Annotated in this window: 113 protein-coding genes, 1 other RNA gene and 1 pseudogene (1 of these 115 cut by a window edge); 42 read left to right on the top strand and 73 right to left on the bottom strand. The window is 69.1% G+C overall.

What is annotated here, in order from left to right:
- Nucleotides 1–102 precede the first annotated feature (102 nt).
- The 7 genes from ACFV9C_RS07530 to hppD form a co-directional block, all read right to left on the bottom strand.
- Nucleotides 103–516, bottom strand: coding sequence for a hypothetical protein (locus ACFV9C_RS07530; protein WP_380191423.1), 414 nt, complete (start codon nt 514–516; stop codon nt 103–105).
- Nucleotides 517–594: 78 nt separating this feature from the next.
- Nucleotides 595–1,839: an ATP-binding protein gene (locus ACFV9C_RS07535; protein WP_380191425.1), complete on the bottom strand. Its 1,245-nt coding sequence runs from the start codon at nt 1,837–1,839 to the stop codon at nt 595–597.
- Between the two features lie 3 nt (nt 1,840–1,842).
- Complete coding sequence (gene cseB, locus ACFV9C_RS07540) at nt 1,843–2,541, bottom strand: two-component system response regulator CseB (RefSeq protein WP_141858852.1); 699 nt, start codon at nt 2,539–2,541, stop codon at nt 1,843–1,845.
- Between the two features lie 15 nt (nt 2,542–2,556).
- On the bottom strand, nt 2,557–3,156 hold the full coding sequence (locus ACFV9C_RS07545) for a hypothetical protein (RefSeq protein WP_380191427.1): 600 nt from the start codon (nt 3,154–3,156) through the stop codon (nt 2,557–2,559).
- Nucleotides 3,157–3,284: 128 nt separating this feature from the next.
- Nucleotides 3,285–4,661 carry an FAD-binding oxidoreductase gene (locus ACFV9C_RS07550; protein WP_380191429.1) on the bottom strand — a complete coding sequence of 459 codons (1,377 nt, stop codon included), beginning with the start codon at nt 4,659–4,661 and terminating at the stop codon, nt 3,285–3,287.
- A 44-nt stretch (nt 4,662–4,705) separates the two neighbouring features.
- Complete coding sequence (locus ACFV9C_RS07555) at nt 4,706–5,176, bottom strand: hypothetical protein (RefSeq protein ID WP_380191431.1); 471 nt, start codon at nt 5,174–5,176, stop codon at nt 4,706–4,708.
- A 160-nt stretch (nt 5,177–5,336) separates the two neighbouring features.
- Nucleotides 5,337–6,539 (bottom strand): 4-hydroxyphenylpyruvate dioxygenase, encoded by a 1,203-nt coding sequence (gene hppD, locus ACFV9C_RS07560; protein ID WP_380191433.1) that lies wholly within the window; start codon nt 6,537–6,539, stop codon nt 5,337–5,339.
- Nucleotides 6,540–6,691: 152 nt separating this feature from the next.
- On the opposite strand from hppD, the gene ACFV9C_RS07565 reads away from it, so the two are divergent.
- Nucleotides 6,692–7,162 carry an Lrp/AsnC family transcriptional regulator gene (locus ACFV9C_RS07565; RefSeq protein ID WP_380191435.1) on the top strand — a complete coding sequence of 157 codons (471 nt, stop codon included), beginning with the start codon at nt 6,692–6,694 and terminating at the stop codon, nt 7,160–7,162.
- Nucleotides 7,163–7,415: 253 nt separating this feature from the next.
- Here ACFV9C_RS07565 and ACFV9C_RS07570 read toward each other — a convergent pair whose 3' ends face one another.
- Nucleotides 7,416–8,060 carry an IclR family transcriptional regulator gene (locus ACFV9C_RS07570; protein WP_209698258.1) on the bottom strand — a complete coding sequence of 215 codons (645 nt, stop codon included), beginning with the start codon at nt 8,058–8,060 and terminating at the stop codon, nt 7,416–7,418.
- A 55-nt stretch (nt 8,061–8,115) separates the two neighbouring features.
- Here ACFV9C_RS07570 and ACFV9C_RS07575 point away from each other — a divergent pair, with 55 nt between their 5' ends.
- Nucleotides 8,116–8,865, top strand: a complete 750-nt coding sequence (locus tag ACFV9C_RS07575; protein WP_380191437.1) for a hypothetical protein — start codon at nt 8,116–8,118, stop codon at nt 8,863–8,865.
- Nucleotides 8,866–8,871: 6 nt separating this feature from the next.
- On the opposite strand, the gene ACFV9C_RS07580 is transcribed toward ACFV9C_RS07575, so the two are convergent.
- Together ACFV9C_RS07580 and ACFV9C_RS07585 are read right to left on the bottom strand one after the other, a co-directional pair.
- Complete coding sequence (locus ACFV9C_RS07580; protein ID WP_380191439.1) at nt 8,872–10,104, bottom strand: MFS transporter; 1,233 nt, start codon at nt 10,102–10,104, stop codon at nt 8,872–8,874.
- 29 nt (nt 10,105–10,133) lie between these two features.
- Nucleotides 10,134–10,895, bottom strand: coding sequence for a phytanoyl-CoA dioxygenase family protein (locus tag ACFV9C_RS07585; RefSeq protein WP_380191441.1), 762 nt, complete (start codon nt 10,893–10,895; stop codon nt 10,134–10,136).
- Nucleotides 10,896–11,016: 121 nt separating this feature from the next.
- Here ACFV9C_RS07585 and ACFV9C_RS07590 point away from each other — a divergent pair, with 121 nt between their 5' ends.
- Complete coding sequence (locus tag ACFV9C_RS07590) at nt 11,017–11,664, top strand: AraC family transcriptional regulator (protein WP_380191443.1); 648 nt, start codon at nt 11,017–11,019, stop codon at nt 11,662–11,664.
- A gap of 14 nt (nt 11,665–11,678) precedes the next feature.
- On the top strand, nt 11,679–12,227 hold the full coding sequence (locus ACFV9C_RS07595) for an NUDIX hydrolase family protein (protein WP_380191445.1): 549 nt from the start codon (nt 11,679–11,681) through the stop codon (nt 12,225–12,227).
- A gap of 44 nt (nt 12,228–12,271) precedes the next feature.
- On the opposite strand, the gene ACFV9C_RS07600 is transcribed toward ACFV9C_RS07595, so the two are convergent.
- Nucleotides 12,272–13,000, bottom strand: a complete 729-nt coding sequence (locus tag ACFV9C_RS07600; RefSeq protein WP_380191446.1) for an SDR family NAD(P)-dependent oxidoreductase — start codon at nt 12,998–13,000, stop codon at nt 12,272–12,274.
- Nucleotides 13,001–13,102: 102 nt separating this feature from the next.
- Between ACFV9C_RS07600 and ACFV9C_RS07605 the strand changes: the two genes are divergently transcribed.
- Together ACFV9C_RS07605 and ACFV9C_RS07610 are read left to right on the top strand one after the other, a co-directional pair.
- Complete coding sequence (locus ACFV9C_RS07605; RefSeq protein WP_380191448.1) at nt 13,103–13,945, top strand: helix-turn-helix transcriptional regulator; 843 nt, start codon at nt 13,103–13,105, stop codon at nt 13,943–13,945.
- Nucleotides 13,946–13,992: 47 nt separating this feature from the next.
- A complete protein-coding gene (locus tag ACFV9C_RS07610; RefSeq protein WP_380191449.1) occupies nt 13,993–14,742 on the top strand; it encodes a family 16 glycosylhydrolase in 750 nt (249 codons plus the stop codon).
- Nucleotides 14,743–14,798: 56 nt separating this feature from the next.
- Here ACFV9C_RS07610 and ACFV9C_RS07615 read toward each other — a convergent pair whose 3' ends face one another.
- Complete coding sequence (locus ACFV9C_RS07615; protein WP_380191451.1) at nt 14,799–16,586, bottom strand: DEAD/DEAH box helicase; 1,788 nt, start codon at nt 16,584–16,586, stop codon at nt 14,799–14,801.
- 146 nt (nt 16,587–16,732) lie between these two features.
- Between ACFV9C_RS07615 and ACFV9C_RS07620 the strand changes: the two genes are divergently transcribed.
- Entirely contained in the window at nt 16,733–17,002 is a 270-nt protein-coding gene (locus ACFV9C_RS07620) for a DUF3039 domain-containing protein (RefSeq protein ID WP_380191453.1), read from the top strand.
- Between the two features lie 3 nt (nt 17,003–17,005).
- Here the strand turns inward: ACFV9C_RS07620 and ACFV9C_RS07625 are convergent, their stop codons facing one another.
- Genes ACFV9C_RS07625 through ACFV9C_RS07635 form a run of 3 tightly spaced genes read right to left on the bottom strand, consistent with a single transcriptional unit; the run spans nt 17,006 to nt 19,381 of the window.
- Entirely contained in the window at nt 17,006–17,563 is a 558-nt protein-coding gene (locus ACFV9C_RS07625; RefSeq protein ID WP_380191455.1) for a YqgE/AlgH family protein, read from the bottom strand.
- Nucleotides 17,564–17,570: 7 nt separating this feature from the next.
- A complete protein-coding gene (locus tag ACFV9C_RS07630) occupies nt 17,571–17,954 on the bottom strand; it encodes a VanZ family protein (RefSeq protein ID WP_380191457.1) in 384 nt (127 codons plus the stop codon).
- Nucleotides 17,951–19,381, bottom strand: a complete 1,431-nt coding sequence (locus ACFV9C_RS07635) for an NAD-dependent malic enzyme (RefSeq protein WP_380191459.1) — start codon at nt 19,379–19,381, stop codon at nt 17,951–17,953. Before ACFV9C_RS07635 ends, ACFV9C_RS07630 begins: the two co-directional genes overlap by 4 nt.
- A 108-nt stretch (nt 19,382–19,489) precedes the next feature.
- Here ACFV9C_RS07635 and ACFV9C_RS07640 point away from each other — a divergent pair, with 108 nt between their 5' ends.
- The gene (locus ACFV9C_RS07640) at nt 19,490–20,485 is read left to right on the top strand and encodes a LacI family DNA-binding transcriptional regulator (RefSeq protein WP_380191461.1); all 996 of its coding nucleotides are present in this window, start codon (nt 19,490–19,492) and stop codon (nt 20,483–20,485) included.
- Nucleotides 20,486–20,542: 57 nt separating this feature from the next.
- On the opposite strand, the gene ACFV9C_RS07645 is transcribed toward ACFV9C_RS07640, so the two are convergent.
- The 6 genes from ACFV9C_RS07645 to ACFV9C_RS07670 all read right to left on the bottom strand — a co-directional run bounded on the left by ACFV9C_RS07645 (nt 20,543) and on the right by ACFV9C_RS07670 (nt 28,267).
- On the bottom strand, nt 20,543–21,538 hold the full coding sequence (locus ACFV9C_RS07645; RefSeq protein ID WP_380191463.1) for a substrate-binding domain-containing protein: 996 nt from the start codon (nt 21,536–21,538) through the stop codon (nt 20,543–20,545).
- A gap of 12 nt (nt 21,539–21,550) precedes the next feature.
- Nucleotides 21,551–22,570 (bottom strand): ABC transporter permease, encoded by a 1,020-nt coding sequence (locus ACFV9C_RS07650; RefSeq protein ID WP_380191465.1) that lies wholly within the window; start codon nt 22,568–22,570, stop codon nt 21,551–21,553.
- Nucleotides 22,567–24,087: a sugar ABC transporter ATP-binding protein gene (locus ACFV9C_RS07655; protein WP_380191467.1), complete on the bottom strand. Its 1,521-nt coding sequence runs from the start codon at nt 24,085–24,087 to the stop codon at nt 22,567–22,569. The genes ACFV9C_RS07650 and ACFV9C_RS07655 overlap by 4 nt, the downstream gene beginning before the upstream one ends.
- Nucleotides 24,088–24,330: 243 nt before the next feature.
- Nucleotides 24,331–25,476 carry a CaiB/BaiF CoA transferase family protein gene (locus tag ACFV9C_RS07660; RefSeq protein WP_380191468.1) on the bottom strand — a complete coding sequence of 382 codons (1,146 nt, stop codon included), beginning with the start codon at nt 25,474–25,476 and terminating at the stop codon, nt 24,331–24,333.
- A gap of 47 nt (nt 25,477–25,523) precedes the next feature.
- On the bottom strand, nt 25,524–26,444 hold the full coding sequence (locus ACFV9C_RS07665; RefSeq protein WP_380191470.1) for an alpha/beta fold hydrolase: 921 nt from the start codon (nt 26,442–26,444) through the stop codon (nt 25,524–25,526).
- Nucleotides 26,441–28,267, bottom strand: a complete 1,827-nt coding sequence (locus ACFV9C_RS07670; protein ID WP_380191472.1) for a hypothetical protein — start codon at nt 28,265–28,267, stop codon at nt 26,441–26,443. Before ACFV9C_RS07670 ends, ACFV9C_RS07665 begins: the two co-directional genes overlap by 4 nt.
- 85 nt (nt 28,268–28,352) lie before the next feature.
- Here ACFV9C_RS07670 and ACFV9C_RS07675 point away from each other — a divergent pair, with 85 nt between their 5' ends.
- Entirely contained in the window at nt 28,353–29,093 is a 741-nt protein-coding gene (locus ACFV9C_RS07675; RefSeq protein ID WP_380191474.1) for a MerR family transcriptional regulator, read from the top strand.
- 239 nt (nt 29,094–29,332) lie between these two features.
- Nucleotides 29,333–29,554 carry a hypothetical protein gene (locus tag ACFV9C_RS07680; protein ID WP_380191476.1) on the top strand — a complete coding sequence of 74 codons (222 nt, stop codon included), beginning with the start codon at nt 29,333–29,335 and terminating at the stop codon, nt 29,552–29,554.
- A gap of 52 nt (nt 29,555–29,606) precedes the next feature.
- On the opposite strand, the gene ACFV9C_RS07685 is transcribed toward ACFV9C_RS07680, so the two are convergent.
- From ACFV9C_RS07685 to ACFV9C_RS07695, 3 genes are read right to left on the bottom strand one after another with little or no spacing between them, the layout of a single operon-like run.
- Nucleotides 29,607–29,768, bottom strand: a complete 162-nt coding sequence (locus tag ACFV9C_RS07685) for a hypothetical protein (RefSeq protein WP_380191478.1) — start codon at nt 29,766–29,768, stop codon at nt 29,607–29,609.
- Nucleotides 29,765–31,072 carry a hypothetical protein gene (locus tag ACFV9C_RS07690; RefSeq protein ID WP_380191480.1) on the bottom strand — a complete coding sequence of 436 codons (1,308 nt, stop codon included), beginning with the start codon at nt 31,070–31,072 and terminating at the stop codon, nt 29,765–29,767. The genes ACFV9C_RS07685 and ACFV9C_RS07690 overlap by 4 nt, the downstream gene beginning before the upstream one ends.
- A 48-nt stretch (nt 31,073–31,120) precedes the next feature.
- Nucleotides 31,121–32,575 carry a flavin-containing monooxygenase gene (locus tag ACFV9C_RS07695; protein ID WP_380191481.1) on the bottom strand — a complete coding sequence of 485 codons (1,455 nt, stop codon included), beginning with the start codon at nt 32,573–32,575 and terminating at the stop codon, nt 31,121–31,123.
- A gap of 66 nt (nt 32,576–32,641) precedes the next feature.
- On the opposite strand from ACFV9C_RS07695, the gene ACFV9C_RS07700 reads away from it, so the two are divergent.
- The gene (locus ACFV9C_RS07700; protein WP_380191483.1) at nt 32,642–33,262 is read left to right on the top strand and encodes a TetR/AcrR family transcriptional regulator; all 621 of its coding nucleotides are present in this window, start codon (nt 32,642–32,644) and stop codon (nt 33,260–33,262) included.
- Nucleotides 33,259–33,816: a GNAT family N-acetyltransferase gene (locus tag ACFV9C_RS07705; protein ID WP_380191485.1), complete on the top strand. Its 558-nt coding sequence runs from the start codon at nt 33,259–33,261 to the stop codon at nt 33,814–33,816. Before ACFV9C_RS07700 ends, ACFV9C_RS07705 begins: the two co-directional genes overlap by 4 nt.
- A gap of 1 nt (nt 33,817) precedes the next feature.
- Here ACFV9C_RS07705 and ACFV9C_RS07710 read toward each other — a convergent pair whose 3' ends face one another.
- Nucleotides 33,818–34,831: a LacI family DNA-binding transcriptional regulator gene (locus tag ACFV9C_RS07710; protein ID WP_380191487.1), complete on the bottom strand. Its 1,014-nt coding sequence runs from the start codon at nt 34,829–34,831 to the stop codon at nt 33,818–33,820.
- 128 nt (nt 34,832–34,959) lie between these two features.
- Between ACFV9C_RS07710 and ACFV9C_RS07715 the strand changes: the two genes are divergently transcribed.
- Nucleotides 34,960–35,883: an acetylxylan esterase gene (locus ACFV9C_RS07715; RefSeq protein WP_380191489.1), complete on the top strand. Its 924-nt coding sequence runs from the start codon at nt 34,960–34,962 to the stop codon at nt 35,881–35,883.
- A gap of 46 nt (nt 35,884–35,929) precedes the next feature.
- Here ACFV9C_RS07715 and ACFV9C_RS07720 read toward each other — a convergent pair whose 3' ends face one another.
- The gene (locus tag ACFV9C_RS07720; protein ID WP_380191491.1) at nt 35,930–38,161 is read right to left on the bottom strand and encodes a chitobiase/beta-hexosaminidase C-terminal domain-containing protein; all 2,232 of its coding nucleotides are present in this window, start codon (nt 38,159–38,161) and stop codon (nt 35,930–35,932) included.
- A gap of 305 nt (nt 38,162–38,466) precedes the next feature.
- Nucleotides 38,467–38,616 carry a hypothetical protein gene (locus ACFV9C_RS07725; protein ID WP_380191493.1) on the bottom strand — a complete coding sequence of 50 codons (150 nt, stop codon included), beginning with the start codon at nt 38,614–38,616 and terminating at the stop codon, nt 38,467–38,469.
- A 64-nt stretch (nt 38,617–38,680) separates the two neighbouring features.
- Between ACFV9C_RS07725 and ACFV9C_RS07730 the strand changes: the two genes are divergently transcribed.
- Nucleotides 38,681–39,712: a hypothetical protein gene (locus tag ACFV9C_RS07730; RefSeq protein WP_380191495.1), complete on the top strand. Its 1,032-nt coding sequence runs from the start codon at nt 38,681–38,683 to the stop codon at nt 39,710–39,712.
- Between the two features lie 116 nt (nt 39,713–39,828).
- Complete coding sequence (locus ACFV9C_RS07735; protein WP_380191497.1) at nt 39,829–41,715, top strand: DUF222 domain-containing protein; 1,887 nt, start codon at nt 39,829–39,831, stop codon at nt 41,713–41,715.
- Between the two features lie 56 nt (nt 41,716–41,771).
- Here the strand turns inward: ACFV9C_RS07735 and ACFV9C_RS07740 are convergent, their stop codons facing one another.
- Together ACFV9C_RS07740 and ACFV9C_RS07745 are read right to left on the bottom strand one after the other, a co-directional pair.
- Nucleotides 41,772–42,263 (bottom strand): DUF1269 domain-containing protein, encoded by a 492-nt coding sequence (locus ACFV9C_RS07740; protein WP_380191498.1) that lies wholly within the window; start codon nt 42,261–42,263, stop codon nt 41,772–41,774.
- 681 nt (nt 42,264–42,944) lie between these two features.
- On the bottom strand, nt 42,945–43,283 hold the full coding sequence (locus ACFV9C_RS07745) for a HEAT repeat domain-containing protein (RefSeq protein WP_380191500.1): 339 nt from the start codon (nt 43,281–43,283) through the stop codon (nt 42,945–42,947).
- Between the two features lie 569 nt (nt 43,284–43,852).
- Between ACFV9C_RS07745 and ACFV9C_RS07750 the strand changes: the two genes are divergently transcribed.
- The 6 genes from ACFV9C_RS07750 to ACFV9C_RS07775 all read left to right on the top strand — a co-directional run bounded on the left by ACFV9C_RS07750 (nt 43,853) and on the right by ACFV9C_RS07775 (nt 48,681).
- Nucleotides 43,853–44,755, top strand: a complete 903-nt coding sequence (locus ACFV9C_RS07750) for an ABC transporter ATP-binding protein (RefSeq protein WP_380191502.1) — start codon at nt 43,853–43,855, stop codon at nt 44,753–44,755.
- On the top strand, nt 44,752–45,486 hold the full coding sequence (locus tag ACFV9C_RS07755) for an ABC transporter permease (RefSeq protein ID WP_380191504.1): 735 nt from the start codon (nt 44,752–44,754) through the stop codon (nt 45,484–45,486). The genes ACFV9C_RS07750 and ACFV9C_RS07755 overlap by 4 nt, the downstream gene beginning before the upstream one ends.
- A gap of 35 nt (nt 45,487–45,521) precedes the next feature.
- A complete protein-coding gene (locus ACFV9C_RS07760; protein WP_380191506.1) occupies nt 45,522–46,652 on the top strand; it encodes a sensor histidine kinase in 1,131 nt (376 codons plus the stop codon).
- A gap of 10 nt (nt 46,653–46,662) precedes the next feature.
- On the top strand, nt 46,663–47,271 hold the full coding sequence (locus tag ACFV9C_RS07765; protein ID WP_325042149.1) for a response regulator transcription factor: 609 nt from the start codon (nt 46,663–46,665) through the stop codon (nt 47,269–47,271).
- Nucleotides 47,272–47,315: 44 nt separating this feature from the next.
- Entirely contained in the window at nt 47,316–48,413 is a 1,098-nt protein-coding gene (locus ACFV9C_RS07770) for a sulfite oxidase (RefSeq protein WP_380191507.1), read from the top strand.
- 85 nt (nt 48,414–48,498) lie between these two features.
- Complete coding sequence (locus tag ACFV9C_RS07775; RefSeq protein WP_380191508.1) at nt 48,499–48,681, top strand: hypothetical protein; 183 nt, start codon at nt 48,499–48,501, stop codon at nt 48,679–48,681.
- Here ACFV9C_RS07775 and ACFV9C_RS07780 read toward each other — a convergent pair whose 3' ends face one another.
- From ACFV9C_RS07780 to ACFV9C_RS07815, 8 genes are all read right to left on the bottom strand, one after another.
- Nucleotides 48,682–50,157 carry a multicopper oxidase family protein gene (locus tag ACFV9C_RS07780; RefSeq protein WP_380191510.1) on the bottom strand — a complete coding sequence of 492 codons (1,476 nt, stop codon included), beginning with the start codon at nt 50,155–50,157 and terminating at the stop codon, nt 48,682–48,684.
- Nucleotides 50,150–50,563, bottom strand: coding sequence for a hypothetical protein (locus tag ACFV9C_RS07785; RefSeq protein ID WP_380191512.1), 414 nt, complete (start codon nt 50,561–50,563; stop codon nt 50,150–50,152). The genes ACFV9C_RS07780 and ACFV9C_RS07785 overlap by 8 nt, the downstream gene beginning before the upstream one ends.
- Nucleotides 50,560–51,057 (bottom strand): DUF1707 domain-containing protein, encoded by a 498-nt coding sequence (locus ACFV9C_RS07790; protein WP_380191514.1) that lies wholly within the window; start codon nt 51,055–51,057, stop codon nt 50,560–50,562. The genes ACFV9C_RS07785 and ACFV9C_RS07790 overlap by 4 nt, the downstream gene beginning before the upstream one ends.
- Before the next feature lie 182 nt (nt 51,058–51,239).
- Nucleotides 51,240–52,595: an ABC transporter substrate-binding protein gene (locus tag ACFV9C_RS07795; RefSeq protein ID WP_380191516.1), complete on the bottom strand. Its 1,356-nt coding sequence runs from the start codon at nt 52,593–52,595 to the stop codon at nt 51,240–51,242.
- Nucleotides 52,592–53,470: a carbohydrate ABC transporter permease gene (locus ACFV9C_RS07800; RefSeq protein ID WP_380191518.1), complete on the bottom strand. Its 879-nt coding sequence runs from the start codon at nt 53,468–53,470 to the stop codon at nt 52,592–52,594. The genes ACFV9C_RS07795 and ACFV9C_RS07800 overlap by 4 nt, the downstream gene beginning before the upstream one ends.
- The gene (locus ACFV9C_RS07805; RefSeq protein ID WP_380191520.1) at nt 53,467–54,408 is read right to left on the bottom strand and encodes a carbohydrate ABC transporter permease; all 942 of its coding nucleotides are present in this window, start codon (nt 54,406–54,408) and stop codon (nt 53,467–53,469) included. Before ACFV9C_RS07805 ends, ACFV9C_RS07800 begins: the two co-directional genes overlap by 4 nt.
- A gap of 37 nt (nt 54,409–54,445) precedes the next feature.
- Nucleotides 54,446–56,563, bottom strand: a complete 2,118-nt coding sequence (locus tag ACFV9C_RS07810; RefSeq protein WP_380191522.1) for an alpha-galactosidase — start codon at nt 56,561–56,563, stop codon at nt 54,446–54,448.
- A gap of 155 nt (nt 56,564–56,718) precedes the next feature.
- Nucleotides 56,719–57,636, bottom strand: coding sequence for a DNA polymerase beta superfamily protein (locus tag ACFV9C_RS07815; RefSeq protein WP_380191524.1), 918 nt, complete (start codon nt 57,634–57,636; stop codon nt 56,719–56,721).
- 154 nt (nt 57,637–57,790) lie between these two features.
- Here ACFV9C_RS07815 and ACFV9C_RS07820 point away from each other — a divergent pair, with 154 nt between their 5' ends.
- The 3 genes from ACFV9C_RS07820 (at nt 57,791) to ACFV9C_RS07830 (ending at nt 60,254) form a co-directional block, all read left to right on the top strand.
- Nucleotides 57,791–58,375 (top strand): helix-turn-helix domain-containing protein, encoded by a 585-nt coding sequence (locus ACFV9C_RS07820; RefSeq protein WP_380191526.1) that lies wholly within the window; start codon nt 57,791–57,793, stop codon nt 58,373–58,375.
- A complete protein-coding gene (locus tag ACFV9C_RS07825; RefSeq protein ID WP_380191528.1) occupies nt 58,372–58,983 on the top strand; it encodes an SRPBCC domain-containing protein in 612 nt (203 codons plus the stop codon). The genes ACFV9C_RS07820 and ACFV9C_RS07825 overlap by 4 nt, the downstream gene beginning before the upstream one ends.
- A gap of 92 nt (nt 58,984–59,075) precedes the next feature.
- A complete protein-coding gene (locus tag ACFV9C_RS07830; RefSeq protein ID WP_380191530.1) occupies nt 59,076–60,254 on the top strand; it encodes a hypothetical protein in 1,179 nt (392 codons plus the stop codon).
- 60 nt (nt 60,255–60,314) lie between these two features.
- Here the strand turns inward: ACFV9C_RS07830 and ACFV9C_RS07835 are convergent, their stop codons facing one another.
- Nucleotides 60,315–62,615: a M4 family metallopeptidase gene (locus ACFV9C_RS07835; protein ID WP_380191532.1), complete on the bottom strand. Its 2,301-nt coding sequence runs from the start codon at nt 62,613–62,615 to the stop codon at nt 60,315–60,317.
- Between the two features lie 448 nt (nt 62,616–63,063).
- On the opposite strand from ACFV9C_RS07835, the gene ACFV9C_RS07840 reads away from it, so the two are divergent.
- The 3 genes from ACFV9C_RS07840 to ACFV9C_RS07850 are packed head-to-tail and all read left to right on the top strand — an operon-like array spanning nt 63,064 to nt 67,081.
- Nucleotides 63,064–65,433, top strand: coding sequence for an FHA domain-containing protein (locus tag ACFV9C_RS07840; protein WP_380191533.1), 2,370 nt, complete (start codon nt 63,064–63,066; stop codon nt 65,431–65,433).
- Between the two features lie 29 nt (nt 65,434–65,462).
- Nucleotides 65,463–65,894 (top strand): MarR family winged helix-turn-helix transcriptional regulator, encoded by a 432-nt coding sequence (locus ACFV9C_RS07845; protein ID WP_380191534.1) that lies wholly within the window; start codon nt 65,463–65,465, stop codon nt 65,892–65,894.
- Nucleotides 65,891–67,081 carry an epoxide hydrolase family protein gene (locus ACFV9C_RS07850; RefSeq protein WP_380191536.1) on the top strand — a complete coding sequence of 397 codons (1,191 nt, stop codon included), beginning with the start codon at nt 65,891–65,893 and terminating at the stop codon, nt 67,079–67,081. The genes ACFV9C_RS07845 and ACFV9C_RS07850 overlap by 4 nt, the downstream gene beginning before the upstream one ends.
- Here ACFV9C_RS07850 and ACFV9C_RS07855 read toward each other — a convergent pair.
- The 4 genes and pseudogenes from ACFV9C_RS07855 to ACFV9C_RS07870 all read right to left on the bottom strand — a co-directional run.
- Nucleotides 67,052–67,492 carry a hypothetical protein gene (locus tag ACFV9C_RS07855; RefSeq protein WP_380192302.1) on the bottom strand — a complete coding sequence of 147 codons (441 nt, stop codon included), beginning with the start codon at nt 67,490–67,492 and terminating at the stop codon, nt 67,052–67,054. The two genes, ACFV9C_RS07850 and ACFV9C_RS07855, sit on opposite strands and share 30 nt — an antisense overlap.
- Before the next feature lie 3 nt (nt 67,493–67,495).
- Nucleotides 67,496–67,831, bottom strand: coding sequence for a helix-turn-helix domain-containing protein (locus ACFV9C_RS07860; RefSeq protein WP_380191538.1), 336 nt, complete (start codon nt 67,829–67,831; stop codon nt 67,496–67,498).
- 9 nt (nt 67,832–67,840) lie between these two features.
- Nucleotides 67,841–68,686, bottom strand: coding sequence for an alpha/beta fold hydrolase (locus tag ACFV9C_RS07865; RefSeq protein ID WP_380191539.1), 846 nt, complete (start codon nt 68,684–68,686; stop codon nt 67,841–67,843).
- A 446-nt stretch (nt 68,687–69,132) separates the two neighbouring features.
- Nucleotides 69,133–71,310, bottom strand: a pseudogene (locus ACFV9C_RS07870) (DEAD/DEAH box helicase); the annotation flags it as partial.
- Between the two features lie 188 nt (nt 71,311–71,498).
- Between ACFV9C_RS07870 and ACFV9C_RS07875 the strand changes: the two are divergent.
- Nucleotides 71,499–72,164 (top strand): response regulator transcription factor, encoded by a 666-nt coding sequence (locus ACFV9C_RS07875; protein ID WP_380191541.1) that lies wholly within the window; start codon nt 71,499–71,501, stop codon nt 72,162–72,164.
- Between the two features lie 13 nt (nt 72,165–72,177).
- The gene (locus tag ACFV9C_RS07880) at nt 72,178–73,185 is read left to right on the top strand and encodes a sensor histidine kinase (RefSeq protein ID WP_380191543.1); all 1,008 of its coding nucleotides are present in this window, start codon (nt 72,178–72,180) and stop codon (nt 73,183–73,185) included.
- A 210-nt stretch (nt 73,186–73,395) separates the two neighbouring features.
- Here the strand turns inward: ACFV9C_RS07880 and ACFV9C_RS07885 are convergent, their stop codons facing one another.
- Genes ACFV9C_RS07885 through ACFV9C_RS07895 form a run of 3 tightly spaced genes read right to left on the bottom strand, consistent with a single transcriptional unit; the run spans nt 73,396 to nt 75,734 of the window.
- Nucleotides 73,396–74,211: an alpha/beta fold hydrolase gene (locus ACFV9C_RS07885; RefSeq protein ID WP_380191545.1), complete on the bottom strand. Its 816-nt coding sequence runs from the start codon at nt 74,209–74,211 to the stop codon at nt 73,396–73,398.
- Nucleotides 74,212–74,263: 52 nt separating this feature from the next.
- Complete coding sequence (locus tag ACFV9C_RS07890) at nt 74,264–74,902, bottom strand: VOC family protein (protein ID WP_380191547.1); 639 nt, start codon at nt 74,900–74,902, stop codon at nt 74,264–74,266.
- A 22-nt stretch (nt 74,903–74,924) separates the two neighbouring features.
- Nucleotides 74,925–75,734: an AraC family transcriptional regulator gene (locus tag ACFV9C_RS07895; RefSeq protein WP_380191549.1), complete on the bottom strand. Its 810-nt coding sequence runs from the start codon at nt 75,732–75,734 to the stop codon at nt 74,925–74,927.
- Nucleotides 75,735–75,820: 86 nt separating this feature from the next.
- On the opposite strand from ACFV9C_RS07895, the gene ACFV9C_RS07900 reads away from it, so the two are divergent.
- A complete protein-coding gene (locus ACFV9C_RS07900; protein ID WP_380191551.1) occupies nt 75,821–76,567 on the top strand; it encodes a phytanoyl-CoA dioxygenase family protein in 747 nt (248 codons plus the stop codon).
- 3 nt (nt 76,568–76,570) lie between these two features.
- Here the strand turns inward: ACFV9C_RS07900 and ACFV9C_RS07905 are convergent, their stop codons facing one another.
- From ACFV9C_RS07905 to ACFV9C_RS07925, 5 genes are read right to left on the bottom strand one after another with little or no spacing between them, the layout of a single operon-like run.
- Complete coding sequence (locus ACFV9C_RS07905; RefSeq protein ID WP_380191552.1) at nt 76,571–78,442, bottom strand: ABC transporter ATP-binding protein; 1,872 nt, start codon at nt 78,440–78,442, stop codon at nt 76,571–76,573.
- 3 nt (nt 78,443–78,445) lie between these two features.
- Nucleotides 78,446–79,318 carry an ABC transporter permease gene (locus ACFV9C_RS07910; RefSeq protein WP_380191554.1) on the bottom strand — a complete coding sequence of 291 codons (873 nt, stop codon included), beginning with the start codon at nt 79,316–79,318 and terminating at the stop codon, nt 78,446–78,448.
- Nucleotides 79,315–80,304: an ABC transporter permease gene (locus tag ACFV9C_RS07915; RefSeq protein WP_380191555.1), complete on the bottom strand. Its 990-nt coding sequence runs from the start codon at nt 80,302–80,304 to the stop codon at nt 79,315–79,317. Before ACFV9C_RS07915 ends, ACFV9C_RS07910 begins: the two co-directional genes overlap by 4 nt.
- 3 nt (nt 80,305–80,307) lie before the next feature.
- Nucleotides 80,308–82,032 (bottom strand): ABC transporter substrate-binding protein, encoded by a 1,725-nt coding sequence (locus ACFV9C_RS07920; protein ID WP_380191557.1) that lies wholly within the window; start codon nt 82,030–82,032, stop codon nt 80,308–80,310.
- Between the two features lie 54 nt (nt 82,033–82,086).
- On the bottom strand, nt 82,087–83,073 hold the full coding sequence (locus ACFV9C_RS07925) for a LacI family DNA-binding transcriptional regulator (RefSeq protein WP_380191559.1): 987 nt from the start codon (nt 83,071–83,073) through the stop codon (nt 82,087–82,089).
- Between the two features lie 127 nt (nt 83,074–83,200).
- Between ACFV9C_RS07925 and ACFV9C_RS07930 the strand changes: the two genes are divergently transcribed.
- Nucleotides 83,201–85,336, top strand: a complete 2,136-nt coding sequence (locus tag ACFV9C_RS07930; protein ID WP_380191560.1) for a beta-galactosidase — start codon at nt 83,201–83,203, stop codon at nt 85,334–85,336.
- A gap of 25 nt (nt 85,337–85,361) precedes the next feature.
- Nucleotides 85,362–86,585, top strand: a complete 1,224-nt coding sequence (locus tag ACFV9C_RS07935; protein WP_380191561.1) for a glycoside hydrolase family 1 protein — start codon at nt 85,362–85,364, stop codon at nt 86,583–86,585.
- On the opposite strand, the gene ACFV9C_RS07940 is transcribed toward ACFV9C_RS07935, so the two are convergent.
- On the bottom strand, nt 86,582–87,436 hold the full coding sequence (locus ACFV9C_RS07940; RefSeq protein ID WP_380191563.1) for a phytanoyl-CoA dioxygenase family protein: 855 nt from the start codon (nt 87,434–87,436) through the stop codon (nt 86,582–86,584). The genes ACFV9C_RS07935 and ACFV9C_RS07940 overlap by 4 nt on opposite strands.
- Nucleotides 87,437–87,617: 181 nt before the next feature.
- On the opposite strand from ACFV9C_RS07940, the gene ACFV9C_RS07945 reads away from it, so the two are divergent.
- Nucleotides 87,618–88,196, top strand: coding sequence for a Uma2 family endonuclease (locus ACFV9C_RS07945; protein WP_380191565.1), 579 nt, complete (start codon nt 87,618–87,620; stop codon nt 88,194–88,196).
- Between the two features lie 47 nt (nt 88,197–88,243).
- Here the strand turns inward: ACFV9C_RS07945 and ssrA are convergent.
- From ssrA to ACFV9C_RS07985, 8 genes are all read right to left on the bottom strand, one after another.
- Nucleotides 88,244–88,621: a transfer-messenger RNA gene (gene ssrA / locus ACFV9C_RS07950) on the bottom strand.
- 84 nt (nt 88,622–88,705) lie between these two features.
- Nucleotides 88,706–89,374: a DUF1275 family protein gene (locus ACFV9C_RS07955; protein WP_380191566.1), complete on the bottom strand. Its 669-nt coding sequence runs from the start codon at nt 89,372–89,374 to the stop codon at nt 88,706–88,708.
- Nucleotides 89,375–89,390: 16 nt separating this feature from the next.
- A complete protein-coding gene (locus tag ACFV9C_RS07960; protein ID WP_380191568.1) occupies nt 89,391–89,951 on the bottom strand; it encodes a DUF1707 and DUF4870 domain-containing protein in 561 nt (186 codons plus the stop codon).
- A 75-nt stretch (nt 89,952–90,026) separates the two neighbouring features.
- Entirely contained in the window at nt 90,027–90,500 is a 474-nt protein-coding gene (smpB, locus tag ACFV9C_RS07965; protein WP_380191569.1) for an SsrA-binding protein SmpB, read from the bottom strand.
- A gap of 21 nt (nt 90,501–90,521) precedes the next feature.
- Nucleotides 90,522–91,841 carry a peptidoglycan DD-metalloendopeptidase family protein gene (locus ACFV9C_RS07970; RefSeq protein WP_380191571.1) on the bottom strand — a complete coding sequence of 440 codons (1,320 nt, stop codon included), beginning with the start codon at nt 91,839–91,841 and terminating at the stop codon, nt 90,522–90,524.
- Between the two features lie 210 nt (nt 91,842–92,051).
- A complete protein-coding gene (gene ftsX, locus ACFV9C_RS07975) occupies nt 92,052–92,963 on the bottom strand; it encodes a permease-like cell division protein FtsX (protein WP_380191573.1) in 912 nt (303 codons plus the stop codon).
- A 19-nt stretch (nt 92,964–92,982) separates the two neighbouring features.
- Nucleotides 92,983–93,672, bottom strand: a complete 690-nt coding sequence (gene ftsE, locus ACFV9C_RS07980; protein ID WP_077013482.1) for a cell division ATP-binding protein FtsE — start codon at nt 93,670–93,672, stop codon at nt 92,983–92,985.
- A 174-nt stretch (nt 93,673–93,846) separates the two neighbouring features.
- Nucleotides 93,847–94,896 carry a carbohydrate kinase family protein gene (locus ACFV9C_RS07985; protein WP_380191575.1) on the bottom strand — a complete coding sequence of 350 codons (1,050 nt, stop codon included), beginning with the start codon at nt 94,894–94,896 and terminating at the stop codon, nt 93,847–93,849.
- Between the two features lie 105 nt (nt 94,897–95,001).
- Between ACFV9C_RS07985 and ACFV9C_RS07990 the strand changes: the two genes are divergently transcribed.
- Both ACFV9C_RS07990 and ACFV9C_RS07995 read left to right on the top strand, forming a co-directional pair.
- Complete coding sequence (locus ACFV9C_RS07990; RefSeq protein ID WP_325037698.1) at nt 95,002–95,382, top strand: hypothetical protein; 381 nt, start codon at nt 95,002–95,004, stop codon at nt 95,380–95,382.
- Nucleotides 95,375–95,542 (top strand): hypothetical protein, encoded by a 168-nt coding sequence (locus ACFV9C_RS07995; RefSeq protein ID WP_209698182.1) that lies wholly within the window; start codon nt 95,375–95,377, stop codon nt 95,540–95,542. The genes ACFV9C_RS07990 and ACFV9C_RS07995 overlap by 8 nt, the downstream gene beginning before the upstream one ends.
- On the opposite strand, the gene ACFV9C_RS08000 is transcribed toward ACFV9C_RS07995, so the two are convergent.
- Nucleotides 95,523–96,683 carry an MFS transporter gene (locus tag ACFV9C_RS08000; RefSeq protein ID WP_380191578.1) on the bottom strand — a complete coding sequence of 387 codons (1,161 nt, stop codon included), beginning with the start codon at nt 96,681–96,683 and terminating at the stop codon, nt 95,523–95,525. The two genes, ACFV9C_RS07995 and ACFV9C_RS08000, sit on opposite strands and share 20 nt — an antisense overlap.
- A 179-nt stretch (nt 96,684–96,862) precedes the next feature.
- On the opposite strand from ACFV9C_RS08000, the gene ACFV9C_RS08005 reads away from it, so the two are divergent.
- Entirely contained in the window at nt 96,863–98,128 is a 1,266-nt protein-coding gene (locus tag ACFV9C_RS08005) for an ABC transporter substrate-binding protein (protein WP_380191579.1), read from the top strand.
- The gene (locus ACFV9C_RS08010; protein ID WP_380191580.1) at nt 98,125–98,535 is read left to right on the top strand and encodes a cytidine deaminase family protein; all 411 of its coding nucleotides are present in this window, start codon (nt 98,125–98,127) and stop codon (nt 98,533–98,535) included. Before ACFV9C_RS08005 ends, ACFV9C_RS08010 begins: the two co-directional genes overlap by 4 nt.
- Nucleotides 98,536–98,547: 12 nt before the next feature.
- Here ACFV9C_RS08010 and ACFV9C_RS08015 read toward each other — a convergent pair whose 3' ends face one another.
- The 8 genes from ACFV9C_RS08015 to ACFV9C_RS08050 form a co-directional block, all read right to left on the bottom strand.
- A complete protein-coding gene (locus ACFV9C_RS08015; protein ID WP_380191581.1) occupies nt 98,548–98,877 on the bottom strand; it encodes a helix-turn-helix domain-containing protein in 330 nt (109 codons plus the stop codon).
- Nucleotides 98,870–99,070, bottom strand: coding sequence for a type II toxin-antitoxin system RelE/ParE family toxin (locus ACFV9C_RS08020; RefSeq protein WP_380191583.1), 201 nt, complete (start codon nt 99,068–99,070; stop codon nt 98,870–98,872). Before ACFV9C_RS08020 ends, ACFV9C_RS08015 begins: the two co-directional genes overlap by 8 nt.
- 200 nt (nt 99,071–99,270) lie before the next feature.
- Nucleotides 99,271–100,263 (bottom strand): TIGR03842 family LLM class F420-dependent oxidoreductase, encoded by a 993-nt coding sequence (locus tag ACFV9C_RS08025; protein ID WP_380191584.1) that lies wholly within the window; start codon nt 100,261–100,263, stop codon nt 99,271–99,273.
- 9 nt (nt 100,264–100,272) lie between these two features.
- A complete protein-coding gene (hydA, locus tag ACFV9C_RS08030) occupies nt 100,273–101,679 on the bottom strand; it encodes a dihydropyrimidinase (RefSeq protein WP_380191586.1) in 1,407 nt (468 codons plus the stop codon).
- A 12-nt stretch (nt 101,680–101,691) separates the two neighbouring features.
- Nucleotides 101,692–102,534 carry a nitrilase-related carbon-nitrogen hydrolase gene (locus tag ACFV9C_RS08035; RefSeq protein WP_380191588.1) on the bottom strand — a complete coding sequence of 281 codons (843 nt, stop codon included), beginning with the start codon at nt 102,532–102,534 and terminating at the stop codon, nt 101,692–101,694.
- A gap of 54 nt (nt 102,535–102,588) precedes the next feature.
- On the bottom strand, nt 102,589–102,909 hold the full coding sequence (locus ACFV9C_RS08040; protein WP_380191589.1) for a hypothetical protein: 321 nt from the start codon (nt 102,907–102,909) through the stop codon (nt 102,589–102,591).
- 375 nt (nt 102,910–103,284) lie between these two features.
- Nucleotides 103,285–103,953, bottom strand: a complete 669-nt coding sequence (locus ACFV9C_RS08045; protein WP_380192304.1) for a PhzF family phenazine biosynthesis protein — start codon at nt 103,951–103,953, stop codon at nt 103,285–103,287.
- 20 nt (nt 103,954–103,973) lie between these two features.
- On the bottom strand, nt 103,974–104,168 hold the full coding sequence (locus ACFV9C_RS08050; protein ID WP_380191590.1) for a hypothetical protein: 195 nt from the start codon (nt 104,166–104,168) through the stop codon (nt 103,974–103,976).
- An 84-nt stretch (nt 104,169–104,252) separates the two neighbouring features.
- Here ACFV9C_RS08050 and ACFV9C_RS08055 point away from each other — a divergent pair, with 84 nt between their 5' ends.
- Together ACFV9C_RS08055 and ACFV9C_RS08060 are read left to right on the top strand one after the other, a co-directional pair.
- Complete coding sequence (locus ACFV9C_RS08055) at nt 104,253–104,684, top strand: SRPBCC family protein (RefSeq protein WP_380191592.1); 432 nt, start codon at nt 104,253–104,255, stop codon at nt 104,682–104,684.
- On the top strand, nt 104,659–105,201 hold the full coding sequence (locus tag ACFV9C_RS08060) for a TetR/AcrR family transcriptional regulator (protein ID WP_380191594.1): 543 nt from the start codon (nt 104,659–104,661) through the stop codon (nt 105,199–105,201). Before ACFV9C_RS08055 ends, ACFV9C_RS08060 begins: the two co-directional genes overlap by 26 nt.
- On the opposite strand, the gene ACFV9C_RS08065 is transcribed toward ACFV9C_RS08060, so the two are convergent.
- The 3 genes from ACFV9C_RS08065 to ACFV9C_RS08075 all read right to left on the bottom strand — a co-directional run bounded on the left by ACFV9C_RS08065 (nt 105,182) and on the right by ACFV9C_RS08075 (nt 108,447).
- Nucleotides 105,182–106,366 carry a serpin family protein gene (locus ACFV9C_RS08065; RefSeq protein ID WP_380191596.1) on the bottom strand — a complete coding sequence of 395 codons (1,185 nt, stop codon included), beginning with the start codon at nt 106,364–106,366 and terminating at the stop codon, nt 105,182–105,184. The two genes, ACFV9C_RS08060 and ACFV9C_RS08065, sit on opposite strands and share 20 nt — an antisense overlap.
- Nucleotides 106,367–106,477: 111 nt before the next feature.
- Complete coding sequence (locus ACFV9C_RS08070; RefSeq protein WP_380191598.1) at nt 106,478–107,527, bottom strand: serpin family protein; 1,050 nt, start codon at nt 107,525–107,527, stop codon at nt 106,478–106,480.
- A gap of 17 nt (nt 107,528–107,544) precedes the next feature.
- Nucleotides 107,545–108,447 (bottom strand): EamA family transporter, encoded by a 903-nt coding sequence (locus ACFV9C_RS08075; RefSeq protein WP_380191599.1) that lies wholly within the window; start codon nt 108,445–108,447, stop codon nt 107,545–107,547.
- Between the two features lie 73 nt (nt 108,448–108,520).
- Here ACFV9C_RS08075 and ACFV9C_RS08080 point away from each other — a divergent pair, with 73 nt between their 5' ends.
- Nucleotides 108,521–109,429 carry a LysR family transcriptional regulator gene (locus ACFV9C_RS08080; RefSeq protein WP_380191601.1) on the top strand — a complete coding sequence of 303 codons (909 nt, stop codon included), beginning with the start codon at nt 108,521–108,523 and terminating at the stop codon, nt 109,427–109,429.
- Between the two features lie 95 nt (nt 109,430–109,524).
- A complete protein-coding gene (locus tag ACFV9C_RS08085) occupies nt 109,525–110,454 on the top strand; it encodes a nitrous oxide reductase family maturation protein NosD (protein ID WP_380191602.1) in 930 nt (309 codons plus the stop codon).
- Here ACFV9C_RS08085 and ACFV9C_RS08090 read toward each other — a convergent pair.
- Nucleotides 110,447–111,397, bottom strand: coding sequence for a helix-turn-helix transcriptional regulator (locus ACFV9C_RS08090; protein WP_380191604.1), 951 nt, complete (start codon nt 111,395–111,397; stop codon nt 110,447–110,449). The two genes, ACFV9C_RS08085 and ACFV9C_RS08090, sit on opposite strands and share 8 nt — an antisense overlap.
- A gap of 101 nt (nt 111,398–111,498) precedes the next feature.
- Between ACFV9C_RS08090 and ACFV9C_RS08095 the strand changes: the two genes are divergently transcribed.
- Nucleotides 111,499–112,944: an MFS transporter gene (locus ACFV9C_RS08095; RefSeq protein ID WP_380191606.1), complete on the top strand. Its 1,446-nt coding sequence runs from the start codon at nt 111,499–111,501 to the stop codon at nt 112,942–112,944.
- Here ACFV9C_RS08095 and ACFV9C_RS08100 read toward each other — a convergent pair.
- A protein-coding gene (locus ACFV9C_RS08100) for a pentapeptide repeat-containing protein (RefSeq protein WP_380191608.1) crosses the window boundary here: on the bottom strand, nt 112,907–113,059 show its 3' end. The gene runs 600 nt beyond the window's last position; only the last 153 of its 753 coding nucleotides appear in the window; its start codon lies off the right edge, out of view; it ends in the stop codon at nt 112,907–112,909. The two genes, ACFV9C_RS08095 and ACFV9C_RS08100, sit on opposite strands and share 38 nt — an antisense overlap.

Genomic DNA, 113,059 nt, shown 5'->3' on the forward strand with positions numbered 1-113,059 from the left:
TCTTCGGGGCGCTCCCCCGCCGCCCACATGGTACCCCCAACAACACCCCCCCGGGGGCGGCCCCTCTCCCCCCCCCTTGGGTTCGGGCCCCCGCCGCAGGTGCTACTTGACGTACGTGATGGAGACCGACGGGCTCGCGGTCTTCGCAGCCACGACGCGGAACTGGTTCACGCCGGCCCGGCCGCTGGCCACCCACACCGAGTAGGTGCCCTTGCTGGTCACCTTGGTGGTGGCCGGGAAGTTCACCCACTTGCCGTTCTGCAGCCGCTGCACCTGGACGACGGTGTTCTTCGCGATACCGACGGTCTTGCCGGTCAGCGGAACCTTCGCCCAGAGCGGGACGTAGGTGCCGGCGGCCTTGATCGTGATCGACTTCGCCGCGGCCGGCGTGCTGACCGCCGCGACCTGCGTCGTGGCGGCGTTGGCCTGCAGGGCGCCGGCGACGCCGAGACCGGCGGCGGCCAGGGCGACACCGGCGAAGGCGGCGGCGGTGCGGCGAACGAACTGAGTACGCATGATCTGTGGTTTCCCCTCGTTTTGTTGGTGTTTCAGAGGAGAAGACGCGCCGCGCGGGCGAAAGGTTGATGCGTTGTGTTACGACTCCGTCTCAGGTCCCGCGGGCAGCACGAGCCGCGCCAACGCACCACCACCGGGCGCCGCACCGAAGGTCAGCTCGGCGCCGAGCACCTTCGCATGCCCGGCCGCGATGGTCAGCCCGAGACCGTGCCCGACGCCACGTTCAGCCATCCCGGACCGGAACCGGCGCGGGCCTTCGGCAATCAGTTCCTCCGGGTACCCGTTGCCGTGGTCAACCACCTCGACCGTCCGGCCGCTGACCGTCACCTCGACCGGCGGCTTGCCGTGCCGCAGACCGTTGACGATCAGGTTCGCCAGGATCCGTTCGATCCGCCGGGAGTCGGTGGAGACCGTCTCGTCCGGCCCGTTCAGGTGCACGATCACGTCGTCGGCCGCAAGCGCCTGCTGCATCCGCAACCGCCCGACCGCGGACCCCACGAACGCGCCGAGCCCGACCAGTTCCAGGTCCGCCTGCTCCACACCGGAGTCGAACCGCGCGATCTCCAGCAGGTCCTCGACGAGCCGCCGGAGTACCTTCGCCCGGTCCCGCACCAGCTCGCTCGGCCGGCCCGGCGGCAACAGCTCCGCCGCGGTGGTCAGACCCGTGACCGGCGTCCGCAGATCATGAGCGACGTCCGCGGTGAATCGCCGTTCCGCCTCCAGCTGGCCACGCAGCGAGCTGGCCATCGTGTCCAGCGCGGTCGCCAGCGACTGCACCTCGTCCTTGCCTTTGCCGACGGCCTCCGCCGCGGACGCGTCGAGGTCACCGGCCGCGATCCGCCGCGCCGTACCGGCCACCGCGACGATCCGCTTCGACAGGCTGCCCGCGAGGATCACGCTGACCAGCGCGACCAGCGCCACCGTACCGATCCCGCCGAGGATCAGCGCCTGCTGCAGCGCCTGCATCGAGTCGTCGGTGTTGTCGTAGTCCTGCTCGATCGACAGCACCTTGCCGTCCTTGACCGCGACCGCCGCCCACATCTTCGCGTGCGGCGACCCGGTCTTGAACGTGGCCCGCTTCCCGGACAGCACCGCGTCCCGCAGCTGCGGCGGCAGGTCCGGGTCGTCGAGCTTCGCCCCGAACACCGGTACGTCGTTGGTGTCGTAGCTCTGCGCCGCGAGCTGGATCCGCTCGTCCGCGAAGCTGCGCGTCCGGTCCAGCCGGGCCGACTGGGCCTGGGTGTAGACCGCGACGCACAGCACCAGGATCGCGAGCGACGAGACCAGCAGGAAGATGAGACCGAGCTTGCCGCGCAGTCCCATCCGCTAAGCCCGCAGTTTGTACCCGAAGCCGCGGACGGTTTCGATGCGGTCGGCACCGATCTTGGTCCGCAACCGCTGCAGGTGCACGTCGACCAGCCGGCCGTCGCCGCCCCACTCGTAGTCCCAGACGCGCTGCAGCAGCGTCGAGCGGCTGAGCACCACGCCCGGGTTGTTCGCGAACTCGATCAGCAGCTTGAGCTCGGTCGGCGTCAGCTGCACGGTCGCGCCACCGCGCCGTACCTCCAAGGCCTCCCGGTCCAGCTCGAGGTCACCGAACGACTCGACGCCGGAACCGGCCGCCGGTGCCGGTCGCTCCGGATCGGAGACCGCGCGCCGCATCACCGCCCGCAGCCTGGCCACCAGCACCTGGGTGTCGAACGGTTTGGTCACGTAGTCGTCCGCGCCGGCCTCCAGGCCGAGTACGACGTCGAGCGCGTCGCCGCGGGCGGACACCATCACGATCGGGACCGTGCTGGTCTCACGGATCCGGCGGCACACCGAGATCCCGTCCAGCCCGGGCAGCATGATGTCCAGCATCACGACGTCCGGGTGGATCTTCTCGAAACGCTCGATCGCTTCCAGGCCGTCCTCGGCCGTGGTCACGTCGTAGCCGTGCCGCTCGAGGGTCAACTGGGTCGCCTCACGGATCACCGCGTCGTCCTCAACCATGAGAATGCGCGCTGCCGGTTCTTCCGGTACCACCGAACTTCAGTCTCCCTACTGGTCCGTCGAGCTCACCTTGGTCATCTGCCGACCGTTCCAACGGTAGACCTCGACCCGGCGACCCGACGGGCAGCAGACCGGGTCGTTGATCGTGAAGATCTTCGACTCGACCACCAGGTCCCCTCCGGGACTGGCGTTCACGGTCGGCTGCTCGACGTTCAGGTTCCAGATCGGCCGCGGGCCCGAGGGCTCGAGCGCGATCAGGAAGATACCGAAGACGAACTTGTCCAGGGTGTGGATCAGGACGATCTGCTGAGGTTTACCGCTGTGCAATACATCAACGGTCTTACCCCTGCTGAGGCAACGCGAAATCACGGTGCAATTCGAAAGCACTGTCCGGTCGTAGCTGGACAGGCGCCGGTCGGCGAGCAGCCGGGACCGGACTTTGTACAGGTCGACGGCCACTTCCGGGGTCTTCTCCGGGTGCGGCGGCGTCGTGCTGGTGCCCAGCGCGACCGACGGCGTCGGGGTGGCCGGCGGCGGCGACTCGGGGCCCTCGACCCGCAGTCCCCCGCCGTTCCCGCAGGCGGAGAGCATTGTGGTCGCGACCACGGCGGCGACAGCCGGGAGCACGGTACGGCGCCACCAACCCATCGGGCGCCTCCTACCCTGCATCCGGTCCTCCGCGAGTTCTAGCCTCTTATGCTCCAGTCCCGACGTCACATTCGATGGCCGTGGACGTCGAATGGGTTCGGCAGTTGTGTTGCGGTTACGTCACAGCATCAGTCCGCCACGATCTTGCCCGGGTTCAGCAGGTTCTTCGGGTCGAGTGCGTTCTTGATCGCCCGGTGCACGTCGAGCGCGACCGGGCCGATCTCCTCGGCCAGCCAGGTCCGCTTCAGTACGCCGACCCCGTGCTCGCCGGTGATCGTCCCGCCGAGCTCCAGCCCGATCGCCATCACCTGCTCGAACGCCTGCTGTGCCCGCTCGGCCTGCGCCGGGTCGGTCTGGTCGAACACCACCGTCGGGTGCATGTTCCCGTCGCCGGCGTGCCCGAGGACGCCGATCGTGATGTCCAGCTCCGCGGACAGCTGCTCCAGCCGGCCGATGAACTCCGCCAGCCGCGACCGCGGTACGGCGACGTCGTCGATCATCGTCGTACCGAGTTGCTCCAGGGCGGTGAGCGCGACCCGGCGGCCTTCGAGCAGCATGTCGCCCTCGGCGTCGTCCTCGGCCTCGATGCACTCCAGCGCGCCGTGGTCGCGGCAGAGCTTCGCGACCGCGGCGACGTCGGCCGCACCCGCCTCGCCGCCCGCGTCGGACTGCGCGATCAGCATCGCGCCGGCCTCCTCGGGCAGGTCCATCCGCTTGTACTTGTTGACCGCCTGGATCGTGGTCCGGTCCATGATCTCCAGCAGGCTCAGCGAGACGCCGCTGCGGATGATCTCCAGGATCGCATTGCCGGCCTCGACGCCGGAGGCGAACAGGGCGGCCATCGTCTTCGGCTTCGCCGCGGCCGGGCGGAGCATCAGGGTCGCCTCGGTGATGATGCCGAGGGTGCCCTCGCTGCCGACGATCAGCTTCGCGAGGTCGTAGCCGGCGACGCCCTTCACGGTCTTCCGGCCGGTCCGCAGTACCCGGCCGTCGGCGAGCACGACCTCCAGGCCGAGCACGTAGTCCGTGGTCACGCCGTACTTCACACAGCACAGACCGCCCGAGTTCGTGGACAGGTTGCCGCCGATCGAGCAGAACTCCCAGCTGGACGGGTCCGGCGGGTAGAACAGCCCGTGCTCGGCGACCGCGCGGGACAGTACGGCGTTGTAGACGCCCGGCTGCGTGACGACGTACCGGTCGACCGGCTCGATGGCGAGGATCTTGTCCATCTTCTCCAGCGAGATCACGATGCACCCGTCCAGCGCGTTGGCGGCGCCGGACAGGCCGGACCGCGCCCCCTGCGGGACGATCGGTACGCCGGCCTCGTGCGCGACCCGCACCGCCGCCTGCACGTGCGCGGTCTCCCGGGCCAGCACCACCGCCGACGGCATCCCGGCCGGGCAGAACATCGCCCGGTCGTACCGGTAGCTCTCCATCCGGTCCGGATCGGTCACCAACGCCTCGGGCGGCAGCACCTGACGCAACTGCTCGACAACCTCACTCATACGCCGAGCCTAATAACTACTGCGCGGTACTGCGCACCCGAGTCTCAGCGCGTGCGGGTGGTGGAGTTCTCCGAGATCTCCTGGTAGCCGCCGCCGTAGTTGTGGTATTCGCGGCCGGTGGCGGTGAAGGTGATGCTGCCGTTGGTGGCCTTCACCTTCGGTGTCCGGCAGGTGCGCTGGCCCTGGATGACGGAGCCGTTGCCGCCGCTGCTGTCGCAGCTGAGCACCCGGCCGTTGTTGCCGCCGCCGGACTGCACCAGGAAGGCGTTGGCCTTGGCGTTCGCCACCACCGGCGACGCCATCGTGATCTCGGCCCAGTACTGCGAACAACTGTCCCGGACCAGCCGGATGGTTCCCCAGCTCGGCGGCTGGTGATTTCGCAGCATCGGCGCGGACGCGATGGATGTCGCGCCGGAGCAGCTGGCGGCGTTGACCGCCGCGGCCGGCATGGCGGAGAGGGCGATCGCGCCCACCCCCACACCGGCGGTGCTGAGCAGCAGGCCCAGTGTCTTCATGACGAAACCCTTCCTGAGCACGCGCCCCGACGCGCACTCAGGAAGGCACACTACGCGAACGGAGCCTGCCCCAACAGTCATTCCGGTAATCGGACGGCGACACGCCGTGTTCAGTTGCATGCGGCAAGCTTTTGATCGTCAAAGTGACGTCAGGTGCCGCTCAGAGGTTGCCGCGGCGCTCCTGCTCGCGCTCGATCGCCTCGAACAGCGCCTTGAAGTTGCCCTTGCCGAAGCCCAGCGAGCCGTGCCGCTCGATCAGCTCGTAGAACACCGTCGGACGGTCGCCGATCGGCGCGGTGAAGATCTGCAGCAGGTACCCGTCCTCGTCCCGGTCGACCAGGATGCCGCGCGACTGCAGCTCCTCGATCGGCACCCGGACCTCGCCGATCCGGGCCCGCAGCTCCGGGTCCTCGTAGTACGAGTCCGGGGTGTTCAGGAACTCGACGCCGTTCGCCCGCATGATGTCGACGGTGCGCAGGATGTCGTTGGTGGCGAGCGCGATGTGCTGCGCGCCGGCGCCGTCGTAGAACTCCAGGAACTCGTCGATCTGCGACTTCTTCTTCGCCACCGCCGGCTCGTTCAGCGGGAACTTCACCCGGTGGTTGCCGTTGGCGACGACCTTGCTCATGAGAGCGGAGTAGTCGGTGGCGATGTCGTCCCCGATGAACTCCGCCATGTTCACGAAGCCCATCACCTTGTTGTAGAACGCCACCCACTCGTCCATCCGGCCGAGCTCGACGTTACCGACCACGTGGTCGACGGCCTGGAACAGCCGCTTCGGGTGCCCCTCGGGACGCCGTACCTGCGTCTGCGCGGCGACGAAGCCGGGGAGGTACGGGCCGTCGTACTTGCTGCGGTCGATCAGCGTATGACGGGTGTCGCCGTACGCCGCGATCGCCGCGCGGCGGATCGTGCCGTGCTCGTCGGAGACGTCGTTCGGCTCCTCCAGGACGACCGCGCCGACCTTGCGGGCGTGCGCGACGCACTTGTCCACGTCCGGCACCTCGAGCGCGATGTCCGCGACGCCGTCGCCGTGCTTGCGGTGGTGGTCGAGGATCGCGCTCTTCGGGCTGACGCCGCCGGAGATCACGAAGCGGGCCGACCCGGACTTCAGGACGTACGACTTCGCGTCCTTGCTGCCGGTCTCCGGGCCGGCGTACGCGACCAGGTCCATGCCGAAGGCGAGCTGGTACCACTTCGCGGTCTGGGTCGCGTTGCCGACCACGAACACCAGCGCGTCCATCGCGGTGACCGGGAACGGGTCGGTGCTCTCGTCGTACGGCACCAGGCCGACGAGCTGCTTCAGCTGGTCGAGGTCGAGATCGGCGTCGAGCTCTGCAGGGGTGAGGTCGGTGCTGGTCATCGGTGCTCCTCCGGTTCTCGGATCGGTGCACCGAGCCTTGTTCCTGGGCGGCAGGTTGCGCAACACATCCTTGTTTGACTAGGCATGATGACTACTCATCTACCAGCATTGGTAGGCTATTTGGTCAGTCTGACTATCTACGGAGGATTCGTATGTCCGTCGACGAACTGGATGCCCGGATCCTCAGGCTGTTCGCGGCCGAACCGCGCGTCGGCGTACTGGAGGCGTCACGTCGGCTCGGGGTCGCCCGCGGGACCGTCCAGGCCAGGTTGGACCGGCTCCAACGCGACGGGGTGGTACGCGGCTGGGGCCCCGACATCGACACCACCGCGATCGGCTATCCGGTCACGGCGTTCGCCACGCTCCAGATCGAGCAAGGCTCCGGCCACACCACGGTCGCCGAAGCCCTCGCGCGGATCCCCGAGGTCCTGGAGGTCCACACCATCACCGGCGCCGAGGACCTCTGGTGCCGGATCGTCGCCCGCTCCAACGCGGACCTCCAACGCGTGATCGACCAGGTAGTCATCGTGCGAGGCATCCAACGCGCCTCCACAGTCATAGCCCTGGCCGAACAAATCCCCCACCGAGTCCTCCCCCTGGTAGAAGCCGCCACACAGAGCTGATCGGCCGGCACCCCGCCCCCGCCCGCCCCAGACCCCGCCCGCCCCACTCCCGACCCGCTCCAAGCAGCCGCCGATTGAGGGGTTAACCCCGGGCGTTGCCCCTTCACCACCCGCATACAGACAGCGAAGGAGCCGTCTGAGGGGTTCACCTCTCAAACGCCCCGCGGGGGAGCGGCCGGGGGCGAGTGAGTGGACGGGGTGGGTGAGTGGACGGGGTGGGTGAGTGGTGCAGCTCTTCCTGCGTGGGGCGGGGTCAAGCGAGGCGTTTGGCTACTTCTACTGCGGCTCGGGCTACTCGGGGGCCTACGAAGTCTCGGTCGAGTTTGCCTAGGACCACTACGCCGATGGAGGCTTCTACGCCGGGGACGCCCAGCACCGGGGACGACACGCCTTGGGCGCCGGCTTGGAGTTCGCCGGCGGTTACTACGAAGGGGCGGCCGGCGGGGTCGGGTTTGCGGCGGCCGGCGAGGATGGCCTTGCCTGCCGCGCCCTGGTCGAGGGCGTGGCGGGAGCCCATCCGGTACGAGACGTGGTAGTCGGTCCAGCTCGGCTCGACCACCGCGATCGCGAGGGCTTCCTCACCGTCCGCGACCGTCAGGTGCGCGGTAGCGCCGGTGTCTTCGGCGAGCGAACGCAGCACCGGAAGCGCGGCGTCACGCAGCGTGGGCTGCACCCGGCGGCTGTAGTGCAGTACGGCGAGACCGAGCCGGGCCCGTCCTTCGCTGTCCCGCCGCACCAACCGGTGCAGCTCCAGCGTGTTCACCAGGCGGTACACCACCGTCCGACTGACCCCCAGCGCCGCGGCGAGCTCGGTGATGGAGAGCCCGTCCGGGGCGTCCGCCAGCAACTCGAGGACGGTGAGTCCCCGGTCGAGCGTCTGCGAGGTCTCGGCTGGCACCCAGACAGCGTATCCGCTATTCGGGCACGGCCCGATGGCCCCGTATCTTGCTGCCGTGCGAAATTACTGGTCGCTGCTCCCCGCCGTCCTCGTGATCGTGGGTCTGATTCTGGTCTACGCCGTTCCGACCATCATCAACCCGCAGTGGACGAGCTCGATCATGGCGCTGTTCCGCGGTACGGCGCTGCCGGCCGACGCCACGCCGGAGGAGACCCGGCGGGCGGCCGGCGTACTGGGTCCGCAGCAGCTGCGGTCGCGCCGGATGCTGGCGATCTCGATGGTGGTCGGCGCGCTCGCGATCGTCGGCTTCAACGTCTCGCTGAACCGCGAGGCGGTCGGCTGCTACAAGGCGGCCCGGGCGTTCGGCGCGATCGACGGCCCGGACACCAAGGACCCGTGCTACGAGATGATCTACGGCAGGTTCCTCGGCGACGGCACCGGGACGGCGGAGGAGAAGTCCCCGCAGCCGCTGCAGTACTACCAGCTCGTGAAGGGCAGCCGGCCGAAGTACCTGAAGTGGATCCAGAACGCCCCGAAGTACGACGAGGCGAACCTGCTGGTGCCGGCCGGCGGCAAGTGTGACAGCGACCTCCGCGTCGAGCAGTCCGACACCGAGATCAAGATCTACCTGGACAGCGACGTACCGTGCCCGCCGGACAGCAACATCTCGCTGACCCCGATCAAGCTGAAGAAGCCGCTCGGCGACCGCAAGATCGTCACGGTCGGCGGCAAGGAGATGACCGAGGTGAACCCGGACATGGACTCCTGGTTCACCGTGCTGAAGAAGCTCGCCACCGGCGGCTGACCGGCGTCAGCTCAGCGCCCGGGTCCGCGCGTCGTACACCCGGAACGGCCGGTTCCGGGCGAGCAGGATCAGCAACCCGGTGACGCAGACCGCGGCGCCGCCGAGCAGCGCGACGGTCGGGCTGGTCAGCGAGGACGTCGTACCGACGACGAAGTCGCCGAGCCGCGGCCCGCCCGCGACCACCACGATGAAGACGCCCTGCAGCCGCCCGCGCATCGCGTCCGGCGCCGCGGACTGCAGCACGGTGTTCCGGTACGCCGAACTCACCATGTCGGCCGCCCCGGACATCGCCAGCAGCGCGACGCCCAGCCAGATCGTCCGCGACACCCCGAACAGCCCGACGGCCGCGGCGTACGCCGTGATCGCGACCACGATCGCCACGCCCTGACGGCGGACCCGGGTCACCCACCCGGAGAACAGCACCCCGACCAGCGCCCCGATCGCCGGCGCGGCCTGCAGTACGCCGACGGTCCGTACGCCGCCGCCGAAGAACGCCCCGGCCACCGCCGGGAACAGCGCCCGCGGCTGCGCGAACACCATCGCGAGGATGTCCGCGAGGAACGTCGCCAGCAACGCCGGCGCCGCCCGCAGGAACGTGAAACCTTCGAGTACGGACCGCAGCCCGGCCCGCCGTACCTCGCCGGTCGGCGGCACCGGAGGCAGCCGGAACAGCGCGTACAGCGCCGCGGTGAACGTGATCACGTCGATCAGGTACGCCGCCGCGAACCCCTGCCAGGCGATCACCGCCGCACCGAGCAGCGGCCCGGCGGTGAAGCCCAGGTTGAACGCCGCCTGGCTGAGCGTGTTCGCGGCCGGCAGCAGTTCAGGCCGGATCAGCCGCGGGATGATCGCGGACCGGGCCGGGTTGTTCACCGCGAAACACGCCGACTGGCAGGCGACCACGCCGTACAGCACGCCCACCTGTCCCCAGTCGAGGTGCGACTGCAGGACCAGCACCATCGACAGCAGCCACAGCCCGGTCGACGAGACGAGCGCGAGCGTACGGCGGTCGATCGCGTCGGCCATCGCACCGCCGTACAGCCCGAAGACGATCAGCGGGACCAGCGAGCAGAGCCCGACCAGGCCGACCGCGAACGTCGAGTGCGTCAGCGCGTACACCTGGATCGAGACCGTCACCGCGGTCATCTGCTGACCGAGCTGCGACACCGTCGACCCGATCCACAGCCTCCGGAAGTCGGCGGACTCACGCAGCGGGCGGATGTCGGTGAGCAGACGCACGCAGACAACTTATGCCACGGTGTAAACGCTCACACGCGAGGGAACAGCTCGTGGTCGAGCGGCCGGCCGACCGGCAGGTCGAGGCCGTCGGTGCAGACGTGGCCGCCGCCGGTGTACGTCGCCTCCGCGTCGATGTAGATGTTCACGTGCGCGATCCGCGGGTCGTCGGTCAGGTTCGGGGTCGCGGAGTGCGCCAGGTACGCGTTGTGGAAGGTGCAGTCGCCGGCCTGCAACGGGATCGTCAGCCGCTCCTCCCAGCGCAGGTCCGGTGCCGCGCGGAACATGTCGTCGCGGTCGGAAAGGTCCTGGCTGCGCAGGTCCTGGTGGTTCTGCGAGCCGGGGATGAAGGTCATGCAGCCGCGCTCCACCGGTACGTCGACGAGCGCGATCCAGGCGGACAGCGAGGCGCGGGAGCCGGCGTGCGGCCAGTACGGCGCGTCCTGGTGGAACTCGGTCGCGGCGCCGTTGTGCGGAGGCTTGATCAGCAGCTGGTCGTGCCAGATCCGGACCGGTACGCCGGCCAGCGCGGTCGCCGCCGCGGCGAGCCGCGGGTCCAGGGTGAGCTCTCGCAGTACGTCGTTCTGCCGCCAGACGTTGACGTACTGGTTGAAGATCTTCGAGCCCTCGAAGTTGTCGTTCGCGTTCGCGGTCCACTCGGTGGCCGCGGCCGCGAACCGGGCGGCCTCGTCGCGGCCGATGATGTTCCGGATCCGGACGACGCCGTCCCGGCGATAGGCGGAAATCGTCTCGTCGTCGAGGGTCGCGGGTGCCGTAGGGTCGGTGGTGGTCATCGGGTTGCTCCTCGGATTCCGTCGTACTGGAAGGTGTTTCCAGGGTCGCGGGGCGGGAGCGGCGGGGACAGGATCTGGTTGACCTCGGGTTGTCCGAAATTCACCTCCTGGGAGGTCGTCGGTGCACAACGTGCTGAGCAGTGAGGTGTTTCCGGATCTGCGGCTGCCGGTGGCGGGCGAGCGGATCGAGGTGTTCGCGGACGTGGCGGTGCACAGTCACGCATTCTTCGAGATCGCGGTGGTGGTCGCGGGCCGCGGGACGCATGTGTCGGCGGGTGGCGAGGTGGAGTTGGGGCCGGACTCGGTGGTGGTGATCCGCCCGGGCGAGTGGCACGGGTACGTCGAGTGCCACGGCCTGGTGGTCCGCAACGCGTACCTGGGACCGGATGTGTTCGGTCTGCTCTCCGGTGCCCTCGTCCCAGGTAGTGGCAGCTTGCAGGCCGCGGTGCATCCGGCGGTGCAGCATGCGATGCGGGTCCTGGAGGCCGATCTGACTGAGGCGTGGACCCTCGAACAGTTGGGGTCTCGCGTCAACCTCGCCCCCGGGTACCTGATTCGGCTGTTCGGAAAGAGCGTCGGCATGTCACCGATGGCGTACCTGAACCGCATCCGCGCCGAACGAGCCGCCGGCCTGCTGATCGAGACCGAACTCCCGGTGGCGACGATCGGAACGATGGTCGGTTGGCACGACCCGAGTCACGCGACCCGGAGATTCCGCTCGACATTCGGACTCAGCCCCTCCCAGTACCGGAGTGCTTTCAGGCCGTAAGCAAAGATGGGCACATGACGTCGTCTGTGCAAACGCCTGACCCCAATCCGGGCTGGCTGTCCGAGTTCGCGCTGGCCGAGACCCGGACGCGGGTGCCGATCCTGTACGTCGAGGCGGTGCCGGCGCGGGTCGACACGCTCGGGCAGATCGAGCACATCGGAGTGCTGCTCCGGACCTCGCCCGCGACCGGTGAGATCACCCGCACGCTGGTCTCCGGCCGGGTACTGCACAACGAGTCGATCCGGGACGCGCTGCAGCGCAACATCGAGAAGGACCTCGGCCCGGCGGCGTTCCCGCGGCTGCCCGCGTCGCTCGTCCCGGTGACCGTCGCGGAGTACTTCCCGTTCCCCGGGATGACCCCGCTGCACGACCCGCGCCAGCACGCCGTCGCGCTGGTGTACGTCGTACCGGTCACCGGCGAGTGCAACCCGCGTCAGGACGCCCTCGAGCTGACCTGGCTGACCCCGGAGGAGGCCCTCGCCCCGAGCCTCCTCAACGACCTCGAAGGCGGCCGCGGCCAACTCCTCAAGCAGGCCCTGGCCTGGTCCGGCGCCATCGTCTGAGCGCACGAACCGCCCCCTCGACGGCGTCAACACCTGGGGGCGCCTCACCAGGGCAGGCGGCCCTCCTCCGCAGAGACCTGCCCGGTGGGGCCGTCCGCGTCCAGCGTCGCCAATCCGACGGCGACGGCTGCGCCTTGGGCCGGGGTGCGGGCGGCGGTCCAGCCGCCCATGTCGGTAGCGCAGTTGCCGGGATCCGCGGCGTTGACGAGGATGCCGGTGCCGCGGAGTTCGTTGGCGAGCATCACCGTGACCATGTTCACGGCCGCCTTCGACGCGTTGTACCCGAGTGTCAGCACCGTCGACATCCGCGACTCCGGATCCCCGACCTGCGCGAACGACGCCAGCGACGTCGACAGGTTCACCACCCGCGCCCGCTCGGCGCGCCGCAGCAACGGCAGGAACGCCTGCGTCACCCCGACCAGCCCGATCACGTTCGTCTCGAACGCGGACCGCAGTACGTCGCCCGCCACCTCCGACACCGCCCCGTCCCCCGCCGGGATGATCGCCGCGTTGTTGACCAGTACGTCGAGCCGCCCGTAAGCAGACTCCACCGCCGCAACCGCCGTACCCACCGACTCCGGCGAGGTCACCTCCACCGCTAGCGCGACCGCATCGTGGCCCTCGGCAACCAACTCCTTGACCGCGACCGCACCGCGCTCCACATCCCGCGACCCGACCAGCACGGTGAATCCCAGCGCCCCCAACTGTCGCGCGATCTCCTTGCCGATGCCTTTGTTGGCGCCCGTGACGAGCGCGACCTTGTTCGTGTTCATGCCCTCAACGCTGCGGCCCCCGGACCGTCCGAGGCAGAGCGAGCCGACCCTGGGACCGGTAGTCCCTGGCTACCGCCCGAGCCCGCCTGCGATCCTGGGAGCGTGGATCGCGACGCGCTGGCGGAGTTCCTTCGGGTACGCCGGGAGGCCCTGCAACCGTCCGACGTAGGCCTCCCCGCCGGACTGCGCCGCCGTACCCCCGGTCTCCGCCGCGAGGAGGTGGCGAGCCTCGCGACCATGTCGACCGACTACTACACGCGCCTCGAACAGGCCCGCGGTCCGCGCCCGTCCCGCCCGGTGCTGACCGGTCTCGCCCGCGCGCTCCGGCTGTCCGACGTCGAGCGCGACCACCTGTTCCGGCTGGCCGGCGAGCAGCCCGGGCCGCCGCCGGGTCCGCCCGCGGACGTGCGGTCCGGCGTACTGCGGATGCTCGCGCGGCTCGACGTACCGGGGCTGGTCCTGGACGCGAAGTACGACGTACTGGCGTGGAATCCGCTGGCGGCCGCGCTGATCACGGACTTCTCGGCGATCCCGCCGCGGGAGCGGAACCTGCTGCGGTTGCGGTTCCTGACCGATCGGCAGGTGGAGCTGTTCGGCGAGGAGGCGACCCGCGAGTTCGCCCGCGAGGCCGCGGCGGACCTGCGAGCCGCGACCAGCACGTACCCGGACGACCCGGAGGTCGCCCGACTGGTCGACGACCTGCGGCACGGCAGCCGCGAATTCGCGGCGATCTGGGCGCGGCACGAGGTGGGCCGGCAGCAGTCGTTGTGCCAGACGATCTTCCACCCGCAGGTCGGGCGGATCGACGTGATCTGCGAGGTGCTCGTGGTCCCCGAACGCGACCAGCGCGTGGTGCTGTACACGGCCGAGCCGGGATCGCCGTCGGACCAGGCGATCCGGCTGCTGGACGTGATCGGTACGCAGGAGTTGACAACCAAGCCCTGATCAAGCGATTGTTTGATCCGTTCTTTTCCGACGGAGAGGGTTGCCTGATGCGTAAGTTACTTACGGCTGTGGCGGTACTCGGACTGCTGGTCATCCCGCTCCGGGCCGCCGAGGCGGCAGAGCCCGGGAAGCTCGTGTTCGCGGACGACTTCGACGGTACGTCGATCGACCGGACGAAGTGGGCGATCCACTCCAACGCCGAGGGCGACCAGTGCCTCGGGAACAAGAGCAACGACCAGCTCGAGTGGCACACCTGGGACGCGCTGTCGGTGCGCGACGGCAAGCTGACGATGACCGCGACGAAGAACAACCCGGCCCCGGGCTACGAGTGGTCGGGCGCACTGATCACCACCGGTCAGGCGTGCGGGCACGAGCCGTCGGACTCGTTCGCCGTACAGCCGGGTGACTACGTCGAGACGCGGCTGAAACTCCCGTCGGCGCAGGGTTTCTGGCCGTCGACGTGGACCTGGAACGGCAACGGCTCCAACGAGCAGGACACGTACGAGTTCTACAGCGACAACCACAACACGCTGTACCTGACGAACCACCAGTCCCCCGGCGGCAGCTGCAAGTACGAAGCGCCGGCCGACCTCACCACCGACTGGCACACGATCGCCGAGCGGCTCGGACCGGACCATACGGTTTGGTATGTCGACGGCAAGGAGGTGTGCCGCCAGGGCGCGTACGCCGGCACCGGCGACGCGCTGATCCTCGACCTGTTCGTGTTCGGGAAGATCCCACCCACCGTGACCTCGGAGTCGATGCAGATCGACTACGTGCACGTGTACCGCCCTTGATGGACTGAGGCCCAGCACCTCGGGCGGGGTGCTGGGCCTCGGGGATCACGTCGCGATCAGGCGCGGCGTTGCGTCGCCCAGTCGCGGATCAGCTCGATCCGCTCCTTCAGCTGGATCGACGACGCGTGCGCTGCCGCCGGACCGCCGAGTTTCCGCCGCAGATCGTTGTGGATAACCCCGTGCGGCTGGCCGGTTCGGTGGTGCCAGGCGGCGACCAGGCCGTTCAGGTCGCGGCGGAGCAGCGCGATCTGCTCGTGGGTGGCCAGCTCGGTCGGCGTGGGATCCTCGCGGTCGGCCGGCCGTTGCGACTTCTTCTGCGCGGCGAGCGACTTCTGCTGCCGCTTGTGCAGCAGTTCGCGGACCTGGTCCGGCTCCAGCAGACCGGGCAGCCCCAGGAAGTCCAGCTCCTCGTCGGACGCGTTGTCGCCGCCGGTGCCGTAGTCGCCGCCGTCGAACACGACCCGGTCGAAGCTGGCGTCCGACCCGAGCGCCTCGAAGTTCCCCTCGAGTTCGTCGCTCGCGCCCTCGGCCTGGTTGGCCTGCTTCAGCAGGTCGTCCTCGAGCGCGAAGATGTCGCCGTCCTCGTTGCTGTTCTTCCGGCCGAGGACGTGGTCACGCTCGACCTCCATCTCGGCCGCGAACCCGAGCAGCCGGGTCACCGACGGCACGAACACCGACGCCGTCTCACCCCGCTTCCGGGCCCGGACGAACCGTCCCACGGCCTGCGCGAAGAACAGCGGCGTCGACGTCGGCGTCGCGTACACACCGACCGCCAGCCGCGGTACGTCAACCCCCTCGGACACCATGCGTACGGCGACCATCCAGCGCGACTCGTCCTCGGAGAACTTGGCGATCTTCTTGCTCGCCGCCTTCTCGTCCGACAGCACCACCGTCGGCGCCTCCCCGGTGATCTCGCGGAGCGTCTTCGCGTACGCGCGGGCCGTGTTCTGGTCGCCCGAGATGACCAGCGCGCCGGCGTCCGGCATGTGCCGCCGTACCTCGGTCAGCCGCTTGTCCGCGGCCGCCAGCACGGCACCCATCCACTCGCCCGTCGGGTCCAGCGCGGTCCGCAGCGCCTGCGCGGTCAGGTCCTTCGTCAACGGTTCGCCGAGCCGCGCCGCGACCTCGTCGCCGGCCTTGGTCCGCCAGCGCATCTCGCCGGAGTACGACATGAAGATGACCGGCCGTACGACGTGGTCGCGGAGCGCGTGACCGTACCCGTAGGTGTAGTCCGCCTTGCTCCGGGCGACGCCGTCGTGGCCCGCCTCGTAGGTGACGAACGGGATCGGGTTGTCGTCGCTGCGGAACGGCGTACCGGTCAGGCAGAGCCGGCGCGCGGCGGGCTCGAACGCCTCGCGGACGCCCTCGCCCCAGCTCAGCGCGTCGCCGCCGTGGTGCACCTCGTCGAGGATCACCAGCGTCTTGAACCGCTCGGTCCGGACCCGGAAGGCCAGCGGGTTCACGGCGATCCCGGCGTACGTCACCGCGACGCCCTGGTAGTCCTTGTTGGTCTTGCCGCGGCGCCCGGCGAACGCGGGGTCGATGGCGATCCCGGCCCGGTCCGCGGCGTCGGCCCACTGCACCTTGAGGTGCTCGGTCGGTGTCACCACGGTGATCCGCTCGATCACCCGCCGGTGTAGCAGCTCGGCGGCGACGGTCAGCGCGAACGTCGTCTTACCGGCGCCCGGTGTCGCGACCGCGAGGAAGTCCCGCGGATTGGTGTCCAGGTACTGCTGCAGCGCTTCGGCCTGCCAGGCGCGCAGCTTGCTCGCGGTACCCCACGCCGCGCGGTCCGGATAGGCCGGTGGCAGGACAGCAGGATTGGCCGGCACGTGCGAATCCACAGACAGCTACTCCCCCGAAGGTCGACAGTGTGCCGGGCAGGAAGGTTACCTGACGCACGTGACAACTGCGGGGTGCCGTGTCGGGGTACGGGCGATCTGTGGAGAAAGTTCCAGGCCGGCTGGTGACACGTCCTACACTCGGGGGTATGAGTACTCAGCTGACCCCCGGCGCGGAGACGGTTGTCGACGAGCGGACCCAGACCTCGCCGGCCGAGCCTGGCGATCACGAGCGGTTCTCGCACTACGTGCCGAAGGACAAGCTGACCGAGGCGATGGTGATGGGCACGCCGGTGGTCGCGCTCTGCGGCAAGGTGTGGGTGCCGAGCCGCGACCCGCAGCGCTTCCCGGTCTGCCCGGAGTGCAAGGAGATCTGGGACTCGCTCAACCCCGGTGACGACGGCGACGGCGACGAGTAGCCGTCAGTTCTGCGTCGGGTCGTCGGGGTAGGTCGACACGTAGGCCATCTGGTCGTTCTGGCGGCGGAGCACCCGCCGCCACAGCGTGTCCGGGTCATGGCCGAACACGTCCGCCGGTTCGGACTCCACGACGTACCAGGCGCCCTCGGCGATCTCGCCCTCGAGCTGGCCGCTGGACCAGCCCGCGTACCCGGCAAAGATCCGCATCCGGGTGATCGCGCCCTCGAGCAGCTCCGGCGGTACGTCGAGGTCGACCAGCCCGATCCGCCCGTAGCACTCCCGCCAGCCGGGCGGGTCGGTGTCCGCGACCACCTCGGCGACCGCGAGCGCGCTGTCGGTACCGACCGGGCCGCCCATGAACAGCACGCCGGGCTCGTCGACGGCCGTCGACCAGTTCGGCAGCACCCGGTCCACGGACAGGTCCGCGGCCCGGTTCACCACCACCCCGAGCGCGCCGTCGTCGTCGTGGTCGAGCAGCAGGATCACCGAGCGACGGAACGGCGGCTCGTCGAGCAACGGGGTCGCCACCAGCAGCGATCCGGTCAGGGTCGAGACCGTCATGTCTCCATCATGGCGTACGGCGGGGCAGCCGCGGCCGCTTTACCGTCGCCAGCCACGCACCCAGCGCGACACCGGCCAGGTCCGCGAGCGCGTCGAACGGGTCGCCGTCGCGCTGCGGCAGGAACCAGTGCTGCACCAGTTCGCTGACCACCGCGTTCGCGGCCAGTGCCCCGAGCAACCAGCGCGCCGGTACGCCGACCTTCAGCCCGGTGAACGCCACCGCGCCGAACAGGACGCAGTGCGCCACCTTGTCGAGCTGCGGGATGCCGAGGTTCGGACCGGCCTCGCGCGGCGCGTAGACGCCGTACAGCTGCAGCGCCACCGCCGCGACGAAGGCGATCCGCCAGGCCCAGACCGAGACCTGGGAGGTGTTCTCCGTGGTGACCGTCACAGGGCGGGCGCGTCGTCCGGGAAGTTCTCGTGCGCCGGGGCCTTGCCGCCGGCCGCGTCCCGGACCGCGTGCGCGACCCGGGTGTGCACCTCCGGGTGGAAGACGCTCGGCACGATGTACGTCGCGTTCAGCTCCTCGTCCGTGACCACACCGGCGAGCGCCTTCGCGGCGGCCAGCTCCATGTCGACCGACACCTTCGACGACTGCGCGTCGAGCAGACCGCGGAACACCCCGGGGAAGACCAGCACGTTGTTGATCTGGTTCGGGTAGTCACTGCGCCCGGTGGCCACCACGGCAGCGTGCTCGCCGGCCTCGCCCGGGTCGACCTCCGGGGTCGGGTTCGCCAGCGCGAACACGATCGCGCCGTCGTTCATCGTGGCGATGTCGGCGCCGTTCAGGATGTTCGGGGCGGAGACGCCGATGAACACGTCGGCACCGGCCAGCGCACCCTTCAGGTTGCCGCTGTACTTGGCCGCATTGGTGTTCTCCGCGATCCAGCGCAGCTCCGGCGACAGGCCTTCACGCTCGGTGTGGATGACGCCGTCGATATCCGCGACCACCGCGTCCTTCACGCCCGCGAGGAGCAGCAGCTTCAAGATCGCCGTACCGGCCGCACCGGCGCCGGACAGCACCACGCGGACGTTCGTGATGTCCTTGCCGACCACCCGGAGCGCGTTGAACAGCGCCGCCAGCACCACGACGGCCGTACCGTGCTGGTCGTCGTGGAAGACCGGGATGTCCAGCTCCTCACGCAGCCGGGCCTCGATCTCGAAGCAGCGCGGCGCGGAGATGTCCTCGAGGTTGATCCCGGCGAACCCGGGCGCGATCGCCTTGACCACCTGGATGATCGCCTCGGGATCCTGGGTGTCCAGGCACAGCGGCCAGGCGTCGATCCCGGCGAACCGCTTGAACAGCGCGGCCTTGCCCTCCATCACCGGCAGCGCGGCCTTCGGGCCGATGTTGCCGAGGCCGAGGACCGCCGAACCGTCGGTGACCACCGCGACGCTGTTCCGCTTGATGGTCAGCCGGCGGGCGTCGTCCGGGTTGTTCGCGATCGCCAGGCAGACCCGCGCGACACCCGGCGTGTAGATCATCGACAGGTCGTCGCGGTTGCGGATCGGGTGCTTGGCCTCCATCGAGATCTTCCCGCCGAGGTGCATCAGGAAGGTCCGGTCCGAGACCCGGCCGATCTCGACGCCCGGCACGGCGCGCATCGCCTCGACCAGGCGGCCGGCGTGCTCGGTGTCGGCCGCGGCACAGGTGACGTCGATCCGCAGCCGCTCGTGGCCGGACGCGGTCACGTCGAGCGCGGTGACCAGACCGCCGGCCTGCTCGACCGCGGTCGTCAGCTTGCTCACCGTCGAGCCGCCCGCGGGCACCTCGAGGCGAACGGTGATGGAGTACGAAACACTCGGCAAGGCAGTCACGCGGGTGATCCTCTCATGTCACTGGTAAGGCGTGGCGGTTCCGTACGTTAAGAACATGGGTAATCCATTACTCGGCGCGCTACTGTTCGGTCGGGAAGGGGTGTGATCGTGCCGACTGTCAGCGACGTGGCCGCGCGCGCCGGGGTGTCGACGGCGACCGTGTCCCGGGCGCTGAACGGCAAGCCGACGGTCGATCCCGACCTCGCCGAGCGGGTCCGGGCCGCGGCCGCCGAGCTCGGGTACCGGCCGAACGGCCCGGCGCGGAACCTGCGCCGCCAGGAGGCCGCGGTGGTCGCGCTGATCATCTCCGACGTCGAGAACCCCTTCTTCACCGCGATCGCCCGCGGGGTCGAGGACGTGGCGCACGAGGTCGGGTACTCGGTCGTGCTGTGCAACTCCGACGAGAGCGTTGCAAAGGAACGCCGGTACCTCGACGTCGCGTTGCAGGAACGGGTCGCCGGGGTGATCCTGTCGCCGAGCGGGCCGGAGTCGTCGGTGGCGCAGCTGGCGTCGCTGGGTACGGCGTACGTCGCGGTGGACCGGCCGCTACCGGGGACGGACAGCGACGTGGTGCTGGTCGACACCCAGGCGGCCGCGCGCGAGGCGACCGCACATTTGGTTGCCCAGGGCTACGAACGGATCGGGTGCATCACCGGCCCGTCCGGAGTGCGGACCGCGGACGACCGGCTGGCCGGATACCGGGACGCGCTGAAGGCGGCCGGACGGCGGAGTACGACGAAGCTGGTACGGCGGACCGAGTTCAAGGCGACCGGGGCGCACCGGGCTGCGCTGGAACTGCTCGCGCAGCCCGAGCCGCCGGACGCCCTGCTGATCGCGAACAACGCGATGGCGGTGGGGGTGCTGCAGGCGCTGCAGGAGCGCGGCGTCCGGGTGGGCCGGGAGGTCGGCGTCGTCACCTTCGACGACGCCCCGTGGGCAGCGTTGGTCGACCCACCGCTGACGGTCGTCGCCCAACCCGCCTACGAACTCGGCGCCGTAGCCGCCAGCCTCCTGCTGGCAAGGATCGCCGACAACACCCGCCCACCCACAGCCACCACCCTAGGAGCGCGCCTGATCCCCCGAGCCAGCTCCCTCCGCGGCTGATCTGCTGGTGTGGGGAGGATTTCTTCCCTGTCCGGGGGCAAAATCCTCCCCAACTCGTCAGCCGTTGGGGTTTTCCTCGGCGTAGATCTTGGCGGCGTTGGACGGGTCGATCAGGCGGGTCGGGAGGGTCTGGGTCTTCTCGATGGTGCCGCAGTCGATCAGGAGCTTCTTCGCGGCGGCGATCGCCTCCTTCCCGTTCGTCGGGTACGTGAACGTCGCCGACAGCCGGCCCTGCTCGACCGCCTTGATCCCGCCCGACGGGATCGGCAGCGCGTCGATCCCGGTGAACTTCATCTCCTTCTCCCGCCCGACCGCTTTCGCGGCCAGGTACGCGCCCTCCGCCATCGGGTCGTTGTGCGAGAACACGACGTCGATCTTCGGGTTCGCCTTCAGCAGCGCGTCCATCTGCGACTGCCCCTTCTCCCGCAGCCAGTCACCGCTCGCCGACGCGATCACCTTGACCTTCGGGTTCCCCTTGATCCCCTCGACGAACCCCTCGTGCCGCTCGGCCTGCGGAGTCGCACCGGCCAGCCCCTTCAGCTCGACGACGTTCCCGCCGTTCGGCAGCAGCTTCTCCGCGATGTACTTCCCGGCCTCGCGGCCGATCTGCACGTTGTCGCCGCCGATGAACCCGGTGTACGCGTCGCCCTCGACCTTCCGGTCCAGCACGATCACCGGGATGCCCTTGTCGTACGCCTTCTTCACCACGGCGGTCAGCGGCTTCGCCTCGTTCGGGCTGATGATCAGCAGGTCGATCTGCTGGGTGATGTAGTTCTCCACGTCCGCGACCTGCTTGGCGTTGTCCTGCGCCGCGTCCGCGAACTTCACGTCGAACTGCGGCACCTCCTTGGCCGCGTTCCTGATGTCGTCGTCCATCCGCTGCCGGTACGGCTCGGCGACGTTCGCCTGGCTCATCCCGATCGTGTACTTGCCGTCGGCCCCTTTGCACGACTTCGACGCACCGGGCGACGAGCCCGCGGTTCGTTCGTTGGTGGTTCCACAGCCGGCCAGTACCAGGACGGTGACCGCGGCAACTGCGAGCGGCAACTTCATGACAAACCTTCCTTACGACGTGGGGCGGAGACGTTGCAGCGCGGCGGCGGCAACGATCACCAGTCCCTTGATCAGGAGCTGGATGTTGGAGTCGATGTTGTTCAGGGCAAGGATGTTGTTCAGTACGCCGAGCAGCAGCGCGCCGGCCACCGTCCCGGCCACCGAACCGCGGCCGCCGGCGAGGCTGGTACCGCCGATCACCACCGCGGCGATCGCGTCCAGCTCGTAGCCGATGCCGTCGTTCGGGCTGCCCTGGTTGAGCTGGACGGCGTGCACGATGCCGGCCAGCGACGCGAGCAGCCCGCAGATCGCGAACACCGCGACCTTGACCCGCACGACCGGTACGCCGGACAGCCGCGCGGCCTTCTCGTTGCCGCCGACGGCGTACAGGTGCCGGGAGAACGCGCTGACCCGGAGGAACACCACCGCGGCGGCCGCGACCACGGCGAAGATGATCACCGGGATCGGCACCAGGCCGCCGAAGGTGCGTTCGCCGAGCAGCGCGAAGGACGCCGGCGCCTCGTTCGGCCCGTCGCCGTACGCGATCGCGACGCCCTGCCCGCCGGACCAGATCCGGGCCAGGCCCCTCGCGATCTGCAGGCCGGCCAGTGTCACGATGAACGACTGGATCCCGAGCATCGCGGTCGCGATCCCTTGCAGGGCACCGAACACGAGCCCGATCGCGAGCACGAGCACGACCGAGGGCAGGAAGCCCCAGTTGTCCTCGACCATCAGTACGGCGGACCCGACCGCGGCCAGGCCGAGCACTGCGCCGACCGACAGGTCGATGCCGCCGATCAGGATCACGAACGTCATCCCGACCGCGATGATCCCGATCTCGGACATCGCCCGGACCACGTTCGCCAGGTTGTCCGCGCTGATGAACAGGATCTCGCCGTTCTTCCGCGGCGAGAACACGATCGCGGCGATGAAGACCGCGATCAGCCCGAAAACGCTCTGGAACCGGAACAGTGTCGCGGCCACGGACGTGTTCTCAGCCGGGGTCACCTTGTCCTGCACAACGTCCGTCACTGCATCGCTCCTTGTCCCATCGCGGCGGCCAGCAGATCCCCTTCGCCCGAGTGCGCCGTACTGAACGACGCCACGTCCCTGCCGTCGCGCAGTACGACGACGCGGTCGCAGACCCCCACCAGTTCGGGGAGTTCGGACGAGGCGAGCAGTACGCCGATGCCCTGCGCCGCGAGCTCGCCGAGCAGCCGGTAGATCTCGGCCTTGGCGCCGACGTCGACGCCCCGGGTCGGCTCGTCGAGGAGCAGCAGCTTCGGCTCGGTGAGCAGCATCCGGCCGAACACGACCTTCTGCTGGTTGCCGCCCGACAGCGTGCCGACCTCGTCCTGCAGCCGCCCGAACTTCAGCCGCAGCCTGTCCGCCATCGACGCCGACGCGGACCGTTCCAGCCGGCGCGCGACCACCCCCAGCCGGCCGTACGCACCGAGACTCGAGACGACCGTGTTCGCGAGGATCGAGTGGAACAGCACCAGCCCGGACGCGCGCCGGTCCTCCGGGACGAACCCGATGCCGTGCGCGAGCGCCTGCCGCGGGCCGCGCGGGCGGATCGGCTTGCCCTGCAGGAGAATCCGGCCGGTCAGCGTGCCGCCGGGCGCGACGCCGTACAGGGTCTCGAGGAGTTCGGTGCGGCCGGCGCCGAGGAGCCCGGCGAGGCCGACGATCTCGCCGGCGCGGACGGTCAGCGAGATCCCGTCCGGGTCGCGGCGGCCGGGGCGTACGGCTCTCAGCGCGAGGTCCTCGACCCGGAGGAGTTCGTCGCCGGTGTCGTTGTCGGGGGTGCTGAACATGGTCTGCACCGGGCGGCCGACCATCGCCTCGACGACTTCCGCCGTACTGAGTTCGCGGGGGTCGAAGCTGGTGACGATCCGGCCGTTGCGGAGGACGGTCGCGCGGTCGGCGACCTGGGCGATCTCCTCCATCCGGTGCGAGATGTAGACGATGCCGACGCCGCTCTGCCGGAGTTCGCGGATCACGTCGAAGAGCCGTTCCACCTCGGAGCTGGTGAGCGCGGAGGTCGGCTCGTCCATGATCAGCACGCGGGCGTCGAGCGAGATCGCCTTCGCGATCGTGACGAGCTGCTGCTCGCCGACGCGGAGGTCGCCGACCGGGCGGCGCGGGTCCAGGCTGACGCCGCTGCGGTCGAGGAGTTCCCTCGCCTCGCGTTCCATCCGGCGACGGTCGACGGTCCGGTACGGCGTCCGCAGCTCGCGGCCGAGGAAGATGTTGTCCGCGACCGACAGCGCCGGGACGAGATCCAGCTCCTGGTGGATCATCGCGATCCCCGCCGACTGCGCGTCGGTCGGACCGTTGAACCGGACCGGGCGGCCGTCGATCGCGATGCTGCCGTCGTAGTCCGTGACGTCGCCGGACAGGATCTTCATCAGCGTGCTCTTCCCGGCCCCGTTCTCGCCGAGCAGCGCATGCACCTCACCGGCGCCGAGCACAAAGTCCACCTCATGACAGGCCCGCACCCCGCCGTACCGCTTCCCGATCGCACTCATCGTGACGAGGTCCGGCACCACAGCACCTCCACGATTCGGGCGAGTAATCGATTTCCCGGACGCTAGACGGGTCCCTGGCGTCCGTCAACCCCTCACCACGCCAACGGTCCAACCCGTGACGCACCTGCGAACGCACCGGCAGCTATTCGACCCGGATCGAAAGGTGTGCCGGATCGCCAGGCCATCACAATCGGTCGCCGGAGCCCACGCCACGCCTGCGGGCGGCGACCGCACGCGCATTGTGATGGCGTGGCGGTTCGCCTATTCCTCGAGCCAGGCGCGGACCGACTCGTTGTGCTCGCCCAGGCGGGGCGGGGGGAGGTTGGTTTCGCGGGCGCCGGCGTACGGGTTGTCGTCGAAGCGCAGCGGTGGGCCGGGGAGCTGGATGGTGCCGAGGGTGGGGTGGTCGACGTCGATCAGGAGGCCCTGGGAGCGGGTCTGTTCCCAGTCGTAGACCTGCTGGAAGTCGCGGACCTTGCCGGCCGGGATTCCCTTGTCCGCAAGGCGTTCCAGCCACGTGTCGGCCGAGTCCCCGGCGAAGGCGGTCTCGATGGCGGCGGTCAGTTCGTCGCGGTGGGCGACACGCGCCGGGTTGGTCGCGAAGCGTTCGTCGTCCGCGTCGAGGCCGACGATCGGCGCGAACAGCCGCCACAGCCCCTCGCTGCCGACCGCTACCTGCACGATGTCGTCGCGGGTGCGGTAGAGCCCGTACGGCGCGATCTGCGCGTGGTGGTTGCCGACCCGCTCGGGCAGCTCGTGCGCGACCGTCCATTTCGTCCCGTGGAACGCGTGGACGCCGACGACCGCCGCGAGCAGGCTGGTCCGGACGACCCGCCCCTTGCCGGTGATCGCTCGCTCGTGCAGGGCGGCCAGCGCACCGTACGCGCCGTACATGCCGGCCAGCAGGTCGGAGATCGGGGCGCCGACCTTCGTCGGTTCGGTCTCGCCGGTGATGCTCATCAGGCCGCCCTCCCCCTGGGCGATCTGGTCGTACCCGGCGCGGCCGCCTTCGGGGCCGTCGTGCCCGAAGCCGGTGATCGAGAGGATCACCAGACCGGGATTGAGCTCGTGCAGCCGCTCGGTGCCGAACCCGAGGCGGTCGAGCACGCCGGGGCGGAAGTTCTCGATCAGTACGTCGGCCTTGCGGACCAGCTTGGCGAGGAAGTCCTTGCCTTCCTCGGACTTGAGGTCCGCGGTCACCGACTCCTTGTTGCGGTTCGCGGACAGGTAGTACGTCGACTCCCCGTCCACGAACGGCGGTCCCCAGCCCCGGCTGTCGTCGCCACCGTTCGGCGTCTCGACCTTGATCACCCGGGCGCCGAGATCCCCCAGCATCATCGCCGCATGCGGCCCGGCCAACGCGCGGGTCAGGTCAACTACGACGACGTCCGAGAGAAGGTTCTGCACGGAGTCGAGCGTAGGCGAGTACGCCGCGGTGAGCCGTGACGAGACTCTCAGGCGGAGGCCTTGCGGGCGAGGGAGGCGAGGCGGTGGGTGACGTCGCGGGGGCGTTCCTGCATGAGCATGTGGCCGGCGCCGGGGTAGATCCAGAGGCGCGCGGTCGGGAGTTGGGCGGCCATCCGGTTCGCGTGCCGCGCCGGGAGCAGACGGTCGCGGGTGCCGTGCATGATCTCCACCGGCAACTCCTCCAGCACCTTCAGCGCGTCGCCGCGGTCGTGCTCGAGCATCGTCTCGAAGAACCCGCCGTACGACGCCCCCGGCACCACCGCCAGATCCTCCAGGAACAACTCCACCTCGGCCGGATCCACCTTCTTCCCGAACACCACCTGCTTGAGCGCGGGCCGCTGCAGGTTGGCGGCCAATCCGGTTCCGGTGGTACGAGCGCGCCGGTCGACTCTTCTACCCACCGCGTTCAGCACGCGGGGGGCGATCCGGGCGGCCGTGGGGTCGAAGCGGGCGGGCATGCCGAGGGCGCCCTCCGTGAGGTGGCCGGAGGTGGTGCTGACCAGCGCCGCGGCGCGGATGCGGGAGCCGAACAGCTCCGGGTAGCGGTCCGCCGCGGCCATCAACGTCATACCGCCCATCGAATGGCCGGCGTACACGACCGGTCCGTCGCCGACGACCTCGTCGAGGACCGTGACCAGGTCGTCGGCCAGCTGGTCGAGCCGGGTCGACCCAGCGGGCGCGGCATCGGAGCGCCCGTGGCCGCGGTGGTCGTACGTGACGACGCGTACGGCGTCCTCCCCGAGGATCTGCGGCAACCCCTCCACCTGGTTGTGCCAGGACCGGGTCGAACACGTCCAGCCGTGCACCAGCAGCACCGTCACCGGTGCGTCGGCCGGACCGGTCACCTCGACGTTCAAGCGCACTCCGTCAGGGGTGGTGACCCCGGAGCGCTCCAGCTGGATCGTCACGCGATCTCCCGTTCTCGATCATCGGCATTGCTCAAGTGGGCGGCTCGGAGACGTCCGCCGCGGGCGCCGCGCCCGACCAGCCAGGCGATCCCGGCCACCTCGAGCAGCCCGACCACGGCCAGCAGCGCGTACCCGCCGTTCCACATCCATCGTGGCACGTCGGTCCGCTCCTCGCGCCGCAGCACCTGCTGCTCGTCGACGAACTCGACCGTCTGCCCGTTCGACACCTGGACGGCGGGTTTCGCGATCGCCGCGTCCTCCGGCGCGTACACCCAGGCGGCGACCATGTCCCGCTGCCCCTGGTGCAGCCGCACCATCGACTTCCACTTCCCGTACATCGGCAGCGCGTCCCGCGACCGGTACGTGCCGTCGGCAACCTTCTCCATCGGGTGGTACACCAGCCCGCCGCCCTGCCAGGCGAGCGCCTCGAACCAGCGCGCTCCGTCGGCCGCGTCCGCGGGCGTGAGCGAGATCGTGACGTACGCCGTCGGCTCGGCCCCCGTGGCCACCCGCTCCAACGACACGACCCCGCTCACGCCCGGATCCGCGGACCGCGGTACGCAGAAGAACACCGTCGCGGCGACCGCGACGAGTCCGACGGCGCCGAGCTGATGGGTACGCCGGACCGCGACCGTCCGGATGTGCTTGATCCCGATCGCGCGCTGCTCGCCGGCGACCTCGGCGTACCGGGTCGCCAGCCAGGCTCCGACGAGACCGGCCCCGGCGCCCACGATCACGCCGTAGCCCAGAGCGGCCGGCAGCATCGACGACGGCCAGGCGATCGGCATCCAGACGTGACTCCAGGCGTACTCCGCGACCACGCCGACCGTTCCGATCAGCACGCCGGAGACGAGGCCGAGCCGGAACCGATTCTTGGTGCCGAGGGCGAACGCCGTCACCTCGACGAGGACCGCCTCGACGATCAGCAGCGGGAAGTGCCCGACGATCTGCCCGAGCGGCTCGGCCACGGCGTACGCGATGCCGCCGCGGATCACCAGGTACACGCCCAGGGCAACGAACGTCGACCCCGGACCGCGCCGCGCCCGCAGGATCGTGAACCCGAGCGTCGCACCGAACGCGATCAGGATCGGCTGCAGGATCAGCGGGAACTGCGGTACGCCGTAGTTGAACTCGGTGCTGAACAGGTCCCAGGCGATCAGCAACGCACCGACCGACACCATCTCCTGGAACACGCGGCGCTTGTTCGCGCCGGCCAACTGCTCGACCTCGGCGATCGCGAGCAGCCGGGCGAAGATCGAGAACACCACGCCGCCGATCATCAGCAGGTGCGTCGGGCCCCACAGCGTGACGTCCTCACCGAACAGCCGGTGCCAGACGTCGTCGAGCGGGAACCCGACCAGCGCGAACGTCCCGCACACCGTGACCAGCGCCGCGCTGCACGGGATCCGCCAGCCCTTCGTGAGCCGGATCGTCCGGGCGGGCAGCGGCTTGCGGGCGAGCGCGATCGGCAGTACGCCGGACACGATCACGCCGAGGATGCCGAAGAAGATCGGGTAGTGCGCCGCGGTCCCGAACGGGCCGGTGTCGCGGCCGCGGTCGATGTGGATCGCGATGTCCCACCAGACCCCGAACGCGCAGGCGAGCAGCGAGACCGCGTGCAGGTACGGCGTGAGCGCGGCCCATCGGGGGACTCCGTCCAGTCTCCCGATGGTGTCCGCGAACCTCCCCACCAGGGTCTCGTGGCCGGTGCGTTCGCGCCACAGGAGCACGGCGAGTGCGAGGTACAGACAGCCGACCACGCCGGTGACGATGGCGATCTGGTCGAAGGTCGCGGTGCCGGTCGTGGCCAGCGGGACTGCCATTGGCGTACTCCTTCGGGACCTGAGGCATGCGCCATGCGGCATGTTACATCCGCTATGTAACGTGAAGTCTGGAAGACTGTCAAGGGTGGAAGCGGAGCTCACTGTCGACCAGCTGGCCGCCAAGGTCGGGATGACGGTCCGGAACGTGCGTGCGTACGCCGGGCGCGGGCTGATCGCGCCGCCCCGGCTGGTCGGCCGGACCGGGTACTACGGACCCGATCACGTGGCCCGGCTGACCCTGGTCCGCGAGCTGCTCGACAAGGGCTACACGCTGGCCGCGGTCGAGCGGATGATGGCCGAACTGCCGGACGGCGAGCTCGCGCTGGGCGTGTTCGAGACCCTCGTGAATCCGTGGACCCCGGCGGAGCCCGAGGTACTCGACGAGCTCCAGCTGGCCGAGCGGGCCGGCGTACCGCACGATCCCGCGGTGATCGAGCAGATCGTCGAGCTCGGCATCGCGGAACGGCTGCCGGACGGCCGGCTGCGGATCCCGAACCCGGACCTGCTCCGCACCGGCCTCGAGGTGATCAAACTCGGCGTCCCGATGCAGGCGATCTTCGAGATGCTGCCGAAGCTGTTCACGCAGGCCGACGCGGTCGCCAAGACGTACGTCGAACTGTTCCGCTCGACCGTCTGGCGCGACTTCACCAAGGCCGGCATGCCCGCCGACGGCTGGCCCGGCATCCAGCGCACCCTCGAAGGCATCATCCCCCTCGCCGGCCAGGCCCTGGTCGCCGCCTTCCGCGAGGCAATGGCCCGCGAAATAGAACAGGTCGCCTACGAAGAACTGGGCCTCAGCCCCGACAACCTGCCTTCCACCGGATAGGACCCCGGCTTCCTCCCCTAGTGAAGATCAGGGTGCGGGTAGGTAGTTCTCCGCATGTGTGAACCGGTCCTCATGCGCGAGCGTGTAGCTATCAGGACAGACACCCAGGCAGGAGGAAGAGGATGCGCCAGATCCAGATCCGTCGGCGGCCGAGCATCAGGACGACCCGGCAGGAGCAGAACCGGACCCTCGACCTCCGGACGCCGTCCGGACGCAAGCTTCCGTTCTGAGCGCCCGTCATGAAGCTCAGACTGCACGTCCACCATGTCCACACCGGCGGCTGGTGTGCCGACATCGACGACGACAACGACCGACAGCCCGACGACCCGTACTGGTGCGTCGACGCCTGGCCGACGTTGGAGTCGGCGTTGGCCGCCGGTTGTGCCGAGCTCGCCAAGCTGGTGGCCACCGCCCAACTGCCGCGCCTGAGCGGCGCCTACGAACCGGTGCTGGCTGCCTGAACCAACGGGGAACGGGGTGAGGTCCGGCGAACCGCAGGGGGTTCTCCGGACCTCACTTGTTCGGCAGGTCGCCGAGGTCGGCGTCCCAGTCGTCCTCGTCGTCGGTGACGCTCGCCTCGTTGCGGCGGGCGATCCGGATGAACGCGATGATCAGGAAGACCGGGCCGAGAACCATCGCGGCCTCGGGGATTCCCCCCATGTGCAGCGCGATCATGACGCCGTCACCAGCGCGATCCCACCTGCGGTGAACGCGACCATCGCGGCCAGCATCGGGTACTGCGCCCGCCGCAGCTGCCGGCGCCGGAACAGCGCCGTCGCCCGGTCGTGCGCCGCCACCACGCCGAGCACATGCCCGAGCACGATCGCACCGATCTGTACGGCGGCGATCAGCCCGGTCCCGAGGAACGTGTAGTCGATCCGCGTCCCGCGCGTCCCGAACAGATCCCACCCGCGCCCGAACGGATCGGTCGCGAGCAGCCAGCCGTCCTGGCCCTGGAACATCGCGAACGAGAAGTAGTGCGCGACGGCGTACCCGATCGCGATCGGCACCAGCGAGTGCACGAACGCCCCAGGCAGCCCGGCTTCACCGAGTGCTCCTGGGCGGATCTGGGCGGCGCCGGTCGTGCGCGCGGCGAGCAGGAACAACCCGGCGACGACCGCGACCGCGACGATCAGCCCGAGCGTGTAGACGACAAGGTGCTGCGGGCGGCTCAGCTCGCCGGTGCGCTGCGACCACGCCGACCAGCGGGAGATCCCGTCGAAAGCCGTTGACCCGAGCAACAGACACAGCAGCGCGACGATGCCCCGCCGCTGCGGCAGCGTCGCCAGTCCGGCGAGCGGGTTGCGCAGTACAAGCTGACCGTCCGAGCGGCCGAGCGGACTCAGCCGCGCGAGTACTTCGGCGTACACCTCGAAGCTGTCGCCGATCGGGAACCAGGCCGGTCCGTACACGATGCCCGCGGCAACATTCACGACGGCGTACGCCGTGACCGCGATCGCGACCACCCGCGGATCCGAGCCGTCCGGGTACACGAGTTCCAGCCAGAGGAACCCGGCCAGCCCCGCCACAGCCGGCCAGTACGCGATCCGGCGAGGCAGCGGCCGGTACGACGTACGCCGGACGAGCCCGGCGATCGTCCGCAGCGGGTTGGCGAGCCGCCAGATCGGGCCGCAGACCAGGGAGAGCGGGATGATCCCGACCCAGATCCACACGTACAGCCAGGTCGGCGCGGGGTTCTGCTCGGGGCTCCCGAACCAGGCGGCGCCGAGCAGGACCGCCAGCGCCGCGACACCCAGCACCTTGAGCACGATGCGAACAATCGGATTGTCGGCAATCCTCGTGGCGGCGGTCAGCGGTGCGCCCGCGGTCCCCTCGAACCGCGGGCGCGACCAGAACGCGGACAGCGCGAAGAACGACACCGCGACCGCGGCGCCGGCGGAGTAGATCGCCAGCCACAGCGGTACCGGCAGGTCCCCTCGACCGCCGATCCCGTGCAGTGGCAGCAGCTGGACCACCACGCGGCGCGCCTCCGATCATTCGACCGGATGAATGTAACACGCACGATGTCACATAGCGAGCGTCTGATACTCCGAGGCATCGAACCGCCGGGTCAGCTGCCGGAACCGGAACGTGAACGACGGCCAGAGCGTCGTGTTCCGGCCCTCCGCATCGAGGTACCAGCTGCTGCACCCGCCCCGCGTCCAGACCGTGTTCCGCATCGACGACCGGACCCCGTCGACGAACGCGCGCTGCACGTCCCGCCGTACCTCGACCTCTTGCAGCCCCTGCGCGTCCATCGTCTTCAGCGCGTCCACGATGTACGCGATCTGGGACTCGATCATGAACACCATCGAGCTGTGCCCGAGGCCGGTATTCGGGCCGATCAGCAGGAAGAAGTTCGGGAAGCCGTTGATCGCCGTACCGAGGTGCGCCTCCATGCCGTCGGCCCACGCCTCCCGCAGCGAGACACCGTCGCGGCCGTGCACCATGTCCATCACCGGCAGGTCGGTGACCTTGAAACCGGTGCCGTAGATGATCGTGTCGACCTCGTGCTTCACGCCGTCAGTGGTGACGATGCCGGTCGGCGTCACCTCGGCGATCGCGTCGGTGACCACCTCGACGTTCGGCCGCGCGACCGCCGGGTAGTAGTCGTCGGAGATCAGCACCCGCTTGCAGCCGAGGGTGAAGTCGGGCGTGAGCTTGGCGCGCAGCAGCGGGTCGCGGACCTGATGGGCGAGGTGCTTCTCGGCGACCTTCTGCGCCTGCTTCATGATCGCGGGCAGCTTCGCGAACCCGAGCACCATCGACTCGCGGCCCCAGTAGATGCCGGCCCGGATCGCCTTCTGCACCAGGGGGAAACGCCGGTAGACCGCCTTCTCGGCGGCCGAGATCTTCCGGTCCGGCCGCGGCATCACCCACGGCGGCGTCCGCTGGAACAGGTGCAGTTCCTCGACCTCCGGCTGGATCGCCGGCACGAACTGGATCGCCGACGCGCCGGTGCCGATCACCGCGACCTTGCGGCCGCTGAGGTTCAGGTCGTGGTTCCAGCGGGCGGAGTGGAAGACCTCGCCCTCGAAGTCCTCGATCCCGGGCAGCTTCGGGGACGACGGTTCGGCCAGCGGGCCCATCCCGGAGAGCAGGATGTCCGCGGTGAACGTGCCCTGGCTGGTCGTGATCTGCCACTTGCCGTCCACCCGGTCGGCGGTCTCGACGGCGTGCCCGAAGCGGATGTGCGGGCGGACGCCGAACGCGTCGGTGACCTTGCGGAGGTAGTCCTCGATCTCGGGCTGCGGCGAGAACGTCGACGACCACTCCGGGTTCGGCGCGAACGAGAACGAGTACAGGTGCGAGGGTACGTCGCACCGGCAGCCCGGGTAGGTGTTGTCCCGCCAGGTGCCGCCGACGTCGTCCGCGCGCTCCAGGACGACGAAGTCGTCGTACCCGGCCTGCTTCAGCCGGACCGCCATTCCGATCCCCGCGAATCCGGTGCCGACCACCACGATCCGGTGCTGCTCGCTCATCCTGGCCTCCTGCTTCGGCTCGAACTTACTCCCAGTAAGTTACTCGGAGTCAGTTAGACTGCGCAAGTGACGTCCACCACCGCACCCAAGCGCCGCCGCGACCGGGCCGCCCGTGAGCGGGAGATCCTCGAGGCGGCCGAGCGGATCTTCGGGGAGCGTGGCTACCAGGGCACCTCGATGGACGACGTCGCGGCGCAGGTCGGGGTGTCGAAGCCGCTGATCTACCAGTACTACGGCTCGAAGGACGGCCTGTTCCTCGCCTGCCTGGCCCGGCTCCGCGGTCAGCTGCTGGAGACGGTCGCGGACGCGGTGATGGCGGCAGCCGATGCGGAGGACGCGCTCTACGCCGGCTTCCTGGCGTGGTTCCGGTTCCTCGACGAGCACCCGCAGGCGTGGTCGGTGCTGGTCGACGAGGGAATGCTGAGCGCAGGCCCGGCCGCGGAGGCGACCGACGAGGTACGGGCGGCATTCATCGAGCTGATCGCGACGATGGTGCGGATGAACATCCCGGCCGACCGCCCGGCCGACGACGACGAGGTCCAGATCGTTGCCCAGAGCATCTCCGGCGCCACCGAGCGGCTGGCGATCTGGCGGACCCGCAGCGCGAATCCGCCGACGCCCGAGAAGGTCGCCCGTACCCTCCAGGACCTGCTCTGGCAGGGTCTGCACACCCTCAAGACCACATGATTCACACGTACGCCGAGATCCCGGAACCCCTTCGCGGTCAGATCCAGGCCCTGCAGGACGAAGCCTGGCCGTCGCCGCCAACTGACGGACCAGTGCACGACCCCGCACTTCAGCCGTTGTCGATGGTGCTGGTAGAGGACGGGGTGGTCCTCGCGGCGCTGGACATCCTGCGCAAGCAGCTCGAGCACGCCGGAAATACCTTCCAGGCAGGCGGTCTGAGTACGGTCGTCACGCGCGCCGACATCCGGGGTCAGGGCCACGGCCGCCGGCTGGTCAGCGCCGCCCGCGCCAGGATGATCGACGAGCACCTCGACCTCGGCCTCTTCACCTGCGACTCTCCCTTGCTCCCGTTCTACGAATCCGCCGGCTGGCAACACCTCCCCGGCACCGTCCTGATCGGTGGCACCCCCAACGACCCGTTCCCCAGCGACCAGCCAGGCTTCGACAAGGTCACCCTCGGCGCCTTCTTCACCGCCGCCGCCCAACAGGCCGCGGCAACCTTCCGGCAGGCCCGGATCGCCCTCTACCCGGGCCAAATCGACAAGCTCTGGTAACTCAGAGGATGTCGTTCGGCTCGAGGGTGGGGCCGATGGTGGAGCGGCCTTCGACGAAGGTCGGTTGGACGTAGTGGATGCCGGGGGTGGTGGTGCCGCCGATGGCCTGCAGGAGGCGTTCGGCGGCGCGTTCGCCGACGGTGGTGAGGTCGGGGTCGAAGGTGCTGAGCGGGTGGTCGGGGCGCATCACGCCGGCCAGCCGGTTGTCGTACCCGACGATCGCGATGTCGTCCGGGACCCGGACGCCGTGCCGGTGGAAGGTCGCGAACAGGCCGATCGCGATCTCGTCGTTGGCGGCGAAGATCGCGTCCACCGGTTGCCCGCCGGCCAGGATCCGCTCCCCGGCGTTCAGGCCCCAGCGCTGCTGGTAGCTGCCGTACAGCGGGGCGCCCATCGCGATCGGCATCCCGGCGGACCGCATCGCCTCGGTGAACCCGTCGACCCGCGCGTCGACGGCGGGGTCGTGGACGGCGGCGGTGACGTGCGCGATGTTCCGGCGCCCGATCCCGATCAGGTACTCGGCGGCCGCTCGCCCGGCGCCGCGGTTGTCCGGCGCGACCACGTAGTCGGTCTCCGGCGTCGCGGACGAGGACGCGAACACCACCGGTACGGCGAAGTCCTCGGACAGCACCAGGCTGGCCCGGTTCGGATCGTCGCCGACGACCAGCAGGCCGTCGATCCGGCGTGACCGGAGCCGCTTCAGGTACTCGTTCAGGACCCGCGGCGTACCCCGCGCGTCGAGCGTGACCGTGGCGATGTTCTCCCGGCCGAGGTAGTTGGTCGCCCCCATGATCAGCGGCATGCTGAACCGGCCCAGCGCGGACTCGGCCAGGACGCCGACGATGAAGCTCCGGCCGGTGACGAACGACCGCGCCAGCATGTCCGGCTGGAACTGCAGCCGCTCGGCGGTCTCGATCACCCGGGCCCGGGTCTCGGCGGACACCCGGCCGACCCCGTTCAGCGCCCGCGACGCCGTGGTCAGCGAGACGCCCGCGACCCGCGCGACGTCACTCATGCTGGCCCGCTTCGCCATCGTCCCTCCCGTCGACTCATTCCGACCAGAGTGTAAACAGTTGCGCACAAGTGCCCTCTGACCGGGGAGAATCGGGCGCGAAAATACTTGCGCTGATGATGGGAGTACCGATGCCTCTGCCACCGCTCGGACCGGATGTCGTCGAGGAGTTCACCCGCACGATCTACGGCCGTACGCCGGACGGCGGCAAGCTGAGCGAGCTGGTCCTGCAGTCCCGCGAGGACGGCGTACTCGACGGCGCCGCGGACCGGCTCCGGCATCGTGCCACCGTCGCGTGCCCGCTCGGCGATCTGTCGTTCGACACCCTCCTGCACCTCCCGTCCGGCGGCGATGCCGCACCGGTCGCGGTGATCCTGAACTTCGACGGCAACGACCAGACCCTCACGGGTTTCCCGTACGAGAAGATCGTCCAGGCCGGGTACGCCGTACTCACCGCGCACTACCAGCAGCTCGAGCCGGACGACCCGAATCCGCCGGCGCCGGGCGTCCGCGGCCTGTTTCCGGCGGAGTCGTGGGGTGCGGTGGCCGCGTGGGCGTGGGGGTTGTCCCGGCTGCTCGACATCGCCGCGACGCTCGACGGCCTCGACGGCCTCGACGTGGGACGTGCCGTGGTGATCGGCCATTCCCGGTTGGGCAAGGCCGCGCTCTGGGCCGGCGTACGGGACGAGCGGTTCGCGCTGACGGTCTCGAACGACTCCGGCTGCTGCGGCGCCTCGCTCTTCCGGCACCCGGGTGGTGAGGACATCGAGGCGATCACCAGGAGGTTCCCGCACTGGTTCGTCCCGTCGTTCGCGCAGTACGCCGGGAAGGAGGACGAGCTGCCCGTCGACCAGCACCAGTTGCTCGCGAGCATCGCACCCCGCCGTGTATACGTATGCAGCGCGGAGGACGACGCGTGGGCGGATCCGGAGGGCGAACGTCTGGCCGTCGAGGCGGCCCGGCCGGCGTTCGGCCCTGACGGGATCGGGTACCACCTCCGGCCCGGCGGGCACGCACTGCTGGAGGAGGACTGGATGAAGGCGCTGGCCTTCTGACGCCGTCGGGCCGCCCTCCCTCATCGAAGGGCGGCCCTTCAGGCCGTCAGTTCTGCTGCAGGGACAGGTAGAACACGTCCTCGTTCTCGGTCTGGTTGAGCGCCTTCACGGTCGCGTCCGGGTCGACGATCGGCACCTCGACCTGGACCTGGTTCTGGCCGATGCTCTTCCACTGCAGCGGCGTACGGTTGCCGTACAGGTCGACGCGCTCCAGCGACTTCACGGTGCCGACGTTCCGGAAGGTCACCGACATCGTCGGCTCGCCGAAGTTCAGGTGGATGGTGTCGCCGGTGTTCGGATCCTCGAAGATGTCGGCCTGGTTCTGCCGCTTCAGGTCGATCGCCAGTACGACGTGCTTGTCGTCCAGACGGAAGCCGTTCGCGGTGGACAGCGCCTCGTTCAGCTCGGGCTTGAGCTCCGGGGTCGTGGAGAAGTTGTCGTACGTCTCGGCCTTCGCTCCACGGAGCAGACCTGCCAGCGTGGTCAGCGTCTTTCCCTTGGGGCTCAGGTTGTTGCCGTTGCGCAGCGTCCGGTTGTACCCGAACGCGTTCGGGTCGTCCGGCGCCCACTCGGCGAAGTACAGCAGCTTGAACCGATCGAGGTTGTTGCCGCCCTTGCTCAGCGCCCAGTGGAACGCCCGCGGGTAGACGTCGGCGACGAACTTGTCCTCGGTGGTGAAGCCGAGCTCGGTCTGCCAGACCGACGGGTTCTGTACGCCGCGCTTCTGCGCCGCCGCGTAGATCGTCTGCATGGTGCCGATCGGCATGTAGTGCATGTCGAACACGTCGATGCCCTGCCACGCCTTGTACTTGTCCAGCAGGGCGATGTACTCGCTCAGCGGGGCGCCGCAGATCCAGCCGCCGTACACAGCCTTGACGCCGTTGTCGTGCAGCACCTGCACTGCCGGCAGGTGGATGTCGGTCATGTACTGATCCATGCCGCCTTCCCAGAAGCCGGAGCCGGGGTAGGCCTCGTTCCAGATCTGGAAGTACGTGATGCCGAGCGGCTTCAGGGTGTCGACGGCGAGCTTGACGAACTTCTTCCAGTCCTCCGGGTTCTGCGGCGGCGTACGGCCGATGCTGGTCTGGACATCCTTCGACGACAGGACCTTGCCGCCTTGCGTGACGGTCAGGTGCCGCGTGAACTGGCCGTTGTTCTCCGACGTCACGGCGCCGTACTCGTAGGTCTTGCCGTGGAAGTCGTATGTGTAGCCGGTACGGTTTGCGGCCCAGCCGGCGGTGTACGCCAGTACCGGCAGGATCGTGATGCCGTGGGCCTTCGCGAGGGTGAACTGGCGGACGTACTCCGCGAGCGCGGCCTGGTCGATCTGGCCCTTCTTCGGCTCGACCGAGCCCCAGTCGAAGTCCATCCGGTCCCACTGCATGCCGGCGACCAGTCCGGTCTGCGTGCCCTGGTTCTCGCCCGCGAACGCGCGGAACGGCTCATTGAGGACGAACGGGAGGTCGGCGACCACGCTCGGCGCGTCGCCAGTCGCCCCGGCGACGGCCTTGACATCCGTGTCGGCGGTGATCGCGATCGGAGCGGTGTACGGCTTCGCGGTCGTCGACGTGGTCGGGTCGCTGCCGTCTGTGGTGTAGGTGATGCAGGCGTTCGGCGTCGAGCTCGCGAGCTGGACGCTGGTGCCGGAGGTGACCGCGCCGGGGCCTGGCGTCGCGGTGACCGGGGCCGTCTCCGGGGCCAGCTCGGTCGTGATCGATGCCTTCAGCTTCCCGGGCACCCACCAGGTGGTGACCTGGTCGCTCACGAACAGGATGTCGTCGCCCTTCGCCGCGACGAGATTGAGGTCGAACGAGGCGGCCGTTCCTGAATACGTATACACCTCGGTGAACGGGCCGGCGACCTTGGTGGAGTCGCCGTCATGAGCGAGCAGGACGCGGAACCGGCCGCCCGGCGAGCTGAACGAACCGCGGACGTGCAGGGTCTTGCCGTCGGCCTGGTCGGCGACCGTGTAGGTCTCCGAGATCGACCGGTAGTCGGTGCCGATCGAGCCGTCGGCCTTCACGAACCAGGCGTGTTCCGGCTTCTTCACGTCGGCGGCCCACTCGTCGGCCGCGAACACGCCGGAGCCGCCCTTGTTCAGCAGGCTGGTGGTGCCGCCGTCGATCGACTGGTACGACCAGCGGCCGGGCGCAACCACGTTCGTGTCGAGCCGGTAGTCGGCGACGTTGTCAGCGGTCGGGTTGGCCGGCGCCGGCGTGCAGTCCACCGGCAGCGCAGCCTCCGCCGGGACTTCGGGAGCGAGCGAAAACGCTTGCACGGTTGGCGGGGTAGCGATTGCGCAGAGCACGACAAGCGCGAGCCCTGCCGAGAGCGGGCGAATCTTCACGAGGACTCCGTCATTCGAGGATGATTCACGCGTGAACAGGTGATGATCGGGGACGGTAGAGCCGCCGAGACAACCTTGTCAACGGGGTAGCAGCGAGCTCTTGACGCCGCCGTACCGGCAGCGCAACCTGGTTGCGCACACGCTTGCGCACATTCGCCTCGTCCGCACCTCGAGGAGCTCCCGCATGCCCGAATCCGCACCGTTCTCCCGCCGGCTCCTGCTCGGCGCCGCCGGCGTCACCTCGATCGCTCTGACCACCGGACCACCGGACTGCCGGCCTCGGCGGCCGACTCGCCCAACGCCTCCCCGAACGGCACGTCGATCTCGTCGGCCACGTCGTTCACCGACAACGGCGGCAATGTCTGGACGCTGTCCGGCGGCGTCATCTACCGCAACGGCGGCACAGTCGGGAACACCTACAACGTCACGGTCCTGCTCTGGTACGGCGGGATGGTCTACCACTGCGGCACCGGCGGCCAGTGGTACGTCGTACTCAACGACACCTGGCGCCCGTGCAACGACCCGCGCCTCTCGCTCTCCGCGCCGCCAGGCCTGATGTACGGCGTGAACGGGCACCACGACTCGTCCCTCTCGCCGGCCATCATCGCGGACCGGATGTCCGGGCTCGGGGCGACCGTCTTCCGGGTGAACACCGGCAGCAGCGCGGACACGATCGGCGCGGTGGCGACCATCGCGAGCTCCCTGAACGGCGCCGGCAAGAAGACGTTCCCGGTGATCGACGCCGGTCTCCGCGACGGCGCCGGCAACCTTGCCTACAGCAACGAGTCCGGCGCCTACAACGCGGCGCACGCGATCGGCGCACAGGTGGCTCAGGCCTGCGCGCCGCACGGCGTCACGATGTACGAGTGCGGCAACGAGCTCACCCGCGACCCGTACATCATCCTGCCCGACCACCAGGCCGACGCCGGCACCAAGGCGATCGACTTCAACAACACCAACTGGCCGATCATGCGCGGCTTCATGAGAGGCCTGATCGACGGCGTCAAGAGCGTTCAGCCCGGCGCCCTGTGCGGGATCAACTTCTGCAACTCGGACGTCGCGGCAGCGGACGCACTGTGGGACGGGCTGCAGCCGGACGGGAGTGGCGGCTATCCGCAGGTTCGCTGGGATCTGACGACGTGGCACAACTACGAGGGCGACGGCGACATCTTCCACATCGGCACCGACGGCGCCGGACCGTCGTTCAACCTGCCCGTGTACGTGAAGGCGCGGTTCGGCAAGCCGTTCATGCTGACCGAGTGGAACTCAGATCCCAACCAGGGCACGACACACCGGGCGTCGTACATCCAGACCCAACTGGCCGAGTTCCAGTCAGCACGCACGACGGAGGGCTTCCTGTCCTCGATGTTCTACGAACTCGACGGCGGCACCCAGTGGGGCCTCACCGAGTCGGACGGCACCCCCCTGAACCCGCCGTACACCGCCTTCCAGAGCTTCGCCTCCTCACACCCGGACATCTGACTGCATGGACACCACAGATCTACCGCAACCACCGGCCGGATGATTTCATCCCAAATCGCTTCAAAACAAGGCCTTCTGCTTTGAAAACTGTCGGAGGCGCCAGCTAGAGTCTGTGCATGGACATTCTCGACGGACGCACGGTGGTTGCTATAGGCAACCATGAGGTGATGCCTGCCCTCGACGAGGTCAACGCCGAGATCACCCGCCTGCAAGCCGTCCGCCTCCAGCTCATCGCCCGCGCCGAGACCGACGGCCTCGCCCAGGAGCTCGGCGCCCGCGACACCATAGAACTCCTCACCTTCCGCCACCGCCGCGACCGCACCGAGGCCTGGCGCGACGTCCACCTCGCCCGCGCCCTCCCCAAATACAAGGCCGTCAACGCCGCCCTCACCCACGGCATCCAGTCGACCGACGGCACCGTCCACCAGATGCAAACCGGCCACGCGGCCGCGATCATCACCGAACTCGAACGCGTCCGCACCCGCGTCCCGGTCGAAACCCTGGACGTCGCCGAGGAACAGTTGGTCGGCCTCACATCGCATCTCACCCCCAAGGAACTGCGCACCGCCGCGAAACAGCTGTGTGACCGGATCGACGCCGACGGCCCCGAACCCGAAGAACACAAGGCCAACGCCCGCGAATCGCTGACATTGAGCACCGCCGAAAACGGGGTCAAGTTCCGCGGCTACCTGGCCAACGAGAACGCGGAGTTGTTGCGGGCGATCGTCCACGCCGGCGCCCGCCCGCACAAGACCGTCGACGGGGAACACGATCCCCGGCCGCGGGACAAGCGTCAGGCCGATGCGCTGACGACGGCGTTGACGGTGGCCGCGAACGCCTGGGACACCGACACCGCCGGGCACGGCGCGAAGGCGAACATCACGGTGACGATCGACCTCGACGACCTCCGCTCAGCGACGGCGACCGCGCACGCGACCGGCCAGACCGTGTACGGCGACGACCTCTCCGCCGGCAGCATCCGGCGTCTGGCGTGCGACGCGAACGTCATCCCGCTGGTCCTGGGGTCGAACTCGGAACCGCTGGACGTCGGGCGTAGCGAACGCCTGGTGACCAGGCATATCCGGCACGCGCTGGTCGCGCGGGACCGGGGCTGTGTGGTGTGTGCGGCGCCGCCGGTGATGTGTGACGCCCATCATCTGACGCACTGGGTGGACGGCGGACCGACCGCCGTCGACAACCTCGCGCTCTTGTGCCGACGGCACCATGTCGATCTGCACAACGACCGCTGGGCGATCGCCATCACCGACGGCAAGGTCCACGTAGCCCGCCCCACCTGGGCCGACCCGACGCCTGCACGCCCCACCCAACCACCGAGACCAGCCCCGGCCCACCCCAACTCCCCACCCCGCGAACCACAACGCGACACCCCCACCACCCCCGTACCACCACTCGCCGCACCCGCCCACCCCGAGCCAGCGGGCGCCGCACCCGCCTACCCCGACTCACCAGGCGTCGTACCCGCCTGCCCTGAGCCGGCGGGCGTCGTAGCCGCCTGCTCCGATTTACCAGGGCCTGTGCCTACGTGCGCCGGCGACCCGCCTCCAACGCTCAACCCCTGGGGCGACACCGCCCCACGAACCAGCCGCTGGACAGCCGACGAAGCAACTCTCACCGCCGCAACCCACTTCGCCGTCTGGGGAAACCGCACGCCCACCGAGCCCGCCACCGGCCCACCCTTCCCGCCACCATCTGAGCCCTCGGCCTCAGATCGAGCAACACGCCACCAGCCTGTCGAACGCGGGGCACCCAACACCCGCGTTCGACAGATCCCGCACGCCTCAAATCGACCAGGCAACCTCACAGACCCGGCCCCGCCGCACCCCCAACGCGCCCAGCCGACCCCTGGGACTACAGACCCGCGCCCGCCCCACGGACCAGCCGCTGGCAAGCCGACGAAGCGACCCTCACCGCCGCGGCCCGCTTCGCCGTCTGGGGCGACCGCGCCACGGCCGAGTCCGCCACCGGTCCACCGCCGTTCGTGACCGTCCGAGCCCACGCACCCCACGCCGACTCGGCTCAGCTGATCTGCGCGCCGCAGCTAATCCGCGAACAGTTCGTGGATCGCATCCTCCTGCTCGTCCGACAGATTCGACCGAATGAGCCGAGCCCGGAGCCCCGTGGCCCTGAAGGTATCCCGCACCTTCTCCGTCGCCTCATCACTGGACAACAGAAACAACGCCGACGTCCCAGGCGTCACCTCGTCCCGAACACTCCTGATGAAGTCGTCATCGATCCCCACATCCACCAAAGACCCCGCCAGTGCCCCGGTCGCCGCCCCGATCGCCACCCCCGCCACCGGCCCCAGAAAGATCGTCCCGAACAACAACCCCCAGAACATCCCACCCACAGCACCCGGCCCGCTCATACTCCGCAGCTGCCGAGTCCGCGGCCGCCGCTTCTCCGGCTGCCACGACACCGACGCCGCATCATGCATCCGGATCACCCCGTCCTTGGCCAACGCCTCCAACGTCCCGATCGCCTGATTGGCCCCGTCCCAACTACCAAACTTCCACACCGTCAACGTCCCCATGGCCCACTCCTCTCCCCCAACCCGTACTCCCCCCGGCCCCCGCCCCACCACCCCCTGAGCCGACAGCACCTCAATCCCAGCCCAGACCCAAGCAGCCGACAGCCGCCGAGGGTCCATCCCCGCCCCACGACTGATCTCCCGACAACCCCGTGCTCTCCCGACACCCCACGCGACTCCCCACGACCGACGAGCACACGCCCGACCAGCCAGCCGCAGCTCCCACCCGGCAGGTCCTTCCCGACCTCAGCCACCACACCGTTCCAGCCCACCCCAGCCACACCGCTTGCCGGCCCAGCCCAACTGGCGCACGCCGCAGCCCACCACGACACGGTTCGCAGCCCAACCAGCACACCCTCAGCCCAGCCGGTGCACCCTCAGCCCAGCACAGCTCGTCCACCCTGCACCCCGGGCCGCCCAGCGATGATGAGCCGGCCGAGGCTGCTGATGCTGGACGAGCACACGTCTTCCCGGCCAGCTGGCACGCCCTCAGCGCAGCCCGCGTTCTCGTCTCGTCCAGCGGGAGCGCGTCGACTCCGACGCGAGCGGGCTGACGGTGGTGTCGGACGCCGTACGGCGCTCCTACGTCTCCAGTCGGTGCCTCGTGGCCTCCGAGGCGGGTGCCGTTCCGCGGCCTGCTTCCGGACACGCGGCTGAACCTCACGCGCAGTCTCGCCCGACAGATCAGTCGATCAGGCCGTTGGCCCTCGCCCGCCACAGCTGTTCGCGCGCCGACTTGCTGTCGAGCATCTGCAGACCCCGAACCGCCCAGCCCCGTAGCAACTCGTCGTCGCTCTGCAACTGCTCGACGAGCAATGGCAGGGCTTCCTGCGAACGCGCTTCACCGACGAGCTCAAGCAGCCAACGCCGCAACCCCTGGTCAGCCTGTTCCAGCCTGAACGCCGTCATCAGCTCGTGAACATGTTCAGCAGCATGCGGCAACAGCAGCTGAAACCCGCTCTCCTGCACCTCCGGGTCCCGCCGACGCATAAGCCCCAAAGCCCGCTCGAACCGCTTCGTCACACCGCGCCCCTAACCACCAACCTCGAGCCAGTCGCCAGACATCCACCAACCATCTGAGGCCCCCGGTCAGCCTGCTCGTCGCCCGCGGCCTCGAACCCCGAATCCGCTGATCAAGAGTCACAGCTACCAACAACATTCTGCGCGCAAGGCCCTGCGCCTCGCCGACGCTGTCCACACCATCTCCCGGCCAACCGCACGCGGCAACTGCTTGACCAGCGCGGTGACGGGCCTTCATGGGGGTAGCACCTCGGTCCACGCCGCCATCTTCGCGGAAACCTTTCGCCGCCTTCGGCGGGGTGCGTGGGGGTGGTGTCGCGCGAGGTGCTGGCGCAGACGGGGGTGGTGTGAACATGAAAGGACAGCGTTGCGCGCTGGCTGTTTGCCCGCGGGGTGCGTGGGGTGGTGCCGCGTGAGGTGATGGCGTGGGCCGGGGTGCTGTAGCTGGTGTGCTTTGTCTACCCCGAGGGCATCCCTGAGGGAGGACCCTGAGGGTGGGCTGACGGATGTCATGGATGGGTTGTGACGGCTGGTCGAGGAACTGGTGGGCAGGGTTCGGGATGCTCTTGGGTATGACGACAACGACTGCGGTCAGCCTGCGGGGTGTGACCAAGAAGTATGCGGACGTGCAGGCCGTCGCCGGGGTGGATCTGGATATCCGGGCCGGTGAGGTGGTGGCGCTGCTGGGACCGAACGGGGCCGGGAAGTCGACCACCATCGAGATGCTGCTCGGGCTGGTGCGGCCCGACCAGGGGACGGTGCAGGTGTACGGCGGTACGCCGACCGACGCGATCGCGCTGGGGCAGGTCGGGGTGATGCTGCAGAGCGGCGGCATCATCGAGGACGCCAAGGTGGGCGAACTGCTGAACCTGGTGGCCGGCCTGCACAAGGACCCGATGCCGGTCGAGGAAGCCCTGGAACGCGCCGGGATCGCGGACCTCACCAAAAGGACGATGAAGGGGCTGTCCGGCGGGCAGAAGCAGCGGGTGCGGTTCGCGATGGCGATCATCCCGCAGCCGGACCTGATCGTGCTGGACGAGCCGACCACCGGGATGGACGTCGAGTCCCGCCGGGACTTCTGGGCGTCGATGCACGAGGAGACCGCCCGCGGGCGGACCGTGCTGTTCGCCACCCACTACCTGGAGGAGGCGGACGCGTACGCCGACCGCGTCGTGCTGATGCGGAACGGCAAGATCGTTGCCGACGGCACCGCCGCGCAGATCAAGGCGAGCGTCTCCGGCCGTACCATCCGCGCCACCGTCCCGGGCGCCGACCTGGCCGCTCTCGCGGCGCTGCCCGGCGTACGGAACGTGGAGACCCGCGGCGAGGTCGTGCTGCTGCAGTGCGCCGACTCCGACGACACGCTGCGGTACCTGCTGGGCAACACCGGCGCGCACGACATCGAGGTGACCTCGGCGGACCTCGAGGACGCCGTACTGGCCATCAGCTCGGCCCAAGAGGAGACCCTGGCATGAACCGCGACTACCTGATCTTCGACATCCGCCGCACGCTGCGGAACCGGCGGGTGATGATTTTCTCGATCCTGATGCCGGTGGTGCTGTTCCTGATCTTCGGGCTGACGATCCCGAAGCAGGCCACCGAGGGCGGGATCTCCGCGATCGCGTACGTGATGGTGAGTATGGCGATGTTCGGCTCGATGTCGGCCGCGATGAGCAGCGGCGGCGTGATCGCGGCCGAGCGCGACGGTGGCTGGAACCGGACGCTCCGGCTGACCCCGCTGAAGCCGCAGGCGTACGTCGTCAACAAGGTGATCCTGAGCCTGCTGCTGGCGGTCCCGCCGTTGCTCGTGGTGTTCCTGTTCGGGATGACGATGGGCCACGTGCACCTGAGCGTGGCGCAGTGGGTGACGGTCGCGCTGGTGTCCTGGCTCGGCGCGCTGCCGTTCGCGGCGATCGGCCTGGTCATCGGGTACATCGCCAAGCCGGACAGCGTGCAGCCGATCACCGGTCTGAGCACGATGCTGATCGCCGCGTTCGGCGGCCTGTGGCTGCCGGTCGACCAGATGCCGAAGGCGATGAAGTACGTCGCCGAGCTGACGCCGGCGTACTGGACCGGGCAGACGTCCCGGAGCGCGCTCGCGCAGACCGGGCTGGACACCCACGCGCTGCTCGTGGTGATCGGCTGGACCGTCGTGCTCGGCTTCATCGGCCTCCGCCGGTTCCGGGCCGACACCGCCCGCGCCTGAGCCGGAGTACGTCCCGAAGGATTACCGTGACCACCGTGAAGACGAATCCGACGATCATGGACGGCCTGGCCGACCGGGTCGGCAAAGGTCCGGGCCGCTGGGCGTGGGTGGCGGGCGGCATCTGGCTGTTCTACCTGTCGCAGCCGCTGCAAAGTGTCGCCGACCGCCAGCACGGCGTGGTCCGGATCCTCGGGTTCCTCACGGTGGTCCTGTTCGCGGCGAGCTACCTGGCGTTCTTCGGGCTGATCCGGGTGAGCGCCCGGCGCGGGCAGCTGGCGCCCTGGCAGCGGATCGGCTACCTGGGCGCGATGCTGGCGCTGTGCCTGCTGATGATCCCGACCGCCGGGCAGACCGCGCTCACCGGACTGGTCTACATCGCCGCGTGCGGCGTGATGCTGCTGGAGCTGCCGGTCGGGATCGCGTTCGTGCTGATCCTGCTCGGCGGGGCCGAGATCTCGATGCGGGTGGTGCCCGGCTGGACGGACGACGGCAGCTACGGCTTCGCGATCTTCCTCGGCGCGCTCGCCGTGTACGGGATGCGGCGGGCGATCCAGCGCACCATCGAGCTGGACGCGACCCGCCGGGACATGGCCGAGCTGGCCGTCCAGGAGGAGCGGAACCGGTTCGCCCGCGACCTGCACGACATCCTCGGCCACTCGCTCACCGTGATCACGGTGAAGGCCGAGCTGGCCGGCAAGTTGATCGCGGCGAACCCGGACCGGGCGGCCTCGGAGGTCGCGGACGTCGAAAGTCTCGCCCGTGCCGCGCTGGCCGACGTACGGGCGGCGGTCGCCGGGTACCGGGAGCTCAGCCTGGCCGGTGAGCTGGTGTCCGCGCGGGCCGCGCTGCAGGCCGCGGAGATCAAGGCGGACCTGCCGACCACGGTCGACGAGGTACCGGAGAACAACCGGGAGCTGTTCGCCTGGGTGGTCCGGGAGGGCGTCACGAACGTCGTACGGCACTCGGGCGCGAAGCGTTGCACGATCAAGATCAGCGCCGCGGAGATCGAAGTACTCGACGACGGCAAGGGGCCGACGCCGGACGGTGGCGTGCCCGGGCACGGGCTGGTCGGGCTGCGGGAACGGGCCGACCAGGCGGACGCCGCCGTACAGGTCGGTCAGGCGGCCGGTGGCGGCTTCCGGCTGGCCGTCACAGTGGGAGTGTGAGGATAGGCCCGTGAGCATCCGACTGCTGATCGCCGACGACCAGGCGCTGGTTCGCGGCGCCCTCGCCGCCCTCCTCGACCTCGAACCCGACCTGGACGTGGTCGCCGAGGTCGGCCGCGGCGACGAGGTGCTCGACGCCGCGAAGAACTCGCAGCCCGACGTCGCGCTGCTCGACGTGGAGATGCCGGGCCTGGACGGGATCGAGGCGGCCGCCGCGCTGCGGACCGCCGTGCCGGGGGTTCGGGTGCTGATGGTGACGACGTTCGGCCGGCCCGGGTACCTGCGCCGGGCGATGGAGGCGGGGGCCGCCGGGTTCGTCGTGAAGGACACCCCAGCGACGCAGCTGGCGGACGCGGTACGGCGGGTGCACCAGGGGCTGCGGGTGGTCGACCCGTCACTCGCGGCCGAGACGCTGGTGGCGGGGACCAGCCCGCTGACGGGCCGCGAGTCCGACGTACTGCGGGCCGCCCGGGACGGCGGGACCGTCGCCGACATCGCGAAGGAACTTCATCTCTCCGAAGGCACCGTCCGCAACCACCTGTCCGCGGCGATCGGGAAGACCGGCGCCCGGACCCGCGCCGAGGCCGCGCGGATCGCGCTCGACAACGGGTGGTTGTAGCCGGTCCCTACCTCTAGGCTTGGCCTCGGGGAGGGGGGATCTGGATGTCTATCGGCGATTTCAGTGTCCGCGGGAGGCTCGCGGACACCGGTGAAGGGATCACGCCGGACGAGCTCCAGCTCGCGGCGCGCAACCACGCGATGCCGTTGGAGAGCCTGCGGTACGACGTGACGCCGCCCGGGCTGCACTACGTCCTGGTGCACTACGACATCCCAGGGACGGACGCGGGCGACTGGCTGCTCAGCCTCGACGGGTGCGTCGAAGAGCCGTTGTCGTTCGGGCTGACCGAGCTGCGGGCGATGGGGCGCCGGACGATCCGGGTCACGCTCGAGTGCGCCGGGAACGGGCGGGCGACGCTGCAGCCGCGGCCGATCAGCCAGCCGTGGTTGTCGGAGGCGGTCGGTACGGCGGAGTGGACCGGCGTACCGCTGGCGGATCTGCTCCGGTCGGCCGGGCTGCGCGAGGACGCGGTCGACGTGGTGTTCACCGGTGCGGACCACGGGGTGGAGCGCGGGGTCGAGCAGGACTACCAGCGGGCGCTGACGGTGGCGGAGGCGGTCGAGTCCGGCGCGATCGTCGCGTGGGAGATGAACGGTACGCCGTTGCCGCCGCAGCACGGGTACCCGTTGCGGCTCGTCGTACCGGGGTGGTACGGGATGGCGAGTGTGAAGTGGCTGCGGTCGATCGAGGTGATCGACCATCCGTTCGACGGGTTCCAGCACGCGGTCGCGTACCGGTTCCGGACCGGGGCGGACGAGCCCGGGCTGCCGGTGACCCGGATCGAGCCGCGGGCGCTGCTGGTGCCGCCCGGGTTCCCGGACTTCATGAGCCGGCACCGGTTCGTTGCCGCGGGCCCCGTTCCGCTGTTCGGCCGGGCGTGGTCGGGCTGGGCGCCGATCGACCGGGTCGAGGTCAGCACGGACGCCGGCGTCAACTGGCACGAAGCGCGATTGGATGCCCCCGGCAACGACGAGTTCGCCTGGCGGGCGTTCGCGTACGACTGGGAGGCGACACCGGGCGAGCACGTGCTGACGGTCCGCGCGTACGACACCAGCGGCCGCGAACAGCCCGTCGAGGCCGAGTGGAACCGCGGCGGCTTCGCCAACAACACCGCCCAGCGGATCACGGTCCTGGTCACCTGACGTACCGCGTGTCGCTCGCACGTTCCGCCGTACCGCCGTCACATCCTGGAGTTGGGTACCCGGTCCTCACTCCAGGAGTGTGACGGTGAACGACAACCATCTGCATGCCCGCATCTTCCGCACCACGGACGAGTGGTACGCCGACGTCGACGACGAACTCGACCCCCAACCGGACAACCCCCTCTGGCACGGCACCTACACCACCCAACCAGCCGCCCTCCAAGCCGCCTGCGCCCACCTCGCCGCCGCCGACCAGCAGGCGTCCTGACTACTCCGGTTCGTTGTGGGAGGTTCCGCCTACTCGGTAGGGGGTGGTGATGCCTTCGTACATGAGGTGGGTCATGAGGCCTTGGGAGGCGTGGGGGAGGTTGTGGCAGTGGTCCATCCAGAGGCCTGGGTTGTTGGCTACGAAGGCTATTTCGTAGGCTTCCTTGTTGCCTACCTCCAACGTGTCGGTCCACCAGGGGGAGCCGGTGGCGGGTACGCCGTTGCGGGAGAGGACTACCGCGTGGTGGCCGTGGAGGTGCATGGGGTGGGCTTGGCCGCTGGTGTTGGAGATCTTCATGCGTACGACGTCGCCCTCGGCCACCGTGAACATCGGTACGTCGGGGAACTTGTGGCCGTTGATCGTCCACCACAGACCGGGCTTGCCGTCCAGGAAACCCGCCGTACGGCCGATCCGGTACTCGAAGTTGCGGTTCGCCTTCGACGGGTCGAAGCCCAGCGGTGCGGGCGTTCCGTACTTCAGCAGATCCACCGTGTCGCCAGGCAGGTCCCCGGTCGGCGGATCGGTGCCGGCGGGGGCGATGCCGAGCGACAACGAGGAAGCACCGGCCACCAACCGCATACCACCCGCGGGAACAGCCGCCTCCAGGTCCACGCGACCGCCCGCGGGTAGTGCATAGGCGGCGGTCGTCGGGGTCGGCCCGTGGACGTCGTGACCGTCGACGGCGACCACCTTGTACGGCGTTCCGAGCAGCCCGACGCGGAGGATCGCGTTGTCGGTGTTGATCACCCGTACGCGCGCCGTCGTACCCGCCGGAAGATCCACCCGTGCCGTCCCGGTCCGCCCGTTGATCGTGCGTTTCCCGTCGTACGTGTGGATCGTCGCAACCACATCACCAGAAGTGGCCGGCGCGATCACGATCGGGCCGAACAGCCCGCCCTTCACCTCGTCGCTGGACACCTGGTGCGAGTGGTACCAGTACGTCCCGGCCTGCTCCGCCTTGAAGCGGTACACGAACTTCCCGCCCACCGGCACCGCGTCCTGCGTCACCCCGGCGACACCGTCCTCGGCGTTCGGTAGGTCGATCCCGTGCCAGTGCAGCGTCGCGCCGTCCTTCACGGACTCGTTCACGAACGTGACCTGCACCAGGTCGCCGACCTTCGCCCGGATCAGCGGGCCGGGCGACGTGCCGTTCACCGTGTACCCGTCGACGGTCTCGCCGGACGCGAGCTTGTACTTCTGCTTCCGCGCGACCAGCGTCACGTTCACGTCCGGCGTACCCGTCTTCGGCCCGGTCAGGTCCGCGACGCTCATCCCGCCCGCGTGGTCCATGTGGCCCATCGAAGCCGGTCCGCCGCCGTAGTCGGCGTACCCCATCTCGGCCGGGTTGTACTCCCCCGGGACCAGGCTGGTCGCCCACAGGTAGCCCAGCGGTACGAGTACCGCCAGGACCACCCCGAGTGCGACCAGCCGGCCCCACTTGCTGCCCAACGATCGACGCAGTTTGACCTCAGGCACTGGTCACGGATTCCTTCGGTACGGCGGCCCGCCGGGCGCCGGCGCTCGCGATGCCCGCGATCACCAGGCCGTTGATCCCGTGCAGCACGCCCAGCGCCGGTACGCCGAACGACACCACCGCGAGCAGGAACTGCACGACCACGAGGCCGACCACGATCCCTGCCAGCACCCGGCCGCGCGGTACGTCGGTCAGGAACGACACGATCAGGAACACCAGCGCCAGCAGGCCGATCACCGACCCGGCGATGCTGTGGTACGCCTCGCCGAAGTTGCTGTAGTCGGCGCCGATCGACGCGCCGTCGTTGGCGTCCTTGGCGATCGTGAAGCCGGACAGGGCGATCGAGGCGACCTGCAGGACGACCGCGATCGCGATCGTCAGGCCGACGATCCGGTACACGTTTCTCATCCCCGGCGCTCCATCCGGCGCTTCCGGATGATGAACACCGCGGCGACGATCAGCGCGATCGGGAGGATCGGCGGGTGGCCGCCGCCGAACACGCAGCCGATGGAGGCGAGTACGCCGAGCACGCCCAGCATGATCAGCAACGGAAGCGGCACCCGGCTGATGAACCCACGCGCAGCCCACGGCGGACGGCCGCCAGGACCAGGAGCGGATTCAGCAGCGGCGTTCTGAGGTGCGGTCCACGGCGGCTTGCTCCAACCCCATGGTCCAGCCCAGCTCTCACCCTCGCCCGCAGTCGTCTGCTGTTGACCCGGCAGGTCTGCGAACAACTGTCCGATATCTGCCTCGGTCTTGGCCTTGAGGGCCTGCTCGACCCGGTCGGAGTGTTCCTCCGCGGTCAGCCGGCCGGCTTCGTAATGTTCGCCGAGGCGCCGGACGGCGTCCTCGCGTTCACGGTCGCCGATGCGGATCGGTCCGCCCGGCCTCTCCTCGTTCATGACTCTCCCTGGTGCTCAACGGGTGCTCGAAGGTTTCTCCGATGGCACCAAGGTTGTCGTTCCGGACCCCTGTCCCGCGTCGCCTCAGCGGCGGCACCTCCGCTACCCCCGGAGGAGCACGCTGCACCGCTGGACGCAGTACGGCGTACTCCCCCGGGCGTAGGACGACCCAGGGTTTACCCTCAGCCGTTCACCGAGAGGATCTGGTTCACGTCGTTGTTCGCCTTCGCCAGCGACGCCGGGTCGGCCTCGAACGCCATCACCGCGTCCATCGCCGGCGTCATCACCGCGGTCACGTCCGCGGCGTTCGGGTTGGCCGGGTACGGGAACACGTCACCGGCCTCGACCGGCTCCAGGAACGGCGTCACGTCCCACCCGCTCTTCGCGAACGCGGCCTTCGCCGCCGGCATGCTCGCCGCCACCGCCGGGAACACCACGCCCGCCTTGGCGACAATGTCCTGCGCGGTCTGCGACCCGAGGAACTTCACCCACGCCCACGACGCGTCCCGCCGCGTGGTCCCGGCCCAGATGGTGTCCGCGAGCCCGTTCATCATCGACATCCGCTTGCCGACCGGCCCGATCGGCAGCCGCGCGAGCTTCGTCTTCACCTGTTTCAGGGTGCTGTACGTCCCGAGCATCCAGGATCCGTTCGGCGTGATCGCGTACTTCCCCGCGCCGAACGAGGTCGTTACGTCGACGCCGGACTTCGCCTGGGCGTACGTCGGCATCAGGCCCTTGGTGATCAGCCCGCGCCACCACCCGATCGTGTCGGTGAACTTCGGGTCCCCGTAGAAGAACTTCGTCCCCCACGGTTCACCCTCGGAGTACTTCCAGCCGTTGGTCGCGGCGTACCAGCTCCAACTGGTCTGCCCGTCGCCACCGCCGGCGTCGGAGTACCCGAGTCCGTAGACCTTGACGTGGTCCTTGTCGAACCCAGGCTGGTCGCCGCGCCGCCCCTTGGAGTCGACGGTCAGCCGGCGGACGATCTGCTCGAACGTGCCGCCGTCCCGCGGGTTCCAGGTCATCGAGTTGAGCTGCTCGGTACTGATCCCGGCGGCCTCGGTGAACGCGCTGTTGTAGAAGTAGACCTCGGTGTCCCAGTCCTTCGGCAACCCGTACCGCTTGCCGTCGGCACCGATCCAGCGATCCGCCAGCCCCTTCTGGTAGATGCCGAGATCAACGTTGTCTCGGGCAACATAAGAGTCGATCGGCAGCACCTGCCCCTTGGCCGCGAACAGCGGGTACTTCGAGGAGTGCCCGGTGAACACATCCGGCGCGGTGTCCGAGATGAACCCGGTGACGAGCTTCGACCAGTAGTCGCCCCAGCCGTACTGCTCGATCGTCACCGAGTACTGCGGGTTCTGTTCGTGGAACACCTTCGCGCACTCGGTGTACATCGGCAGCTGTGCGGAGTCCCACAGCCAGTAGATGATCTCGCCGTCCCCGCGCGCCGTCGCACCGTTGTTGCACGCGGCAACGGCTGGTACGGCGAGCGAAGCGAGTCCGGCCTTCAGCAGGGTCCTGCGTGAGACATTCATTTGATCCCCGAGAAGCCGATGGAGTTCGTGATCCGCTTGGCGAACGCCAGGAACAGGATGATCATCGGCAGCGCCGCGACCAGCGTCGCCGCCATCAGCCCGGCCCAGTCCGGACCGCCCTGCGGCGTCTGCGACCGGAACACGCCCAGCGCGACCGTCAGCACCCGGACGTTCTCCTGCTGACCGACCAGCAGCGGCCAGAAGTAGTCGTTCCAGGAGTTGATGTAGGTCAGGATCGCCAGCGTCGCGATCGGCGCCCCGCTCATCGGGATGATCAGCCCGAAGAAGATCCGCCGGTGCCCGGCGCCGTCGATCATCGCCGCCTCCTCCAGCTCCCGGTTGATGCCGAGGAAGAACTGCCGGAGGAAGAAGATCGCGAACGGCGTCATGAACGCACCCGGCAGGATGATGCCGGCGAAGCTGTTCAGCAGCCCGAGGTTCTTGATCAGCACGAAGTTCGGGAGCGTGGTGAAGATCGGCGGCACCATCAGCGCGGCCAGGAACAGCGCGAACACCTTGTCCCGCCCGGGCCAGCGCAGCCGGGCGAACGCGTACGCCGCCATCGCGCTGAAGAACACCTGACACACGGTCGTGACCGTTGACACCACCAACGAGTTCCGCAGGTACAGCCAGAAGTTCACGGCCGCACCGGAGCCGCCCTGCGCCTGCGCCTCCTCGATCGACGCCAACCCGAGGACCCGCTTGAACGCGCCGAGCGTGGTCTCCACCGGGAGCAGCGAGTTCGGGTGCCCCGGGAGCTGCGTGTTGTCGGAGAACGCCGTACGCAGCATCCAGTAGAAGGGAAACAGCGTCACGATGAGCAGGATGAACAACATCACCCAGGCAACGGTTCTGCCTACGCCGAGCCTTCTCATGCGAGATCACTCTCCTTCGCCCGCAGCAGCCGCAGCTGCACCAGCGACACCACGGCGAGGATCGCGAACAGCACCAGCGCCATCGCCGACGCGTACCCGAAGTCGAACCGGGTGAACGCCCGCTCGTAGATGTAGTAGTAGATGACCCGGGTCGCGTTGATCGGACCGCCCTGCGTGGTCACCGCGACCGTGTCGAAGATCTGGAACGACCCGATCATGGTGACCACCAGGACCATCACCAGAACGGGCCGCAGCAGCGGCAGCGTGATCCGCCAGAACGTCTTCCACTCGGTCGACCCGTCCACCTCGGCGGCCTCGTAGACGTACGCCGGAATCGTCTGAAGTCCGGCGAACACCAGCAGCGCCGTGTACCCCATGTGCCGCCAGACGTTGATCCCGGCAACGGTCGGGATCGCCCAGTGCGAGTCGCCGAAGAACGCCACCGGGTCGACCCCGAACCAGCCGAGGAACGTGTTCACGACCCCGACCTGGACGTCGAGCATCCAGTACCAGACCAGCGCGACGACGACGTTCGCGACCAGGTACGGCGCCAGGATGATCGCGCGCACCGTGATCGACTTGGTCAGCCGGTACATCAGCATCGCGATCCCGACCGCGAGTACGGTCTGCAGGCCGATGTTGATCACGACGTACTCGACCGTCACGCCGAGCGCGTTCCAGAAGAAGCTGTCGTGGATCATCCGGTCGTAGTTCGCGAGTCCGTTGAACTTCGGCGCGGTGAGCAGGCTGTACTCGGTGAAGCTCAGGTACGCGCCGCGCAGCGTCGGCCAGATGTAGAACACCACGAAGCCGAGCGTGGCCGGGGCGAGGAAGATCATCGCGACCTTGAGGTCTCCCAGGCTGCGCCGCTTCCCCGGCGGCGCCGCCTGTCCCCCGTGACTTCGTTCGGTTGCCGGTGGTGCGTTGGTGGTGGTCACGGGGGATCTCCTTCTGTTGTCCGGCGGCCGGGCGGGCTTACCCGGCCGCTGTCACGTCCAGCAAGATCGCGCTCTCGGGCCATTGCGCGGGCATGAGCACTCCGACCGAGGCGAGGGCGGCGCCGTTCAGCTCCACGCTTCCACCGTCGGCCGACCAGCCCGCGGACCGCGACTCGGGCCCGGGTGTCGTGACCTTGCTGATGCGGTACGTCGTCTGCGGGTCGAGTCCGGGCAGCCGTACCCGCCCGACCGCCGACGTCACCGATTGAGCGACCTGTACGACGCTGAACACACCGCGCGACCCGTCCCGCGCCACGACGCCGTGGACGAGTACGTCCTCGGGACCGCGGTCCGCGCGGACCACCCGGCCGGTGTGCAGCAGCGGCCGCAACTCCTTGTGCAGCGCGACCCAGCCCTTGAGTTCCTCGCGCTCCTCAGGGGTGGCCGACGCGATGTCCCACTCGATGCCGAAGTGCCCGAACAGCGCGGTGATCGCGCGGAACGACAGCGTCTGCGTCCGGCCCGTGGTGTGCGCCCGCGGCGGGCCGACGTGGCAGCCGATCAGCTCCGGCGGCAGCAGCAACTGCGTGTACCGCTGGATCGTCTGCCGCTCCAGCGCGTCGTTGCTGTCGCTGCCCCAGACCCGGTCGGTGCGCTCCAGGATGCCGAGGTCGACGCGGGCGCCGCCGGACGAGCAGGACTCGATCTCCAGGCCCGGGTGCCGGCGCTTCAGCTCGTCGATCAGCCGGTACACGGCGGCGGTCTGCTCGTGGATGCCCGCCGTACCGGTGTGCTGGTTGCCGCCGTCGACGAAGTCGCGGTTGTGGTCCCACTTCAGGTACGCGATGTCGTACTCGCCGAGGATGCTGTCGAGACGCTCGAGGATGTAGTCGTACGCCTCGGGGATGCCGAGGTTGAGTCCCTGCTGGTTGCGGGCGGTCGGCGGCGTGCGGTCGCCGGCGGCGAGGATCCAGTCCGGGTGCTTGCGAGCCAGGTCCGAGTCCGGGTTCACCATCTCCGGCTCCACCCACAGCCCGAACTGCAGGCCGAGACCCCGCACGTGGTCGACCAGCGGGTGCAGGCCGTTCGGCCAGATGCCCTCGTCGACGTACCAGTCGCCGAGCCCGGCGCGGTCGTCGCGGCGGCCGCGGAACCAGCCGTCGTCCAGGACGAACCGCTCGGCCCCGACCTCGGCGGCCGCGTCCGCGAGCGACTTCAGCTTCGCCAGGTCGAGGTCGAAGTACACGGCCTCCCAGGTGTTCAGTACGACGGGACGCTCGGTCTTCGGGTGCTGCGGACGCGCGCGCAGGTAGTCGTGGAACCGGTGCGAGAGCTGGTCGAGGCCGACGCCGTACGAGCCGTAGATCCACGGGGTGCTGTAAGTGCCCTGCGGCTGCAGGCGGCCCTCGCCGGGGAGGAGCAGTTCGCCGCCGCCGATCACGCCGTACCCGGTCATGCCGCGCTCGGCGTACGAACGGTGGTTGCCGCTCCAGGCGGTGTGCACGCCCCAGACCTCGCCCGTGCGGAACCCGAAGCTCTCGGTACCGGCCAGCAGCAGAAGCGTGGCGTCGGCACCGGTGCGGCCGCGGCGGTTGTCGCGGATGTGCGCGCCCTGCGTGAACGCGTGCCGCTGCGGGTGCCGCTCGCCGATGTGCCGGCCGGTCATGTCCAGCAGCTCCGTCGCCTCGGTCGGCACCGGCAGCGCGAGGAACAGTCCGTCGACGGTGTACGGCGTCGTACCGGTGTTGGTCAGGTCAGCCTTGGCCTTCACCAGGCCCGAGTCGGTGAGCTCGATCGTCAGGTCGAGCTCGAGTCCGGCGTCGGCGGCCTTGACCTGCACGGTGTTGCCGGTCTGCGCGACGCTCGTCAGGCGGAAGCTCGCGGAGAAGTCCTGGCCGTCGCGGTGCCCGTTCAGGCCGGGCAGGCCGAACCAGCCGGCCGAGTACTCCGGCACGATCGCGACCGGGAGGTCCTCGTTCAGGCCGCTGCCGGACTGCACCGCGCCGGCACCGCGCCGCAGTTCCAGCAGAGCGTTCCCGGTCAGCTCGCCCAGGTCCGCGCCCCAGTGCAGGACGGACGGCAGCGCCGGACCGGAGCAGTCCAGCACCAGGCTGACGCCCGCCGCCCGGAGCTGCAGAATCTCGATGTTCGCCACTGTTGATTCACTCTGCTTTCTGATTGATTTCAGGACGGAACTATTTACCCCGTCAGCCCGGTTGTCAATGCTTCACGAAGTTAAGTAAATAGCCTAAGGGTGTCTATAACGAAGGAAAAGAGCCTGATCAGGCGCGGAGACGAACCTTGATCAGGTCACGCGCCGCCGAGGCTCCTACGCCGAACCGAGCGCAGCCAGTTGTCAACGGCCGCCACGTCCGGCGTCGCCGGGAGAACCGTCCGCCGCAATGCCTCGTCGAGCTCCCGGTGCAGGGCCAGCCGCCAGCGCTCCACCTCGGTCCAAGGCAACTCACCACGTTTGACCATGAGTAGACGTTCGCGATCCCGCCCGACGTCGACCTTGAGGGTTGCCTCGAGCAACAGTTCGCGAGCGGACAGCAGCAGCCGGATCAGGTGCATGACGTGCTTCCACTTCGGCGTACCGTCGCGGCGGAAGTCGGTTTCGAGTTTCTTGAACTGGCTGAGCACGTAGCCCGAGTACGTTTGGTATGCGAGCTGGGACAGGAAGGATCTCCGCAGCTCGAGCAACTCCTCACCCAGCGGGGTCTGGCGGACAACGAGGGGTGAGTGCAGGACCTCGAGGAGGTTGGGGTTCGACTTGAGGGCGAGTTCGCAGAAGCGTTCGACCTCCCAGGAGAACCACTCCGGCTCCGGACCGTCCACGTGCGCCGGCGGCTTCGCGAGCGACCAGAACGCCTCGGTCGGCGCTACGTACACCCCGCGGGTGTCGGTGTCGGACTCCTCGGTGTCCAGCCCGAACGCCCGCGACCCGACCACCGCCGCGTAGATCGTGTGCTCCCGCACCAGCCGGTCCCCGTCCGGCTGCTCGAGCCCGAGCGCCTCGTCCTGGTACGCCGTCCGCAGACTGAGCTGGTCCCGCCCGGCCACGGTCTCCCGCCCGTCGACCAGCCGCACCGTGTACCGCCCGTCCGCGGTCAGCCCCGCAACCCGCCCGGTCGCCCCCCGCTGCGCCGTACCGCCCTGGTCGTCCGGCCCCGCGACGCGCACGACCACCTGCGTGCCGATCGGCAACTGCGGACCCCGGACTGCCACCCGCTCATGCTGCCCGACTCCGGATCCCCACGCCATCACAATCGCCGCCCGCCACCCGCACTCCCGCCTGAGCGGTGCCGGGGGCCCCGATTGTGATGGCCTGGCGATCCGCCATGCCATTGACAAATTTTCCTGTCAATTGGACCCTGGACGCATGCTGAGGTACGTCGAGGAGCCGGACAAGGTGCGGTTGGCGTTGTCGCCGATCCGGCTGCGGCTGCTTGAGCTGCTCCGGGAGCCGTCGTCGGCGACCCAGCTTGCGGCCACGCTCGACCTGCCGCGGCAGCGCGTGAACTACCACCTCCGTGAGCTGGAGAAGGCCGGCCTGGTCGAGCTCGTCGAGGAACGGCAGCGGCGCGGGTTCACCGAACGGATCCTGCGCGCGTCCGCCGGCCTGGTGGTCGACCCGGCCGTGATGGGGCGTGCCTTCACCCAGATCCAGGACCAGTACGCCGCCGAGCACCTCGTCGAGGTCGCCGCCGGGACCGTGCGGGACGTGGCCCGCATGCAGACGGCGGCCGACGCGGACGGGAAGCGGCTGCTGACGTTCACGGTCGAGGCCGAGGTGCGGTTCGCGGAGCCGGGTGACGTGCACCGGTTCACCGACGCGCTGACGGCGGCGATGCAGCAGGTGATCGAGGAGTTCGACAGCGCCGGCGGACGGCCGTACCGCGTGGTCGCGGGCGGCCACCCGGCGCCCCGGCGTACCGAATCTCAGAGGGCCGAAGGAGACTCATGAAGATCGAGGTGACCATCGCCGCCCCGGTGGAGACGGTGTGGAACGCGCTACGGGACCGGGACAAGATCCGGCACTGGCACGGGTGGGAGTACGAGGGCGGCCTGGACGAGGAGATCGAGCAGATCTACTTCACCCGCGCCGTCGAGGACGGTACGACGCTGCGCCTCGGCAACGGCGACGTGTTCGCCGTCGAGGCGGTCGAGGGCGGCTCGCGGGTCACGCTGACGCGCGCACCGCTCGGTGCGGACCCCGACTGGGATGCGTACTACGACGACGTCACCGAAGGCTGGATCACCTTCCTGCACCAACTCCGCTTCGCCGTCGAACGGCACCCCGGCGAGACCCGCCACACACTGTTCTACTCAGGCACCGGCGGTCGCTCCCCGATCGACGAGCTCGACGGCCTGGTCAATGCCGACAGCGAGATCTGGTACCGCTCGGACCACCAGCTCGGCCTGGTGGTCGATGCCTGGGGCAACGGCCTGCTGGTCCTCAGCCACCGGCCGAACGGCGCGTCGATGGCGATCCTGTCGGTGTACGGCGACACCGATCGCGAGCAACTCGACGCCGAGTGGTCGAAGTGGTGGGCCAACCTCCTGGAGCGATGACAGAGAGCGTACGCACCAGTACGCTCGGTCTATCGAACTCCCGGCGTGAGAGGCCTTCCATGAACTCTGCCCATCTTCTCCGGCGTCGACGAGTGTCCGCAGCAGTCCTCCTACTGTCCCTGACCGGGCTCGGCCTGGTCGCTCCCCCGGCACACGCCGACGGTCCCGGATCCGGGACGCCGTACGTCGTGACCGTTGGGGACTCCTACATCTCGGGCGAGGCCGGCCGCTGGGCCGGCAGCTCGAACGACTCCGAGACACCGGCCGACGCGCTCGGTGGCACGGCGTACTACGACAACGCCGGACACACGGCCGAGGTGATCCCGCGCTGTCATCGCAGCCAGTCCGACGAGGCGTACATCGGCGGCGGCGTCGGCGGGCTGAACCTGGCCTGTTCGGGCGCCCGCACCACGACCGGTACCGGCGACTACTTCAAGCCGGGCCTGGACTTCTACGACGACGGCGCCGGGCATCTCGGCCAGGCGAAGCTGCTGCAGCAGTTCGCGGCGAGCCACAACGTGAAGCAGGTGGTCGTCTCGATCGGCGGCAACGACTTCAACTTCGCGTCGATCGTGTCCCAGTGCGTGCAGGACTTCCTGCTGTCGCCGTCGTGGAACCCGGACTACTGCAAGGACGACTCGTCGGTCGTCGCGAACTTCACCTCGGCGAACATCGCCGCGGTCCGGGCGAAGATCGTCACCGGATTCCAGAACCTGCGCACCGCGATGCGGAACGCCGGGTACGGCGACACCTCGTGGAACCTCGTCGTACAGACGTATCCGTCGCCGATCCCGGCCGCCACCGGGTTCCGGTACAGCCAGAGCGGCTACACGCGGCAGAGCACCGGCGGCTGCGGGTTCTGGAACGCCGACGCCGACTGGGCGAACAGCACCGCGCTCGTCACGATCAACAACACGGTCCGCGACGCGATCGGCCAGTCCGGGCTGAGCAACACCCGGCTGCTCGAACTGCAGTCCGCGTTCAACGGCCGCCGGCTGTGCGAGAAGGGCGTCGGCCTGTACGAGGAGGTCGGCCTCAGCTCGTGGAAGCAGCCGACCGCCGTCGACAAGACCGAATGGATCAACCAGATCCGGACCGTCACGACCGTCGGCTCGGACTACTACATCCAGGAGTCCCTGCACCCGAACTACTGGGCCCAGCTGGCACTCCGCAACTGCGTCCGCCAGACCTACACCCAGAACCGCGGCGGCACCTGCACGATCGCCGGCACCGGCCTCGTCAACGGCGAGCCCCGGATGACACTCGGCTGAGAAACGAGTCGGCCGCCGTACCCCGTCGCGGGGGTACGGCGGCCGATTCAGTTGGGTAGGTCAGCTCAGGTTGAGGCCCGTGTCGTCGACGACGAACGAGGTCTGCAGCGAGGAGTCCTCGCTACCGCTGAAGCTGATGGTCACCGTCTGGCCGGCGAACGACGACACGTTGAACGACTTGAGCGAGTAGCCGCTCGCCGCGTTCAGGTTCGAGTACGTCGCCAGCGTCGTCGAGCCCGCCTTCACCGTGAGCTTGTCGTACGCGGTCGAAGTGGTGGTCTCCGCCGTGTCGACGTGCAGGTAGAAGGAGAGCGTCGCCGAGCACCCGGCCGGGATCGTCACCGACTGGCTGAGCGTGTCGGTGTGCGTCGATCCGTAGCCGTCCATCCACGCCTTCCAGGTACCGCTGTGCGCGGGCTGGGAGGTGGTGTTGTCGACCACGCCGCTCGACGCCGTCCACGGTGCCGCCGTACCGGTCTCGAAGCCCGGGTTGCCGAGCTTCTGGCCGGAGCAGCTGCCGGTGCCGCCACCGACGGTGATCGTGAACTGCGCCGAACCCGAACCGCCCGCGCTCGCGGTCGCCGTCGCGGTGACGTTGAACGTGCCGCTCGCGGTCGGCGTACCGGACACGGTGCCGGTCGACGAGCCGATCGTGACACCGGCCGGCAGGCCGGTCGCGGACCAGGTGTACGGCGAGGTGCCGCCGGACGCGGTCAGCGTGAACGGCGTCAGCGCCACGTTGATCGTGCCGGTCTTGTTGCCCGGGTTGCTGACCGTGACGCCGCCGGTGGCGGAGCACGTCGGGTCACCGGACTGCGCCGGTACGCTCACCGCGTCCCACGCCGCCTTGACCGAGTTGAACTCGGTGCAGCTGCCCGGGTACAGGTTCTTCGCGGCGGTCAGCGTCCAGGTGCGGTACTTCAGGTACGAGGCGCTGCTGGTCTTCATCAGCATCGCGTTGTACATGATCTTGATGGCCTTCTGGATGCCCAGACCGGTCACCGTCGAGCTGTTGCAGGTCGGGCTGGCCGGGTTGCCGTTGCTGCCCTGGGACAGCAGGTAGAACCAGTGGTTGCCCGGACCGGCGGCCGCGTGCACCTCGGTGGTCGGGATCGAACTCGAGTAACAGTTCGGGTCGCCGAGCGCCGACGGGTTGTACATGTTGCGGATCGGACCTTGGCCGACCAGGTTGACCTGCTCGCCGACCAGGAAGTCCGGCGTGTCGTACGGCGAGGGCTCGTTGGCGTACCACTCGGTGGTCGCGCCGAACGTGTCGGCGACGAACTCCTGGGTGCCGTTGCCGGAGATACCGCCCGGCGTGTGGTCGTCGATGCCGTGACCCATCTCGTGCGCCACGACGTCGATCGAGCCGATCCACTGGTTCGCGTTGTTGTGACCGATCTGAACCTGCGTGCCGTCGTAGTACGCGTTCACGTCCGCAAGGCCGACGCGGATCGGCCAGGCGCCGCCGTTGCCGTCCATGCCGTTCCGGCCGAGCCAGTCGCTCAGCATCTTCTTCTCGGTCTGCGCCCCGAACAGAGCATCGACGCAGCCGGTCTCCCGGACGGTGGCGGTCCCGTTGCCCCAGTTGTCGTCCGGACCGGTGAACGTGGTGTTGTTCGCCGCGTCCTGGCAGGACAGGTTGGTGATCGACGGGTCCGTCATCGAGTACGTGCTGCCGGAGAGCGTGGTGTCCAGGTGCACCGGGTTCGGCCCGTTCCAGGCCGACGTACCGTTGCCGAACATCACGTGCTCCTTGGTACCGAGCACCTTGCCGGTCTGCGCGTCGACGTACACCGACAGGCTCGACGGCTCCTTGCCGCTGCTGCCACTCACCCGCGACTGCCAGGCAAGCTTCGGGGTGCCGTTCAGGGCGTAGACCGCGAGCGTCGGCGTGGTCGAGGACTTGACCACCTTCAGCTGCTTGTTCGCGGTCTTCTGCGCGGCCGCGGCGGTCACCTTCGCGGTCGTCGACAGGTCCGGTACGGCGGTGGTCTGCGCGACCGAGGTGTCCTTCACGGCCCCCTTGTTGTCGGTCACGACGACGAAGTCGCCGCCGACCACGGGGAGACCCTTGTACGAGCGCTCGTACGGGACGTACTGCAGACCGGACCGGTCCGAGATCACCGGCTTCGCGGTGAACTTGTCGTCCTTCGAGGCGTGCAGGGCGCTCGGCCGGCCGGCCACCAGCGAGGACGCGGAGCCGGCGGCGAACGCCTTCGACTGCGCAGCTGACGGACGGGGCGGCGGCGCCGCACTCGGGGCGGCGCCTGCGGCCGACGTACCGAGTCCGGCGAGTGCTGCCGCGGCGAGGCTGGTGACCCCGAGCACGACGGCAGGCTTGCGGGAACGCTGGAACATGGTGGTCCCTTCGCGAGATGGTGCTGGGCGGGTTGCGCGCTGAGCCGGTCTGAAGGCGGTGCACCACATCGCCTCGGACCTCCGGCCGCTCCATTCGGGACGCTGCCTCGGAAAGCCCCTTTCCATTCCATCCCGATGAATCGCGCGGCGTGACACTATGTCCGGCGCCCGGGGGGAGCAAGGCGCTGTCGTGCCGTTGGCACCCCGATGACAACTGACCGCGTTGTCATCGCTACTTAGCGCTGACATGGGGTCGGGGAAGCTGAGAATCATCACGGCGCGCGGGGGTGCCGACGCGGACAGTCGTCAAGTTGCGCGGTCAGCGAACTGCTGGTGTTCTGGGGCAGGTGTGAATGGCAGAATCGCGCAGACGGGTCGGCTGCCGCGGGGTGCGACGCCTCGCGCGGCGCGACGGATCGCGAACAGGACGACGCCGGCTGGGGTGTGAGTGGAAACCGAATTCGTGCTGTCGCTGGACGACCAGCGCTGGCCGCTACCTTCCGGCGCCACCACCATCACCATCGGACGCGCCTCGAACGCCGACATCCGCCTCCAGGCCGACGACCAGATCTCCCGCATCCACGCCCGCCTGACCCGCGAAGCCACCACCTGGACCCTCCACGACGAGTCCCGCAACGGCACCGGCCTCAACGGCCACCGCCTGACCGCCCCCACCCCCCTCACCAACGGCGACCGAATCCACATCGGCCGCTCCATCCTCACCTTCCAAACCCCCACCACCAACCCCCACACCGAAGAACCACCAGCCGGCACGCCTCCCCACACTGCACCTCCACCCGCCTCCGGCCTCCCATCCCCCGACCCCACCGGCACGCCTCCGTACGCCGAACCCGCCGACGCACCGGAGTACGCCGAGTCCGCGGACGCGCCGGCGTACCCAGAACCAGCAAACCCGTCGTACGCCGATCCCTCGGCGGCGTACGACGAGCCCGGCAGTGCGCCGTCGTACGCCGAACCCACCGACCCGCCGGCGAATCCGTTCGAGAACGACGCCTACGCCGCCACCCCCGACGTCCATTCCTCCCCAGAAGCCCCGCCTGCCGCCCCCTCCACAGGCTCACACCGCGCCCCGGCTCCGGCGGACTACCCACCCGGCCCACCGCCCACCCAGCAGCAGCACCCCACCCCGTTCCCCGCTTCACCAACGGCAACCCCGCCAAGCGACTACCCAGCCGAGGAGGCGGGCCGCAACCCGTTCGCACCGGAGGAGGACGCGGGCAGCAGCCCGTTCGCACCGGAAGGTGCGCCGGCTGGACCCGGCTCCGACGCCGCACCAGCCGGCTACCCCGCAGGCAGCGCGGGGCCGTTCGCCCCGGAAGACGCTGCAGGCAGCAGAGCCATCCAGGCGAGTGGTTACCCGGCGGATGGCGCAGGTGGTTACGCGGCCGGTGGTCCGGGGGTGTTCGCGGCGGACGGTGGAGCTGCTGACGGCCAGGCCGCGCAGACACGTGGTTACCCGGCAGACGGTCCAGGTGGTTACCCGGCCGGTGGTGCCGGGGTGTCGGCCGCGGACGGTGGAGTTGCTGGCGGCCAGGTTGCGCAGGCGGGTGGTTACCCGGCGGACGGTGCAGGTAGTTACCCGGCCGGTGGGGCGGGGGCGTTCGCGGCGGACGGTGGAGCTGGTGACGGGCGGGCCGCGCAGGTGGGTGGGTTGCCGGCGGATGGGGCAGGTGGGTACTCGGACGGTGGGGCGGGGGTGTTCGCGGCGGACGGTGGTGTTGCTGACGGGCGGGCCGCGCAGGCGAGTGGGTATCCGGCGGCGGTGGGTGTGGATGGGCGGGCGTTCGGGGTGGAGGTGGGGGACGAGTCTGGCGGGCGGGAGGATGGGCCTGTTGGGCTGGTGCCTGGGTTTGAGGGGCGGGACGGGGGGACGTGGGCGGCTTATCCGTCGGCGGACAACCCGGAGCCGGTGCGGTCGCCGTGGGAGGTTTCTGGGCAGATCGACCAGTCCCAGCCGAACTGGAACGAGTCCGACAGCTGGCCCACCGACCGCCGTTCGCCTGACGGTGACGGCCGCGCGGACCAGCAACCGGAGAGCCGTGGGCCGGAGCAGCAACCCACCAACCGCCTCCCTGATCAGCAGCGCGCCGGCCAGACCAGTGACGGGGATCCCGACGCGGTTGGTACCGTTCGGCTGCTGCGGGTGCTGATCGTTTCGGGTGGGATCGTCGTACTAGGGCTGCTCGTCAACCTGATCGCCAGCTTCTTCGCCGCCGGCCCGGGCGGCATGCTCCGTTGGCTGATCGCGCCGAGCATCGCGCTCGTCGCCGGCATGGTTCTCGCCCTGATCGACGCGGCCGCTCCCAAACCGCACCGCCCGGGCAAGTTCGACGTCTCGGTGCTGATCGCGATCGCGATCGTCCTCGTCGGCATCGGTGTGGGCGGCTTCGCCCTGACCGCCGGCACGGAGTACGTCGCCGGCTACCTGACCGGCAACGAATCCGGCGCCGACCGCCTGGTGAAACCGGTCGCGAAGGCCGGCTCCGGCATCACCGTCACCGTCGAGAACGTCACGTACACGAGTCACTTCACCCGCATCGAGGTCCAGGTCGCGAACAGCGGCAAGCAGGCGTTCACGATCCCGATCGACGGTACGACGTTCACCGCCGCCGACGGCACCGCGCTGCACGCGGACCCGGGCAAGAGCTCCTGGCCGAGCCGGATCGACGCGGGCGGCGCCGAGCACGGGACGATCACGTTCAAGGGCCACCTCCCGGACAGCGCCACGCAGGCGGTGCTCACGTTCAAGTCGGGCAGCACGACGTTCGCGGTCCCGAAGGTGATCCTCAGCAAGTAAACATCGAAAATCGATGTATAGTCGCGTCCGTGAGTGATCTGGACGTCGACCGGCTGACCACGGTCATCGAGGACTTCACCACGATCTTCATCCGGCTGCCGTCCGTACGCCGGCTCAACTTCTCGGCGCTGTCCGTCCTGCACACCCTCGACCGCAACGGCCCGCTCCGCCTCACCGCACTGCTGGCGACCGAGCAGCTCAAGCAACCCGCGCTCACCAGCCTGGTCGCGAAGCTCGAGCAGGACGGCCTGCTGCAGCGCGCGCCGGACCCGACCGACGGCCGCGCCAGCCTGCTCGCGCTGACCCGCGACGGCCGGCAGCTCGTGCACTCCCGGCACGCGCACCGCGTCGCCGAACTGACCGCGCTCGCGGACCGCCTGACGCCGGCCGAACGCGCCGTACTCGCGGGCTCGATCGACGTGCTCCACCGGCTGACCGAACTCGCAGAGGACTCCCGATGATCCCGACCCCGATAGCTGTCGCCGACGACGTCCTGGACGACCTCCGCCGCCGGCTGCGCGCGACCAAGTGGCCGCGCGACGCGGGCAACGACGACGGCTTCTACGGTGTACGCCGTACCCGCCTCCAACCGCTCGTCGAGTACTGGGCCGACGGATACGACTGGCGCGCCGCGGAGCAGGCGATCAACAAGTACGACCATTACCGCGTCGACGTCGGCGACGTACCCGTGCATTTCCTGCGCCGGCCCGGTGTCGGCCCGGACCCGGTGCCGCTGATCCTCAGCCACGGCTGGCCATGGACGTTCTGGCACTGGTCGAAGGTGATCGACCGGCTCGCGGACCCGGCGGCGTACGGCGGGGATCCGGCCGACGCGTTCGAGGTGATCGTGCCGTCGCTGCCCGGGTTCGGGTACTCGACGCCGACGCCCCCTGACATGAACTACTGGAAGATCGCCGACGTGTGGCACGAGCTGATGACGGGCGTCCTCGGCTTCCCGAAGTACGCCGCGGCCGGCTGTGATGTCGGCGCGCTGATCAGCGGGCAGCTCGGGCACAAGTACGCGGACGAGCTGTACGGGATCCACATCGGGTCGGCGCTCAAACTCACGCTGTTCAACGGCGACCGCGGCTGGGACCTGAGCGGCGGCAACCCGATCCCGGACGGTCTGCCGCCGGAGATCCACCAGCGGATCGTCGACCTCGAACGCCGGTTCGCGGGGCACCTCGCGGCGCACGTCCTGCATCCGGGCAGCCTCGGCTTCGGTCTCGCGGACTCCCCCGCCGGCATGCTCGCGTGGATCCTGGAACGCTGGCTGAGCTGGGCGGCGAGCGAGGACGCGTTCACCGACGACGAGCTGCTCACGCACGCGACGATCTTCTGGACCGGGAACGCGATCGACACGTCGATCCGGACGTACGCGAACAACAACCGGTACCCGTGGACGCCGTCGCACGACCGCACACCGGTCGTCGAGGCCCCGACCGGGATCACGTTCGTCGGGCACGAGGACCCGCCCGGCGTGCACACACCCGGGGAACGCGTCCAGCACTTCCTCGCGAGCGATCGCGCGGCCTGGTACAACCACACGAACGTCACCGCGCACCCGGCCGGCGGGCACTTCATACCGTGGGAGCTGCCAACGGAATGGACCGACGACCTACGACGCACGTTCCGCCCACTGCGTTAGGTACGCCGCCGTGACCGCGTCCGCCGGGAGGTAGGTCTCGACCGCGATCTCCTCGAGGGTGATGTCGAACGCCGTACCGAACGTGGTGATCGCGGTCAGGAAGGTCAGCTCGACGCCGCGGTGCCGAAGCTGGATCGGGAGGGCGATCTCGGCCGGGTCCGGCAGCGGGGGTACGACGGGGCCGTGGGCAACGAGTTCGTCGTACAGCTGGTGCAGCACCGGGTCGCCGGTGGACGCGGCCTGGCGGGCGAGCCGGGGCAGCAGGTAGCCGCGGACCTGCTCGAGGTTCGCGATCCGCGGCGCGAGGCCGTCCGGGTGCAGGCCGAGCCGCATCAGGTTGACCGGTGCCTCGAGCAACTTCTTGTCGACGGTGGCGAGGAACGCGTTGAACGAGTCGTTCGCCAGCAGCAGGTTTCAGCGCCGGTCGACGGCCAGGGCCGGGTACGGCGCGTGCGCCTGGAGGAACTGCTCGAGCGCCGCGCGGACCCGGGTCAGGTCCGGGTCGTCGAGCGCCGTCTGCCGGTACACCGGCGCATGCCCGGCCGCGACCAATAGCCGATTACGTTCGCGCAGCGGCACGCCGAGCTGCTCGGCCAGATGCAGCACCATCGCGCTGCTCGGGATCGTCCGCCCAGTCTCCACGAAGCTCACGTGCCGCGCCGACACATCCGCCTGGATCGCCAGCTCCAACTGGCTCAGCTTCCGCCGCCGACGCCATTCCCGCAACAACTCCCCAACCGGCCTGTCCACCTCCCGAGGCTAACGGCTCTGGCGGACCAGGTACTGGCGGAGCTGGCGGGCGACCTCGTCCGGGGCGTTCTCGTCGGGGGCGTTGTGGTCGAGGCCGGGAAGGATCAAGTACTCGGCGTTCGGCAGGATCTTCGCCAGTTGCGGCAGTACGCCGGTCAGGTACGCCGGGGTCTTCGTGCCGCCGAGCAGCAGCGTCGGGGCGGCGATCCGCGCGTACCGGCTGCCGTCGGAGTCGAGCCGCGCGATCTCGCCGAGCTCGGCCGGCGTCAACGGCATCAGGTCCCGCTCCTCGCGCCCGAACAGCAGCAACACGGAGATTGCCCACAGCAACGGAGTCGCCCGGAACGGCAACAACTGCGCGCCTTTCAGGAACGTCGTCATCGCGGACACGAACCGCCCGTCCGCGACCTTCCGGTTGAAGGCGTCCATCCAGCTCAGGTCGAACGACCCGTCCAGGCTGACCCCCGGCTCGTACACGACCAACGCGTCCAGCGTCTGCCGCAACCCGACGTGCAACGCGATCAGCCCACCGTAGCTGTGCCCGAACACCACCCGCGCCCCGGTCCGCTCCAGCACCCCGAGCACGTCGTCGACCTCGGCCTCGACGCTGTACGACGTACCCCGCGCCGCACTCTCCCCCCGCCCTCGCCGCTCGACCACATGCACCGTGTGCGCCCCGGCCAACTCCCGCGCCAGCGCCGCGTAGTGATGCGCCCGCCGATTGGTCCCCGGCACCACAACCACCCCCGGCCCGGCCCCGAAACTCTCGACCGCGACCCCACCCACCACCTCGATCTCACCCACGCCACCAGCATGCCAAACCCCACTGACACGGCACTGACACGCGCCTGGCACGCCTCAGGTCTGCAGCCGGTCCAGCTCCGCCCGGATCCGCGCCGCCTCACCACTCCCGGTTGCTGATCCGGTTGTAGACGACGAAGTCGACCGAGGACCTGTGCTCCAGGAACGACGCCTGTTCCTCGGTCAGCTCGGCCTGCCGCGGCATGCCGCTCATCAGGTTGCTCAGCATCAGCTGCGCGACCACGGTCAGATGCCGGTACGGCGGCTCGGCCAGGATCTCGTGCAGCAGCGTCCAGATGATGTTCTCGGATTTCCACCGCAGGTCGTCCCGCAGCCGGTCCGCGAAGGGACGCAGGCGCTCGCTGTACTCGCGGTACAGCAGGTCGAACACCGAGATGATCTCGCTGTCGACCACGCCGTCGTCCAGCGCCTGGTAGTCGATGTACCCCGATCAGGTCCCGGATGTTCCGGGTCCTCGGCAACTCGGACTGGTTGGTCACCAGCACGAACTTGCGGACCGCCCGCGACACCGCGACGTTGACCAGGTTCCGGCCGTCGACGAACTTGACGCCGACGTGGCCGTACTTCGTCTCGTCCAGCACCGTACTCATGATCATCGCGTCCCGCTGCCGGCCCTGGTACTTGTGCACGGTGTCGGCGTCGATCGGGTCGCGGAGCTGGGTGGTGAGCTTGTCCACCTGCAGGCGGTACGGCGACGTGATCCCGATCTGCTCCGGCGCCAGCCCGGCGCACTCCCCGGCCTTCACCTGATCGAGAACGACGTCGATCTCGCGCTGGTTGAAGTTGCCCCGGCCGGTGAGCGTTCGCATGTGGTTGCCCGCGTCCGTCCGTACGACCAGCATCGACCGGTCCCCGGAGCTCCGGGTGAACGGCACGAGTTGGCCGTCGTAGAACGCCTTGTTACAGAAGCCGATGATCGCCGGGTCGCAGCGGTAGTGCTCGCGGAGCAGGGTCCGCGGTACGTCGGCGTACACCTTCCGGATCGAGGCGAGGATGCTCTGCTCGTACGCGTAGTTCGGGTACGGCGCCGCGACTCCGAGCGCGCGCTCGTTGAAGACAGGCTCCAGCTGGTTCAGGTCGCCGACCACGATCAGGTTGCGGCAGGACGCCAGTACGGCACCCGCGGCCAGCAGATCCACCATCGACGCCTCGTCGATGATCAGGTAGTCGAGCAGGTATCCGTCCGGAAGGTTCCGGCGCAGGGAGTGGCAGGTGCTCAGCACAACCGGGTAGTCGGCCTCGAAGTCCTTGAACCTGGTCCGGTACTTGCTCGCCTCGTAGGTCTTCCGCTGCCCGGCGTACCGCTCACCCAGCGCCGCGTGCAGCGCCTGGACCGACAGCTGCCGGTGCTCCTCCGCCAGACCGTCGAAGTTGGCCTTGCTGAGCTCGGCGTCCGCGCGGGCCAGCTGCGCGGTGAGTTCCGCGAGGCGGCGTTCGTAGAAGGTCCGCTGCAGCCGCAGTACGACGTCGGCGTCGTCCGGGTCGAGCCCGCGCAGCGATCCGTACCGCAGGTACAGCCGCACCCGGCCGACGAGGCCGACCCGTCGCCCCTGCTGGACTGTGGACTCGGCCAGGTAGTCCAGGATCCGGTCGGACGAACGGCGCAGCAGCGGAAGCCGGTCGAGCTGCGCGAGGTCGCCGGGTTCGACGTGCTTCTCGAAGTGCTGGAGTTCCAGCCGGTACGCATCGATCTCCTGGCGGAGGCGCGCCCGTTCGCGCTCGGCCCGCTGGAGCCGGCGCAGGCGGGTGTCGACGTCCGTCAGCCGGTCCTGCGGCGGAGGCGGCGGCACCCGGACCTGGAGGTCGGCGACCCGGGCGTTGCGCTGTTGCTGTTCGGCAAAGAACGTGTCCATCAGCTCCTTGCGGCCCAGCCGCGCGACGACGTGTCCGAAGCCGAGCTCGTCGAGCTTCTCGCGGACGTTGTCGACCGCCGAGTTCCCGAACGAGACGACCCCGACGGTGCCCGTACCGGATGCGACGATGTTCGCGATGATGTTCAGGATCGTCTCGGTCTTGCCCGTCCCCGGCGGGCCTTCGATCACCGAGATCGAGCTGGTCAGCGCGTGCTCGACCGCCTCGCGCTGGCTCAGGTTGCTCCGGAACGGGTAGATCACCGACGCCGGAAGCTCCCGCGTCAGGATCGGCGCACCGACGAGGTACCGCGTCAGCACGCTCTCGTCATGCACGAAGCTCAACGACTGGTACACCCGGCGGAGCGGATCGTCCTGCGCGAGCCGGCCGACCAGCTCTTGCCAGTACGCGAGAACGCTGCCGACCCGTGGATCGGACGTCGAGCTGCCGATGACGCGGACCGTCTGCACCGTCCGGGTGGCCCAGCGCTCGCCGCCGCTGTGGCGATACAGGATGTGCGCGACGAGGCCTTCCGCGGTGGCGAACGTGCTGGCCTCGAGGCCGTTCGCCCAGACCTCACCGTCGATCTCGAGCAGGTCCCCGACGCTCGGCACGAACCGTTCGGAGACCGTCAGCAGCCGCACGTTGTCCGGCTTGTACGGATACGTCCTCGAACCGCGGTAGGTGACGTCGACCTGCCCGTCCGCCGGCCGCAGCGCGCTGATCTCCAGCGTCTTGTCGAGGAACTCGGCGCCTCTTCGCACCAGCACCGCCTCGTTGCGTGGATCGACCACGGCACCCCCCATCGGCGCCAAGCCTAGGGAGGTTGGCTACGGAGCGCGACCGGACGAGTGTCGACCGTCGGTGCCGGTCAGGCGGCCGAGGTAATCGGCAGGGAGTGGGACGAAAGGTGTGGCAGGGGCTTCCGTGGGTGGGTGGGAGATTCGAGAATGGCGGGAGCGGTGCGGGTGGTCATCATCCTGAGGGGGGCCGGGTGACCAAGATTCTGGTGATTGACGACGAGCCGGATCTGATCCGGTTCGTGCGGCGGGCGCTCGAGGCGGAGGGGTATCAGGTTCTGGGGTCGACTGACGGGCTGCGGGGTCTGCGGCTGGCGCTGGAGCAGCGGCCGGCGTTGATCGTGCTGGACCTGGTGATGCCGGGGATGCACGGTGAGGCGGTGCTGTCGGCGTTGCTGGCGCAGGATCCCGGGTTCCGGGTGCTGATCCTGTCCGCGACCGCCGACGTACATCTGCGGATCGGGTGCCTGGAGCAGGGGGCGGTGGACTTCCTGGCGAAGCCGTTCGCGATCCGGGAGCTGATCGCCCGGGTCCGCGGCCGGCTCGGCGAGGACGCCTCGAACCGGCGGAAGAACCAGCTGCGGGTCGGCGGCCTGGTGCTCGACCTGGAGGCGCGGCAGTTGCTCGTCGACGGCCGGCCGACGCAGCTGCCGAAGCGCGAGTTCCTGCTGCTGCGGTACCTGATGCGGAATCCCGACGTCGCCTGCTCGCGCCAGGAACTGCTGTCGGAGGTCTGGGGTTACGACTTCGACCCTTCCACGAACGTCGTCGACGTCTGTGTCGGCCGGTTGCGGTCGAAGATCCGGCCGCAGCTGATCGTGACGGTGCGCAATGTCGGTTACCAGCTCCAGAGCGCGTGAGGTGCCGCCGCCGGTGAGCGTGCTGATCGACGTGGCCGTAGCCGCGGTCGTGGCCGGCATGCTCGCGTTGATGATCGCGCTGCCCGGCCACGAGGCGGGCCCGTTCCATCTGATGTTCCTCGCGGTCGCGATCGCGTACGCGTACCGGAGCTGGCCGGTCGTCCCGACGCTGGTGGCGACGGCGGTGATCACGCTGCTGAGCGGCTGGCTGATGGTCACGCACGCGTCGGAGGGCCGCCTGGCGAGCGCCGAGCTGGCCGAGATCCCGTTGATGCCGCTGGTCCTGCTGGTGATGATCTGGCACGTACGGCGGCGCGCCGCCGCGGTCGCCGAACTGTCCGGGATGGCCGACCGCCAGCTGCGCGCTGTCGAGCGGGAACGCGAGTTCTTCCGGGACGCCTCGCACGCGATCCGGACCCCGGTGACGATCGCCCGCGGGCACCTGGAACTGGCGGCCGCCGCCGACCTGGACGCCGAGGTGCGTTCCGACCTGTCGGTCGCGATGCTGCAGCTCGATCGGATGTCCGCCCTGTCCAACCGCCTGCTCGCGGTCGCCCGCCTGGACGCGGGCGAGGGGTTGTCCACCCAACCGGTCGACCTGTGCCACCTGGTCCGCGAACTGGTGGCGAACTGGTCCGCGAACCCGGGCCACGTCTGGCAGGTCGACTGTGCGTTCACCGGCACGGTCACCGCCGACCCGGAGTGGATCGAGATGGCCCTCGACGCGGTGGTCGAGAACGCGGTCAACTTCACCCCCGCCGCCGGCCGGATCAGCCTGCGCTGCACCCGCGAAGGCCCGTGGTACGTCGTGGAGGTCGCCGACTCCGGACCGGGAATCGACCCACTCGACCTGCCGCAGGTGTTCGACCGGTTCTGGCACCGGATCGCGCCGAACGGCCGGATGGGCACCGGCCTCGGTCTCGCGATGGCGCGGTCCGCCGCGATCGCCCACGGCGGCACCCTGACCGCGCGCAACGACCCGGCCGGCGGTGCCGTCTTCGCTCTCAGGTTGCCTGCCTAGTGCCTGTCCACTCGATGACGGCTCGGTCATCTTCCTTGCCCCGGGGCGAGATCCGCCGTCACGCTGCTAACAGGGGAACATGCTGCGTACGTCACCGTTGCGCCGGACGCACCCCACATGATCCGGACGCCGCACCGGTCCGGTCCACGACACCCCCTCGTCGCGGCCGGTCCCCGGGGCGGCCGGTCCGACGTACGCAGCCCGCGACCGCTACGCCGTGTGGCTGAGCAGCGCCGGTACGACGGTCGGCCAGGTGGCGCGTGGGAGACCTTGGCCGATGCCGGGGAGGGTGAGGAGCCTGGCGTTCGGGATCTCGGCGGCCAAGGCCTCGCCGTTCTGGTGCGGGAAGAACGGGTCCTCGTCGCCGTGGATGACCAGGGTCTTGGCCGTGATGCCAGGCAGCCGTTCGCGCCAGCGGGGTCCACACTCGATGGCGGCGAACATCGTGCCGAGATGGCTCGCGCGCTGCGCCGCCGCAGACTTGCCGGACCGGTCGAACACGCGGCCCGCCCACGTCCTCGCGTCCTGTTCGTCGAACCCTTGCGAACCGGCGAGCAACTGCGCCGAGCCGGTCATGTAGTCGACCACGCTGTCCCGGTCGGTCCAGTCCGGCGCGGGCCGTCCGAACAGTTGCCCCATCACTGCCGCATCGTGGTCCTCGAGATCGGGGTCGACCGGGCCGGGCGCGACGGCGCGGGTGGAGACCAGCGTCAGCGAGGCCACCTCATGGTCGAGCGCGAGCAGTTGCGCGATGAAACCGCCGACGCCCAGTCCGACGACATGCGTCGGGCCATTGATCAGCCCGGCCGCGTCGGCGACCAGGTCCCGCAGGTCGTACGCCGGCGCGTCCGGGTCGGCGTACGTCGAACGGCCGGTGTCGCGCAGGTCGTACCGCACGACGTACCGCCCGGTGAGCTGGGCGCACAACTCGTCCGGCCAGCTCAGGCCGATCAGCAGCACCGGCGGATCCGCCGCCTCCCCGAACGTGTCCACCCACAACTCGACCCCGTTGACCTCATGCAGCATGTCCCAATCCCTTCGTCGATCCACCGACGAACGGGTCAGGCCGAAACAGACGTCAACGCAGGAGATAAGTCCCCGCGGGTCCGGCAACGGTGGCTTCCAGCCCCGACGGTCCTGTTGTAACGATCAAGCTGATCCCCAGCGCGTCCATCACAGTCGTGACGTCGGCCGGCTTCGGATGGGTCGCCTGGAAGCTCAGCAGCTCCACGGTTGGCGCACCGGTCGTCGCCGGATGCCGGGTCGTCCCCCAGTCGATCAGGAACGGCACGATCCCGTCGTACGGCGGCGGATCGACCGCGGCGACCTGCCAGCTCAACGCCGTACCCGCCGGGGTGACCCGCCCGACGGTCCGCACCGCCCCGAAGTCCACCCCCGCCGGCCGCGCCGCCCGGACGGCCTCGTCGATCTCCGGCGGGCGCACACACCACGTCAGCAGTCGCGGCCGGAGCAGCCGATCCACCCCGAACGGCGCCGACCCCAACGGCATCGGATTCTCGACGTCGGGCCCCACGATCTCCAGGTACGACGCCGGCCCCAACGCGACCAACTGGTTCCGCGTCCCCAGCTCCACATGCCGCCCACCGTCCACCGGCCGGATCCCGGTCGCCGCCGCGAACTCGTCGGCGGTCGCACGCAGATCCGGCGTCGCGAACACCAGATGATCCAGCAGCGGGTCGACCGTCGGGCTCAGCACATTCCGACACTACCAAGCGTGATCATCGGCGAGGCCCGGTCCGGTAGGCGGTCGGCGAGACCCCGTACCGGCCGCGGAACCGCCGGGACAGGTGGAACTCGTCGGAGAAGCCGATCCGGCGGGCGATCTCCCGGCAGGTCAGGTTGGTCGCCCGCAACAGGGTCGCCGCCACCTCCAGCCGCCGATCGTTGCGGAAGGCAAGCGGTGACCTGCCGAAGCGCTCCCGGAACACCCGCCGGAACCGGTCGTACTCAAGGTCGAGCTCCGCCGCCACCTCACGCATCTCCAGCCGGCGCGACAGCTCGTCACCGAGCAGCCGCGCCGCCCGGTCCCACCGCGCCGTCTCGTCGTCGACAGGTGGTGCCAGCGCAGCGGACAGCCAGGCAGCCAGCGCCCAGATCTGCTGCTCGGCCCCCGCGGGCGGCGGCGGATTGCGGAGCAGCAGCGCGAGCTCGTCCGGCCGGACACCAGGCGGCAGCGGCCGCGGACCTGACCGGGTCAACCGGCCGGTACGACGCAACAGATCGAAAGCCGGGCCCTCGACGACCGCGAACCACTCGCTCCACCGTTCGCCCGGGTAGGTGCCGTACCAGTGTCGCTCGCCCGGCAGCACCACCGTCAGCGAAGGTGCGACGATCGGCTCGATGCGATGATCCGCGTGCCGGTAGAAGCCGGTGCCGCCGGTGACCAGCGAAACGATGGTGTCCGGCATCGACCGCAGCGGCTCAGGAACCAGCGGCTCGGCGTCCGAGACCTCTCCGGCCAGCAACACCCGCCCGAACGGGGTCGGGTCCTGGTCCGACATCGTGATCCGCTGATAGCCACTGGTCATCGGACGAAACCTTCGCCGCCAGAACGTGCATCGAACAGCCACCGTGGACATTCCCTGCCTGCTGACGGCTTGCCAGAGTGATCATCATGACGCCAACACCCGAGCAGGTGACCCAGTACATCGAGGACGGGTACTTCGTCCTGGAGAACGTGATCAGCACCGAGGACCTGGAGCTCTTGCGCGGCGCAGCGCAGTTCTCCGTCGACCGCCTGGACGCCGCCATGGACGCCGCCGACGTGGACCGGATCGGCATCAACGCCAAGGGCAAGCGGTACTTCAGCAACATGGTCTACGAGCAGCGCCCGGAACTCCGGAGCTTCATCTTCGGGCCGGTGATGGAACAGATCTGCCGCCGGGTGCTCGGCGAGAACGCCTTCCTGTTCTGGGAGCAGTACGTGATCAAGGCCGGCGATCCCGACACCACCTTCGCCTGGCACCAGGACTCGGGGTACGTGCACGAGAACCACACGCCGTACCTGACCTGCTGGATCGCGCTGGACGACGTGACCGAGGAGAACGGCTCCGTCTACCTGTTGCCGTACAGCCGGTCCGGCATCAGGTCGTACGTCAAGCACGTCCCGATCGAGACCGGCGACCGGGTCTGCTACTTCGGCTCCGATCCCGGTCTGCCGGTGACCGTCCCGGCCGGGTCGATCGTCTGCTTCTCCAGCACGGTGATCCACCGCAGCGGCGCGAACCTGACCGACAAGCTGCGCCGGGTCTACCTGCTGCAGTACTCCCCCGAGGTGATCATGAACCAGGACGGTACGGCGCCGCACGGTTCGTTCGAGCCGTTCCTCGTCGACGGAAAGGTCGCTGCCGCGCATTCGTGAGCCTCAGCCGCGGGCGGCGGCGAACGGGTTCGGGATCGCGTCGAGCAGCATCCGGGTGTACTCGTCCCTGGGCGAACGGATCACGTCCAGGGACGGCCCCTGCTCGACCACCCGGCCCTCGTTGAGGACGACGACCTCGTCGCACAGCATCCGGGCGCTGAGCAGGTCGTGGGTGATGTAGAGGATCCCGACGCCACGCTCGTGCACCAGTTGGTCGAACAGTTCGAGCACCTCGGCCCGGATCGACACGTCCAGGCTGGAGATCGGCTCGTCGGCGACGATCAGCTCGGGTTCGACCGCCAGCGCGCGGGCGATCACCACTCGTTGCCGCTGGCCCCCGGACAGCTCGTGCGGATACCGGTTGAGGAACCGCTCGCCCGGGGACAGCGCTACCGTCTCGAGCAGCTCGATCACCCGCTCCCGCAATGGTTCGCCGTGCAGGTGCCGGAAGTTGACCAGCGGCCTGGACAGGATCGCGCCGAGGGTCTTCGTCGGGTTCAGCGCGGAGTACGGATCCTGGAAGACCATCTGCACGCTGCCGCGGTAGTCGCGCAGCCGGCGGCCGCGCATCCGGGCCACGACCTGGTCGCCGTCCGCGCCGTGGAAGGTGATCCGGCCCGCAGTGGGAGCGTCCACGCCGGTGATCATCCGGGCGAGCGTCGACTTGCCGCTGCCGCTCTGCCCCACCAGCGCGGTCACGCCGCCCCGGTGCAGTACGAAGCTCGCGCCGGTCACCGCCTCGGTACGGACGGCGCGCAGGCCCTGCCGTCGTACGTATGTCTTCGACACGTCGTCGACCGTGACCAAGGGTCGGTTCCGGGCCGCCTGCGCCGAATCGGCGGCCGACTTCACGAACTGCGGTCCGGCGAACGTCCGGATCGCGGGCCCGACCTCGGCGTCGGCCCCGGCGACGCCTCGCTGCGCCGCCGCGACGTGACAGCCCACCTGGCCGTCCGCGACCGTCTCCAGGGCGGGCTCGACCTCGGTACAGCGATCGATCCGCTCCGGACAGCGGGCCGCGAACGCGCACCCCGCCGGCCGATGCGCGAGATCCGGCGGCCGGCCCGGCACGTACGTGATCCGGACGGTCTCGGCCCGCGGGTCGCCGTACGAACCCAGCAGCCCCTTCGTGTACGGGTGCAGCGGATCGTGGAGCAGCTGCCGGGTCGGCTGTTCCTCGGCGAGCTTTCCGGCGTACATCACCATGATCCGGTCGGACAGGTCGAGAACGGTACCGAGGTCGTGGCTGATGAACAGCACCGCGAACCCGAGCTCGGCCTGCAGCCGCCGGACGTTCTCCAGGATGCTGTGCTGTACGACGACGTCCAGCCCGGTCGTCGGCTCGTCGGGGACGGCGGGCCGCGGCGCGATCGCCCCGGCCCGCCCCCGGGTGACCCCCGGCCCCCAACCCCCCGACACCACGTGCGGGGAACCGGGCCAGAAAATAGGGGCGATCAGGACCATGTCGAACAACGTCTTGATCCGCTCGGTGATCTCGCTGCCGCGCAGTGCGGTGTGGCACTGGATCACGTCGGCGAACTGCGCCTCGACCCGGGTCACCGGGTTCAGCGCGTTCATGCTGCTCTGGAAGACCGTGGAGATGTCGCGCCAGCGGTACTTCCGCAGCTCGTCCTGGCCGAGGTGGGTGATGTCGGTGCCGTCGAACGTGATGGTCCCGCCGCTGATCCGGGCCGGCGGATCCAGCAGCCGCAGTACGGCCGTGCCGACCGTGGTCTTGCCGGAGCCGGACTCGCCGATCAGGCCGACGAACTCACCCTCGTCGATCGTGAAGCTGAGCTTGCTGACCGCGTCCACGGCGGCCCGCTGCTTGGGTTCGTACCTGACGGACAGCTCGCGTACGTCGAGGAGCGCCATGTCTCAGTCCTCCCTGAGATGCGGATTGCTGAGCAGATCGATGCCGAAGTTGACGAAGGCCATCGACGTGATCAGGATCGCCAGGACCAGACCGGGGACGAACACCCAGGCGAACAGGCCCTGCGAGATCGCGCCGGCGGCATCGGCCTGATAGAGGATCGTTCCCCAGGACACCGAGTCGCTGCTGCCGAGGCCGAGTACCGCGAGCCCGGCCTCGGCGCCGATCGCACCGGTGGCCGCACCAACGAACGCGGCCGCGACCAGCGAGGTCATGTTCGGCAGGATCTCGGCGAAGATGATCCGGAACGCCCCGTCGCCGGAGAACTTCGCCGCGGTGACGAAGTCCCGGTTCCGCAACGTGATGATCTGCGCCCGCTTCGCTCGCGCTGCGCCCGCCCAGGAGGTGATCGCGATCACCCCGACGATCAACGGGATGCCCCGGGTGCTGGAGTACGCGACCAGCGTGATGATCAACGGCAGCACCGGAATGACCAGCGCGGTGTTGGTCAGGAACGACAAAACGTCGTCGACGACCGTGCCCTCGGCGTACCCGGAGACCATGCCGATCAGCAGCGCGATCGCGGTCGCGAGTACGCCGCCGAGCAGCCCGACGATCAGCGAGACGCGGCTGCCGTAGATCACCTGGGAGAACACGTCGACACCGGCCACGTTGGTACCGAGCAGGTGCTGCGCCGACGGCCCGGTCAACGGGGTGAACGAACCGTCGGTAGGCCCGTACGGCGCGATCACCGGGGCCAGCAGCGCGACCGCCGTGTAGATCGCCACGACGACGCTCCCCACCCGGGCCTTCTTGCTGCTCCATACGACCCGGTACCAGCGGTCGGCAACCTCTGTTCCTGCGACTGTTGTGCTCATGCGGCTGCCCTCCGGGCGCGCGGATCGAGAACGCCGTACAGCAGATCGGCGATCAGGTTGGCCAGCAGCGTCGCCACCGCGGTCAGCAGCATCAGGCCCTGCAACAGCGGATAGTCCTTGATCCCCACCGCCTCGCCCATCAGCCGGCCGAGGCCGGGATAGTCGAACACGGTCTCCACCAGGATGGTGCCGCCGAGGACGCCGCCGAGCGCGAGGGCGAACCCGGTGACGCTGGGCAGCAGGGCGTTCCGGGCGGCGTAGCGCAACGCGACCATCCGGTCCGGCAGGCCCTTGGCGCGGGCCAGCCGGATGTAGTCCTCGCCGAGGTTCATGATCATCGTGTTCCGCATCCCGAGGATCCAGCCGATCGGCGTCACGATCATCAACGTCAGCGCCGGCAGGAACGCGTGCGAGACAGCGTCGTACACGAAGGCGCCGTTGAATCCCGGCGTCGAGGCCTCGTAGCCGCCGGCGGTCGGGAACCAGCCCAGGCCGTAGCCCAGCCCGTAGATGAGCAGCAAGGCGATCCAGAACGGCTGCAGTGTCCCCAGGAAGGTGGAGATGACGGTCACCGACGTGTCGAAGCGGCTGTTCCGCCGCCAGGCCGCGAAGGCGCCCAGCAGGACACCGATCACGAACGACAGCACCTGGACGATCCCCACCAGGATGACGGTCCACCAGAACGCTTTGCCGATCACCGCCACCACCGAGTACGGGAAGTAGGTGTACGAGATCCCTAAGTTGCCGTGGGCAAGCTGTCCGAGGTACTTCCAGTACTGGTCGAACAGCGAGCCGGACGGCGTACCGAGCAGGTCGCGCATCGCCTCGACCTGCGCGCGGTTCAGCTGCGCGTTCTTCCCGGCGAGGTTCTGCACCATCAGCTCGGCGGGGTCCCCCGGCTGCAGCCGGGGGATCAGGAAGTTCAGCGTGACGACCGCCCACAGCGTGAGTACGAAGAAGCCGAGCTTCCGCGTGAAGTACCGCATCGGCTACTTCGCCGGGGCCGCGGTGAGGTGTGTCATCCACACCAGCGGCTGGTCCTGCGGATTCGCGTACGGGTCCTCCGCGGACGGCCAGCCAACCGCGTGATCGGTGCGGTAGATGCCACGGGCCGGCGCGTACAGGATCGGCAGTACGGGGTAGTCGGTCATCATCGCGTCCACCAGCACGCCGACCTGTTCCTTGGTCGCCGCCTCGTCGGTCGCGGCGGCCAGTGCGCCGATCGCCTTGTCGACGGCGGGATTCGTGTACCGCTCGACGTTCCCCTTGATCGTGGTCTTGTCCGGGAACTCCGACGTCGCGATAGTCGCGCCCATGCCGTGCGCGTAGTCGCAGCCGGCGCCCATGTAGTTGATCATCAGCTGGAAGTTGCCGGTCTTCTTCTGCTGGTCGACGGCCTCGGGCGGCATCTTGTTCTCCTTGATGTCGAGCCCCAGCTTCCGGAAGTTGCTGGTCAGCTCGTCCGCCATCGCCTCGTAGTCGATCCAGCCGGCCTGGACCGAGAAGGTGATCGCGATCGGCGAGCCGTCGGGGTTCTGCCGCAGGCCGTTCGAGCCCTTCGTGTAGCCGGCCGCGTCGAGCATCTCGTTGGCCTTGGCCAGGTCGAACGGGACCACGGTGCTGTCGGCCGGATACTTCGCCGGGAGCAGGCTGCCCTTCTCCGGCAGCGAGAGACCGGACTGACTCGCGACCTTCATCAAGCCGTACGTCGCCTTGTCGGTGGCACTCTGCTTGTCCATCCCGAACGCCAGCGCCTGCCGGAACTTGACGTCGTCGAACGGCTTCTTGGTCAGGTTCGGCGCGAGCACGGTCAGACCGTTCGGCGCGTACCAGACGTGGTTGGTCTTCGGGTCGGCGGCCACGAACGACTTGTCCGGGTTGGGGATCTCGGCGCTGTAGAAGTCCAGCTCACCGGCCTTCAGCTTGGCCGCCGCCTGGTTCGCATCGTAGTTGCCCTCGAGAACCAGTTTCTGGACCTTGATCTTGTCGGCCTGCCAGTAGTCCGGCCGCCGCTCGAGCTCCAGCCGCCGGCCGTTGTACGAGGCGATCTTGAACGGCCCGGTCGAGATCGGGTTCTTGGAGATGTACTTGGCCGGATCGCCGGCCTTCGAGAACTCCTTCTCCGAAACGATCTTCTGGCCGATCAGGTACGTGAACTTGGTGGCCGCAGGCCCCTCGAACTCGAACGTCACCTTGTCACCGTCCGCCGTGACCGACTTCGCCTTGGCGCCGAACGTGTCGTTCCAGACCCCGGCCTGGTCGATCGCCGGGTACTTCTTGGTCAGGTTGTACGTGAACGCGACGTCGTTCGCGGTGAACGGCGAGCCGTCGCTCCACTTCACGCCCTGGCGGATCGTGAACACCAGCTTGGTCGGGCTCTCCCAGGTGTACGCCGTCGCGAGCCACGGAATCACCTTGCAGTCCAGGGAGTTCTGCTGCATCAGCGGCTCGAACAGCCAGGTGCGCACCGTCTGCTGGGTGGCGAACGGGTTGTAGTTGACCAGACCTCCCATCGACGCGTCGGACTCGGTCGACAGGTTCAGCACCGGGATCGTACCCGCTGCCCCGGTCGACGAACTCCCCTGCTGCTTCTCACCGGCGACGCGACTGCCGGCACATGCCGGCAACGCCAGCACGCCCACCGCCAGCGCCGCGATGAAGACCCCCCGCCATGACTTCTGCCCCCGTCGGACGCGGAACGAAGTACTTGCCATGACGACACCTCCGTGTGTCAGGTTGCTACCTGGTTCGGATGTTGTTCTTGCTGTTCAGGCCTCACAGCCGCAGCTGGCTCTCCGGACGAGCCGCGACGGCAGAACAGTCTCGGGCGGAACGTCCGCACCGTTGATCAGGTCGAGCAACAGCCGGGTCGCTGTCGCTCCGAGCTCGGCCAGCGGCCGGGCCACGGTGGTGAGGCCGGGACTCACCAGGGAACTCATCGGGACGTCGTCGACGCCGGTGATCACCAGATCGCCGGGCACCCGCAGGCCGCGTCCCAGGACGGCCATCATCAGGCCGAGTGCGGTTTCGTCGTTCCCGCACACGGCACCGTCGTACCCACCGGCCAGCACCTCGTCGGCGGCCTGTACGCCGTGCGTCTGTTCGAGACCCGTCCGGAACTGTTTTCCGGGCCGGAGCCCCAGCGCCGCGTGCCCCGCGACGAAGGCGTTCCAGCGCTCGGTCAGGTCCGGTGAACCCTCGGGGTTGCCGACGAAGATCAGCTTTCGCAGCCCGTGGTCGGCGAGCAGATGGTCGACCATCAGGCGGAAGGCCTGCTGGTCGGTCCGGACGACGACCGGTGCCGGATGCGGATCCGGACCGATCATCACCACCGGATGCCGGGCGGCCAGTTCCGCGATCACCGTCTCCGGGACGGTGCCACCGTGGATGGCCATCCCGTCGACCCGCCGGGCGACGTCGAGCAGTTCGTCCGGCGCCTCCCGCCGGAGGTGGGTCCCGATCACGTGCACACTCACCTGGCGGGGTACGGCGACGGTCTCGACGCCGTTGATCAACTCGGCGAAGTACGGTCCGGACAGCCCCGGGAAGACCACGGCGAGTGCTCCGTGACGCCGGTTGGCCAGCGCCTCCCCGAGGTGGCTGGGGCGGTAGCCGTACTGCTCGATCGCGGCCTGCACCTTGGCCCGGGTCGTGGGTGAAACGCTGCCGACGCCGCGGTAGACCCGCGACACGGTGGCGATCGAAACGCCCGCCAGCTTGGCGATCTCACGCACGCTCATGCGGTCGTCGTTCACCGTCGGACCTCCTTGCCGCCAGGTCACCAGTGCCTGGCGGTTTGGGAGTGTAACCGGTTACAATCGCAATCCGCCAGAGCTCGTCGCCAGACCCGTCGGAGCGCCGCCCGCACCGTTGGAGGAATCTGTGAGCGCACCTGCTGAGCCGTCCACGCATGCCCGGTACGGGGAGATCGCGCTGCGGTCCGGCCGGATCGAGATCGCCGCGAAGCCCGCCCTGCTGCTGTCCGGCGAGGTGCACTACTTCCGGCTGCGCCGGGACGAGTGGGCCGGCCGGCTGGCTCAGGCGAAGGACGCCGGGCTGGACACGATCGCCAGCTACATCCCCTGGATCTGGCACGAGTCGCCGGACGGCGAGCTGGATCTCTCCGGGCGGACCTGCCCGGAGCGGGACCTGGCGGCGTTCGTCGACCTGTGCGGCTCGCTCGGCCTGCGGTTCCTCGCCCGGCCCGGACCGTTCGTGATGGCCGAACTGAAGAACGAGGGCATCCCGGACCGGATCTATCGCGAGTACCCGGACGCCCGGCCGACCGGCTGGGACGGCGGCCCCGCCCGGACCGAGGACCTCGACTATCACCACCCCGGCTTCCTCGCCGAGGCGGAGCGCTGGCTCGGCGCGGCGTTCGACATACTGGCGCCGCGACAGAGCCCGGACGGCCCGGTCGTCGGCGTACAGCTGGACAACGAGGTCGGCATGCTCGCCTGGGTGTCGAACACTCCGCACCACACTGAGGGCGCGACCGCCACGCTGGCGTTCCACCACGAGCACGGGCTCGGGTCGCGGGACGACTTCGCGAGGTACCTGCAGCGCCTCGAGTCGTTCGCCCGTGAACGGGGCATCGCGGTGCCGTTGCTGGTCAACGTGCACGGCACCGGCGGCGGACGCGGTACGACGTTCCCGATCGGGATCAGCCAGCTCGCTCCGGCGTACCGGGGACGGGCCGGCCTGCTCGCCGGATCCGACTACTACCTGGGCGAGCTGACCGTCCAGAACGTCGCCGATCTCTATCTGTGCAACGCGATTCTGGCCTGCGTCAACGGGCCGGACCAGCCGGCGAGCTCGCTGGAGTTCGAGGTCGGGACCGGCGACTACGGCGACAACCTGGACGCGCTCAGCTCGCCGGAGTCCGGAGTGAACAAGACCCTGCTGACGCTCGGCCAGGGCAACCGGCTGATCAACTACTACCTGCTGACCGGCGGCCGGAACCCGGTCGTCGAGAGCGACCGGAACGACGGCATCCCGCGGATCGCCTTCACCGGCGAGCGGCACGGGTTCGCGGCACCGATCGATCCCGAGGGGCGGAAGACGCCGGCCTTCGACGCCCTCGCGGACCTGATCGGGGAGGTTCGGACGTACGAGCCGATCCTCGCCGCCGGGCGGCAGCTGACCGACGAGCTCGGCTACGCCTTCGTCGCCGATCACTACCTCAGCGAGTACGTAGAACCCGCCGCGACCGCCCGGCGCGAACAGGTGGACGACCTCGAACGTCACCGCGGCTTCGGCGCCCGGGACGCGCTCGGCCGGGCGATCGTGCTCGGCGGGTACCACGTCGACGCCGTCGACCTGCAGGCGCTCGCCGATCCGGACTCGGCCTGGGCGGCCGGTACGACGGTGCCCGCGGCGCCGCGGACGATCGTGCTCAGCACCCCGCGCACACTGGGGCCGAAGGTCCAGCAGTGGCTCGTCGATCACGTCCGCGGCGGCGGCAATCTGCTGCTCACCGGGATGCTGCCGGATCGCGACCACGACGGTACGCCGTGCACGATCCTGGCCGATGCCTTCGGTCTGTCGTCGGCCGGTGTCCGCGTCGACCGGCGGGACGAGTCCGGACCGTACTGGCCGACGATCACCGGATCCGGCAGCTTCGGCATCGACGCCGACCTGCGGGTCAGCTCGGCGCAACTGCTGCAGGCGCCCGACGGGGCTGAGGTCTTGCTCCGCGAAGCCGGCTCCGGATTGCCATGTGCGATGCAGGTACAGCTGGGTGCGGGTTCGGTGATCTTCCTCGGCTGCGACCTCCCCGCCGCCCACCTCGACAGCTGGCGGGACCTGTTCTCGCGGCTCGACGTACGGCCCCGGGTCGGGATCGACGCCGACCGCCCCGGCCTGGTCACAGTGCCCGTCACCTCGGAGCACGGCAACCTGCTGATCGTCGTCAACGTGGCGCCGTACCCGATCACGGCGTTGATCAGCGTGGACGAGCAGGAGGTCCAGCCATCTACGACGTTCCCCGCCCGCGGCCATGCGCTGCTGCCGTTCTGAACCCTCGCCGAAAGGACACGCCCATATGACTTCCTCGACCCCAGCGCCCGAGCGCTTCCTCTGGGGTGCCGCGACCGCCGGCCACCAGATCGAAGGCGGCAACACCAACACCGGCCACTGGGTGCTCGAACACGCCCCCGACACCTGGGCGAAGGAACCCTCGGGCGATGCCTGCGACTCCTACCACCGATACGGCGAGGACATCGCCCTGCTGGCAGACGCCGGGCTGAACGCGTACCGGTTCTCGCTGGAATGGTCCCGCATCGAGCCAGCCAAAGGCGAGGTGTCGCGGGCGCAGCTCGACCACTACCGGCGGATGATCGACAGCTGCCGCGCGGCCGGGGTCGAGCCGATCGTGACGCTGCAGCACTTCACGGTTCCGCTCTGGCAGCACCAGGAAGGCGGCTGGTACGCCGACGACGCCGTCGACCGGTTCCGGTTCTTCACCGAGACCGCCGGCCGGATCCTCGACGACGTCACGTGGGTGGTGACGATCAACGAGCCGAACATGATGGTCAACCAGACCGAGGCGCGGATCGACACCGAGGTCGGGGTGAACTTCCCGGGGCCGTCGCCGCACGCGTCCCAGGTGATCGCGGAGGCCCACCACGCCTCGGTCGAGGTACTGCGCGGCCTCGGCCACATCAAGGCCGGCTGGTCGATCGCCAACCAGGTCTACCAGGCGGTCCCGGGCCACGAGAAGGACCGCGACGAGTGGGCGTACTGGCGCGAGGACTTCTTCCTCGAGCAGAGCCGCGACGACGACTTCGTCGGGGTTCAGTCCTACCTGCGCACGATCATCGGGCCGGACGGTCCGGTTCCGTTCGCCGACGGCGTCGAACGCACCCTCACCGGGTGGGAGTACTACCCGGAGGCGCTCGGCCAGGCGTTGCGGCATACCCGCGACGTCGCCGGCGACGTACCGATGATCGTTACCGAGAACGGGATGGCCACCGCGGACGACACCCGGCGGATCGCCTACACCACGGGGGCGTTGAGCGGACTCGCCGAGGCGATCGACGACGGCGGCGACGTCCGCGGGTACCTGCACTGGTCGCTGCTCGACAACTACGAGTGGGGATCGTACGAGCCGACGTTCGGGCTGATCGCGGTCGATCACGAGACCTTCGTCCGGACGCCGAAGCCGAGCCTGGCGTGGCTCGGCGACCTGGCTCGCCGCAACGAGCTGCCGCGGGTCCCGGAACGCCCGGAGGCTGCGGCGAACTTCGCCGCGGCCGTCGCCGGCTAAGCCGTCCCGAACCCCTGGACCCGGTGGATGTGGTCGGCCGGCTGCTCGGTGAAGCGCGCGGCCGTCGTCAGCACCGGGTGCTCGAAGAACGCCTTGCTGGCGGCCGGGAACTCCAACGGGGTCCCGGTCTCCAGCCAGTGGCTCACATGCATCATCGCGATCATCGGCCGCGGCCGATCGGTACGGTTCGGCATCCCCGCGTGCCATAGCCGGACGTCCCGGATCAGCACACTGCCGCGCCGGATCCGGGGCTGGATCGGCGGCGAGACCCGGCGCCGCGCCTCCAGCGCGTCCAGCGGCACCTCGATGTCACCACCGACCCCGACGGTGAGGTCGCGGTGGGTTCCGAGCCAGATCTCGGTGGCGCCGTTCTCGGCCGAGACGTCGACCGTCGGGACGTTCACCACCAACTGCGCCGCCGGATGCGCGACCTCCATCGTGCCGGACGGCCACAGATGACCGACATCCGCATGCACCGGCTGCCGGGTGTCACTCGGCAGCGACGTGTTCCCGCTGTACATCACGTTCCGCACACCCGGCCCGAGCACCGCCGACGTCACCGCGATCACCTGCGGATTCAGCAACACGTCCGCGAACAGGTACGGCTCGAACGGCGGCGGATCCTGCTGAATGTTCCCCACCGTCCAGTTGTACGGCGCATCCGGCCGCGCCCTGAGCAACTCCAGATCCCCGACCATCCGCTCGTGCAGCACGTCAAGATGATCCAACTCAACCACGCCAGCCAACACCACCAGCCCGTCAGTCCGCAGCGCCTCACGCGCAGCCCGCACCCGCTCCGGCGCCAACCCTCCAGCCACCCGGTCAGCCTCTTCAACGTCGATCGTGATCACGGATGCTCCCGTCTCGCCTTGACTTCGGTGCTGATCACTGTCCCAGCCGCTCCCCCACCGGCGGAATGTCCGCCCTGTCAGCCCCATGAACGTTCTGGCACCCGCCCGCGGACAGCAGCAATGGTGCGCCGTCAATCCGCGGACGCATGGAACAATGGTCGCTGGAGATGAGGAGGAGACCATGACAGCTGTCCCGCTGCCGCCCGCCCATCTGCTCACCGTTGCCGAGTATGCGTCGCTCGGCGAGGACGACACCGGCCGGTCTGAGCTCATGGAGGGCAATCTTGTGATGTCGCCGAGCCCCAGCCCGGACCACAACATGGCCGGACTGCGGATCGCAGTGCAGTTGATGCCGCAACTGCCGCAGGATCTAGAGGTCATCACCGATGTAGACGTCGATCTCGAACTCGTCCCGCCCGACCAGCCCGGCTTCTCCCGGCGGCCCGACGTCATCGTCGTACGGCGCTCCGCCCGCCCGCGGGTCCGCGCCGAAGGCGGACTGATCCGGGCGTCGGAGATCCTCGTCGTGATGGAGATCGTCTCCCCCGGCTCACGCCGTACGGACAACGTGGTCAAGCGAGCCGAGTACGCCGACGCCGGCATCCCGCATTACTGGATCCTCGACCTCCAGGACCCCATCTCCCTGCTCGCCTGCCACCTCACCGACAAGTTCGGCTACCTCGACGCCGAAGTCACCGGCGGCACCTTCGCGGCCAGTGACCCATTCTCCGTCACGCTCGACCTCGAAGACCTCCGCTAGACAGCAGAACGCGCAGGTCAGATGGTTCTGGCCTGCGCGTTCTCAAGGGGTGGAGGTGGCGGGAATCGAACCCGCGTCCTTCGGCGTTGCTCCAAGACTTCTCCGGGCGCAGTCTGAATGGCGCTTTTCTCGGCCTCAGCGTTTGTACAGACATCTCGCTGACAGGCTCAGTCACTGTAAATGTCCCGTGTTAACCCCGTGACCGGGTTAACAAAGCAAGCTCTCTAGCTGAGGCCAGTGACCGGGGCGAGAGCATCCCCGGGCTGACCGCTTCTTTAAGTGCTCAGGCCGTCAGGCGGCGAGAGCGAAGCTACTGCGGTTTGAATTGGCAGTTATTGGTTTCCAGAGATCGTTTACGAGATAACCCTGGATCCTCGGCCCGCTTCCCTTGGAACATACGTCCAAAGTCGAAACCGTTCACCCCCTGTTGAGTTGTCAAACTCCCACCCGTACCGCAGTGGAAGGTCCACACTACCAAGTCCAACCAGCCGCCCGCACCTCACATTCCCTCAGTCGGCCGGTGCCAGCAGGAAGATCGCCGTCGCGGCCGCGACCACCACGCCGGCGAGCACGATCACCCAGGCGGTGGTCACCTGGAGTAGCAGTGCACCGGCGGCGGCGCCGGCGAGCATCGCGAAGATCGAGCCGAGGCGGCGGTACGGCGGGGCCGCGCGGCCGTTGCCGAGGACGCTGTCGGCGGCGAGACCAGTCAGGGTCAGTGTGAGGACGGTCGTGGTCATGTCCTTCGGGGCGACGTGCCGTACGGTCGCGTTCTGCAGCCCGAAGCAACCGGCCAGCGCGAGGATCAGCAGGTACGACGTACCGCCGGAGTCCCGCAGTACGCCGACGCCGACCAGGAGCCCGCACAGCAGCAGCACCCCGGCCTGCGAACCGAAGGCGATCCCGAGCCAGCGCCGCGGCCGTGCCTCCAGGAACCGCGCCGCCCGGCCGCCGAGCAGCGAGCCGAGGACGAACCCGAGGACGGCGACCACCGGCGGCCCGAGCCGGAACCCCGACCCGGGCGCCACAGCGAAACCGAGGAACACCACGTTCCCGGTCATGTTCGCGACGAAGGTATGTCCGAGCTTCAGGTAGCTGACCGCGTCGATCAGCCCGGTCGCCGCGGTCAGGCCGAGGAACGCGCCGACCTCCCACCGCACCCCGACCGGAACACCCATTCCAGCAGGGTAGGGCCTACTTGATCAGGCGGAGCGTGAACGGGTACCGGAACTTGCCGCCGGCCGCGGTGGCGAGGCCGCCGATGCCGGTGAGCAGGAACCAGAGGATCCCGAGTATCGGGAACAGGAACCCGAGGAACCCGTGCGTGAACCCGGTCATCACCCCGAGCAGCGCGAACGCCCCGGCCGCGGTCAGCTGGAAGTTCAGCGCCTCGACGGCGTGCCGGCGTACGGCGGGGTTCTTCTGGCCGGCCGTCGCGACGACCAGCGCCGGGCCGACGAAGAACGTCGGGTACCCGAGCCAGTGCGCGATCGTGCCCATCCCGCGGCCGTCGCCCTGGTAGGTCTGCAGCGGCGCGGGCCGGGTGAAGGCGGCCGGCGCGAACGTCGGCACCGGGCGCGAGACGAGGCCGTCGAACGTGCTGTTCAGCTCGGCCCGGGTCCGCGCCTTCAGCGCCTTGTCCAGCCGGAGATCGAACTCCATGTGGTCGAGGCGGCCGTCGGCGTACATCTCTTTGAGGATCTCGACGGCCCGATCCCGCTGCGCCGACGTCACCAGCAACTCTGAAGTGGACATGTTCCCACTGTGCGCGCCCGCACTGCCGCACCCCATCAGGTTCAGCCCGGACCAACCCCTGACCCAACCCCAGGGTCAGGCGCGGTGGCGGTCGGAGAGGGCTCGTTGGGCTTCGCGGGTGGCTTGGCGTTCGGCCAGGGCGTGGCGTTTGTCGTAGTCCTTCTTGCCGCGGCCGGTGGCCAGTTCGACCTTGGCGTAGCCGTCCTTGAAGTACAGCGACAGCGGGATCAGCGACACCCCTTGCTGCTCGACGGCGCGGATCAGCTTCTGGACCTCGTCCTTGTGCAGCAGCAGCTTGCGGGTACGGCGGGGATCGTGGTTCGTCCAGGTGCCGTGTTTGTACTCCGGGATGTGCATGCCCTGCAGCCACAGCTCGTTCCCGCGGACGGCGGCGAACGCGTCGACGAGGGAGGCCCGGCCCTGCCGCAGGGACTTGACCTCGGTCCCGGTGAGCACCAACCCGGCCTCCACCACGTCATCGATGTGGTAGTCGTGTCGCGCCTTGCGGTTCTGCGCGATCGGCTTCTCCCGGCCGGTCTGTTTCACCATCCGGCCAGTATCCCAGATACCTCAGAGCCACCCCATCGGATTAACCACGGTGCCGTCCTTGTAGACCATGAAGTGCAGGTGGCATCCGGTGGAGTACCCGGTGGTCCCGGACCAGGCGACGATCTCGCCGCGCTTGACCCGTTCGCCGACGTGCGCCTTGTACTTCGACAGGTGGTTGTAGACCGTCGTGATCGAGTGCCCGCCCATCACCCCGTGTGAGATGAACAGCCGGTTCCCGTAACCGCCGTTGAAGTACTTGTCCGTCACCACACCGTCCGCCGCGGCGCGGACCGGCGTACCGCAGGGAGCGCGGAAGTCGGTGCCGTCGTGCAGCTTCCAGATGTGCAGCACCGGGTGGAACCGCATGCCGTACGGCGAGGTGATGTAGCTGCTCACCGGATACCCGAGCCGTCCGTCGCCGGTGGACACCGGGTCCGGCACGTTCCGCGGCTTCCGGTGCTCCTTGCGCGCCTTGGCCCGCTCGGCCGCCTCGGCTGCCGCTTTCCGGCGGGCGGCGGCGGCCTTCTCGGCCTTCGCCTGCGCGATCAGCATCTGCTGGACGCGGTTCCGCTCCTTGAGCAGCGAGTTGTACTGCGCGAGCTCGGAGTTCTTCTCCTTCTCCGCGGCCTTGAACGCGGTCAGCTTGACCGCCGCGACCGTTGCCGCCTCCGCCCGGTCGGCCGCGACCTGCTTGGTCAGGTCCGCGACCTTCTTGACCGTGGCCGCCGCCGCGGCCCGGGCGGATTCGGCGTCCTGCTCCGCGGCCGTGAGCTTGACCTGCTTGCTGGCCAGTTCCGCCTGCGCGGTGTTCAGGTCGGAGATCGCGTTGCTCTGGATGCCGAACACGTTCCGCTGGACCTGCATCCCGGTCGCGACGTCGGCCGGCGCCGCGCCGCGGAGCACGATCGACAGTCCGACCAGGCCGTTCTGCTGTTGATACGCCGACCGTACGGCGCGTCCCGCGACGGACCGCTTCTCCGCGATCTGGCGCTGACCGGCCGCTACCTCGGAGGTCGCCGTACTGAGTGCCGCCTCGGCCGCGGCGAGCTTGCCCGCGGCGACCGCGTCGGCGGCCTTCGCGGCGGCGAGCTGCCCCTGCGCGACGGCGTACCGGGCCTGCACGGCCTGGTACTTCGTGACGGCTTGGTTGTACGCGGCAACGGACTTGCCGAGCTGGTCGGAGGCGTCGTCGAGATCAGCCTTGGACTGGTTGATCTTCGAGTCGAGTTGTTTCTTCTTGGCAGCTGGATCCGGCGGTCGCGCCTCCGCGGACGGAGCGTACGGGACCGCGGCCAGGACACCGGCGGACAGGGACAGGACAAGGCAGCAAGCGGTAACCACAGTCTGCCGCCCCCGCGGTCTGGTACGTGATCGCGGGTACGGCGGGGCGGGGGTACCGGTGCTGTCGTCTCGCTTGATGCTCCCCCGCGCTGGCGGGTTCGCACCGGGGAAGTGCGGGACCACAGGTCGACCCCTTGCTCTGGATGAAGTTTTCGTGCGGTACAGGAGTTACTCGTGTGACTCCTGATACTGCACGATAGGTCACCGGGGTCAGACTTTGAGGTATTTCCGCGTTGTCAGGAATGTCGGGATGACCGCCAGCACCAGGCCGACCAGCACCATGATCAGCGTGACCTGGAAGGTTTCGGACGCGCCGACCCACTGCCAGACCCGGAACGTCGACTGCGCCTGGCGCATGACCATGAAGTACACGATCAGCCACAGCGTGCCGCAGGCCAGCGCGGCGCCGATGATCGCGGCCAGCACCGCCTCCAGCAGGAACGGCAGCTGGATGTAGAAGTTGGACGCACCCACGAGCCGCATGATGCCGATCTCACGTCTGCGCGCGTACGCCGCCAGCCGGATGGTGTTCGCGATCTGCATCAGCGCGGCGACCAGCAGCAGTCCCGCACCGGCGTACGAGCCGACCTGGAGCCAGTTCAGCGCCTTGAACAGCGGGTCGAGGTACTGCCTGAGGTCCTGGACCGTGTCCACGCCCGGGAGGCCGGAGACCGCGCTCACCAGGTTCTGGTAGCTCTGCGGGTTCTTCAGCCGGATCCGGAACGACTCCTGCATCTGGTCCTGGGTGACCGTGCTGACGATCGGCGAGTCCTTGTACAGCTTCTTGAACGACTCGAACGCCTGCGCCTTCGACTCGGTGAACACGCCGTCCGGCGCGGTGTCCGGGTTCTGCTCGATGACCTGCTGGATCCGGTTCTTCTGCTCCTGGGTCACCTCGGCGCCGGAGCAGCCGCGGCCGCCGGAGTCCTTGGTGCAGAGGAACACCGAGATCTGGATCTTGTCGTACCAGTTCCCCTTCATCAGGTTCACCTGCTCGTGGGCGAGCAGCGCGCTGCCGAACAGCGACAGCGAGACCCAGATGGTGACGACGACCGCGATCGTCATCGACATGTTCCGCCGCAGGCCGATACCGAGGTCGGAGAGGATGTAGTTCAAGCGCATCAGTCAGTCAGTCCCCTGGTCAGTGCTGGTAGCCGTAGACGCCGCGCGACTCGTCGCGGACGACATGGCCGTTCTCCAGCTCGATCACGCGCTTGCGCATCTGGTCCACGATCGACACGTCGTGGGTGGCCATCACGACCGTCGTACCGGTCCGGTTGATCCGGTCCAGCAGCTTCATGATGCCCACCGACGTACCGGGGTCGAGGTTTCCGGTCGGCTCGTCGGCGATCAGGATCATCGGCCGGTTCACGAACGCGCGGGCGATCGCGACGCGCTGCTGCTCACCGCCGGACAGCTCGTCCGGGAGCCGGTCCTCCTTGCCGTCCAGACCGACCAGCTCGAGCACCTCGGGGACCGTCTTGCGGATGTGCGACCGCGGCTTGCCGATCACCTGCAGCGCGAACGCGACGTTCTCCGCGACGGTCTTGTTCGGCAGCAGCCGGAAGTCCTGGAACACGGTTCCGATCTGCCGGCGCATCTGCGGTATCCGCCAGCTGGCGAGCCGGTTCAGGTCCTTGCCGGCCACCATGATGTGGCCCTTGGACGTCCGGTGCTCACGGAGCACGAGGCGCAGGAACGTCGACTTGCCGGACCCGGAGGTACCGACCAGGAAGACGAACTCGCCTTTCTCGATCTCGACGTTGACGTTCAGCAGAGCGGCCTTGGACTGGCCCTCGTACGTCTTGGAAACATTCTCGAAGCGGATCACGGGTTCATCCGGCCGTGGTCGGGAACAGGGAGCGACGCGACGGTAACCACGAAGGGCACCGTACGCCACCGGAGCGGCCGGCGATCAGTCTAGGCGTTCCACGGCGTGCCGCCGACCAGACCTGCCGCTCCGCGCGCCCCCGTCCGATACCCGGTGACGGTTCAAACGAACGTCTTACGCGTCCGACTGGCGCGCGATCGTCGCGGACGCCCGGCGGACGATCGGCACCGGGCCGGCCGGCAGGACGTCGCCGATGAACGCGTAGTGCCGCAGTACGTCGGGATCGACGTCGCCGGGGCGGTGCCGGCTGTGGTCGCGGACCCAGTCGATGATGTCGCCCCAGCCCGGCGCGGCCAGCGAGCCGCCGAAGTGCTGCACGGACAGCCCGGCGCACAGGTTGCCGAACGCCAGCCGGTGCGCGAGCGGCCAGCCGCGGAGCGTGCCTAGCACGAGTGAGGCGAGAAACACGTCGCCGGCGCCGGTCGGGTCGTACGAGTGCACCGGCAGCGCCGGAACCTGCTCCTCCTCGCCGGTGGCCGAGTCGATCGCGAGTACGCCGTCCGCGCCGTTCGTCACGACCGCCAGCGGGACCCGCTCGGCGAGCTTGTGCAGCGCCGCCTTCGGCGTGTCGGTCCGGGTGTACGCCATCGCCTCGTCGGCGTTCGGCGTGAACGCGTGGAAACCGTCCAGTACGTCGAGCACCGCCGGCGACCACTCGTCCGTCGGGTCCCAGCCGACGTCCCCGAACAGCAGCGCGCCGGACTCCCGGGCCTCGACCGTCCAGCCGGGCAGTTCCTCCGCGACCGGGACGATCGCCGAGCGGGTCTTCAGCCCCGGGCCGACCAGCTTGCTCGGGTCGCCGGGGGCCTCGTGCGCGTGCGTGACCATCGCGCGGTCCCGGTTGATCGACATCGACACCGTCACCGGCGAGTGCCAGTGGCCGATCCGGCGCGAGTGCGACAGGTCGACGCCCTCCTGGTCGGCGAGCGTGCGCCAGCAGAAGTCGGCGTACACGTCGTCTCCGAAGACCGCGGCCAGGCCGCTCCTCAGGCCGAGCCGGGCGGCCGCGATCGCGAAGTTCGCGACGCCGCCGGGGCACGAGCCCATGCCTTCGGCGAAGATCTCGGTACCGGTGGTCGGGGCGGACGCCAGGCCGGTCATGACGATGTCGTAGAACACGGTCCCTTGTACGAAGACGTCGTACCCGTCCTTCTGGTCCGTCACGGTGACACTACTCCTTGTCATCCTGGTCCGTCGGTCGTGGAATGCTCCTTCGTAGCATCATCGACCGGTCAAGCCCATTTCGTCGTACGGAACTCGGAGGTGTCCGTGATTCCTACCTGGATCTCGGTGGTCGGGGTCGTGATGACCGTGCTGTCACCGCTGCTCGCGCTCGGCGGCGTGGTGCTGGGTGCGTACCTGACCCGGAAGTCCGACCGTGAGCTCGACACCTGGCGGCACCGCGAGGAGACGATGCGGATGGTGCGCTGGGCGGTCGAGCAGATCCTCGAGGGCGAGGACGCCGGCACGGACGCCGGCGTGGTCACGCTCCGCTCACTGATGCGGTCGGAGCTGTTACAGCCGGAGGACTACGACCTGGTCGCCGCGCTGACCGCGGCCGTTGCGATCGACCGGGTCGGGGCGGACGCGTACGCTGATATTGCGGAAGCTGACATCGAGGTCGTCGAGGGAGACAGTGACCATGGCTGACAAGCGGACCGTGAAGGTCTCCCGCCAGGTGATCGAGTTGGCCCGCCTGCACGTCGAAGCGGCCCGCCGCGCCGGCCGCAAACCCGACGAGGCGGTCGCCCGCATCGCCAACGCCCACCCCGACAACGGCAACGACTCCCCTACCCCCGCACCTGCCTGAGCGCCACCACTGCCAGGAGGACCCCTCCGGCGAGGAAGCCCCAGGCTGGGCTGGAGTGTTGGACGAGGACGCCGGTAGCGGCTGAGCCTGCTGCGGAGCCCAGGTTGTTGCTTGTGTTGATCCAGGTGCTGGCTTCGGTGCGTTGGTGGGCTGGGGTCACCGTGTCGGCTGCCAGGTAGGCGACTACGAAGAGTGGGGCGACGGCAGCGCCTGCTACGCCTAGCACTGCTCCGAGCGGGATCAGGCCTGGTGCCAGGGACGCTGTGAGTAGCCCAGCTGCCAGTACGGCGATCAGGGCGGCCAGGTGGGTCGACGGGGAGCGCGTGTGGGAGCGCCGCGCCCAGAGGATGCCTCCGACGACGCTGCCAGCCGCTATGGCTGCCTCGACGTACCCTGCTGCGCCGGGGTGGCCCGCTTGTTGAGCTACGGCGGCTACGCACAGGTAGGCCGTGCTGATGCCGGCTGCGGTGAGCAGGATGACCAGCAGGATCCGGCGGAGCTCGGGGAGGACCAGCGGCCCTAGCGGGTGCCGGGCAGGCGTGGGTGGCGCGGTGTGGGTGGTGACCGGACTTGTTGCCATCGCCAGGGTGCCTACGAGCATCAGGGCCGCCGAGCAGGCCAGTGCGACCGGTGCGGCGAACACCCCGATCAGCGTGCCTGCGATCAGCGGTCCGCCGAGGAACAGGCACTCCTCCGCGACCGCGTCCAGCGCGTACGCGCGCTCCTTGAGCGGCAGGCCGTCCGTGAGGAGGCGCCAGTTCGACCGCATGGACGGCCCGAGCGGCGGCGCGAGCAGCCCGGTCACACCGACCAGGACGAGCAGTACGGCGGAGTTCGGCGTACCGGAGATCAGGAACAGGCCCGCGGACGAGCCGGCCGCCAGGAACGGCAGGACGCGCCGCTGGCTGTAGCGGTCGACCAGGCGGGCCTTGTACGGCATCGACAACGAACTGATGCCGAAGACGGCCACAGCGGCGCCGGCCGTGGCGAAGGAACCGGTGGAATGGCGGACGGTCATGAGTAGTGACAACGGGAGCAGGCCGTACGACAGCCGGCCGAGCAGCGCAGGCACGAACGTGCGCAGCGCCGACGGCAGCAGCAGGACGTCACGGTAGCTCCCGGCACGAAGAGTGCCGGACACGAGAACGCTCCTAGGAATTCACAACGGAATGGGGCTCAGGACGGGGAGCCGCTCTCTAGTCACGAAGTGAATGCATGCGGCACAGCATACGTGAGAAATACCGCGGCCATAAGCCGTCCCGGTCGTAAGGTCGGTGTTCTGTGCGCAGGCTGTGGGACTGCGCTGAACGGAGGCGGGACATGAGCGGGATGACGCGGCGGCGGTTGCTGGGGATCGGCGCCGGGCTGTCGGCGATGGCGGTGGCGGGCTGCGGTTCGAACAGCGGACGGCCCTCCACCAGCAGCGGGTCGAAACCGGCCCTGCAGCAGTGGTACCACCAGTACGGCGAAGCGGGCACGCAGCAGGCGGTGGAGAAGTACGCGAAGGCGTACCCGGACGCGACCGTGACGGTCCAGTGGTCGCCGGGCGACTACGAGAAGAAGGCCGCGACCGCGCTGCTCACCGACCAGGGCCCGGACGTCTTCGAGTACCCGAACGGCCCGACGATCGACATGATCAAGGGCAAGCAGGTCGTCGAGCTGACCGATCTGCTCGGCGACGCGAAGAGCGACTTCAACTCCGCGCTGCTGGACCGGATGTCGTACCAGGGCAAGCTGTACGCGATCCCGCAGGTCATCGACATGCAGCTGCTCGTGTACCGCAAGAGCCTGCTGAGCGCGGCCGGCGTCCAGCCGCCGCAGACCGTGGACGAACTGCTGGCCGCGGCGAAGAAGCTGACCACCGACAAGGTCAAGGGTCTGTTCGTCGGCAACGACGGTGGTGTCGGCGTGCTCGGCGGCCCGGCGCTCTGGTCGGCCGGCCTGGACTACCTGACCAAGGACAACCAGTTCGGGTTCGACGACCCGGCCGCGTTCGAGTCGCTGCGCAAGCTGCGCGAGCTCTGGACCTCGAAGGTGTTGTTGCTCGGGGCACCGACCGACTGGTCGGACCCGGCCGCGTTCACGCAGGGCCTGACCGCGATGCAGTTCACCGGCCTGTGGACGCTGCCGGTGATCGAGAAGGCGCTGCCCGGCGACTACGGCGTACTGCCGTGGCCCAAGCTGAACGCGACCACCGGCGCGCCGAGCGTCCCGGTCGGCGCGTACGGCGCGTGCGTGAACGCCAAGTCGAAGAACCTCGACGCCGCGAAGAAGTTCGTCAAGTGGCTGTGGGTCGACCAGACCGACGACCAGCTGGACTTCGCGCAGTCGTACGGCTTCCACGTACCGGCCCGGAAGAGCCTGTCGGCGAAGGCGGAGAAGCTGAAGTCCGGCCCGGCCGCCGACGCGGTCAAGCTGCTGAACGACAACGGCCACCCGCAGAACCCGATGCTCTGGTCGCCGAAGGCCAGCTCGGCGTACTCCGACGCGCTGAACAAGATCATCCGCAGCGGCGCCGACCCGGCCGCGGAGATCAAGACCGTGCGGACGGTCACCGAGGCCGAGCTGAAGCGGATCGCCGGATGACGCTCGCCCTGCGGCCGCTGACCGACGACGATCGCGAGCTGATCGAGCTCGCCCGCCGTACGGTCGACGCGAACACCGACGGACCCGACGGCGTCTACACGATGGGCGCCGCGGTCCGCGGGATCGACGGCCGGATGTACGCCGGGATCAACCTGTACCACTTCACCGGCGGCCCGTGCGCGGAGCTGGTCGCGCTCGGCCGGGCCCGCGCCGACGGCGCCCGCGAGCTCACCACGATCGTGGCCGTCGGCAACGAAGGCCGCGGCGTCGTCGGCCCCTGCGGCCGCGACCGCCAGGTCTTCGTCGACTACCACCCGACGATCCGCGTCATCCTCCCGTCCCCCAACGGCCCCGGAACCGTCCTCGCCACCGACCTCCTCCCCGGCGCCTACCGCTGGACGCCCTAGGGATCGGAAATATCAGGCAACTTTCCAGGTGCGATCGCCGAGGCTTGCTACCAAGTCGACTGTGCCTCCGAGAGCGGTGACGTACGCGCGGATAACGTCGATGCCGGAGATCTCACCGTTCTCGATCTTCGAGATCCGGGCCTGCGAAACCTTCAAGAGCTCCGCGAGGCCTGCCTGTGTGAGACCTGCCGCCTTGCGCATCTCCGCAAGCTGATGTCCGCGAACATACGCATCCAGCCGCTCCCGAGCCGCCTTCTTGCTCTCCGCACGCTCGGCATCGGTCCGTGGGTCGACGGCACGGCCCTTGGCCTTGGCCTTCTCCCACTTCACGTAGTCACTCATCGTGCTCCTCCTTCAGCGCAATCAGATGCTCGGCAAATCGGTCATCGGCCAGCGGAATCGCGGTCTGGTACCAGCGCTCCCAGCGCCCGGACTTGTCGCCAGCCACTAGGATGATCGCCTCGCGAGCCGGATCGAATGCGAACAGCATCCGGATCTCGCTATGCCCCATCGACGGCGGCCGTAGCTCTTTCATGTTCTGGAACCGGCTACCTTTCACCCGGCCGTCCCGCTGTCGGTCCCTCATCAGCCAGCTGATCGATCGCTGCCTCCATCAGAGTGGCCGTCCCTGGCTCGTTCTCGCAGACATCCAGATACCAGGCTTCGACCTCCTGATGGAGGCTGATCTCCCATCTCACCAGCAGAGTATAACCGATCAATCATATCTGCAGAGAGTCAGAGGGCGGGGATGATGTCCTTTCCGTACGACGTCAGGGTCTGTTGCTTGGCGTCGTGCTGGAGGTAGAGGGCGAACTGGTCGACGCCGAGGTCCTTCAGTTCGGCCAGCCGGGACAGGTGGTTCTCGACCGGGCCGAGGATGCAGAACCGGTCCACGACCTCGTCCGGGACGAACGTCGTGTGCGTATTCCCGGCCCGGCCGTGCTCGGCGTAGTCGTACCCCTTCCGCCCCTCGATGTAGTCGGTGAGTGCTTTGGGTACGGCGCCCGACGTACCGTAGCGGGCGACGATGTCGGCGACGTGGTTCCCGACCATGCCGCCGAACCAGCGGGTCTGCTCGCGCTGGTGCTCCAGGTCGTCCCCCACGTACGCCGGCGCGGCGACGCAGAACTTGATCGCCGCCGGATCACGGCCCGCCTGCTCCGCGGCCCGGCGTACCGCGGTGATCATCCACTCCGCGATGTCCGGGTCGGCCAGCTGCAGGATGTACCCGTCGCCGACCTGCCCGGTCGCTTCCAGGGCCTTGGGCCCGTACGCCGCCACCCAGACGTCGAGCGCGCCGTGGTCGACCCACGCGAACTTCAACTGCTGCCCGCGGTACTCGACGGTCTCGCCGCGGGCCAGCGCCCGGACGAGCTCGACGCACTGCTTCAGCTCCGCGATCGTGCCGGGCTTCGCGCCGAGCGTCCGGAGCGCCGAGTCGCCGCGGCCGATCCCGCAGATCGTCCGGTTGCCGAACATCTCGTTCAGCGTGGCGAACTGGGACGCGATCACGGTCCAGTCCCGGGTCCCCGGGTTCGTCACCATCGGCCCGACGATCACCCGTCGCGTGCTCGCCAGGATCTGGCTGTAGATGACGAACGGCTCCTGCCACAACAGGTGCGAGTCGAACGTCCACACGTAACCGAACCCCGCGTCCTCCGCCTGCCGGGCCAGCTGCACGACCGTGGACGCGGGCGGATCACACTGGAACACCACACCGAAGTCCACGCTCTCCCCCTACATCAGATAGGACGACAGGCCGCGCTTGAGGAACTTCCCGCGTCCCTTGCGGCCCTGGTAGTTGCCGTCGGCCACGATCACCTCGCCGCGCGAGATCACCGTACCCACCCGGCCCCGGATCTCGACCCCTTCGTACGCCGAGTAGTCCATGTTCATGTGGTGCGTCGCGACGCCGATCCGCGTCGTACCGTTCGGGTCGTAGACCACCAGGTCCGCGTCGGAACCGGGCTGCACGACACCCTTCTGCGGGTAGAGCCCGAACATCCGGGCCGGCGTGGTCGCGATCGTCTCCACCCAGCGCTCCAGCGACAGCTTGCCGTCCACGACGCCCTGGAAGACCAGGTCCACGCGGTGCTCGACGCCGCCGATCCCGTTCGGGATCTTGGAGAAGTCGCCGAGGCCGAGCTCCTTCTGGTCCTTCATGCAGAACGGGCAGTGGTCGGTGGACACCACCGCGAGCTCGTTGTTCCGCAGGCCTTTCCACAGATCCCGCTGGTGCGACTCGTGCTTGCTGCGCAGCGGTGTCGAGCAGACCCACTTCGCCCCCTCGAACCCGGGCGCACCAAGCTGGTCTTCAAGGGTCAGGTACAGGTACTGCGGGCACGTCTCCGCGAACACGTTGCGGCCCTCGTGCCGCGCCGCCGCGACCTTCTCCAGCGCCTGGCTCGCGGACAGGTGCACGATGTACAGCGGGCAGTCCCGGGCGACCTCGGCGAGCGCGATCGCCCGGTTCGTCGCCTCCGCCTCGAGCGCCGCCGGGCGGGTGATGCCGTGGTGGATCGGGTCGGTCTCGCCGCGTTCGATCGCCTGCTGGACCAGGACGTCGATCGCGATCCCGTTCTCGGCGTGCATCATGATGATCGCGCCGTTCTCCCGCGCGGTCTGCATCGCGCGCAGGATCTGCCCGTCGTCGGAGTAGAAGACGCCCGGGTAGGCCATGAACAGCTTGAAGCTCGTGATGCCCTCGTCCGCGACCAGCTGGTCCATCGCCTTCAGCGCGTCCGCGTCGACCCCGCCGAGGATCATGTGGAACGCGTAGTCGATGTGACAGTTGCCGTCGGCCTTCGCGTGCCATGCCGCGAGTCCGTCCTGCACCACCTCACCGGTTCGCTGTACGGCGAAGTCGATGATCGTCGTGGTTCCGCCGTACGCCGCCGCGCGGGTGCCGGTGTCGAACGTGTCGCTCGCCGCGGTACCGCCGAACGGCAGCTCCATGTGCGTGTGCGCGTCGATCCCGCCCGGGATCACGTACTTGCCGGCGGCATCGATCACCTGATCGGCCGTGACCTGTGGGGTGAACGACGGGTCGAGGACCGCGACGATCTTCTCGCCGTCGACCAGCACGTCCGCCGTCCTGGTTCCGGTCGGTCCGACGACGGTTCCACCCTTGACGAGCAACGACATCCGCGGTCCCCTCTACGGTTTGGTCAGGTCTCCGTACGCGTCGGGCCGGCGGTCGCGGTAGAACTGCCAGCGGTCCCGGACGGTGTCCAGCAGGCCGAGGTCCAGGTCGCGGACGATCAGCTCCGGATCGTGGTCGTGCCCCACGTCGCCGACGAACTTCCCCTCCGGGTCGACGAAGTACGACGTACCGTAGAAGTCGTTGTCGCCGAACTCGGACTCGATGCCGACCCGGTTGATCGCGCCGATGAAGTACTCGTTCGCGACCGCACTCGCGGGTTGTTCCAGCTTCCACAGGTACGCCGAGAGCCCGCGGCTGGTCGCCGACGGGTTGAACACGATCTTCGCGCCGGCCAGCCCGAGCGCGCGCCAGCCCTCGGGGAAGTGCCGGTCGTAGCAGATGTACACGCCGATCCGCCCGACGGCCGTGTCGAAGATCGGGTACCCGAGATTGCCCGGCCGGAAGTAGAACTTCTCCCAGAACCCCTTCACCTGCGGAATGTGGTTCTTCCGGTACTTCCCGAGGTAGGTGCCATCGGCATCGATCACCGCGGCGGTGTTGTACAGCACCCCCGGCTGCTCCTGCTCGTACACCGGCAGCACCATCACCATCCCGAACTCCCGCGCCAACTCCGCGAACCGCTCGGTGGTGGGGCCGGGGACGGATTCGGCGTACTCGTAGTACTCCGCGTCCTGCTGCTGACAGAAGTACGGCCCGTAGAACAGCTCCTGAAAACAGATCACCTTCGCGCCCGCCGCAGCCGCCTGCCGCGCGTAGTCCTCGTGCGCCTTGATCATGGACTCCTTGTCACCCGTCCAAGACGTCTGAACAAGCGCAGCCCTGACAACGTCCGCCACAAGAACCTCCCCAAGTAGCCGAGCACTCATCCTCCATCCGCCGCAGCCCACCCGTCAACGGATGCCCAACACCGACGTCACCGCCCGCCTGAGCGCCACCTCGAGCACCCCGGTGCCGACAAGCTCCAGCTGCACCTCCGGCCAGACCGAACCGCTCGAGACCTCCGCGCCGGCGAGAACAGCCTCGCCACTCGCCCACAGCGTCAGCCGAACCAGGCGACCGTCCGCCGCGAAGTCGATCCACAGCGAGGGATTGTCACGCCCACCAGACGACCGCTCCACCCCAAGCTCCACCCCGCGCGCCCCGCACGAGACCCGATGCCTCTCGACCCACTCGATCGCATACTCGAACAGCCCGTCCACGATCTCGCTCATCAGCCGGCCGCCCGGCAACAGCGCCCGCCACGGTCCAACTCCGCCCGTCGGGAGCCGTCAGAGCCAGCGTCCAGTACGAATCCTCGGTCGCGCTCCGATCCAGCGCACACACCTCTTCGACCCCACCGATCAAACAGGTCACCGGCTGCACCAGGCGATAGTCACTCATCGGCCGGTTCCCTCCTCAACCTCCGCGGACCGGTTCGATCCAGCGATCGTAACGGCCGGCGGTTCGAACTCACGCCACAACAGGTGTCCGCATTCACAGTCCCGACATTCGCCGGTTGCGGAGTGGCGGTTCGGTGGTGGGGAGCGGTATCGGGCGGATGGGACCGGCTGTTGGGTCCGGTGGGCAGCGGCTGGTGCGGGGCCGGGCTAGAGGTTGAGGGTGCGAGGGGCGGCCGGGGCGACGCGGCCGCCTACGGTGGCGTGGGTTGGGGGTTGCCAGGTGGTGTGGAGGTGGGAGCCGGTGCCTTGGATGATGTGGAGGTCGCGGGCCAGGAGGGCTGTCAGTTGGGTTACTGCGGAGCCGGTCGCTTCGTCTTCTTCGACGTTCATGGCGGGGGCGAAGGCTCGGGCCCGGATGATGCCGTTCGGCTCGTCCTGCCAGGACCACAGGTAGGTGTGGCCGGCGGTGTATGAGAACGGGGTGGCTGACAGGACGTCCTCGGGGGTGGGGAGCTCGTGCCAGTCCCAGGTGCTGCCCGAGGTGGTGTCGGCTCGTACGGCGAAGAGGTCGCCGGAGCGGGTGACCTGGATGAGGCCGGCGGGGACGTGGAGGGTTTCGACCGGGTGGCCGTGGGTGTGGAGGTACGCGGCGGCGCCGACGGTGGGGTGCCCGGCGAAGGGCATTTCGCCGGTAGCCGAGTAGATACGGAGCGTGCCGGTGGCGGCGTCGTCGACGTACACGGTCTCGCTGTAGCCGAGGGCCGCGGCGACCGTCCGGCGGTCGGGTTCGGGGACGAGCGAGCCGTCGACGATGCCCAGGGGGTTGCCGAACCGGCCGTCGGGGTCGGTGAAGACCCGGACGACCTCGACGTGCACGTTCGTCAACCGAAGATCAACTACAGAACGGCGATCGCGGCGACGACGGCGATCAGGATCACCGCGGCACCGACGATGGCCAGCACCCGGCCGTTGATCTTGGGTTCGGTCTTGGCCTCGGTCTGGCCCTCGTTGACGAAGGCGCGGAACATCTGGGTGCTCGCGCCCGGGTCCTGCTCGTTCTCCACGTTCTGCGGGACGTTCTGGTCAGCCATGGCCCAAGACCCTACCTGTCGCGGGTGTGCGGTCAGCAGCCCGCCCGCCCAGACCTCACACAGACCTGATGTACCATTTGGTACATGCGCTTCGATCACTCCACCACGATCCAGGCCGCGCCCGAGCGGGTCTGGGAGGTCTTCAGCGACGTCGAGCGGTGGCCCGACTGGACCCCGACCGTCGAATCCGTCGAGCGGCTGGACGCGGGCCGGATCCACGTCGGCGCCCGGACCCGGATCCGCCAGCCCAAGCTGGCGGTGGCGGTCTGGGAGGTCACCGAGTTCAAGGACGGTGAGTACTTCGAATGGGTCGCGAAGGCTCCCGGGATGCGGACCACCGGCGGCCACCGGGTGATCAGTACGCCCGACGGCACGGTCGCGACCGCGACGATCGTCCAGGAGGGTCCGCTCGCCTGGCTGTTCGGCCGGATGTACGCCCGGCTGACCCAGAGCTACATCGAGACCGAGACCGCCAGGCTGAAGGAGATCAGTGAGTCGGCAGACGCTGCTGGCTGAGGCGGTCGAGCACTTCGCGAAGAACGGGATCGGGGACGCGAGCCTGCGGACGATCGCGTCCTCGATCGGCACCAGTCACCGGATGCTGATCTACCACTTCGGCTCCCGCGAGGGCCTGCTGGCCGAGGTGGTCCGCACCGTCGAGCAGCAGCAGCGCGACCTGCTCGCCGATCTGTCGGACCTGCCGATCGAGGAGCAGGCGGAGCAGTTCTGGCGCCGGGTGACCGAGGCGACGCTGATCTACGGCCCGCTGTTCTTCGAGTTGAGCGCGCACGCGATGCAGGACCTCCCGCACACCGAGCCGCTCAAGGCGGACCTGATCAACGTGTGGCTGCCGCCGTTGACGGACCTGTGCATCCGCGCGGGCCTCCCCGCCGCCGAGGCCCCGACGTACGCGCGGCTCGGTCTGGCGGCGTCCCGCGGGCTGCTGTTCGACCTGTTGCTGACCGGTGACCGCGCGGGCGTCGACGAGGCGTCGGCGCTGCTCAACCGGCTGTTCACGCTCCAGGTTCGGTAGGTACCTCGACCCGGCCGGCGACGATCGGCAGCCGCGAGTCCCGCAGTACGGCGACGAACGCGAACGGCCGGTCGAACGCGACCTCGAGCCGCCGCTCCCGGCCGGTCACCATCGCGGCCCGCGTCATCGCCATCGCGGTCACCGCCGCCGCCTCGAACCCGGTCGCGAAGAACCGCGCGAGCACCCGCTGCTGCGCCTGGTCGATCCGCAGCGGCGTGGGACTGAGCGCGCTGAAATGACCTCGCGCGCCCGGATCCGACGACACGGTCGTCAGGCCGAAGATCTCCCGCGACTTCATCAGGTCGTGCCGGACGTCGATGCTGAACGCCGGCAGCGAGACCTGCACCTGCTGCCGCGACGCCGTCGTCTCCCCGATCCGCACCCCCGGCGCGGCCTCCCAGCCGACGTCGCCCTGGTCGATCAGCTCGGCGCCGGACAGACCGCCGTCGGGGTCGGCGGCGGCGTCCAGCAGCCCTTCGAGTACGTCGGCCAGGTCCGTCTGCGGCTGCCCGATCCCGAGCAGTACGTCGACGTCCGCGTCGCCGGCCACCGTGACGACCGTGAGCCACGCGGCCGACGGATGCTCGTACCGGCGGACGCTGTCGAGGTCCGTCGTGGAGCGTTCCAGCCACTTCCACGAGCCGATCCACGGGCCGTCCTGCACGCGCCGGGTCTGTTCGGTGAACGGGCGTACCCACTTCGTCCGCAGCAGGATCGCCGACGCCAGCAGCAGTTCGACGCCGCCGTTCAGGTCGACCGGCATCTCGCGGATCAGGTCGTCGGTGTGCTCGGCCGCCCAGGCGTCCAGCTTCGGCTTGTCGACGGCGGGTTTGCCGGTCAGCATGCCGACCAGCGGCGCGGGTACGACGCTGTCGAACGTCTCCGCGAGCTTGAGCTGCTCGTCCACCCACACACCGAGCGCCGCGTGCAGGTCGGACGAGCGCTCGATCGCCTCGATCAGCCGGATCGCGTCCGTCGCACCGGTCGACGGATCCACCCCGGCGGCCGCCGCGAGCTCCGTGCGCCCCGGCTCGTCCGCGCCGGCCGCCAGCAGCGCGATCAGCGGCCAGACCCCGAGCCCGGCGATCACGGTGTTCTCGGCGGGCAGCACCCGCGCCCAGCGGCTGGTGAGCTCGTTGACGGCACGCACCACGTCGGCATCCATACCGTCCACCCTGCCACGCCCGGATGCCCAGGCCATCACAATCGCGCCTCGAACCATCCCCTGAGCGTCCCGCCGCCCGCATGCGGCCGATTGTGATGGCCTGGCGATCCCCTACGAGTGATTCACCCAGCCGGCGACGACGGGTACGCCGGTCGGCCGGTGCACCGCGACGAAGCCGAACGGCCGTTCCAGGTTCACGTACAGCGCCTTCGCGTCGAACGTCGGCGCCGCACCGGCCGCCATCGCCATCGCCGACACGGCCGCCGCCTCGAACCCGGTCGCGGAGAACCGCGCCATCACGACCTGCCGCGCCTGGTCGATCGCGAGCGGCTGCGGACTCAACCCGGGAAAGTGCCCGCGCGTCTTGTCGGACCCCGCGGTCAACCCGAACACGGCCGGATGCTCCAGCAGGTCGTGCTCCGCGTCGATCTCGAAGTACGGCATCGAAAGGATCACCGTCGACCGCATCGCCTCGATCACCTCGACCCCGGGCGCGGACCGCTCCGACGCGAGCACCTCGGCGCCTGGGATGCCCTCGTCGTCCAGCGTCAGCGCAGCACCCAGCACCGCCGCGCGCCCACCGTCCCCGACCACCAGCCGTACGTCGAACTCCCCGGCGCCGCGCACCGTGACCACGGTCAGCGGACCCGCCACGCTGTCGTGCACCCGCAGGCTGTCCAGGTCGTCGTCGGACCGGCTCAACCAGCGCCGATCGTCGCGCGGGTACTCGTCGAACGGCAACTCCCAGTCGGTCTTCAACGCCAACGCCGACGCCAGCACGAGCAGTACGTCTGGCGTCATCTCGACCGGCATCCGCCGCAGCAGCCCGTCCGTCTGCTCGACGACCCACGCGTCGAGCGCGGCCTGATCGGTCAGCGTCCCGCGGACCTCGGGCGGCAGGAACCGGTCCACGCCCGCCTGCAGTTCGACGTCCGGCCGCGTCCAGAGCCCGAGCGCCATTCGCAGTCCGGCCGCCTCGAGCGGGCCGCCGTACCGCTCGCCGGCCGCCTCCGCCAGCTCGGTGTGGGCCGGCTCGTCCGCGACCTCGGCGAGCATCGCGAGCAGCGGCTGTACGCCGAGCCCGGAGACCACGGTGCTGTCCTCGCCGGGCAGTTCGGCGATCCAGCGCGCGGTCAGCCGGCCGATCTGCTGAGCATCCACTCACCCATCCTCGCGCATCACCCCGCGTGTACCGAACGGTGCAGCTCGGTCTCCACCTTCCGCGGGGCACGGCGGCGGACGATCGTGCACGCCATCCCGCCGATCACCAGCACCGCCGCGATCGCCTGCTGCGGCCCGACCGCCTCGCCGCGCAGTACCCAGGCCGCGGACATCCCGACGACCGGCACCAGCAGCGAGAACGGCGCGACCGTGCTCGCGTCGTACTGCCGCAACAGGTAACCCCAGACGCCGAACCCGAACAGCGTCGCCGCGAACGCCAGGTACGCGATCGCCCCGATCCCACTCAACCGGATCCCCCGCAGCGCGTCCACGTCGGCGTGCGCGCCTTCCGTGAGGAGCGAGAGCAGCAGGAGTGGTACGACGGCCACCGCGCTGACCCACACCATGAAGCGCAGCGTGTCCGGCGGCTTCGCGTACCGGGTGATCGTGTTCGACACGCCCCAGAAACCGGCGGCGACGATCACCAGCACGATCGCACCGACCGGCGCCGACAGCTTCTTGTCCAGCACGATCAGCGCGATGCCGACGCACGCGATCACGATGCCGGCGAGCTGCGCCGGCCGCGGGCGTTCCCGCAGTACGGCGATCGCGAACAGCACCGTGAAGATCACCTGGCTCTGCAGGACCAGCGACGACAGACCGGCCGGTACGCCGTGGTCCATCGCGATGAACAGCAACCCGAACTTCGCGACGCCGAGCGCCAGCCCGACGCCGACGACGTACCGCCACGGGACCTGCGGTTTGCCGAGCAGGAAGATCGCCGGTACGGCGGCGAAGAAGAATCGCAGCGCGGACAGCAACAGCGGCGGAATGCCCTCCAGGCCGACGTCGATGACGACGAAGTTGATGCCCCAGACAACGACGACGGCGAGTGCGAGGAGCAGGTCACGAGGCTTCATACGGTCAAGTGTCGGCGGGAGTACACTTAAGGACCAGCACCGATTGCTACCGCCTTCAATGTAGGAGTGCTACATGCTCGATCTCGGCCGGTTGCGCGCGCTGCACGCCGTCGCGCAGTACGGATCGGTCAATCGCGCGGCCGAGGTGCTCGGGTACACGCCGTCCGCGGTGTCGCAGCAGCTCGCCAAGCTGGAGCGGGAGACGCGCACGACACTGATCGAGCGGCAGGGGCGCGGGATCGTGCTGACCGACGCGGCGCGCCGGCTGGCGGCTACGGCATCCCGGATCCTCGAGCTGGTCGAGGACGCCGAGCTGACGCTGGAGGAGCAGCGCGGGCAGGCGATCGGGACGCTCGGCATCGCCGCCTTCCCGACCGCGGCGCGCGGGCTGCTGCCACCGGCGCTGGCGCGGCTGGTCCACGATCACCCCGGTCTGGACGTCCGGGTCCTGGAGACCGATCCGTTCGAGGGCGTGGCGGCGGTGCATCGCGGCGAGCTCGACATCGCGATCGTCCACGACTGGCACAACACGCCGCTCGGTCTGCCCGAGGGCCTGTCGCGGGTGAAGCTCGGCGCGGACCCGGCCGACGTCCTGGTTCCGGCCTCGCATCGCCTGGCCGGCAAGGAGTTCGTCCGCGCGGAGGACCTGGTCGGCGAGCGGTGGATCTGCCAGCCGGCCGGGTCGATCTGCCACGAGTGGCTGATCCGGACGATGCGCCGCGCGGGCGTCGAGCCGGAGGTCGCGTACTCGGTCGCGGAGTACCAGACCCAGCTCGCGATGCTCGCCCGCGGGCTGGGCATCGGCCTGCTCCCCCGGCTCGGCCGCGGCCCGGTCCCGGACGGCGTGGTCGTCGTACCGCTGCAGCCCGCGCCGAGCCGCCGGCTCTACGCCGTCTGGCGGACCACCACGTCCCGCCGCCCCGCGATCACGGTCGCCCTCGGCACCCTGAAAGCCGCCTGGCCCGACCGCGACACGGCGTGAAACGTTGACAACGCTCCGCGACAACCCTTAGGTTCGCCTGAACTGTTAGGAAACCTTCCTAATGATCCTCCCCGACGCCCCCTCGGAGGAAGCTCATGCTCCCTACCCTGATCGCCGGCGCGCTCCTCGCCGCCTCGACCGTCCTGCCGGCCCAGGCCGACGTCAGCACCTCGGCCGAACTCAAGGCCGCGCTGGCGAACGCCAAGCCCGGCGACACCATCAAGCTTGCCGACGGCACCTACACCGGCAACTTCAAGACAACGGTTTCCGGCAGTTCCGGAGACCCGATCACGCTGACCGGCTCCACGAAGGCGGTGCTGAAGGCGAGTGGCGGCTACGGCCTGCACCTGAACGGCGCGTCGTACTGGAACGTCCGAGGCCTCACGGTCACCGGCGGCCAGAAGGGCATCATGGTCGACAGCGCCACCCACGTCACGATCGACGGCGTGACCGTGCACGGCCTCGACATGGAGGGCGTGCACTTCCGGAACAGCTCGACGTACGGCGTGATCAAGAACTCGCGCATCTACGACACCGGCAACGACGGCCGCGGGATGGGCGAGGGCGTGTACGTCGGCACCGCGGGCGGGACCTCGGACAGGTCCGACCACGTGCAGATCGTCGGCAACACGATCGGCCCGGACGTCGGCGGCGAGGCGGTCGACCTGAAGGAGGGGACGACCGGCGGGCTGGTGTCCGGGAACAGCTTCGACGGCAAGGGCCTGACCGGCGCGAACTTCGACGACAGCTGGGTCGATGTCAAGGGCAACGACTACGTGATCGAGAACAACACCGGAAAGAACACCACGAACAACGGGTACGAGACGCACACCCAGCAGTCCGGCTGGGGCTGCGGGACGGTGTTCCGCGGCAACAGGTCCGACCTCACCGGCGCGACCGGCAGCGGGCGGTACGCGTTCAACATCACCAACTACAACGCATCGAACTGCAAGGTGACGGTGGCCCGCAGCAACACGATGACCGGCGGGAAGGCGCTGACCAACCCGGGCATCCCGGTCAGCTGACGAAGACTCCCCGGCCGCCCTGCCCGGCGGCCGGGGACCGGTCCGGCTGACCCGCCCCGGCAGCCGGGCCGTTCGTCTTCCGGCAGGCGGGAGTCGCGACCGGTGCGTCGACGATCCGGCGGAGCTTGTCCTCGGTCGCGTCGTCGAACGCCGTGTACACGGTCGCCCGCAGCGGCCCGAGCTGGGACAGCCACAGGTTCACCGGATCGATCCGGAGCAGCCCGAACCCGTCGACCTGCAGCGTCTTCATCCGGGTGCTCGGCGCGGCCACGTCGTACCGCTCCCACAGCTCGGCGAAGTACGGCGAACTGGTCAGCAGCCCCTCGATCAGGTCCTGCCAGAGCGCCTCGCCGACGTGTTCGGCCGACGCCGAGCGGAACGACGCGACCATGTGGTGCTTGGTCGTCTCGGCGTCGACGAAGTTGCACTTCCAGGCGTCCGACACGAAGTTCAGCCAGAGCATGTTCCGCTCCTCGACGGGCACCTGCTCGAGGTCGATGACGACCCGGCAGTACGCCTCGTTGAAGGCGAGGATGTCGTACCGCTCGTTCAGCACCAGCGCCGGGTACGGCGAGACCGCGTCGAGCGTCTTCCGCACGGACGGGGGCAGCGCCGAGCATGCGCCCTGCGTCGGACCGAACTGCAGGCCGGCCAGCCGGTACAGGTGGTTGCGCTCCTGCCGGTCGAACCGGAGCGCGGTCGCGATCGCGTCCAGCACCTGTGCGGACACGTTGATGTCGCGGCCCTGCTCCAGCCAGGTGTACCAGGTGACGCCGACGCCGGCGAGCAGCGCGACCTCCTCGCGGCGGAGTCCCGGCGTACGGCGGCGGCCGCCCGGCGCGAAGCCGACCTCGTCCGGCCGGATGCGCTCCCGGCGGCTGCGCAGGAACACCCCGAGCTCGCGGCGCTGCGCGGTTGCCGTTGTGTCGGTGGTGGCTGTCATGCTTCCATCATGGACACAGGCGCAGCCGGGTGCCAGGTGCTGCGAGTAATAGGATAACCAGGCTCTCACCACCAGGCTCGGTGTGCGCTCAGGCTGGACGCATGACCGACCAGCTCCAAGCCACGACAGTCCCGGTCGGCGCCCGGTCTCGGGCCGCCACGGGGCTTGGGCCGATGGCCCTCTCCAGCCTGCTCTTCGGCGCCCTGTTGCCGGCGCTTTCCTTCTTCATGATCAACGTCTCGCTCCCGGCCATCGCGAAGGACCTGCGCGCGGACGCCGGGCAACTGCAGCTCGTCGTCGGCGGCTACGGCATCGCGGTGGCGACGCTGCTGGTCGTCGGCGGCCGGCTCGGCGACAGCTTCGGCCGCCGCCGGCTGTTCCTGATCGGGCTCGCGGGCTTCACCGTGACCGCCCTGATCTGCGCGATCGCCCCGACGATCGGCGTCCTGCTCGCGGCCCGGATCGTGCAGGGCATCTCCGGCGCCGCGATCACGCCCCAGGTGCTCGCATCGATCACCAGCTTGCTCTCCGGCGAACACCGGGCCCGCGCGATGGCCTGGTTCGGTGTCGCGAACGGCATCGCGGCGGCGCTCGGCCAGATCCTCGGCGGCGTCCTGATCGAGGCCAACCTGTTCGGCCTCGGTTGGCGCGCGGTGTTCCTGATCTTCGTACCGGTCGGCATCCTCGCCATCATCGTGGCTTCACGCGCAGTCCCAGAGAACAAAGCGGACCAGGTGCATCGCGTTGACCTCATCGGCGCGGTCCTGCTCGCAATCACGCTCGTACTGTTGCTGCTGCCGCTCACGGAAGGCAGGCCGCTCGGCTGGCCGCTGTGGACGTGGCTGAGCCTCGCGGCCGTCGTACCGGCGACAGCAGGCCTCGCATTGCACCAGCACCGGGCTGAACGGTCAGGCCACTCCCCGTTGATCCCGCCGACCGTACTGCGGTTGCGTGCGATGCGGACGGGTCTACTGCTGGCGGTGGGGTTCTTCACGACATTCGGCGGCTTCATGTTCTGCTTCGCGCTTGCCACGCAGGGCGAGGCGCACATGACCCCGTTGGAGGGCGGCCTGAGCCTGCTACCGCTGGCTGTCGGCTTCCTGATCACGTCGGTCTACGGCCCGCAGTTGCAGCAGCGGTACGGCGCAGGCCTCATTCTTCGCGGCTGGATCATCCAGGCGGTCGGCTACGCCCTGCTGGCCGTCGTCGCACTGACCCTGTGGCCTCACGTCAACCCGTTGACCATCGGTGCGCCGCTGCTGGTAGCCGGTGTGGGTTCAGGACTCGTCATGGTGCCGCTGATCGGCGTAGTCGTCGGCCAGGTGCCGCCAGCGCAGGCAGGCATGGGCAGCGGCATCCTGCTGACCACCCAGCAGACCTGCCTCGCACTGGGAGCAGCCACGGTCGGTACGGCGTACCTGTCGATAGCCGGCACCAGCTGGGGCCAGGGCGGCGCACTGGCCACGGTAGGGCTCGCGATCACGGTCATCTCGTTGCTGATGACCCCGGTCACGCACCAGCTGCGGTCCAGTGGGAAGGCCGCGTAAGAGCGTTCGGGAGCTTGCTGGTGCGGTCGCCGCGCGCGGCGTTGACCTGGGACTGGGTGAGGAACAGTGCGCCCGTCAGGTCGGCGCCGCGCAGGTCTGCGTCGCGGAGATCCGC

Origin of the sequence: Kribbella sp. NPDC059898, assembly GCF_042730855.1 — a bacterium.
Classification (GTDB): Bacteria; Actinomycetota; Actinomycetes; order Propionibacteriales; family Kribbellaceae; genus Kribbella.

Coding starts and splice junctions, on each gene's coding strand:
- ACFV9C_RS07530 (WP_380191423.1), bottom strand. CDS start 516: ATGCGTACTCAGTTCGTTCGCCGCACCGCCGCCGCCTTCGCCGGTGTC.
- ACFV9C_RS07535 (WP_380191425.1), bottom strand. CDS start 1,839: ATGGGACTGCGCGGCAAGCTCGGTCTCATCTTCCTGCTGGTCTCGTCG.
- ACFV9C_RS07545 (WP_380191427.1), bottom strand. CDS start 3,156: ATGGGTTGGTGGCGCCGTACCGTGCTCCCGGCTGTCGCCGCCGTGGTC.
- ACFV9C_RS07550 (WP_380191429.1), bottom strand. CDS start 4,661: ATGAGTGAGGTTGTCGAGCAGTTGCGTCAGGTGCTGCCGCCCGAGGCG.
- ACFV9C_RS07555 (WP_380191431.1), bottom strand. CDS start 5,176: ATGAAGACACTGGGCCTGCTGCTCAGCACCGCCGGTGTGGGGGTGGGC.
- hppD (WP_380191433.1), bottom strand. CDS start 6,539: ATGACCAGCACCGACCTCACCCCTGCAGAGCTCGACGCCGATCTCGAC.
- ACFV9C_RS07565 (WP_380191435.1), top strand. CDS start 6,692: ATGTCCGTCGACGAACTGGATGCCCGGATCCTCAGGCTGTTCGCGGCC.
- ACFV9C_RS07585 (WP_380191441.1), bottom strand. CDS start 10,895: ATGACCACCACCGACCCTACGGCACCCGCGACCCTCGACGACGAGACG.
- ACFV9C_RS07595 (WP_380191445.1), top strand. CDS start 11,679: ATGACGTCGTCTGTGCAAACGCCTGACCCCAATCCGGGCTGGCTGTCC.
- ACFV9C_RS07600 (WP_380191446.1), bottom strand. CDS start 13,000: ATGAACACGAACAAGGTCGCGCTCGTCACGGGCGCCAACAAAGGCATC.
- ACFV9C_RS07610 (WP_380191449.1), top strand. CDS start 13,993: ATGCGTAAGTTACTTACGGCTGTGGCGGTACTCGGACTGCTGGTCATC.
- ACFV9C_RS07620 (WP_380191453.1), top strand. CDS start 16,733: ATGAGTACTCAGCTGACCCCCGGCGCGGAGACGGTTGTCGACGAGCGG.
- ACFV9C_RS07625 (WP_380191455.1), bottom strand. CDS start 17,563: ATGACGGTCTCGACCCTGACCGGATCGCTGCTGGTGGCGACCCCGTTG.
- ACFV9C_RS07645 (WP_380191463.1), bottom strand. CDS start 21,538: ATGAAGTTGCCGCTCGCAGTTGCCGCGGTCACCGTCCTGGTACTGGCC.
- ACFV9C_RS07670 (WP_380191472.1), bottom strand. CDS start 28,267: ATGGCAGTCCCGCTGGCCACGACCGGCACCGCGACCTTCGACCAGATC.
- ACFV9C_RS07680 (WP_380191476.1), top strand. CDS start 29,333: ATGAAGCTCAGACTGCACGTCCACCATGTCCACACCGGCGGCTGGTGT.
- ACFV9C_RS07685 (WP_380191478.1), bottom strand. CDS start 29,768: ATGATCGCGCTGCACATGGGGGGAATCCCCGAGGCCGCGATGGTTCTC.
- ACFV9C_RS07695 (WP_380191481.1), bottom strand. CDS start 32,575: ATGAGCGAGCAGCACCGGATCGTGGTGGTCGGCACCGGATTCGCGGGG.
- ACFV9C_RS07705 (WP_380191485.1), top strand. CDS start 33,259: ATGATTCACACGTACGCCGAGATCCCGGAACCCCTTCGCGGTCAGATC.
- ACFV9C_RS07710 (WP_380191487.1), bottom strand. CDS start 34,831: ATGAGTGACGTCGCGCGGGTCGCGGGCGTCTCGCTGACCACGGCGTCG.
- ACFV9C_RS07715 (WP_380191489.1), top strand. CDS start 34,960: ATGCCTCTGCCACCGCTCGGACCGGATGTCGTCGAGGAGTTCACCCGC.
- ACFV9C_RS07725 (WP_380191493.1), bottom strand. CDS start 38,616: ATGACGCCGCCGGACAGCGTCCAGACATTGCCGCCGTTGTCGGTGAAC.
- ACFV9C_RS07730 (WP_380191495.1), top strand. CDS start 38,681: ATGGTCTACCACTGCGGCACCGGCGGCCAGTGGTACGTCGTACTCAAC.
- ACFV9C_RS07735 (WP_380191497.1), top strand. CDS start 39,829: ATGGACATTCTCGACGGACGCACGGTGGTTGCTATAGGCAACCATGAG.
- ACFV9C_RS07740 (WP_380191498.1), bottom strand. CDS start 42,263: ATGGGGACGTTGACGGTGTGGAAGTTTGGTAGTTGGGACGGGGCCAAT.
- ACFV9C_RS07750 (WP_380191502.1), top strand. CDS start 43,853: ATGACGACAACGACTGCGGTCAGCCTGCGGGGTGTGACCAAGAAGTAT.
- ACFV9C_RS07755 (WP_380191504.1), top strand. CDS start 44,752: ATGAACCGCGACTACCTGATCTTCGACATCCGCCGCACGCTGCGGAAC.
- ACFV9C_RS07770 (WP_380191507.1), top strand. CDS start 47,316: ATGTCTATCGGCGATTTCAGTGTCCGCGGGAGGCTCGCGGACACCGGT.
- ACFV9C_RS07785 (WP_380191512.1), bottom strand. CDS start 50,563: ATGAGAAACGTGTACCGGATCGTCGGCCTGACGATCGCGATCGCGGTC.
- ACFV9C_RS07790 (WP_380191514.1), bottom strand. CDS start 51,057: ATGAACGAGGAGAGGCCGGGCGGACCGATCCGCATCGGCGACCGTGAA.
- ACFV9C_RS07795 (WP_380191516.1), bottom strand. CDS start 52,595: ATGAATGTCTCACGCAGGACCCTGCTGAAGGCCGGACTCGCTTCGCTC.
- ACFV9C_RS07800 (WP_380191518.1), bottom strand. CDS start 53,470: ATGAGAAGGCTCGGCGTAGGCAGAACCGTTGCCTGGGTGATGTTGTTC.
- ACFV9C_RS07820 (WP_380191526.1), top strand. CDS start 57,791: ATGCTGAGGTACGTCGAGGAGCCGGACAAGGTGCGGTTGGCGTTGTCG.
- ACFV9C_RS07825 (WP_380191528.1), top strand. CDS start 58,372: ATGAAGATCGAGGTGACCATCGCCGCCCCGGTGGAGACGGTGTGGAAC.
- ACFV9C_RS07835 (WP_380191532.1), bottom strand. CDS start 62,615: ATGTTCCAGCGTTCCCGCAAGCCTGCCGTCGTGCTCGGGGTCACCAGC.
- ACFV9C_RS07850 (WP_380191536.1), top strand. CDS start 65,891: ATGATCCCGACCCCGATAGCTGTCGCCGACGACGTCCTGGACGACCTC.
- ACFV9C_RS07885 (WP_380191545.1), bottom strand. CDS start 74,211: ATGCTGCATGAGGTCAACGGGGTCGAGTTGTGGGTGGACACGTTCGGG.
- ACFV9C_RS07895 (WP_380191549.1), bottom strand. CDS start 75,734: ATGACCAGTGGCTATCAGCGGATCACGATGTCGGACCAGGACCCGACC.
- ACFV9C_RS07900 (WP_380191551.1), top strand. CDS start 75,821: ATGACGCCAACACCCGAGCAGGTGACCCAGTACATCGAGGACGGGTAC.
- ACFV9C_RS07905 (WP_380191552.1), bottom strand. CDS start 78,442: ATGGCGCTCCTCGACGTACGCGAGCTGTCCGTCAGGTACGAACCCAAG.
- ACFV9C_RS07910 (WP_380191554.1), bottom strand. CDS start 79,318: ATGAGCACAACAGTCGCAGGAACAGAGGTTGCCGACCGCTGGTACCGG.
- ACFV9C_RS07915 (WP_380191555.1), bottom strand. CDS start 80,304: ATGCGGTACTTCACGCGGAAGCTCGGCTTCTTCGTACTCACGCTGTGG.
- ACFV9C_RS07920 (WP_380191557.1), bottom strand. CDS start 82,032: ATGGCAAGTACTTCGTTCCGCGTCCGACGGGGGCAGAAGTCATGGCGG.
- ACFV9C_RS07935 (WP_380191561.1), top strand. CDS start 85,362: ATGACTTCCTCGACCCCAGCGCCCGAGCGCTTCCTCTGGGGTGCCGCG.
- ACFV9C_RS07945 (WP_380191565.1), top strand. CDS start 87,618: ATGACAGCTGTCCCGCTGCCGCCCGCCCATCTGCTCACCGTTGCCGAG.
- ACFV9C_RS07955 (WP_380191566.1), bottom strand. CDS start 89,374: ATGGGTGTTCCGGTCGGGGTGCGGTGGGAGGTCGGCGCGTTCCTCGGC.
- ACFV9C_RS07960 (WP_380191568.1), bottom strand. CDS start 89,951: ATGTCCACTTCAGAGTTGCTGGTGACGTCGGCGCAGCGGGATCGGGCC.
- smpB (WP_380191569.1), bottom strand. CDS start 90,500: ATGGTGAAACAGACCGGCCGGGAGAAGCCGATCGCGCAGAACCGCAAG.
- ftsX (WP_380191573.1), bottom strand. CDS start 92,963: ATGCGCTTGAACTACATCCTCTCCGACCTCGGTATCGGCCTGCGGCGG.
- ACFV9C_RS07995 (WP_209698182.1), top strand. CDS start 95,375: ATGGCTGACAAGCGGACCGTGAAGGTCTCCCGCCAGGTGATCGAGTTG.
- ACFV9C_RS08005 (WP_380191579.1), top strand. CDS start 96,863: ATGAGCGGGATGACGCGGCGGCGGTTGCTGGGGATCGGCGCCGGGCTG.
- ACFV9C_RS08010 (WP_380191580.1), top strand. CDS start 98,125: ATGACGCTCGCCCTGCGGCCGCTGACCGACGACGATCGCGAGCTGATC.
- ACFV9C_RS08015 (WP_380191581.1), bottom strand. CDS start 98,877: ATGAGTGACTACGTGAAGTGGGAGAAGGCCAAGGCCAAGGGCCGTGCC.
- ACFV9C_RS08020 (WP_380191583.1), bottom strand. CDS start 99,070: ATGAAAGAGCTACGGCCGCCGTCGATGGGGCATAGCGAGATCCGGATG.
- hydA (WP_380191586.1), bottom strand. CDS start 101,679: ATGTCGTTGCTCGTCAAGGGTGGAACCGTCGTCGGACCGACCGGAACC.
- ACFV9C_RS08040 (WP_380191589.1), bottom strand. CDS start 102,909: ATGAGCGAGATCGTGGACGGGCTGTTCGAGTATGCGATCGAGTGGGTC.
- ACFV9C_RS08050 (WP_380191590.1), bottom strand. CDS start 104,168: ATGGCTGACCAGAACGTCCCGCAGAACGTGGAGAACGAGCAGGACCCG.
- ACFV9C_RS08055 (WP_380191592.1), top strand. CDS start 104,253: ATGCGCTTCGATCACTCCACCACGATCCAGGCCGCGCCCGAGCGGGTC.
- ACFV9C_RS08065 (WP_380191596.1), bottom strand. CDS start 106,366: ATGGATGCCGACGTGGTGCGTGCCGTCAACGAGCTCACCAGCCGCTGG.
- ACFV9C_RS08075 (WP_380191599.1), bottom strand. CDS start 108,447: ATGAAGCCTCGTGACCTGCTCCTCGCACTCGCCGTCGTCGTTGTCTGG.
- ACFV9C_RS08080 (WP_380191601.1), top strand. CDS start 108,521: ATGCTCGATCTCGGCCGGTTGCGCGCGCTGCACGCCGTCGCGCAGTAC.
- ACFV9C_RS08085 (WP_380191602.1), top strand. CDS start 109,525: ATGCTCCCTACCCTGATCGCCGGCGCGCTCCTCGCCGCCTCGACCGTC.
- ACFV9C_RS08090 (WP_380191604.1), bottom strand. CDS start 111,397: ATGACAGCCACCACCGACACAACGGCAACCGCGCAGCGCCGCGAGCTC.
- ACFV9C_RS08095 (WP_380191606.1), top strand. CDS start 111,499: ATGACCGACCAGCTCCAAGCCACGACAGTCCCGGTCGGCGCCCGGTCT.